The sequence below is a fragment of the Paraburkholderia sp. ZP32-5 genome, assembly GCF_021390495.1.
GTDB lineage: Bacteria > Pseudomonadota > Gammaproteobacteria > Burkholderiales > Burkholderiaceae > Paraburkholderia.
In genome coordinates this window covers 3742038-3853997 of the sequence record NZ_JAJEJP010000001.1, presented here as the reverse complement: position 1 = coordinate 3853997, position 111960 = coordinate 3742038, and the positions used below count along the sequence as shown (strand labels likewise).

The window sequence follows — 111960 nt, the reverse complement described above, 5'->3', positions numbered from 1 at the left end:
GTACGACGATTCACTGCATCGAAATGCTGCCTGGCAAGGGCGCGCAGATGGCGCGTTCGGCTGGTACGTCGGCAATGCTGCTGGCTCGCGAAGGCGTCTACGCGCAGGTTCGTCTGCGTTCGGGCGAAATCCGTCGCGTTCACGTCGAGTGCCGCGCAACGATCGGTGAAGTGGGCAACGAAGAGCACAGCCTCCGTCAAATCGGTAAGGCTGGCGCGAACCGCTGGCGCGGTATCCGCCCGACGGTGCGTGGCGTTGCAATGAACCCGGTCGACCACCCGCACGGTGGTGGCGAAGGCAAGACTGCGGCTGGTCGTGATCCGGTGAGCCCGTGGGGCACGCCGACGAAGGGCTATCGCACCCGCAGCAACAAGCGCACGACGAGCATGATCGTCCAGCGCCGTCACAAGCGTTAAGGAGTAGGCAATGGCACGTTCTATTAAGAAAGGTCCGTTCTGCGACGCCCATTTGCTGAAGAAGGTTGAGGCGGCTGCAGCATCGCGTGACAAGAAACCGATCAAGACCTGGTCGCGTCGCTCGACGATCCTGCCGGATTTCATCGGCCTGACGATCGCCGTTCACAACGGCCGTCAACACGTTCCGGTGTATGTCACGGAAAACATGGTCGGCCACAAGCTTGGCGAGTTCGCACTGACCCGTACGTTCAAGGGTCACGCGGCCGACAAGAAGGCCAAGAAATAAGGGGCAATCAAGATGGAAGTGAAAGCAATTCATCGCGGTGCCCGCATCTCGGCGCAGAAAACGCGCCTTGTGGCTGACCAGATCCGCGGTTTGCCGGTCGACAAGGCGCTGAACGTTCTGACGTTCTCGCCGAAGAAGGCTGCGGGAATCGTGAAAAAGGTCGTGCTGTCGGCGATCGCGAATGCGGAGCATAACGAAGGCGCCGATATCGATGAGCTCAAGATCACGAGCATCTACATCGACAAGGCTGCGTCGCTCAAGCGTTTCACCGCGCGCGCTAAAGGCCGTGGTAACCGCATCGAGAAGCAATCCTGTCACATCACTGTGACGGTCGGGAATTAAGGGGTCATACGATGGGACAGAAAATTCATCCGACTGGCTTCCGTTTGGCCGTCAGCCGCAATTGGGCTTCGCGGTGGTACGCGAACAACAACAATTTCGCGGCGATGTTGCAGGAAGACATCGGTGTTCGTGAATACCTGAAGAAGAAGCTGAAGAACGCGTCCGTCGGCCGCGTCGTGATCGAGCGTCCTGCAAAGAACGCGCGTATCACGATTTTCAGCTCGCGTCCGGGTGTCGTGATCGGCAAGAAGGGTGAAGACATCGAACTGCTGAAGTCCGAGCTGCAAAAGCGCATGGGCGTTCCGGTTCACGTCAACATCGAAGAAATTCGCAAGCCGGAAACCGACGCGCAACTGATCGCTGATTCGATCACGCAACAGCTCGAGCGTCGGATCATGTTCCGTCGCGCAATGAAGCGCGCGATGCAGAACGCGATGCGTCTGGGTGCTCAAGGCATCAAGATCATGAGCGCAGGCCGTCTGAACGGTATCGAAATCGCCCGTACGGAATGGTATCGCGAAGGTCGCGTGCCGCTTCATACGCTGCGTGCTGATATCGACTACGCGACTTCGGAAGCGAAGACGACGTACGGCATCATCGGCGTGAAGGTGTGGGTCTACAAGGGCGACACGCTTGGCCGTAACGACGCACCGGTGGTTGAAGAAGTCGCCGAAGAAAAGCGTCCGCGCCGCAACGCACGTCCGGGTGGCGATCGCCGTCCGCGCCGTGATGGTGAAGGTGGTGGCCCGGCAGGTGCACGCCGTGGCGCTCCTCGTCGTGCTGGCGGTGCCGGCGGCGACGGGAAGACTGGAGAATAACGATGCTGCAACCGAAACGCAGAAAGTATCGCAAAGAGCAGAAAGGTCGTAACACCGGCGTTGCTACCCGCGGCAACGCGGTGTCGTTCGGTGAGTTCGGCCTGAAGGCTGTCGGTCGTGGTCGCCTGACGGCGCGCCAGATTGAAGCGGCGCGTCGTGCAATGACGCGTCACATCAAGCGTGGTGGCCGCATCTGGATCCGTATCTTCCCGGACAAGCCGATCTCGACGAAGCCGGCGGAAGTGCGTATGGGTAACGGTAAAGGTAACCCTGAGTACTACGTCGCGGAGATTCAACCGGGCAAGATGCTGTACGAAATGGACGGCGTAACCGAAGAACTGGCGCGCGAAGCGTTCCGTCTGGCTGCAGCCAAGCTGCCGCTGAAGACGACGTTTATCGTCCGTCAGCTCGGCGCCTAAGGAGCAAATGATGAAGGCTTCCGAACTTCACCAGAAAGACCAGGCCGCGCTCAACAAGGAGCTGTCGGACCTGCTGAAGGCGCAATTCGGCCTGCGCATGCAACTCGCGACCCAGCAGCTCACGAACACGAGCCAGCTGAAGAAGGTTCGTCGCGACATCGCGCGTGTGCGGACCGTCCTGACTGAGAAGGCGAACCAGAAATGAACGATAGCGTAAAAACCTCGCTTAAGCGGACGCTGGTCGGCAAGGTCGTCAGCAACAAGATGGACAAGACGGTAACCGTGCTGGTCGAGCACCGCGTTAAGCACCCGATCTACGGCAAGTACGTCGTGCGCTCGAAGAAGTATCACGCACACGACGACGCGAACACGTACAACGAGGGCGACCTCGTTGAAATCCAGGAAACTCGTCCGATTTCGAAGACGAAGGCTTGGGTTGTGGCTCGCCTAGTCGAGGCTGCTCGCGTCATCTAAGGACGTGAGGTAGTAGAAGTAGTTGAAATCGCAGTAGCTTTTGCTTGCAAGACCGGGATTATTTGATATAATCTCGGTCTTCCCTCTTTATGGGAGCCCCGTCGCGGGCGAAGTTGGTGGGGGAAGCGGTCCGGGTGCCAACCCGTGCCGAATGATTCACCGGATTGCGATGGCGGGTTTCGTTTGCCGTCGCTGCTGTTCTAACCCAAGCAGCCGATCGGCTGACGGGACCAAGACTGACCGGGAAGCACCATGGTGGTGTGACCGGATTAAGTTGGGAAAGATAAACCATGATCCAGACCGAAACTCGGCTTGAAGTGGCCGACAACACGGGTGCACGTGAAGTCATGTGCATCAAGGTGCTCGGCGGCTCGAAGCGTCGTTATGCCAGCATTGGCGACATCATCAAGGTGACTGTCAAAGAGGCAACGCCGCGCGGGCGCGTGAAGAAAGGCGAAATCTACAACGCCGTGGTGGTTCGCACCGCCAAGGGCGTGCGCCGTCAGGACGGCTCGCTGATCAAGTTCGACGGCAACGCAGCTGTGTTGCTCAATGCCAAGCTCGAACCGATCGGTACCCGTATTTTCGGGCCTGTCACGCGCGAGTTGCGTAGCGAACGATTCATGAAGATCGTTTCGCTGGCGCCTGAAGTGCTGTAAGGAGTCGCGATGAACAAGATTCGCAAAGGTGACGAAGTTATCGTCATCACCGGCAAAGATAAGGGCAAGCGTGGCGTTGTGCTGGCCGTTCACGGCGAGACCGTGACTGTCGAGGGCATCAATCTCGTCAAGAAGCACGTCAAGCCGAACCCGATGAAGGGTACGACGGGCGGCGTGGAAGCCAAGACGATGCCGCTGCAAATTTCGAACGTCGCATTGGTCGACGCGAATGGCAAGCCATCGCGTGTAGGCATTAAGGTCGAGGGAGACAAGAAAGTCCGTTTCCTGAAGACGACCGGTGCCGTGCTGAGCGCCTGACGCTGCGGAGTAAAAAATGGCTCGTTTGCAAGAGTTTTACAAAGAAAAGGTTGTACCCGGCCTCATCGAGAAGTTCGGTTACAAGTCCGTGATGGAAGTGCCGCGCATCACCAAGATCACCCTGAATATGGGCCTTGGTGAAGCGATCGCTGACAAGAAGATCATCGAAAACGCTGTTGGCGATCTGACGAAGATCGCCGGTCAGAAGCCGGTGATCACGAAGGCGCGCAAGGCAATTGCAGGCTTCAAGATCCGTCAGGGCTATCCGATCGGTGCGATGGTCACGTTGCGTGGCCAGGCTATGTACGAATTCCTCGACCGTTTCGTGACGGTTGCGCTCCCGCGGGTGCGTGACTTCCGTGGCGTGTCGGGCAAGGCGTTCGACGGTCGCGGCAACTACAACATCGGTGTGAAAGAGCAGATCATTTTCCCCGAAATCGACTACGACAAGATCGACGCACTGCGTGGGCTGAACATCAGCATCACGACGACTGCGAAGACCGACGATGAAGCAAAGGCTCTGCTCGCCAGCTTCAAGTTCCCGTTCAGAAACTGAGGTTACCGTGGCTAAACTGGCACTGATCGAACGTGAAAAGAAGCGTGCTCGCCTCGCTGCTAAGTACGCTCCCAAGCGTGCAGAGTTGAAGGCGATCATTGGTGATATGAGCAAGTCGGACGAAGAGCACTACGCCGCACGTCTGGAACTGCAACAACTGCCGCGTAACTCCAATCCGACCCGTAAGCGCAATCGTTGTGCAATTACCGGTCGTCCGCGCGGCACGTTCCGTAAATTCGGGCTGGCGCGTAACAAGATTCGCGAAATCGCGTTCCGCGGCGAGATCCCTGGCCTGACCAAGGCGAGCTGGTAATAGGAGAAACATAAATGAGCATGAGTGATCCTATCGCCGATATGCTGACTCGCATCCGCAATGCGCAGATGGTCGAGAAGGTTTCGGTGACTATGCCCTCGTCGAAAGTCAAGGTTGCGATTGCGCAGGTCCTGAAGGACGAAGGTTATATCGACGATTTCGCAGTGAAGTCTGAAGGTGCGAAGTCGGAATTGAACATCGTGTTGAAGTACTACGCCGGCCGTCCGGTCATCGAACGCATCGAACGCGTTTCGAAGCCGGGTTTGCGCGTGTACCGCGGCCGTAACGACATCCCCGTGGTCATGAATGGCCTCGGCGTGGCAATCGTGTCGACGCCGAAGGGCGTGATGACGGACCGCAAGGCGCGCGCTACGGGCGTTGGCGGCGAAGTCATCTGCTACGTCGCTTAAGGCCGAAAGGAGAGAAACATGTCTCGAGTAGGTAAAAGCCCGATCGCGCTGCAAGGCGCAGAAGTGGCCCTGAGCGACGAACGCATTACCGTCAAGGGTCCACTGGGCACGATTTCGCAAGCTGCAAACCGCCTCGTGAAAGTGGTGAACGACAACGGCACGCTGAAGTTTGAGCCGGTTGACGACAGCCGCGAAGCGAACGCGATGTCGGGCACGATGCGCGCACTGGTTGCGAACATGGTGAACGGCGTGACGAAGGGTTTCGAGCGCAAGCTGACGCTGGTTGGCGTCGGTTACCGCGCACAGGCGCAAGGCGACAAGCTGAATCTGTCGCTGGGTTTCTCGCACCCGGTGGTGCACCAGATGCCGGAAGGCGTCAAGGCCGAAACCCCGACGCAAACCGAAATCGTGATCAAGGGGATCAACAAGCAACAGGTTGGCCAAGTCGCCGCAGAAGTGCGCGGCTATCGTCCGCCGGAGCCCTACAAGGGCAAGGGTGTGCGTTACGCCAATGAGGTTGTGATCCTCAAAGAAACGAAGAAGAAGTAAGGGTGCGCAATCATGGATAAGACTCAATCTCGCCTGCGCCGCGCTCGTCAGACGCGTATCAAGATCGCTGAGCTGCAGGTCGCGCGTCTCGCCGTGCATCGCACGAACACGCACATCTATGCGCAAGTGTTCTCGCCGTGCGGCACCAAGGTGCTCGCCAGCGCTTCGACGCTCGAAGCCGAAGTGCGTGCGCAACTGGCTGATCAGACTGGCAAGGGTGGCAACGTTGCTGCTGCGACGCTGATCGGCAAGCGCATTGCAGAAAAGGCTAAGGCTGCCGGCATCGAATCCGTCGCCTTCGACCGTTCGGGTTTCCGTTACCACGGCCGCGTGAAGGCGCTGGCTGATGCGGCGCGCGAAGCCGGACTCAAGTTCTAAGGGAAGAATTCGTCATGGCAAAGATGCAAGCTAAAGTTCAGGCTGACGAACGCGACGACGGCCTTCGTGAAAAGATGATCGCGGTCAACCGCGTGACTAAGGTCGTGAAGGGTGGCCGCATTCTCGGCTTCGCTGCACTGACAGTAGTCGGTGACGGTGATGGCCGCGTCGGTATGGGCAAGGGCAAGGCAAAGGAAGTGCCGGTTGCCGTCCAGAAGGCGATGGAACAGGCGCGCCGCAACATGTTCAAGGTGCCGCTGAAGAACGGGACTCTGCAGCATGAAGTGCACGGTAAGCACGGCGCGTCGATGGTTCTTCTCGCTCCTGCGAAGGATGGTACCGGTGTGATCGCTGGCGGTCCGATGCGCGCTGTGTTCGACGTGATGGGTGTGCAGAACGTGGTGGCCAAGAGCCACGGTTCGACGAACCCGTACAACCTCGTTCGTGCGACGCTCGACGGCCTGCGCAAGCAGTCCACGCCGGCCGACATCGCTGCGAAGCGTGGCAAGTCCGTCGAAGAAATTCTGGGCTAAAGGTGGACACCATGTCTGATAAAACTGTCAAGGTGCAGCTCGTCAAGAGCCTGATTGGTACTCGTGAATCGCACCGCGCAACGGTGCGTGGTCTGGGCCTGCGCCGACTCAACTCGGTTAGCGAGTTGCAGGATACGCCGGCTGTGCGCGGCATGATCAACAAGGTTTCGTACCTCGTTAAGGTCATCAGCTAAGCGGCTGACCAGGACTCAAGGAGTTGATAATGGAATTGAATAACCTGAAGCCGGCTGAAGGCGCGAAGCACGCAAAGCGTCGCGTTGGTCGCGGCATCGGCTCCGGCCTCGGCAAGACCGCTGGCCGTGGTCACAAGGGTCAGAAGTCGCGTTCGGGTGGCTTTCACAAGGTTGGCTTCGAAGGCGGTCAAATGCCGCTGCAACGTCGCCTGCCGAAGCGTGGCTTCACCTCGCTGACGAAGGAATTTGTCGGCGAAGTGCGTCTCTCGGATATCGAGAAGCTGCCTGTTGACGAAGTCGATCTGTTGGCGCTCAAGCAAGCCGGTCTGGTTGGCGAGTTGATCCGTAGCGCCAAGATCATTGCGACGGGCGAGCTCAAGCGCAAAGTCGTGGTGAAGGGTCTGGGTGCGACGAAGGGCGCGCGCGCTGCTATCGAAGCAGCCGGTGGATCTTTTGCCGAGTAACGCGCGAGTTATTTGCCGTCACTAGCATTTGCATCGGAGAAGGTACTTGGCTAACAGCCCGAGTCTCGCAAAACCCGGTCGCGGCGCTGCGAAATTTGGCGATCTGCGTCGGCGAGCAGTATTCCTGCTGCTGGCGTTGGTCGTCTATCGCATCGGCGCGCATATTCCGGTGCCGGGTATCGACCCGGACCAACTGGCAAAGTTGTTCCAAAGCCAGTCGGGCGGCATCCTTGGCATGTTCAACATGTTTTCGGGTGGCGCACTTTCGCGGTTCACGATTTTCGCGCTGGGCATCATGCCCTATATTTCGGCGTCGATCATCATGCAGTTGTTGGCGATTGTCTCGCCACAACTCGAAGCGTTGAAAAAGGAAGGGCAAGCAGGGCAGCGGAAGATTACGCAATACACGCGGATCTTCACGGTCGTGCTGGCGACGTTCCAGGCGTTCGGCATCGCTGTCGCGCTTGAGAATCAGCCGGGCCTCGTGATTGACCCGGGTATGGTATTTCGCTTGACGACGGTCGTGACGTTGGTGACCGGTACGATGTTCCTGATGTGGCTGGGCGAGCAAATCACGGAACGCGGGCTTGGTAACGGTATCTCGATCATCATTTTCGGCGGCATCGCGGCGGGTTTCCCGAACGCAATTGGTGGGCTTTTTGAGCTGGTGCGAACCGGATCGATGAGCATCATCTCGGCGATTATCGTCGTCGCGCTGATCGGTGCTGTGACGTACTTGGTCGTGTTCATCGAGCGTGGCCAACGCAAGATTCTTGTGAACTACGCCAAGCGACAAGTGGGCAACAAGATTTACGGCGGACAGTCTTCGCATCTGCCGCTGAAGCTGAACATGTCGGGCGTGATTCCGCCGATCTTCGCATCGTCGATCATTCTCTTCCCGGCAACGATCCTGAACTGGTTTAGTTCGGGCTCAAATACCGGCTGGTTCGCAGACACGTTGCACAACGTGGCCGAGGCATTGAAGCCCGGTCAGCCCGTGTACGTGTTGTTGTACGCGTTGGCGATCGTTTTCTTCTGCTTCTTCTACACCGCACTGGTGTTCAACAGCAGGGAGACGGCCGACAACCTGAAAAAGAGCGGCGCTTTCGTCCCTGGCATCCGCCCGGGCGATCAGACAGCGCGATATATCGATCGGATCCTCACGCGCTTGACGCTGGCGGGTGCGATCTACATCGTGTTCGTTTGTCTGCTGCCCGAATTTCTGGTGTTGCGTTGGAATGTGCCGTTTTATTTTGGTGGAACGTCGCTGCTGATCATTGTCGTCGTCACAATGGATTTCATGGCGCAGGTGCAGTCGTACGTTATGTCGCAACAGTATGAATCGCTGCTTAAGAAAGCTAATTTCAAAGGCGGCGGCGTCCCGATGCGTTGAAAGGACTTATGGCCAAAGACGATGTTATCCAGATGCAGGGTGAAGTAATTGAAAACCTGCCTAACGCTACCTTCAGGGTGAAGCTGGAAAACGGCCATGTCGTGTTGGGACACATATCCGGCAAGATGCGGATGCACTACATCCGAATTCTGCCGGGCGACAAGGTGACGGTTGAATTGACGCCTTACGATCTGTCGCGTGCGCGGATCGTGTTCCGGGCGAAGTGATTTGAAAAAAGGGTAATATCATGAAAGTGATGGCATCGGTTAAGCGCATTTGCCGCAATTGCAAGATCATCAAGCGCAAAGGCGTTGTGCGCGTGATTTGCAGCTCTGATCCGCGCCACAAACAGCGTCAAGGCTGAACGCCGCGCTTTTGCTTGCGCTTTTTGTTTGAGGAAAAACAATGGCTCGTATCGCAGGGGTTAACATCCCGAATCACCAGCACACCGAAATCGGCCTGACGGCAATTTACGGTGTCGGCCGCACGCGCTCGCGCGACATTTGCGTCGCCGCTGGTGTGGCATTTTCGAAGAAGGTCAAAGACCTGACTGACGCAGACCTCGAAAAGCTGCGTGAAGAAGTCGGCAAGTTCATCGTTGAAGGCGATCTGCGCCGCGAAACGACGATGAACATCAAGCGCCTGATGGATCTTGGCTGCTACCGCGGCGTCCGGCATCGTAAGGGGCTGCCCCTGCGTGGCCAGCGCACACGTACGAACGCTCGTACGCGTAAGGGTCCGCGTCGTGCAGCGCAGTCGCTGAAGAAGTAAGCGGAACTGACAGTTACAGGAAAACGTAATGGCTAAGGCTTCGAACAACTCTGCGGCGCAACGCGTTCGCAAGAAGGTCAAGAAGAACGTCGCCGAGGGCGTGGTTCACGTTCACGCGTCGTTCAATAACACCATCATCACGATCACCGACCGTCAAGGCAACGCGCTTGCCTGGGCAACCTCCGGTGGTCAGGGCTTCAAGGGATCGCGTAAATCGACCCCGTTTGCAGCTCAGGTCGCAGCTGAATCGGCTGGCCGTGTGGCGATGGAATACGGCGTGAAGAATCTCGAAGTGCGGATCAAGGGCCCCGGTCCTGGCCGTGAATCGGCGGTGCGCGCGTTGCATGGTCTTGGAATCAAGATTACCGCGATCTCCGACGTGACGCCGGTCCCGCACAACGGCTGCCGTCCGCCGAAGCGTCGTCGTATCTAAGACGCTAGTTTTTGCGAGCACCCGTTGCCGCTTCGCGCGGCGGCGGGTTGTGCTCGTTAATGAATTGACTAAGCCCACCGTCCGACCCAAAGGGTTCGGACTAGCGCGAGTGGAAGCACTTGCGTGATTAATCATAGAAGGAACTAACGTGGCACGTTATATCGGCCCCAAGGCCAAGCTGTCCCGCCGTGAAGGCACCGACCTGTTCTTGAAGAGCGCACGTCGCTCGCTTGCTGATAAGTGCAAGCTCGACAGCAAGCCGGGTCAGCATGGCCGGATCTCGGGCGCACGCACGTCCGACTACGGCACGCAGTTGCGCGAAAAGCAAAAAGTGAAGCGTATCTACGGCGTGCTTGAGCGCCAGTTCCGCCGCTACTTCGCTGAAGCGGACCGTCTGAAGGGCAACACGGGTGAAAACCTGCTGCAGCTGCTCGAGTCGCGTCTGGACAACGTCGTGTATCGCATGGGCTTTGGCTCGACGCGCGCTGAAGCACGTCAGCTCGTGGGTCACAAGGCGATCATGGTGAACGGCGTGGTGTCGAACATCCCGTCGATGCAAGTGAAAGCCGGTGACATCGTTGCCGTGCGCGAACAGAAGCGCAAGCAGGCTCGTATCATCGAAGCGCTGTCGCTCGCAGAACAAGGCGGCATGCCGAGTTGGGTTGCGGTCGACGCGAAGAAGTTCGAAGGTACCTTCAAGCAGAAGCCGGAGCGCAGCGATATCGCTGGCGACATCAACGAAAGCCTGATCGTCGAATTGTATTCGCGGTAATCGGATTGACGGCCGGGGCACCCCGATTGCATTGCGCAAGGGGGCGTCTCGGCTGTTTTCTTTCAGGTTGTTACCGGTCAGCCTTATCGGTGTAACGAGCCGAGGGTATTGAAAAGGAAAACCTATGCAAACCAGTTTGTTGAAGCCCAAGATCATTGCAGTTGAATCGCTTGGCGAGAGTCACGCGAAAGTGGTCATGGAACCGTTTGAACGCGGTTATGGCCACACCTTGGGTAACGCGCTTCGGCGCGTACTGTTGTCGTCGATGGTCGGCTACGCGCCGACCGAAGTGACGATTGCAGGCGTCGTGCATGAGTACTCGACGCTCGACGGTGTGCAAGAGGATGTGGTCAACCTGTTGTTGAACCTTAAGGGTGTCGTCTTCAAGTTGCATAACCGTGACGAAGTGACGGTTACTTTGCGCAAGGACGGCGAAGGTGTTGTCACTGCCGGCGATATCGAACTCGCACACGATTGCGAAGTCATCAATCCCGATCACGTGATTGCGCACCTCTCGAAGGGCGGCAAGCTCGACGTCCAGATCAAGGTTGAGAAGGGACGTGGCTACGTGCCTGGCAACGTGCGTCGTTACGGCGAAGAATCGGCCAAAATCATTGGCCGTATCGTGCTGGACGCGTCGTTCTCGCCGGTGCGCCGCGTGAGCTACGCAGTTGAAAGCGCGCGTGTTGAGCAGCGTACCGATCTCGACAAGCTCGTGATGAATATCGAGACCAACGGTGTGATTTCGCCGGAAGAAGCGATTCGGCAATCCGCGCGCATTCTGGTTGATCAGTTGTCGGTGTTTGCAGCATTGGAAGGCACGGAAGCCGCGGCAGAAGCGCCGTCGCGAGCACCGCAGATCGATCCGATCCTGCTGCGCCCGGTCGACGATCTCGAGCTGACGGTTCGTTCCGCGAACTGCCTGAAGGCCGAGAACATCTACTACATCGGCGATCTGATCCAGCGCACCGAAAACGAACTGCTGAAAACGCCGAACTTGGGCCGCAAGTCGCTGAACGAGATTAAGGAAGTTCTGGCATCGCGTGGTCTGACGCTCGGCATGAAGCTCGAAAACTGGCCGCCAGCTGGTCTCGACAAGTAATTACGGATGTAAGTCGCCGTAGTAGATGCATACTCTGTACTGGCGAAGACGCGGATTTTCCTTTAAAATCCGCGTCTTACTTTTTTCCTACCGGCCCGTGCGTTCAAGGTCTGTTTTCGAATGAGCGCGATAGAAGAGCTGGACTAAAACTTTGAACTGAAGGAATTAACATGCGTCACCGTCATGGTTTGCGGAAACTGAACCGCACGAGCAGCCATCGTCTGGCAATGCTCCGTAACATGTCCAACTCGCTGATCGAGCACGAAGTCATCAAGACCACGCTGCCGAAGGCGAAGGAACTCCGTAAAGTCGTCGAGCCGCTGATCACGCTCGGCAAGAAGCCGTCGCTGGCAAACCGTCGTTTGGCGTTCAATCGTCTGCGCGATCGTGACTCGGTCACGAAACTGTTCGACGTGCTGGGCCCGCGCTACGCGACCCGTCCGGGCGGCTACCTGCGCGTGCTGAAGTTCGGCTTCCGCGTTGGTGACAATGCGCCGATGGCACTGGTCGAACTGCTCGACCGTCCGGAAGTGGAAGAAACGGAAGTGCAAGAGGCTGAATAAGCTTTCTTAGCTTCAAAAAAAGCCAGGCGCGACGCCTGGCTTTTTTGTTTTTGGATGCATTGCCTTAACAAGGACAGACGCGCCTCCACGTAGCCAAGCCCCGCATTTGCGTCGCGTGGCTGTCTGCGGGCCGACAGGGCCAAGTGATACGATATCGGCATCTGAATGGCGCATCGCCGGAGCATGTTGTGAGTGTGAATGTGACCTTGATGCTGACGACGGTGCCAGATGTCGCGTGCGCACAGAAGCTCGCCACAGACGCGCTAGCCGCACGGCTCTGTGCGTGCGTTACCCAATTGGGCGCTGTGCAGTCGAGTTATCACTGGCAAGGCGCAATCGAAACCGCGCAGGAAGTCCAATTGCTGTTCAAGACCAGCGCCGCTCGCGCGCTCGAACTCGAGCAATACATTCAGGCGCACCATCCCTACGACACGCCGGAAATCCTCTGTTGGCAAGCGACGGCGTCCGCCGCGTACGGCCAATGGATCACCGCTGAAACCCAACGTCCTCTCCATGTTTAACGGCCTCGACCAGCGCGTGCGCGCCGTGCTGCGCACGGTGTTCTTCCTGCTTGCATGCCTGATGCTGATGCAAATCGGCACGCTTGCACGCGCCGCGGACGACTTCCTCGACCCCGACGTCGCCTTCAAATTCAGCGCGACAGAAAAGCCGGGCGAGGTCGACGTCACTTACAAGATCGCGGACGGCTACTACATGTACCGGGAGCGTTTCGCATTCGCGACGCGCAACGGCACCACCACGATCGGGGAGCCACAACTGCCGCCCGGTCACGTCAAATTCGATCAGACGTTCAACAAGAATGTCGAGACGTATCGCAACGAGTTGACGATTCGAATCCCGGTTAAGCAGGCAACCGGCCCATTCGATCTCGCGGTGACATCGCAGGGCTGTGCTGACGCCGGCATCTGCTATCCGCCGATGGAGCGCGTGTACCACGTGAGCGGTGCCGCGTTGCAACCCGCCGGAAACGCAACGGCGCCCGCAACCAAGCAACAGTCCGCGCAGGACGATGAGCCTTGGTACGAGCGCGCCACCAGTGCCGACTATGCGCAGTCGCTGCTGCAGCGTGGCGGGTTCTTCTCGATCGTCGGTCTTTATTTCGTCGCCGGCGCGATTCTTAGTCTGCTGCCGTGTTCGTATCCGATGATCCCGATCCTGTCGGCGATCATCATCGGCGAGGGGGCACGGGTCACACGTGGGCGTGGTTTCTCGCTGTCACTTGCGTACGTGATTGGCATGGCGCTCGTGTACACGGTGCTTGGCGTCGCCGCGGCGCTTGTCGGGCAGAGTCTTGGCGCGTGGCTGCAGAACCCTTGGGTGCTTGGCGCGTTCGGGGTGTTGCTGACGATTTTCGCGCTGCTGCTGATCGCGGGCGTCGACATCGAGTTGCCGGCGCGCTGGCGCGACCGCATGTCGCAAGCATCGTCAGGCCGCTCAGGCGGCAAGTTCACGGCGGTTGCCGTGATGGGCGCGCTGTCGGCGCTGGTGGTCGGCGCCTGCATGACCGCGCCGCTTTTTGCGGTGCTTGCGTTCATCGCGCATACCGGCAATGCGGTGCTTGGCGGTGCGGCGCTGTTCTCAATGGGTATGGGCCTGGGTGTGCCGCTGCTGATCATCGGTCTCGGCGCCGGTACGCTACTGCCGCGCGCGGGCGCGTGGATGGACAGCGTAAAGGTCTTCTTTGGCGTCGTGTTGCTCGGCGCGGCGCTGTGGATCGTCTGGCCGGTGCTTGGCGGCGCCCCGACGATGCTGTTGAGCGCACTGTGGCTGCTGATCGCCGCTGCTGCACTTGGCCTGTTCTCGACGCCAGTCGCTGGTGGGTCGGTATGGCGCGGGCTCGGCCGCGCGGTCGGCGTGATCATGACCGTCTGGGCTGCGGCACTGCTGGTCGGCCTCGCGGCGGGATCGTCGGATCCACTGCGGCCGCTCGCGGTACTCGCCGCTCGCGGCGGCCCGGCGGCGAGTGCCGCGGATACAGCTGGTGTCGCAGGAACGGCCCCACAGAGCGACCTGACGTTCGCCCGGGTGCGTTCGACCGACCAGCTCGACCAGGCGGTCAAAACGGCCGCTCAGCCCGCGATGCTCGACTTCTACGCGGACTGGTGCGTGAGCTGCAAGGAAATGGAAAAATTCACCTTCAGTGATCCGCGTGTCCAGGCGAAGCTGAAGCAGATGAACCTGCTGCGCGCCGATGTCTCCGCGAACAATTCCGACGATCAGGCGCTGCTCAAGCGTTTCAATCTGTTCGGGCCGCCGGGCATCATTTTCTTCGACCAGAGCGGCAAGGAGGTACTGCGGGTCGTCGGGTACGAATCGGCGGATAAATTCCTGCGTACGCTGGATCGTGCAAATGCGCCGAAGGTGTAGTCGGAGCAGCGCGACGTAGCTTTGCACGCTTCAAACGCCGCATTGCGAAGGCCAGCATTAAAAAACGGAGGCTAGACCCGCAAGGTCTAGCCTCCGTTTTTTCAGCGCCACGTTGGATGGCGCAGCCCCGCGTTAGACCGCGGACCGGCTCACTTCTGCGACCGCAGAATCCGTGCGGCATCGAGCGCGAAATACGTGAGAACGCCGTCCGCGCCGGCCCGTTTGAACGCGAGCAGCGATTCCATCATGACCTTGTCGTGATCGAGCCAGCCGTTTTGCGCGGCGGCTTTCAACATCGCGTATTCGCCGCTCACCTGGTAGACGTAGGTCGGGAACTGGAACTCGTCCTTTACGCGCCGCACGATGTCCAGATATGGCATGCCCGGTTTGACCATCACCATGTCCGCGCCTTCGTTGATGTCGGCCTGGACTTCCCGCAGCGCTTCGTTCGAATTCGCCGGGTCCATCTGGTAGGTCATCTTGTTGCTCTTGCCGAGATTCGTCGCGGAACCGACGGCATCGCGGAACGGACCATAGAACGCCGAAGCGTATTTGGCCGCATACGCCATGATGCGCGTGTGGATGTGGTTCTCGCTCTCGAGCATCTCGCGGATCGCGCCGATGCGGCCGTCCATCATGTCCGACGGCGCGACGATGTCGACGCCTGCCTCGGCCTGCGCCTGAGCCTGTTCGACGAGGATTTCGACGGTTTCGTCATTGATCACGTAACCGGCTTCGTCGAGCACGCCATCCTGGCCGTGACTCGTGTACGGATCGAGCGCGACATCGGTGAGCACGCCGAGATCGGGGAAGTGCTTTTTCAACTCACGGACCGCGCGCGGAATCAGACCGGCCGGATTGGCCGCTTCCCGGCCATCGGGCGTTTTCAGCGAAGGCTCGATCGCGGGAAACAGCGACAGTACCGGCACGCCCAGCTCGACACATTGTTCGGCGACACCCATCAGCAGATCAACCGACACGCGCTCGACGCCCGGCATCGACGGTACGGCCTGCCGCACGTTGGTGCCTTCGACGATGAACACGGGGTAGATGAGATCGTTGGTGGTGAGGATGTTTTCCCGCATCATGCGACGCGAGAAATCGTCACGGCGCATGCGGCGCGGACGATAGTGCGGATAGAAGCTCATATCGACTCGAAGATCATGGATGTGTGGAGGGGGCAAATAGCGCCTGCTCCGCTCCCGGAAACTTTTCGAGACAATGGTATATCATACCGATCGAGCAAGGCGCTTGGCGCTGACCTCCCCGCTTCTCCTCCCTGAGCGGGTGCCTGTCGTTTTTTCGATTAGGCTGTTTGACCCGCCGTTCAAGCGGCGGGTTTTTTTATGTGCGGACGGAAAGTGAAGTCCGATACACGTTCACCGGCAGCGCACGATCTTCCGGCGCCGGTCGATATGTTCACTTTGCGAGCGATTCAGGCTTGGTCCGTTGCATCCGCCGCTTTGGGGATCAGCCAGCTCTCGATCAGTTCGTGGGCCTCGTCGAGCCCGGTGCGCTTGAGCGCCGAGAACAACTGCGCAGTCAGTTCGCCGCGATAGCCCGCTGCGCGGTATTCGGCCAGTCCCTTCTGCGTGGCGCGCAGTGCGTTCACGCTTTCCTGGCGCGTCAATTTGTCGCATTTGGTGAGCAGCGTGTGGATCGGCTTGCCGGTCGGCGCGAACCACTCGATCATGCGCCGGTCGAGTTCAGTCAGCGGGCGACGTGAATCCATCATCAGAATCATGCCGCGCAGTTGCGAGCGCGATTGCAGATACGTGGACAGCAGCGCTTCCCAGTGAGCCTTTGCCGCCGCAGGCACTTCCGCATAGCCGTAACCCGGCAGATCGACAAGATACGCGGTCGGCTCGTCCGCCTTGCCTACCGAAAAATAGTTGATGTGCTGCGTGCGGCCAGGCGTCTTGCTGGCGAACGCGAGGCGCTTCTGATTGCAGAGCAAGTTGATCGCGGTCGACTTGCCCGCGTTCGAACGCCCCGCGAATGCGATCTCGGGTTGCGCGGTGGCCGGCAAGTCGCGCAGGTGATTGACGGTGATGGAAAAGCGGGATTCGTGGAGCAGGAAGGGCATGATTGAGGCCAGATAGGAGACGCCGGACAGCCCGGAAAGGGAACGGGGTCAAGCCCGACTGGCGTCTTAGCGATTAGCGAGTTATTGTACAATACGATGGTTTACTGAAAACCTGAGGGGCCGGCCCCACGTGCCTTGGCGGCTCCTGGCGGTCACTCGGTCGCCGTCGTCGTATTTTGCAAAACCTCTAAAATCCCACAAAGACGAGACAGGGTGTGCGAATGAATCGACTGTGCAAGACTCTGATGGTGCTTCATGTAGCGGCAGGTCTTTCAGGTTTGGCAATTCAGGCACGAGCAGCAGAACCGGCAAAGCCGGACATCAATCGGGGGCAGGCAATCGCGGTGCAGGTATGCGCGTCATGTCACGGGGCAGACGGCAACAGTGCCGGCGGCGCGTATCCGAAGCTGGCTGGCCAGCATCCGGAATATCTCGTCAAGCAGCTCAGAGATTTCAAGACTCAGCCAGGTGCCAAACAACCCGCGCGCAACAATGCGATCATGGCGGGCATGGCCGCCGCGCTTTCCGATCAGGACATGATCAACGTTGCGGCCTATTTCTCGACGCAGACGCCAAAGCCAGGCTACGCGCACAACAAGAACACCGTTGCGCTCGGTCAGCAGATCTATCGCGGCGGGATTGCGGATCGGGGCGTGCCGGCCTGTGCTAGCTGCCACGGGCCGACGGGGCAGGGCATCCCGTCGCAGTTTCCGCGGCTGTCGGGCCAGTGGGCCGAGTACACGGTCGCTCAGTTGACCGCGTTCACACAAGGTCCTGGTGCTCGTAACAACAACGACGCGATGCATGCGATAGCATCACGTCTGTCGGACAACGAGATCAAGGCGGTTGCCGATTACATCGCAGGTCTGCATTAAGCGGTTTGGACTGAGCGGGCCGCGTCAGGCGATCCGCGCACGAAATGCAACCGGCCCGGCGAGGTCGGTTAAAACAAGAAAAGGGTGAGGGCGTCGCGCCTGCGACGGCCCTTCACCCTTTTTTGCTGTTCAGTCGGAGTTTGAATGAGCGTCACCACGTCGGGTCTGCAGTCGAAGTCGAGCAATCGCGTCACGCGCAGCACCATCGAGCTTCTGAGCTCGATGCGTTTCGCTATCGCGCTGCTCGTGATTCTGTCGATCGCCAGCGTCATCGGTACCGTCCTGACCCAGGACGATCCCTATCCCAACTACGTCAATCAGTTCGGCCCGTTCTGGGCGGACATCTTCCGCGCGCTGAGTCTGTACACGGTGTACAGCTCGTGGTGGTTCATGCTGATCCTCGGCTTTCTGATGGTGTCGGTGTCGCTGTGCGTGATCCGCAATGCGCCGAAGATGCTGGCCGATGTGAAGAGCTGGAAGGACAAGGTCCGCGAAGGCAGCCTGCGCGCGTTCCATCACAAAGGTGAATTCGCGGTGCACGCCACGCGCCCGCAGACGGCCGCGCTGCTCGCGAAACTGTCGGCGAAGCTCGGCTACAAATTCGTTACGCGCGAGTCGGAAGGCGCGACGCTGATCGCCGCGAAGCGCGGCGCGCTGACCAAGTTCGGCTACATCTCCGCGCACCTCGCGATCGTCGTGATCTGCTTGGGCGGCCTGCTCGACAGCAACTTGCCGATCAAGCTGCAGATGTGGCTGTTCGACAAATCGCCGATCAACTCGAACACGGTGATCAGCGAGATTTCGCCCGACCATCGTCTGTCGCAATCGAACCCGACGTTCCGCGGTTACGCGTGGGTGCCCGAAGGCCAGCACGTATCGACCGCGATCCTGAACCAGCCGAACGGCTCGATGATCCAGGATCTGCCGTTTTCGATCGAGCTGAAGAAGTTCATCGTCGATTACTACACGACCGGCATGCCGAAGCTGTTCGCGAGCGACATCGTCGTGATCGATCACAAGACGGGCGCGCGCGTGCCGGCGCGCGTCGAGGTCAACAAGCCGTTCGAATACGACGGCGTGTCGATCTTCCAGTCGAGCTTCCAGGACGGCGGCTCGCAGATGCAGATGAGCGCGTACCCGATGTCCGGTCCGAGCGCGAAGCCCGCGCCGTTCGGCGGCACGATCGGCGGCAACGCGCCGTTGAGTTCAGCCACGCCGCTTGCCGACGGCCAAACCGTCGAATTTACCGATTTCCGCGCGATCAACGTCGAAAACATCTCGAACGGCAAAGGCCAGAACGATACCCGCGGTGTCGCCGCGCAGCACTCGTTGAAGGAAGCGTTCGACGAGCGTCTCGGCTCCGGCGCGAAAACTTCGAACCCGCTCGATCTGCACAATGTCGGTCCGTCGGTGCAATACAAGATTCGCGGCAAGGACGGCCAGGCGCGCGAATACAACAACTACATGCTGCCGGTCGACGTCAACGGCGAAAAGATGTTCCTCGCCGGCATGCGCGTGAACCCCGACGACCCGTTCCGTTACCTGCGCATTCCCGCCGACAGCGGTGGCACAGTCAAAGAATGGATGAACCTGCGCGCGACGCTCGAAGATCCGGCGATGCGCGCAACGGCGGCGCATCAGTTCGCGCTGCGCTCGGTGCCCGGCTCGAATCCCGAGTTGCAGCAGCATCTCGAGGAAAGCGCGTCGCGAGTCCTGACCCTCTTTGCGGGCGCCGACAACGGCATGAAGATGCCGAACGGCGAAACGCCCGGGGGCTTCCAGGCGATCGCCGGTTTTATCGATCATTCGGTGCCCAAGGGCGAGCAGGAAAAGGCCGCGGCCCTGCTGCTGCGCATGCTGGAAGGCGTGACGTGGGATCTGTGGCAACTGTCGCGCCAGCAGCTTGGCGAGCCTGCCGCGCCGGCCAATCCGGACGCGAGCCGCTTCATCCAGAGTTCGCTGAACGCGATTTCCGACAGCTTTCTGTATGGATCGCCGGTTTATTTGCAGCTTGACTCCTTCAAGCAGGTGCAAGCTTCGGTATTTCAGTTGACGCGCGCGCCGGGCAAAAAAGTCGTGTATCTTGGCAGCTTGCTGCTGGTTTTAGGCATCTTTTCGATGTTCTACGTCCGCGAGCGCCGCCTGTGGTTCTGGCTCAAGGATACCGACCACGGCACGAACGTCGTGATGGCGATGTCGAGCGCGCGCAAGACGCTCGACTTCGAAAAAGAGTTCCTCCAGACACGCGAAGCCGTCGGCACCGCGCTTGGTGCGAAACTCATCGATGCCGCCGATGCCACGCCCGTTCGGGCAGGCGCGTCGTCCGCAAGCTCACAGGATTCGACCCGGTAAGATCATGGACTTGACTCAGGTTTCCTCATCCCCTTCGCCTTCTTCGCCTGCCCGGCGTACCGACAAGGCATTCGCGGGCGGCATGCCCGAACTTCTGCCCTACGACGAACGGCCGTTTCTGAAACGGCTCGGCATCGTCGACTGGGTGTTCGCCCTGCTGCTCGTGGGGGGCGCCGGGTTCGCGCTGGCGCGCTACTACCCGTTCATGAACTACTACGACAAGCTGGTACTGGTGTGCGCGGTACCGGTTTTCGTCACGCTCGGCTGGCGCTGGAAGCCTGTGCGCCCGCTGATGGTGGGCATCGCCGCACTGTCGCTGCTGGCGATCCAGATCTACCACGGCGATCTGAGCCGTGCCGACAACGCGTTCTTCCTCAAATACTTCCTGTCCAGTCAGTCCGCGATCCTGTGGATGAGCGCGCTGTTCGTATTCGCGACCGGGTTCTACTGGATCGCGCTGCTGTCGCGTTCGCCGACTGGCGCCGCGATCGGTTCGAAGATGACGTGGGCCGCGGTGCTGATGGGCTTCGTCGGCCTGATGGTGCGCTGGTACGAGTCGTACCTGATCGGCGCCGATGTCGGCCATATTCCGATCTCGAATCTGTATGAAGTGTTCGTGCTGTTCAGCCTGATCACCGCGCTGTTCTATCTGTACTACGAGCAGCACTACAACACGCGCGCGCTCGGCGCGTTCGTGCTGCTGGTGATCGCCGCGGCCGTCGGCTTCCTGATGTGGTACTCGGTCGCGCGCGATGCGCAGCAGATCCAGCCGCTGGTGCCGGCGCTGCAAAGCTGGTGGATGAAGATCCACGTGCCAGCGAACTTCATCGGCTATGGCAGCTTTGCGTTGTCCGCGATGGTTGGCGTTGCGTATCTGGCGAAGGAGCGCGGCGTGCTGGCGGACCGCCTGCCCGCGCTCGAAGTGCTCGACGATGTGATGTACAAATCGATCGCGGTGGGTTTCGCGTTCTTCACGATCGCGACGATTCTCGGCGCGCTGTGGGCCGCCGAAGCGTGGGGCGGCTACTGGAGCTGGGACCCGAAGGAAACCTGGGCGCTGATCGTGTGGCTGAATTACGCGGCCTGGCTGCATATGCGTCTGATGAAGGGGCTGCGCGGCGCAGTGGCCGCATGGTGGGCACTGACCGGCCTGCTGGTTACCACCTTCGCGTTCCTTGGCGTGAACATGTTCCTGTCGGGCTTGCATAGTTACGGCAAGCTGTAAGATTCGTCGCGCTGAACCGACCAATAACCGCCGATGCTCCGCACCGGCGGTTTTTTTATGGCAGCCGGAATATTCGTCGCATCCAGGGTGTTCGTTACCTGTGTACCCGCGGATGACTGACGCCCCGGAACGAGCGATCATCAATATTGGCCTGCGCGGCGCCCAGACGCGCGCGCCGGCAAGGAGCAGCACGATGTGGATCAAGCGAAGCGACAGAATTCAACTGATCGGCGATGACATTGCGCGCAGCGAAATCACGCCGCAGCACGTTTTCGAGAACCGCCGGCGCATCCTGCAGGCGGCCGGCGCGATGGCGCTCGGCAGCCTGATCGGTGTGAGCGGCGAGGCACTGGCGGCTTATACGTCGCCGGACCCGAAGGCGCAGAAGCTGGCGGCGAAAACGAACGCGAAGTTCGTCGCGCTGGACAAGATCACGCCGTACAAGGACATCACGACCTACAACAACTTCTACGAGTTCGGCACCGACAAAGCCGACCCCGCGCAGAACGCCGGCACGCTGCGGCCGCGCCCGTGGAAGGTGAGTGTCGAAGGCGAGATCAAGAACCCGAAGGTGTATGACATCGACGAACTGCTGAAGCTCGCGCCGCTCGAAGAGCGCGTGTACCGGCTGCGCTGCGTCGAAGGATGGTCGATGGTGATCCCGTGGATCGGCGTGTCGCTGTCCGAGCTGATCAAGCGCGCTGAGCCGACCGGCAACGCGAAGTACGTGCAGTTCATCACGCTCGCCGATCCGTCGCAGATGCCCGGGCTATCGACGCCGGTGCTCGACTGGCCCTATTCCGAAGGCCTGCGGATGGACGAAGCGATGCATCCGCTGACGCTGCTGACGATGGGCCTCTACGGCCAGGTGCTGCCGAACCAGAATGGCGCGCCGGTGCGCGTCGTGGTGCCGTGGAAGTACGGCTTCAAGAGTGCGAAGTCGCTGGTGAAAATCCGCTTCGTCGAAAAGCAGCCGCCGACCAGCTGGAACACCTATGCGGCGAACGAATACGGCTTCTACTCGAACGTGAATCCGAACGTCGATCATCCGCGCTGGAGCCAGGCAACCGAGCGGCGCATCGGCGAAGACGGTTTCTTCACGCCGAAGCGCAAGACGCTGATGTTCAATGGCTATGGTGACCAGGTTGCGTCGCTGTACCAGGGCATGGACCTGAAGAAGAACTTCTGAGGCACGACGATGGCTTCCGATATGCAATCGGCCACCCCGCGCGTGAATCCCGCGCGCGCTTCATCGGCGAGCGCGCGGCGGCCCGCCGGCGGCGCGCGTTGGGTCGTGCCGGTCAAAGTGGCGGTATTCATCGCGGCGCTGTATCCGCTCGCGCGCATCGTGCTGTTCGGCATCACCGACCGGCTCGGCGCGAATCCGATCGAGTTCATCACGCGCTCGACGGGCCTATGGACGCTCGTGTTCCTGTGCATCACGCTGGCCGTGACGCCGCTGCGCCGCCTCACCGGTATCGCGGCGTTCGTGCGGTTTCGGCGCATGCTCGGCCTCTATACGTTCTTCTATGCGGCGCTGCATTTCACCACTTATCTGTGGTTCGACAAGTGGTTCGATCTAGCGGAGATTCTGAAGGACATCGGCAAGCGGCCCTTCATCACCGTCGGCTTCGCGGCGTTCGTGCTGCTGATCGCACTTGCCGTCACGTCGCCGCGCGCGATGGTGCGCAAGCTTGGCCGCCGCTGGCAGACGCTGCATCGCGCGATCTATCCGATTGGTGCTCTCGCGATCCTGCATTTCTGGTGGATGAAGGCAGGCAAGCACGACCTGCTGCTGCCAAAGATCTACGGCGCGATCATGATCGCGTTGCTCGGATGGCGCCTGATCGTATGGTTGCGCGAACGGAGTGCGAACGCGCGTCGACGATGATGGTGAGTTGCGCCCGCTTGTTGGTGCTCCAATAGCAAAAAGGCGATGCCGCGGTGGCATCGCCTTTTTCATATCGTCAGGTCACACGCTGGTGTGCGGCGTCGGGGGTGACGTTTACGTCGGCAGAATCGTTTCACCCGCAAATAGCTGCTGTACCTCTTCACGCGCGCGGACCACATACGCCTGTGTACCATCCACCATCACCTCCGCCGCGCGCGGCCGGGTGTTGTAGTTCGAGCTCATCACGAAGCCATAGGCGCCGGCCGAGCGGATCGCGAGCAGATCGTCCGCCTCGACCGCAAGCAGCCGTTCGCGGCCGAGCCAGTCGCCGCTTTCGCAGACCGGGCCAACCACGTCGTACACATGCGCCGGCACGTCGCGCTTCACGACCGGTTCGATCGCGTGATACGCGTCGTACATCGCGGGGCGTGCGAGATCGGTCATCGCCGCATCGACGATCGCAAAGTTCTTTTCCTCGCCGGGCTTCAGGAATTCGACACGCGTGAGCAGCACGCCCGCATTGCCGACCAGCGAACGGCCCGGCTCGAAATACACTTCGCGATGACCGTGACCGCGTGCTTCGATGCGATCGAGTACGGTACGCACGAACGCGCCGATTTCCGGCGGCGTTTCGTCATCGTAGGTAATGCCGAGACCGCCGCCGACATCGACATGGCGAATCGTCATGCCGTCCTGCTCGATCTGTTCGACCAGCTCCAGCACTTTGTCGATCGCATCGAGATAGGGCGCGACGTCGGTGATCTGCGAGCCGATATGGCAGTCGATGCCGACCACTTCGAGATTCGTCATCGCCGCAGCTGCCTGATACGTCGCGCGCGCATCTTCGAAGGCGACGCCGAACTTGTTCGACTTCAGACCGGTGGAAATGTACGGGTGCGTCTTTGCGTCGACATCGGGGTTCACACGCAGCGATACCGGCGCCTTCTTGCCCATTTCGCCGGCGACCGCATTGAGGCGATCGAGTTCGGGAATCGACTCCACGTTGAAGCACTTGACGCCGGCCGCGAGCGCTTCACGCATTTCGTTCACATGCTTGCCGACACCTGAAAACACGGTGTTTTCCGCTTTGCCGCCCGCCGCGAGCACGCGCGCGAGTTCGCCGCCCGACACGATGTCGAAGCCCGCGCCCAATCGCGCGAACACGTTCAGCACCGCGAGATTGCTGTTGGCTTTCACGGCGACGTGCACGCTTGCGCGACGGCCGGCGCAGGCACCCGCGTACGCGTTCCAGGCGGCAGTGAGCGCGGCGCGCGAATAGACGTAGAGCGGCGTGCCGAACTGTTCGGCGAGAGAAACGGCGGACACGTCTTCGGCGTGCAATACGCCGTCGACGTAGTCAAATGCGGATCGAGTCATGCGAAAGTCTTATTGAACGGAAGGAGCGGCGGAGGCGGGCAGCGGTGCCGACGGGCCGGATGCATTCGAAGCGGGCGGCGTGGCGAGTTGCTCTTCGGGCGCGAGTGACAGCGGCGTACCTGACGTGTCCGGAATCGAGCCTGTATCGGTGGAATTGCCCGCGGCCGGTTGAGTTTGATCCGGTGTTGGCGTTTGCGTGCGATGAGCCGGCGGGGCAGGCAGCGGCGGTACAGTCGGCAGATAAAGCGCGCCGCGTTGACCGCAACCGGCGAGCGCGCAACCTGCGAAAATGGCTAAAACCGCTACAATCGCGCGGCCGGGTGCCGCCGCGCGCATCCGAGTTACGACTCGCATGACTGTCCCTGAATAAATAATCGATGGAGTTTAGCATGTCCGATAGTGATTACCTGACCCGTGCGGAAGCCGTGCTGACCGCCATCGAGAGCGCAGTCGACGACACCGCTGCCGACATCGAACTCGAGCGCAGCGGCAATGTTCTGACGCTCGAATTCGAGAACCGCACGAAGATCATCGTCAACCTTCAGCCGCCGATGAGCGAGATCTGGATTGCGGCGAAAGCAGGCGGTTTCCACTTCCGTTTCATCGACGGCGAATGGCGCGACACGCGCAGCGGCACGGAGTTTTTCGCGGCGCTATCGCAATACGCGAGCGAGCAGGCTGGCGAGCCGGTGCGGATTACCGCGCAGTAAGCGACGCGTGAGCGCGGCCAGCGCGCAGCGCAGATCGCAGTCTCAAAACAGAACCGCCGCGTGCCCAACTCGGGAACGCGGCGGTTTTGCATTTCTGGCGCGATTGGCGCGACACTCACGCGTACGCTTCCGTGCACAGCTACGCGGCTTCAGTGGCCCCGGAACAGATTCATGATGTCTTGCCGTTCCTGCTCGCCGACCTGTTCCGGCGCCGCGGCCGAAGCGGCGCTCGCAGCCTCGGCGTCGAGCGTGGCCTGACTCACGCCGACCGTCGCGACAAAACCGTGCCCCGGCGTGAAGTCCTCGAAATACAGTTCCGAGCCCAGTTCGACTATGCCGTCGGGCATCGGCATCTTGTACTCGGGCACGCCCTTCAACGCGTACCCCATGTACTCGATCCATACCGGCAATGCGAGACCGCCGCCGGTTTCCTTGTCGCCGAGGCTGCGCGGATTGTCGTAGCCGATCCACGCGATCGCGGTGAGCGTGTGCTGATAGCCGGCGAACCAGGCATCGCGCGAGTCGTTGGTCGTGCCGGTTTTGCCGCCGAGATCGGTGCGCTTGAGCGAGTTGGACTTCGCGCCGGTGCCGCGTTGCGCGACGCTTTGCAACAGGCTGTTCATGATGTACGCGTTGCGCGGTTCGATCGCATGCGGTGCACTTTGTCCGGCGACGAGCGGCTGCACGTGCGCGACGACGGCGCCGCGCGGATCGGTGACTTCGGCGATCAGATACGGATTGATCCGGTAGCCGCCGTTCGCGAAGACCGAGAACGCGCCCGCCATCTGCAACGGTGTGACGAGACCGGCACCGAGCGCCATCGGCAGATAGGCGGGGTGGCGGTCCGCGTCGAAGCCGAAGCGCGTGATGTACTGCTGCGCGTATTTCGTGCCGATCTGGTTCAGGATGCGGATCGACACGAGGTTCTTCGACTTCTGCAGCGCGGTGCGCATCGTCATCGGACCATCGAAGCCGCCACCGTAGTTTTTTGGCTCCCATGGCTGACCGCCGGTTTCGGCGGCGCTGAAAAAGAGCGGCGCGTCGTTGATGATCGTCGCGGGTCCGAGGCCTTTTTCGAGCGACGCCGAATAGATGAACGGCTTGAAGCTCGAGCCCGGCTGGCGCCACGCCTGGGTCACGTGATTGAACTTGTTCTTGTTGAAATCGAAGCCGCCGACCAGTGCGCGAATCGCGCCGTCCTGCGGGACCACCGAAATAAACGCGCCTTCCACCTGCGGCAATTGCGTGATCGACCAGTCGCCGTCGTCGTTTTTCACGAGGCGCACGATCGCACCGGGACGGATGCGCTGATTCGGCTGCGCGCGTCCGCTCAGCGCCGACTGCGCGTAGCGCAAGCCATTGCCCTGAATCGTCGCGACATTGCCGTCGATGAACGTCGCCTGTACCTGCTTCGGGTTCGCCGCTGTGACGACGGCCGCGATGATTTCGCCGTTGTCCGGATGTTCGAGCAGCGCGTCGTCGATCGCCTGCTCGCGATCCTGCGCATCGGATGGCAGATCGATGAACGCCTCCGGCCCGCGATAGCCATGCCGCCGCTCGTAGTCCATCAGTCCCTTGCGCAGCGCGCGATAGGCAACGTCCTGATCCGCCGAATCGATCGTGGTCACGACGTTCAAACCGAGCGTATAAGCCTCTTCGCGATACTGCGCGTACATCATCTGCCGCACCATTTCGGCGACGTATTCCGCGTGCACGCTGTACTCCTTGCCCATGCCCTTGACGACGAGCGGCTGGCGGCGTGCATCGTCGTACTGCTCTTCGGTGATGTAGTGCAGTTCGAGCATGCGCTGCAGGATGTACTCCTGCCGCACCTTCGCGCGCTTCGGATTGACGACCGGGTTATACGCGGACGGCGCCTTCGGCAGACCGGCGAGCATCGCCGATTCCGCAAGCGTCAGGTCCTTCAGGTCCTTGCCGAAATACACGCGTGCCGCGCTCGCGAAACCGTACGCGCGCTGACCGAGGTAGATCTGATTCATGTACACCTCGAGAATCTGATCCTTCGTCAGCTTCGACTCGATCTTGTACGCGAGCAGCATCTCGTAGATCTTGCGCGTATAGGTCTTTTCGCTGGACAGAAAGAAGTTGCGCGCGACCTGCATCGTGATCGTGCTCGCGCCCTGCGTGGCGTGGCCGTTGGTCAGCGCGACGAAGCCGGCGCGCGCGATGCCGGTGAGATCGACGCCGCCGTGATCGTAAAAGCGTGCGTCTTCAATCGCGAGGATCGCTTTCTTCAGACTGTCGGGCACGTCCTGAATACGCACGATGTCGCGCCGTTCCTCGCCGAATTCACCGATCAGTACATGGTCGGCCGTGTAGATGCGCAGCGGCACCTTGGGCCGATAGTCGGTCAGCGCATCGAGCGAAGGCAGGTTCGGTGTCGCAACCACGAGCGCGTAGCCGACGAGCAGCGCCACGCTTACGATGCCCGCCACGATCAGCCCGACGAAGCCGAGCACGAGCTTTTGCCACAACAGGCGTTTGCGCTTTTTCGGCGCGGGCGGCGGGGACGTAGGAGACGTGGATTGCATAGGAATACCGGAAAAGCAGTCCCGCGATTATAGCCGCGCCGTCCGTCAGCTTTCGACCTGCTTACGGCGGATGCGTGTTCGTCGCGATGCGGACTGCGCGCGCGAATCGCATCGCGCGGCAACGACTTCACTGTAGTCCGTTTGATGTCGCGCGGGGCGCTTTGGCGTCAATCCTGGCCATTTGGCTGAGTGTCGCGCGGCGCCGTGTCTGTCCACAATGATCCCTCATTGCTCGCGTTCGAATGGTTCGTCGCGTGAGTCAGAGGGAGGGTGTATGGCATTTGGAAATTCGTGGCTTCAGGCGGTGCAATCGGGCGGCCAGCGCTTCGCCGCCGGCATCGACATTAGTTCGCAAAACGTACGGCTGATCGTGCTGAGTCAGCGTTCGCGCGCACGCAGCTCACTGCATCTCGAATACATGAACACGGTGCCGCTCGCCGCCAGCGCGATGGCGGGCACCGAGATCACCGACCGCCAGGCGGTCGCGCGAGCGTTGCGCGATGCGTTTGCCGGCATGCCGCGTGTGTGTGTCGCGCAGGCGCTGCAATGCGCGATGGCCGTACCCGCGTCGATCACGATGACGACCACGGTGCCGCTCGCGCGGCTCGCGGCGCAGAGCCAATGCGAGCAGCACGATGGCGGCCCCGCGCTGGCCGGACTCGCGCCGGCCGTGATGGCCGAGGCGGAGCGCATTGCCGGGCTCGAGCGTCACGCGCTCGCAGCCGACTGGGCCGTCGACGAGCGGCCCGCACCCGTGCGTGCGGTGAAGATCACCGCGATGGCGCGTCAGCATCTCGAAGCGCGTATCGAATGCGCGGCGAGCGCGGGCATTTCGTTGAGCGCGGTCGATGGCGAGCCGCATGCGGCACTGCGCGCGATGCGTTACGCGGCGAACCATGAACTCGATCCGTGCGAGCCGTACGTAGCGTTGTGGATCGGCACGGACGGCGTGCACGGCTGGCGCATGGCCAATGGCGTGATCGATGGCGACATGCATTATCCGGCGCCCGAGCACACCGATCTCGCCGATGCGCTGCGCGATCTGACGCATGGACCTCGGTTCGACTGCGCGCTGGTCAGCGGAGAAATCGATCTGCTCGACGGCGCGGGCTTTTCGCTCGCGGACATCGGCGACGTGCTGGGCTGCTCGGTGTTGCCATTCGAGTGCGGGCTGCTCAGCACATGCGTGCGGCCGATCGATCACGAACTGCTGCATCAGCCGGCCAGCGCGGTCGCGTTCGGGCTGGCGCTGCGCGGGGTGATCGAATGATGCGCGCTCTTTCGTTTTCGTTTGGGCGGACGGTGCATCCGCCAGGGAGCAACGAACGCGTCGTCATGCCGTGGCTCGGCGGCTTCAATCTGCTGCCTTACCGGCAGCGCAATGCGCGGCTCGCACGGCGGCGCTGTCTGCGCGACTGGGCCGTGGCCGCGTGCGTGGGCGCGACCGGCGTGCTCGCGCTCGCCGGCTGGCAGGCATTCGAAACGGCGCGGCTCGATGCTCGTCGCGCATCGGCCGAACAGGCGCTTGCGCAACTCGACGCGCCGCTCGCGGAGCACACGAAACTGCTGCGCGCGCGGGACGAGTCGCGCGCAAACGCGGCGCGCGCGACCAGCCTGTCGGAACCGCTCGCGCACCTGCTCGATCTGCTCGAAGCGCTCAGCTTCGAGCCCGGTGACGGCGTCGTGTTGCGGCAATTGCGCCAGCGCGAATATGAGACCGAGTTGCTCGCCACGTCGAACAGCGATCTGACATCGGCCGAGTGGCTCGAGCGGCTCAGCGCTGTGCGCGGTGTGAAGGGAGTGGAAGTGCGCAACCTGCAACGGCCGCCGGTACATGGCAGCGCGCAGGCGGATAAGGCGGTAAGCGCGCTGGTCGAGTTCAATGCGCGCCTGCGCTGGGGCGATCCGCCGTCCAAAGCCGCACGCGTCACCGGTACCGCGGCGGCGCGTATCGCGAAGTCCGAATCATCGGGAGGGACAAAATGAGTACGACGTTCTTTGAAGTGGGCGGCGCGATGTCTGGGGCCGCCAGCCTTTCGCAATGGCTTAGACACCTACGTGTGCCGCTCGACGCGTGGAGCCGGCGCCGCCGCCGGGTGGTGGCGGCGCTGATTGCCACGCTGGTGTTCGTGCTTGGCGCGTACGGCTGGATCACCGCCGATCTGTGCGGGCTGGAGGCAAGCCGCGTGGCGCTGACAGCCAGCACACAGCGTCTCGATGAAACGCGGCGCGCGCTTGCGCAATTGCCGTCGCTGCGCCGGATAGCCGACGAGATGCCGGCGGTGCGTGCCGCTATCACGCCGTGGAGTTCGGCTGATGACGTGCGCAGCGTCTCCGAACTGGCCGCCGAGAACGGTGTCGCGCTGCTCGCGGTCGAGCCGGGTCCGACGAACGGCGAGGGTATCGAGCGCATGCGGTCGTTGCAGCTCACGGCGCGCACGGATTTCGTTCACCTGATGGCGTTCTTCAATGGGCTTTCGCATTTGCCGGTGCTGATGGTTCCCGTCGATGTGACCGTCAAGCAGGACGGCGCGGCGCTGTCGATCGGCGCGACGCTGCGCGTGTTCGATGCGTTGCGCCCCGCGCCTGCCGCCGATGCTGTACATGCGTCCGACGACGCGAGCCTCGACGAAGATGACGATGAGGAGATCGTGTTCTTCGATCCGTTCTCGCAGCCGCGGCTGTCGGCCAGCGCTGAGCCGGCCGACGCGGTGCAATGGCGGCTCGTCGGCGTGCTGTTTGATCGTACGCGCGGCCTTGCCTTGCTCGACACACCGGACGGCGCGGCCACGGTCGCGGCCGGCGCGCAGTTGGGCGTCGAGCGGGTCACGCAACTGGATGAACTCGGTATCACGCTCGCCAACGGTGGCGCGACGCGCACGCTGACATTGTCGGAGGCTTCATGACGAGTTCGATGAAGCGATGGAGCGCGGCGGTATTTCGCATCTGGGGTGGTGTGGTGCGCTGGGTCGGCTTTGGTGTCGGCGTCTGCATCAGCGTGGCTGTTGGCGCCGGTATCGCGCGGGCTTCGACGCCGCCGTTGCGGCCGCCACTGCCGGCGTATATGCCGACGGAGGATCGCACTGCGATCGCCGAAGCCGCGTTTGAGGCAGAGCCGCTGCCGCGCGGCGGTCTCGCGAGTGTGCCAAACCCGTTTCGCTATCAGTTAACGCAAAACGAGCCACAAGACGCGGTGCAAGACTCTGTGCAAAGCGACATGCAGGACCCGGATGCAGCCGCGGTGGTTTCGTCATCGTCGGCCACCGCGCCCGATGCCGCTACGGACGATGTCGACGGCACCGCCGCAACGCCGCCGAAACAGGCCGCAGCGCCGACCCGCGACGACAGCGCCGACGCCAACACGCTCGAAGGCCCGCCCGTGCCGTTACCACCGCCCACGCGCCTGAGTAGCGCGCGGCAAGACGATGCCACCGACGCCGCCGACGACAACAAACCGATCTCGCTCAACTTCCAGCACGCCGAACTGAGCGCTGTACTCAAGTCGTTCGCCGAGTTCACCGGGCTCAACATCGTCGCGAGCGACAAGGTGCGCGGAGCCGTTTCGCTGCGGCTCGACAAGGTGCCCTGGCGTACCGCGTTCGACACGCTGCTCGACGTCAACAATCTGTCGATGGAGCGCCACGGCAACGTGATCTGGGTCGCGCCGGCCGCGGAACTGGCCGCGCGCGAGCGGCAGCGCTTCGCCGCGCACGCGCGCTCCGCGGACCTCGAACCGCTCGCGAGCCGCACGATCCAGCTGCACTACGCACACGCCGAGGATGTGCGGCGCCTGCTGACGGGCTCCGGTACCCAGCGCGTGCTGTCCAAACGCGGCGCCGTGACTGCCGATCCGCGGACCAATCTGCTGTTCGTCACCGACCTGGCGGGGCGTCTCGAACAGATTGCGGCACTGATCGCCGCCGTCGACCGGCCGACCCGCCAGGTGCTGATCGAGGCGCGCATCGTCGAAGGCGAGTATGGTTTTTCGCGCAATCTCGGCGTGCGGCTGTCGCTCGCGGGCACGAACCCGGACGGCACGAGCAGGGGCCTCAACGGCGGCGCGGACGGCACCGTCTACGATCTGTCGGCGCGGCCGATCTCGGGTTTCGAGGCCGCGACCGCTGGCCTCACGCTGTTCGCGGCCCATGCGACGCGGCTGCTGAATATCGAGCTTTCCGCGCTGGAGGCCGAGGGGCATGGGAAAATCGTCTCCAGCCCGCGCGTCGTCACCGCGGATCGGATGAAAGCGGTCGTCGAGCAGGGCAGCGAGCTGCCGTATCAGGCCAAGGTCGGGCAGGGCGTATCCGGCGTGCAGTTTCGCCGCGCCACGCTCAAACTGGAGGTCGAGCCGCAGATCATGCCGGACGGCCGCGTGGTGCTGGATCTCGATGTCGCGAAAGACAGCGTCGGCGAGCAGACCGACGCCGGGCCCGCGATCAACACCAAGCACGTGCAAACGCGCGTCGAGGTCGAGGATGGTGGTACGGTGTCGATCGGCGGAATTTACGCGACCGACGACCGGGATGACGTGGAGCGGGTGCCATTGCTCGGACGAATCCCGGTGCTGGGCGCACTGTTCCGCAATCGGGCGCATCGCGACCAGCGCAGCGAACTGGCGGTTTTCATCACGCCGCGAGTCGTGCAGGAAATCGCCGCCGAAAATTAGGGTACGCTGCCGCCGTGATGCGCCGGCGGCGCGGGCTCGCCAGGCGCGCGCAGGCTCGACAAGGCAGCCGCTTTGCCAGTAAGCTGCGGCACGAACTACACCGGATTAGCCAGAGGACACCGTTGCAAGCGCGGGACGCACACGCCAATGTTTTTTTCGTAGGGCTCATGGGGGCAGGGAAAACCACTGTGGGTCGGGCGGTTGCGCGCCGTCTGGAGCGCCCGTTCTTCGATTCCGACCATGAAATCGAGGCGCGCACCGGCGCACGCATTCCGACGATCTTCGAGCTGGAGGGCGAGGCGGGTTTTCGCGAGCGCGAGGCCGGCGTGATCGACGAGCTGACCGGCCGCGACAACATCGTGCTCGCGACCGGCGGCGGCGCGATACTACGGCCGGAAAACCGCGCGGCGCTGAACGGCCGGGGCCTCGTGATCTATCTGCGCGCCAATCCGCACGACCTGTGGCTGCGCACGCGGCGCGACAAGAATCGCCCGCTGCTGCAGACTGAAGACCCGAAAGCGCGTCTCGAAGCGCTGTATGAAGTGCGCGACCCGCTGTACCGCGAATGCGCGCATTTCGTGATCGAAACCGGCCGGCCTTCGGTCAACGGACTCGTCAACATGGTTCTGATGCAGCTCGAGATGGCCGGCGTCGCCAAACATCCTGCGCCATAATGGACCGTATGATTACCGTCAATGTCGAACTGGGCGAACGCGCCTACCCCATCCATATCGGTGCCGACCTGATCGGCCAGACCGCGTTGTTCGCGCCGCATATCGCCGGCAACTCGGTCACGATCGTTACCAACACCACCGTCGATCCGCTGTATGGCGACACGCTGCGCGCGGCGCTCGCGCCGCTGAACAAGCAGGTGTCCACTGTCGTTCTGCCGGATGGCGAGGCGTACAAGAATCTCGAAACGCTGAATCTGATCTTCGACGCGCTGCTCGGCTCGCGCGCGGATCGCAAGACCACGCTGATCGCGCTCGGCGGCGGCGTGATCGGCGACATGACCGGTTTTGCCGCGGCCTGCTACATGCGTGGCGTGCCGTTCATCCAGGTGCCGACCACGCTGCTGTCGCAGGTGGATTCGTCGGTGGGCGGCAAGACCGGCATCAACCATCCGCTCGGCAAGAACATGATCGGCGCGTTCTACCAGCCGCAAGCCGTGATCGCCGATATCGGCGCGCTGCGCACGCTGCCGCCGCGCGAACTGGCGGCGGGCGTCGCCGAGGTCATCAAGACCGGCGCGATTGCCGATGCCGGTTTCTTCAGCTGGATCGAAGCCAATATCGAAGCGCTGAATCGCTGTGAGCCGGCGGCGCTTGCCGAGGCGGTCAAGCGTTCGTGCGAGATCAAGGCATCGGTAGTCGCGCAGGACGAGCGCGAAGGCGGGCTGCGCGCGATCCTCAATTTCGGCCATACGTTCGGTCACGCGATCGAAGCCGGGCTCGGCTACGGCGAGTGGCTGCACGGCGAAGCGGTCGGCTGCGGGATGGTGATGGCGGCGGATCTGTCGGTGCGCCTCGGCCATCTCGACGACGCGTCGCGCAAGCGTCTCGTCGACGTCATCGTCGCCGCGCATTTGCCCACGCGCGCGCCGACCCTCGGCGCGGACCGCTATGTCGAACTGATGCAGATCGACAAGAAAGCGGAAGCTGGCGCGATCAAATTCATTCTGCTGAAGCGTTTCGGTGAGACGCTGATCACCCGGGCGCCCGACGCCGAGGTGCATGCGACGCTGGCCGCCGCCGTCTAGATATGTCGCGGGCTGGCAGCCACGCGCCGCGCATCCGTGTCAGGAGGCGCCGCCCATGTTTCGGAGAACCCGGTGACCGACAGGCGCAGCGACGACCTCAAGCAAAACCCGGCGGCGCGCGGCGCCGCCAATGGCGCTAAGCACGGAGCGGCGAATAGCGCATCGAATGACGCGGCGAGCGGCACCACCATCGCCGCCGGTGCCGGCGACACGCCAGCCGTCTCGGCGCCGACCCTGCAAGCACTCGAAGTGCATCTCGCGCCGTACGCAGCGCATTCGACCGGCTCGCGCGGACGCCGCTATCCGGAATCCGCGCCGACCGCGCGCACCGAATTTCAGCGTGACCGCGACCGCATCGTCCACTCCACCGCATTCCGCCGGCTCGAGTACAAAACGCAGGTGTTCGTCAATCACGAGGGCGACCTGTTTCGCACGCGTCTCACTCACAGTCTCGAAGTCGCGCAGATCGCGCGCTCGGTGGCTCGCAATTTGCGGGTCAACGAAGATCTGGTCGAGGCGATTTCGCTGGCGCACGATCTCGGCCATACGCCATTCGGCCATGCCGGTCAGGATGCGCTGAACGAATGCATGCGCGAGCATGGCGGCTTCGAACACAACCTGCAGAGCCTCGCGGTCGTCGACGAACTCGAAGAGCACTACGGCGCGTTCAATGGGCTGAATCTCTGCTTCGAAACGCGCGAGGGTATCCTCAAGCATTGCTCGCGAGAAAACGCGCGGCGCCTGGGTACGCTCGGCGAGCGCTTTCTCGAAGGGCGGCAGCCGTCGCTCGAAGCGCAGATCGCGAATGTCGCCGACGAGATCGCGTATAACAATCACGATGTCGACGACGGCCTACGCTCCGGCCTGCTGACGATCGAGCAACTCGCTGAAGTCGAACTCTGGCAGACGCAATACGAGGCCGCGCGCGGCGACTTCCCGCAGATCGAAGGGCGACGACTGATCCACGAGACGGTGCGGCGCATCATCAATACGTTGATCGTCGATCTGATCGAGACGACGCGCGCCAATCTGGTCCGCTACGCGCCGTCCTCGCTCGACGACGTGCGCGCCGCGCCTCCGCTCGTCGCGCACAGCGACATCGTTGCCGCGCAGGCGACGGTGCTCAAGCGCTTTCTGTTCAAAAACCTGTATCGCCACTATCGGGTGATGCGTATGGCGAACAAGGCGCGCCGCGTCGTGGTCGGCCTGTTCGATGCGTTCACCGATGATCCGCGACTGCTGCCGCCAGCGTACCAATCCGCCGATGCAACGCGGCAACCGCGTCTGATCGCGCATTACATCGCGGGCATGACAGATCGCTATGCAGTGAAGGAATATCAGCGATTGTTCGTGATCGACGATAACTAGACTGCGGCGAATTGGGCCGTGCACACGTAGCCGTTCATAACGGCGCGTGCACGGCTGTTTGACACAGCGACAGTGGCTCGTCTGCCCGCCTCAGCCTCAGCGCAACCCGTCGGTGCAACTCGGATTCAGCGCCGATTCATCACGAATTCAGCGCGAGCGCGACGCGAATAGCGCGCCTGCAATCAGCGCGAGCCCGCCGACGATTGCGATCGTCTGCCACGGGTTTTCATGCACGTAGTGATCGGCGTCCGAAATCGCGACGCCCGCGCGTTCGCGCATCGCGTCGCGGGTGTCGTTCAGACGCGTGCGCGCCGCGTCGAGTTGTTTGCGCAGTCTGCCGCGCAACTCGATCGCGTCTGCCTGAGTGCCATCCGCCAGCGTCGATTCGAGTTCAGACAGCAGCGTGCGCAGTTCGACCGCGATATCTTCGGCAGCGTGGCGGCTATGGCGAGCGATGCGCCGTGCGCGACGGCTCGCGCTGGTCCAGGATTCGCCGAGGGCGTCTCTCGTATTTGGAAGTGCTGTCATGGTCGCTCCGTCGATGAGTGTGAAAGAGCCGCGCATGGTCGCGGACGCGATATCACGTCACGGCGCGGGAAACGCCATCAGAACGCAACTTCAGTGCCACACCGGTACGGCGCGCGGCGCGCGGGCTGGCTGCTCGCCGCCGCGAGGACGAGGCGCATATCGTCAGCACATATTGCATGCGCCAGACTTCAAATCCACGTCAAATTTACAAACGACCGCGCTGGTGGCGGCGCTGGTGCCGCGCAAAGGCAAACGCCGTCATCTGATCGATCACGGCGTTTGCCCAGGTCGCCAAAATTCGACTAACCTAACCCAACAGCCCCTAATAAATGACGAGGCGTGACAAGCGTTAGAAGCGGTAGCCGATGCTCACGTACGTGACGATCGGGTTCAGCTTGATCTTGGTTTGCGATGTCACGGTCAGCGGGCCGACCGGCGTGACCGAATTGGAGGTCAGCTTGGCGGTCGTGCTGAGCGGCAGATACGAAATCGACGCGCCGGCGAACCAGTGCTGGTTGAAGGCGTACGTGAAGCCTGCATTAAACACAGGTTCCCACGAACTATCCGTCGATACACTGGTCGGACCATGCAGCACGTTGGCTTCGAATCCGCTGTTGGTGATCTGTTCTCCCGTGAACCAGACGCGGCTCACGCCAAGACCGAGATACGGCCGGAATGTCGAAGTCGGAGCATTGAAGTAGTACTTGAACAGCAGAGTCGGGCTCCACTGCTTAGCCTGGCCCAGCTTGCCGAACTGTTCGAGGCTGCCCGTACCGTACAGGTCGAAAGTAGGCGGGACGCCAATCACGAATTCGGTGGCGATGTGATCAGTAACGAAGTAGCCGGCGGTGAAGCCGATGGTGTCGGCCGAGCTGAGTGAGGCGCCAGTGTTGGGTTGTGTGATGTTGGTCGGGCTGCCCCCAATGCTGGTCACCGTCAACGGGTCGCTGCTCGATTGAGGCGCCAGGTGGAACCAGCCCGTCGTGACGTAGAAACTGCCGGCCGATTGCGCGTGCGCTGCCGTACTCATGCAGGCTAGCACCGCCATCCCCGTTACGGCCTGTTTTAATTTCATATGTGCTCCTCCAGAAAAGGCCCGCTCATTATGACCACAACGTTTGAAACAAACCATACGCGGCGGTTAGAGCTTTCTCCCTAAGCACCGCGTGGTTTCTGGCTTTGCCGCATGGCGTCGAACCTCGCGCCCATGCGGCTCTTCGGACCTTCGGGTATATACCAACGCGACTATTGGATACTCCAGCATGGCACGGCTTGCACGTCTTTATGTCCCCGACCAGCCGCAGCACGTCATCCTCCGTGGGCTCGATCAGCAGCCCGCCTTCGTCGACGACCAGGACTACGAGCTTTTTATCGACTGTCTGAAGGCAGCTTCGCGGGACCATCATCTTTCGATTCACGCCTATGCGTTGATGCCTGGCGCCGTGCAACTGCTCGTCACACCCACCGAGGAGTCGAGTCTGCCCAAGGCGATGCAGGCCGTCGGCCGGCGCTACGTGGCGCATTTCAACCGGCGCTACGCGCGCCGCGGCACGTTGTGGGAAGGCCGTTACCGAGCCACGGTTATCGAGGGTGAACGGTACTTTCTGCTGGCGAGCCGCGTCGTCGAAATGTGTCCGGTGCGTGCGCAGCTGGTCAGTGCGCCTGAGGATTACCGGTGGTCGAGCTACCGGCATCACATCGGCCTTACCCTCGACAGCCTGATTACGGACCATCCGCTCTACTGGTCGCTCGGCAATACGCCGTTCGAGCGGCAACGCGCGTACCGCGAACTGTGCGAGCAACCGCTCGACGAACGCGAAGCGAGCCAGCTCCAGCAGGCCACGCTGAAGGGCTGGGTGCTCGGTAGCGATACTTACCGGGAATGGGCCGCGCGGGCCGCGAACCGGCGCGTTTCACCGCTGCCGCGCGGTCGGCCGCGCAAGGTGCGCGAGACCCCGCATACCCAATAGAGCGGCACTAAAGCGCAAATAAGCGTTTTACATCAAAGGGCTGCATGAAAACGGCATTTCGTATGCCGTTTTCTTTTGTCTCGAATTGATATGGCACCATTAAAAATAAGCCGCAATGCACCAATTTGATAATTGGGGGCTGATCATAACGTTTTATTTGCTATTCCATTGATTCGTCGCGTATATTCCGATTTCCGACGCTTTTCGACGTACGCAGTCCGGCTGCGAGAAGAGCGCCGTCGCGGTTGCGATGCGCACTGCGGCAAAAGAAAAAACGGTTTAACGGCCTGTCCGGCCCCTCACAGACGGTGTCCCCATGAACGACCACCAGCAACCGATTCACCCGGTTCCCGCCGCCCAAGGTCTGTACGACCCGCTCAACGAACATGACGCCTGCGGCGTCGGTTTCGTCGCCCACATCAAGGGCAAGAAGAGCCACGAAATCATCGAGCAGGGCCTGAAGATTCTCGAAAACCTCGACCACCGGGGCGCGGTCGGCGCCGATCCGCTGATGGGCGACGGCGCGGGCATCCTGATCCAGATCCCGGACGGCTTCTATCGCGAAGAGATGGCCAAGCAGGGCGTGACGCTGCCGCCGGCTGGCGAATATGGCGTCGGTATGATTTTCCTGCCGAAGGAGCACGCTTCGCGGATCGCCTGCGAACAGGAGCTCGAGCGCACGGTGAAGGCCGAAGGTCAGGTCGTGCTCGGCTGGCGCGACGTGCCGGTCGACCACACGATGCCGATTTCACCGACCGTCAAGGCAAGCGAGCCGCTGATCCGCCAGATCTTCATCGGCCGAGGCAAGGACATCATGGTGACCGACGCGCTCGAGCGGAAGCTGTACGTGATCCGCAAGACCGCGAGCCACCGCATCCAGGCGCTCAAGCTCAAGCACGGCAAGGAATACTTCGTGCCGTCGTGCTCGGCGCGCACGGTGGTCTACAAGGGGCTGCTGCTGGCGGGCCAGGTCGGCGTGTACTACCGCGACCTGCAGGACGACCGCACCATCTCGGCGCTCGCACTCGTGCACCAGCGCTTCTCGACCAACACGTTCCCGGCATGGGAACTGGCTCACCCGTACCGGATGATCGCCCACAACGGCGAAATCAACACGGTGAAGGGCAACGTCAACTGGCTGAACGCCCGTACCGGCGCGATCGCGTCGCACGTGCTCGGCGACGACCTGCCGAAGCTGTGGCCGCTGATCTATCCGGGCCAGTCCGACACCGCGTCGTTCGACAACTGTCTCGAACTGCTGGTGATGGCCGGCTACCCGCTCGTCCACGCGATGATGATGATGATCCCGGAAGCCTGGGAACAGCACACGCTGATGGACGAAAACCGCCGCGCGTTCTACGAATACCACGCCGCGATGATGGAGCCGTGGGACGGCCCCGCCGCGATCGCGTTCACCGACGGCCGCCAGATCGGCGCGACGCTCGACCGTAACGGTCTGCGTCCGGCGCGCTACATCGTCACGGATGACGACCTCGTCATCATGGCATCGGAAGCCGGCACGCTGCCGATCCCTGAGTCGAAGATCGTCAAGAAGTGGCGTCTGCAGCCGGGCAAGATGTTCCTGATCGACATGGAGCACGGCCGCATCATCGACGACAAGGAACTGAAGGACAACCTGTCGAACGCGAAGCCGTACAAGAGCTGGATCGACGCCGTGCGCATCAAGCTCGACGAGATCGAGGCAAAGGCCGAAGACGTCGCGACCGAACGCCGCGAAGCCGCCGCGCTGCTGGATCGCCAGCAGGCTTTCGGCTACACGCAGGAAGACCTCAAGTTCCTGATGGCGCCGATGGCGCAAGCAGGCGAGGAAGCGGTCGGCTCGATGGGCAACGACTCGCCGCTCGCGGTCATGTCCAACAAGAACAAGACGCTGTACCACTACTTCAAGCAGCTGTTCGCGCAGGTGACGAACCCGCCGATCGACCCGATCCGTGAAAACATGGTGATGTCGCTCGTGTCGTTCATCGGCCCGAAGCCGAACCTGCTCGACACCAACAACATCAACCCGCCGATGCGTCTCGAAGTGTCGCAGCCGGTGCTCGACTTCAAGGACATCGCGAAGATCCGCGCGATCGATCAGTACACCGGCGGCAAGTTCAGCTCGTACGAGCTGAACATCTGCTACCCGGTCGCCTGGGGCAAGGAAGGTATCGAAGCGCGTCTCGCGTCGCTGTGCGCGGAAGCCGTCGATGCAGTCAAGTCCGGCTACAACATGCTGATCGTGTCGGACCGCAAGACCGACCGCGACAACGTCGCGATTCCGGCGCTGCTGGCCACCGCCGCGATTCACACGCACCTCGTGCAGCAGGGTCTGCGCACCAGCACGGGTCTCGTCGTCGAAACCGGTTCGGCGCGTGAAACGCACCACTTCGCGCTGCTCGCGGGCTATGGCGCGGAAGCCGTGCACCCGTACCTCGCGATGGAAACGCTCGGCCAGCTCGCGGCCGGCCTGAAGGGCGACCTGTCGGCGGAGAAGGCGGTCTACAACTTCACGAAGGCAGTCGGCAAGGGCCTGCAGAAGGTCATGTCGAAGATGGGCATTTCGACCTACATGTCGTACACCGGCGCGCAGATTTTCGAAGCGGTCGGTCTCGCCGAAGAGCTGGTCGCGAAGTACTTCTACGGCACGTCGTCGAAGGTCGGCGGCATTGGTCTGTTCGAAGTCGCGGAAGAAGCGATCCGTCTGCACCGTGACGCGTTCGGCGACAACCCGATTCTCGCGGGCATGCTCGACGCGGGCGGTGAGTACGCATACCGCGTGCGCGGCGAAGAACACATGTGGACGCCGGATGCGATCGCCAAGTTGCAGCACTCGGCACGCAGCAACTCGTACCAGACGTACAAGGAATACGCGCATCTGATCAACGATCAGACCAAGCGCCACATGACGTTCCGCGGCCTGTTCGAATTCAAGTTCGATCCGACCAAGGCCATCCCGCTCGACGAAGTCGAATCGGCGAAGGAAATCGTCAAGCGTTTCGCGACCGGCGCGATGTCGATGGGCTCGATCAGCACCGAAGCGCACGCCACGCTGGCGGTCGCGATGAACCGCATCGGCGGCAAGTCGAACACCGGTGAAGGCGGCGAAGACGCGAACCGTTATCGCAACGAACTGCGCGGCATTCCGATCAAGAACGGCGACACGATGAAGTCGATCATCGGCGATGAAGTCGTCGCTGATATTGCGCTGAAGGAAGGCGACTCGCTGCGCTCGCGTATCAAGCAGGTCGCGTCGGGCCGCTTCGGCGTGACCGCGGAGTACCTCGCCTCGGCCGACCAGGTCCAGATCAAGATGGCGCAGGGCGCGAAGCCGGGCGAAGGCGGTCAGTTGCCGGGCCACAAGGTGTCGGACTACATCGGCAAGCTGCGTTACTCGGTGCCGGGCGTCGGCCTGATCTCGCCGCCGCCGCACCACGACATCTACTCGATCGAAGACCTCGCGCAGCTGATTCACGACCTGAAGAACGTCAACGCATCGTCGAGCATCTCGGTGAAGCTGGTGTCGGAGTCGGGCGTCGGCACGGTTGCGGCCGGTGTCGCGAAGGCGAAGGCCGATCACGTCGTGATCTCCGGCCATGACGGCGGCACGGGCGCATCGCCGCTGTCGTCGATCAAGCATGCGGGCACGCCGTGGGAACTCGGTCTTGCCGAAACCCAGCAAACACTCGTGCTGAACCAGCTGCGCGGCCGTATCCGCGTGCAGGCCGACGGTCAGATGAAGACCGGCCGCGACGTCGTGATCGGCGCGCTGCTCGGCGCCGACGAATTCGGCTTCGCGACGGCACCGCTCGTCGTCGAAGGCTGCATCATGATGCGCAAGTGCCATCTGAATACGTGCCCGGTCGGCGTCGCGACGCAAGATCCGGTGCTGCGCGCGAAGTTCAAGGGCCAGCCGGAACACGTCGTGAACTTCTTCTTCTTCATCGCTGAAGAAGCCCGCGAAATCATGGCGCAGCTCGGTATCCGCAAGTTCGACGATCTGATCGGCCACGCGGAACTGCTCGACATGAAGAAGGGCATCGAGCATTGGAAGGCGAAGGGTCTCGACTTCTCGCGCGTGTTCTATCAGCCGTCGGTACCGGCCGAAGTCGCGCGCAAGCACGTCGACGTGCAGGACCACGGCCTCGACAAGGCACTCGATCACACGCTGATCGAGAAGGCAAAGGCCGCGATCGAGAAGGGCGAGCACGTGTCGTTTATCCAGCCGGTGCGCAACGTGAACCGCACGGTCGGCGCGATGCTGTCGGGCGCGATCGCGAAGAAGTACGGCCACGACGGTCTCGCCGACGACGCGATCCACATCCAGCTGAAGGGCACCGCGGGTCAGAGCTTCGGCGCGTTCCTTGCGAAGGGCGTCACGCTGGATCTGGTCGGCGACGGTAACGACTACGTCGGCAAGGGCCTGTCGGGCGGCCGCATCATCATCCGTCCGACCAACGATTTCCGCGGCAAGTCCGAAGAGAACATCATCTGCGGCAACACGGTGATGTACGGTGCGATCGAAGGCGAAGCATTCTTCCGCGGCGTCGCGGGCGAGCGTTTCTGCGTGCGTAACTCGGGCGCGACGGCGGTCGTCGAAGGCACGGGCGACCACGGCTGCGAATACATGACGGGCGGCACGGTGGTCGTGCTCGGCGAGACGGGCCGCAACTTCGCGGCCGGTATGTCGGGCGGCGTCGCCTACGTGTTCGATCCGGACGGCACGTTCGCGGGCAAGTGCAACAAGTCGATGGTCGCGCTCGACCCGGTGCTGCAACAGGCCGAACAGGAGCGCACGGTCGACCAGGGTCTGTGGCACCGCGCGACGACCGACGAGGCACTGCTGAAGGGTCTCATCGAGCGGCACTTCCAGTTCACCGGCTCGCCGCGCGCGAAGGCACTGCTCGAAAACTGGGACGCAGCGCGCCGTCAGTTCGTCAAGGTGTTCCCGACCGAATACAAGCGCGCGCTCGGCGAACTCGCCGCGAAGAAGGCGAACAAGGAAGTACTCGCCGCCTGACCGATCGCCAGAGTCATATTTAGCCGCACCCGCTGCCGCCCGACTATTGAAGTCCGGCCGGCGGCGGGTCCAGATTACCCCTAGATACAGATAGAGAAGAGAACCATATGGGCAAGGCAACCGGTTTTCTCGAGTTCGAGCGCCGCCACGAGGCGTATGAAGCTCCGCTCACGCGTGTGAAGCACTACAAGGAATTCGTCGCCGCGCTGAGCGACGACGAAGCGAAGATTCAAGGCGCACGTTGCATGGACTGCGGCATCCCGTTCTGCAACAACGGCTGCCCGGTCAACAACATCATCCCGGACTTCAACGACCTGGTGTTTCATCAGGACTGGAAGAACGCGATCGAAGTGCTGCATTCGACCAACAACTTCCCCGAGTTCACGGGCCGCATCTGCCCGGCTCCGTGCGAAGCGGCGTGCACGCTCGGCATCAACAACGACCCGGTCGGCATCAAGTCGATCGAACACGCGATCATCGACAAGGCTTGGGCCGAAGGCTGGGTCGCGCCGCAAACGCCGAAGCACAAGACCGGCAAGAAGGTTGCCGTGGTTGGTTCGGGCCCCGCGGGTCTCGCCGCCGCGCAGCAGCTCGCGCGCGCCGGCCATGACGTGACGGTGTTCGAGAAGAACGACCGCATCGGCGGCCTGCTGCGCTACGGCATCCCCGACTTCAAGCTCGAGAAGTGGCTGATCGACCGCCGTATGCGCCAGATGGAAGCTGAAGGCGTGGCGTTTCGCACCAACGTGTTCATCGGCCGCGAGGATTCGCTGCCGGCCTACATCGGCAACACCGCGAAGGAAACCATCACGCCGGCCGAACTGAAGGAACAGTTCGACGCGGTCGTGATCGCCGGCGGTTCGGAAACGCCGCGCGATCTGCCGGTGCCGGGCCGCGAGCTCGAAGGCATCCACTACGCGATGGAATTCCTGCCGCAGCAGAACAAGGTCAATGCCGGCGACAAGGTGCCGAACCAGCTGCTCGCGAAGGGCAAGCACGTCGTCGTGATCGGCGGCGGCGATACGGGCTCGGACTGCGTCGGTACGTCGAACCGTCATGGCGCGAAGAGCGTCACGCAGTTCGAACTGCTGCCGCAGCCGCCGGAAGAAGAGAACAAGCCGCTCGTGTGGCCGTACTGGCCGATCAAGCTGCGCACGTCGTCGTCGCATGAGGAAGGCTGCGAGCGCGATTGGGCGGTCGCGACCAAGCGCCTCGAAGGCAAGAACGGCAAGGTCGAGAAGCTGATCGCCGCGCGCGTCGAATGGAAGGACGGCAAGATGGTCGAAGTGCCGAACTCCGAATTCGAAATGAAGGCCGACCTCGTGCTGCTCGCGATGGGCTTCACGCAGCCGGTCTCGCCGGTGCTCGAAGCGTTCGGCGTCGACAAGGATGCGCGCGGCAACGTGCGTGCGTCGACCGAGGGCGACAAGGCCTATTACACGTCGGTGGACAAGGTCTTCACCGCGGGCGATATGCGCCGCGGCCAGTCGCTGGTCGTGTGGGCGATCCGCGAAGGCCGTCAGTGCGCGCGTTCGGTCGATGCGTTCCTGATGGGGCATTCGGAACTGCCGCGCTAAGTGTCTCCAGCGGTCTGCGGCCGGCGCCGTGTGCGCCGGCCACACGGTTTGCAGGAGGACGTGGAGACGACAAGGTGCCCGATGTAGGCACCCGTAGCGATAAAGCGAAGCTGTGAAAAGAAAACCGGGCTCGCCTGAAAAAGGGGAGCCCGGTTTTTTTTTATGCGCGTTCGTGAAGCGTGGCCGCTATTTCCCGTACCGCGCGAGCGTCAATCCATCGAGATCGATCTCCGGCGTGCGCTGTGTGATCAGGTCCGCGACCACGCGGCCGGAACCCATCGACATCGCCCAGCCGGTCGAGCCGTGCCCGAGGTTCAGCCACAGATTGTCGATGTTGCATGGCCCGAGCAGCGGCGCGCCGTCGGGTGTCATCGGCCGGCGGCCGACCCAGAAATGTGCGGAGGTCGCATTAGCCGCGTGCGGAAACCAGTCGCGCAGTACGGTGAGCAAGGTCTGCAACGCCTGCTCGCGTAGTGTGCTTTGCCGATTGCCCAGTTCGGCGGTGCCCGCGATACGCAGGTTGTTGCCGAAGCGCGTGATGGCTGTCTTCAGCGATTCGTCCATCAGTGCCGCGCGCGGCGCCTTTTCCTCGTCGATCACGGGCAAGGTTGCCGAATAGCCCTTCACCGGATAAAGCGGCACCTTGACGCCAAGCGACGCGAGCAACGCCGCGCTATCGACGCCGAGCGCGACCACCACCGCATCGGCGGCCAATGTCTCTGTGCCGCGATCGTTTTGAATACGCACGCCGCGCACCGTCGCGCCCTCGACGTCGAGCGACGTGACCTGCGTGTCGAAGCGAAACCGCACTCCGTTGCGCTCGCAGATCGCCCGCAATTCGCGGGTAAAGCGCGCGCAATCGCCGGCTTCGTCGTCGGGCAGATAGAGACCGGAGAACGGCGCCTGGCGCGCCCAGCGCAGACCCGGCTCGATCTCCGCGCATTGCGTCGCGCTGACTTCCCGATGCTCGATGCCCGCATCGCGCAGCACCGCGAGCGCCGGCTGCGCGAACTCGACGTCGTACTCGCTGCGAAACAGTTGCAGATAGCCCTGGCTGCGCCCGTAATCGAACGGATGACGGCTGCGAAATTCGTGCAGGCACGCGCGGCTGTAATACGCGATGCGCTGCATCCGCTGCTTGTTGACGCGGAAGCGCCCGAGCTCGCATTCGCGCAGCCAGCGCGCGATCCAGCGCCATTGGGCCGGGTCGAGCGTGGGCCGGAAAATCAGCGGCGAGGCCGGCTTGAACAGATATTTGAGGATTTTCGCCGGCATGCCCGGCGCGGCCCACGGCGTCACGTAACCGGGCGCGATCACGCCGGCATTGCCGAAACTCGTCGATAGCGCGACGTCCGGTTCGCGCTCGATCACCGTGACTTCACAGCCTTGCTGACACAGATAAAAAGCAGTGGCGACGCCGATCACGCCGCCGCCGAGAACGATCGTTTTCATGGGTATGTGCTGCGGTTTCAGGCGATATCGAGCGATGTCATGCGGCGGGACTGGTCGCGCCGAGCACCTTGCCTTTCGTCTCCGGCAGGCACAGCGCGGCGACGATCACGAGCAGATAACCGGAGCCCGCGACGATCCCCATCGCCTTCACGAGCGTCATCGTCTGCGCGAACGTGCCGACCAGAATCGGAAAGAACGAGCCGATGCCGCGTCCGAGGTTGTAGCAGAAACCTTGCCCCGAGCCGCGGATCTCGTTCGGATACAGCTCCGACAGATACGCGCCGACCCCCGCGAAAATGCCCTGCACGACGATGCCGAGCGGAAAGCCTAGCGCGAGCATCATCGTGTCGGTGATCGGCAGCATCGTGTAGACCATGCCGAGCACGAACGAGCCGATCGCGAACAGCACGAACGACGCGCGCCGGCCGATCCGGTCGCACAGGATCGCGCCGACGATGTAGCCGGTGAACGAGCCGACGATCAGCACGATCAGATAGCCGCTCGTGTTGAACACCGACAGATGCCGCACGGTTTTCAGATAGGTGGGCAGCCATGTCGTGATCGCGTAATAGCCGCCGAGCATACCGCTGCACAGGATGCTGCCGAGCAGCGTGGTCTTCAGATGCGCGGCCGAAAAAATCTGCATGAAGTGCGACGTGTTGAAGCCGCTTTCGCGCGCGCGTCGCGTCGCAAGGAAGATCTCCGGATCGCTGACGTTGCGGCGGATATAGATGATCCACGCGGCTGGCAGCAGGCCGACCCAGAAGCACGCGCGCCATGCATATTGCTCCGGCAGCAGCGCGAACGCGGCCCAGTAGACGATCGCCGCGGCCGCCCAGCCGAACGACCAACTGCTTTGCACCGTGCCGACCGCTTTCGCGCGATGCTGCGGCGAGCGGATCGTCTCGGCCATCATGATCGTCACGACCGACCACTCACCGCCGAAGCCGATCCCTTGCAGCGTGCGCGTCGCGAGCAGTTGCCAGAACGACTGCGTGAAACCCGATAGAAAGGTAAAGATCGCGAAGGTGGCGATCGTCCATTGCAGCACGCGGATGCGGCCGTGGCGATCGGCGAGGATGCCGGCGAGCCAGCCGCCCAGCGCCGAAGAAATCAGCGAGCTGGTCGCGATCATGCCCGCTTCGCTTTTGCTCATCCCCCACGTCGCGATCAGCGTCGGAATGAGGAATGAATAGATCATGAAGTCGAACGCGTCGATCGCGTAACCGCCGAAGCCGGCGTAAAGCGTGCGGCGCTCGCGCTGGGTGAGTTCGGTGAACCATTGGAGAGAAGCCATGTTTTGTTGTGGTCTCCAGGTCTTTTTCGCCTGTGGGGGCTGATGGTAGGGTTTTTGTATTCTACGGGGAGGCGGCAATGCACGGTCGATTGGGCGGCGAAGGACGACGAACGGCAACGACGCGGTAATAACCGCCAGCACACGCAGCCGGGCGGAAATCAGTCGCGCAATATCCGGTAGGGCGCCACCCGGATCGCCAAGCTCGGAGCCGCCGCCGCACGCGCCTTGCGGTATCCCGACGCGTACTTGCAACGGCGTTTATCTCGACTCGTGTGCCGACGACCCGACCCTCTTTCCTCTTACTAACTACTACGCTGTAACGCAAAAGTTATCAGCGAACCGTTAAACTGCGTCTGCAGCCTGGCTGCCACGAATTGTTCCCCAATATCCGTCGTACCAACATCCCTGATGCCCGTCACCGCGAAAACCCGTTCGCCTTTCCGTCTTCTTGCCAGCACGACAGTGCAGGCAGGCCACGGCGCGCCGGACGAAACTTCGCCGTCGCGGCGGCGCTTCCTGAAAAGTTCGGCGGGTGCGGTACTGGCGGCGGGCTTCGGCAGCGCGTTGCTGTCCGCGTGCGGCGGCAGTCTCGGCGCCGATCAGGCGGAAACGCCGCGCCTCGCATCGGTCAGCAATTTCCGCGATCTCGCGGGCACGGGCACCGGCTATATGAGCGTCGACGGCAAGCAGATGCGCCGCGGCGCGTTCTATCGCGCGAACGCATTGACGCTGAGCAGCGCCGACCAGGCATCGCTCGACAAGCTCGGCATCGCGGCAGTCTTCGATCTGCGCACGCCCGCCGAAATTGCGCGCACCGCCGATGTGTTGCCCGCCGGCGCATCGGCGCGCACGCTCAATGTGCTCGGAACCGACGATTTCACGACTCCGACGTTCGACACCGCCGCGGACGCCGTCGCCTTCATGGAGGCACAGGCGCGCGCCTACGTGACAGGCACGGCGCAGCGGGCCGCGTTCGGCGCGTTGCTGGCCGCGCTTGCCAACGGCGAGGGCGCGCAGCTGTTCCATTCGAACGCGGGGAAGGATCGCGCGGGCTGGGTCGCGGCGCTGCTGCTGAGCATCGCCAACGTGCCGCTCGACGTGATCATGCAGGACTATCTGCTCAGCAACACCTACCTCGCGCGATCGATCGCCGCGCAGACGAGCACGCTGCGCGCTCAGGACGGTACGGCCGTTGCGACTGTCGAAGCGCCGCTGCTGAGCGTCGACGAAAATTATCTGCAGGCGGGCTTCGACCAGGTGCAGGCGAGCTACGGCACGATGGCGAGCTATCTGACGCAGGGCCTGGGCCTGTCGCAGGCGACCGTCGATACGCTGCGCAATCGACTCGTCCATTGACGCGAAGAAATAGCACGGAGCTGTAGCGGTGCAAAAAAAAGTCCACCTCAGGGGGCGGGTGGACGGAGAAGGGCGGCATTGGAGGTTGCCGGAGACGACTATACGGCTGTCGCCGGCACAGCGGTCGTGACGGTAAGGGCGCGTAAGTGCGGGTGCTGCGTGGGGACTGATTCGCGCGCCACGACTTGCGCGCGTATTGCTTCTGCCGCCGCTTCACCTTCATCCGCGTCCTCATCTACATCTTCAGTTCCGTCTTTACGCCGCCGCGCCCCCCACCGGCAATTCAATCCGCACCTCGAGCCCGCCCTGCGCATGATTGCGCACATGACAGCGTCCGCCGCGATCGTGCGCGAGCCGCGCGACGATCGCGAGGCCAAGCCCGCAATGGCCTTCGCCGCCGCGCGCCGCATCGAGCCGCACGAACGGTTTCATTGCGGCGGCGATGCGGTCGTCGGGAATGCCGGGACCGTGATCGCGCACATTGATCGTCCAGTGACGCTCGTCGCGCGCGGTCGCGATTTCCACTGGCGGCATCCCGTGTTCGAGCGCGTTGTCGACGAGGTTCGTGACGAGCCGGTCGAGCATCGTGCGCGGCAGCGCGAACGACGGCCCAGCGCGCAGATCGAGTGCGAATAGCGGCGCTTCGGCAGCCTCGCCGGACTCGGCCATTTCCATCGCGTCGCCCTGATCGCCCGACGAAAACTGCTCGCGCAGAAAATCGTCGACTTCGACCGGCGGCCCGGCGTCCGCGGATTGGCCCGCGAATTCGAGAAACTGCTGGACGATGTTGGTCAACGAATCGACGTCGCGGATCAGGCCGGTACGTTCGCTTTCGTCGACCAGCACGCTCGCACGCAGTTTCAGCCGCGTGAGCGGCGCTTTCAGATCGTGCGCGACACCGGCGAGCATCACTGCCTGATCGTCGCCGGCCTCGTTCAGGCGCCGCATCATGTCGTTGAACGAGCCGATCAGATCGCGCAGCTCGCGCGGACCTTGCACCGGCACCGGTTCAGGCCGTCCGCCCGAGCCGAACGCCCGCGACGCGTCGGCGACCCGCGACAGCGGCTTCTGCATCTGCCACACGGCGAACAGCGACAGAATCAGCGCGGCGAGCAGCATCGATACCGCTTCGACGAGAAAGCGCGGCGGCGGCGGCACGTCGACCGGCACGACCACCCAGTTGGATTTGCCGGGGAACAGCACCCACAGTTGCGGCGGGCGCAAATCGTCGAACGCGATCTGCGAGCCGGCCGGCAGGTTTTCGCGCAGATTCCGATCCAGTTCGACCAGCAGACGCCCGGTGGGCGCGTGCAGATGCACGGTCGCGGGCATGTTCCAGGTGGGCACTAGGTGCACGCGCATCGCCGGCGCGAGCGCGGCGCCCTTGATCGGCTCGCTGTTGATCGCTTGCAGCACGAGCATGATGCCGCGCGCGAAGCCGTCGATTTCATGGCGCGGCGGCTGCATCGTCACCAGCACGAACCAGCTCGCCTGAATCGCGAACAGCACCGCCGCCGACAGCAACGCCATTCTGCCGAACAGCGTGTTCAGCGGATTTTTCATGCGGCCGGAGCGCCCTCTTCTTCGAAGGGCGTGCCGTTGGCATCCGGCACGAACACGTAGCCCTTGCCGCGCACTGTCTGCACGTAGCAGGGATTGGACGGGTCGTCTTCGATCACGCGGCGCAGACGCCAGATCGGCACGTCGAGGCTGCGGTCGCGGAACGCGAGGTTGTCGCGATGCACGAGATCGTGAATCAGCACGCGCGACAGCACCTTGTACGGGTTGTTGACGAAGATCTTCAGCAGCGCGAATTCGCTGTCGCGCAATGGCAGCTTGACGTCGTCGCGGCTCAGCGAGCGGGTCGCGAAGTCGAGTTCGAACGGGCCGAAGCGATAGCGCTTGCGTGCCTCGGGCGCGCTGGTGGTGGACGGCCCGCGCCGGCGCAGCACGGTCTGGATGCGCACCAGCAGTTCGCGCGGATCGAACGGCTTGGTCAGGTAGTCGTCCGCGCCGAGCGACAGGCCGACGATGCGATCGGCCACGGTGCCGCGCGCGGTCACGAAAATCACCGGAATGTCGTCGCCGGCGGCGCGCAATGCGGTGAGCGCGCGCAGCCCGTCGGTGTTCGGCATCATGATATCGAGCACGACGACCGACGGTCGCTCGCGTTCGAGACGGCGCTGCAGGTGAGTGCCGTCGTGCAGCACGGACGCATCGAAGCCGTTCGACTGGAGAAACTTGCAGAGCAGATCGCGTACGACCGGATCGTCGTCGACGATAAGGACCTGTGGATTCATGGCGAAATTCTAGACTGGCGTACTTGACACGCGACCGGGGCGTTCCTTACCAACGCTTACGATACGGCGCGCCGGCTGACTTGCGCGCGACGCGTATCTGCGCGGGTTTAACGCTTACTTTAGCACCGCTCTATCCGGCGCTCCGCCGGCGCGGCTTCCACGCTTTCCACATTTTCCACACGCGCCGGGATCAGGCCGGCGATGCGAGGCAGCGTTCGAGCGTGCCGAACTCGCCATCCGGCACGAACACGTAGCCGCGTCCCCAGACCGTCTGAACGTAGCGCGGCTCGGACGGATCCGCTTCGATCAGCCGGCGCAAACGCCAGATCGACACGTCGAGGCTGCGATTGCGATGCGCTTCGCTGCTGCCGTGCAGCTTTTCGAGCAGTTGCGCGCGCGTAAGGACGCTCATCGGGTGCGTGACGAACACCTTCAGCAGCGCGAATTCGCTTGAGCGCAACGCGATCCGGGTGGTGCCGCGATGCAGTTCGCGCGCGGGGAAATTCACTTCGAAGTGACCGAAGCGATAGGGCGCGCGTTGCTCCGGCGCTCCCGGCGCGTTCGAGCTGCGACGGCGCAGCACGGTGCGAATTCGCGCGACCAGCTCGCTCGGCTCGAACGGCTTGCCGAGATAGTCGTCGGCGCCGAGTTCGAGGCCGATGACGCGATCGATCGGTTCGGCGCGCGCGGTCAGCAGGATCACGGGGATATCGTCGCCAGCGACACGCAGCATGCGCAGCGCGCTGATGCCGTCGAGCTCCGGCATCATGATGTCGAGCACGACGAGCGCCGGACGCTCGTCCTGCAAGCGGCGCTGCAGCCCCTGGCCGTTTTCGAGCGTAGCGACGTTGAAGCCGCGTTCGCGCAGATAGGCGCTGACGAGTTCGCGCACGACGGGGTCGTCGTCGACGATCAGGATGGTCTGGTTCATTCAGGCCATCTTAGTGACGCGCACGCGACGAGCAAAGCGTGCGCGGCTTTCGAATCCTTTCGGTGTAAGACAACGCAAGTTAGCCGCGCAGCGAAACTGGCCGGCTTCGCTTCAACGGTGCTTGCGAGTGATCGTTGTGTATCGGTGCAGCGTCGCTCTGGCGCGTAAGTGGCGCGACGCAACCAACGCTGCTTAACCGAGCGTCAGGCCGCCGTCGATATGAATCACCTGACCGGTGATATGACGCGCTTCGTCCGACAGCAGAAACGCGATCAGCGCGGCGACGTCCGCGGGTTCGGCGACATGGCCGAGCGGCGTCGCCTCGGCGGCGCGCGTCCAGACTGTCGCGTTATCGGCGCTTGGGCCGTGATCCTTACGCGTATAGCCGGGCGCCACGCAATTGACGGTCACGCCGAGCGGCGCGAGTTCGGCCGCCGCGGTCCGGGCCAGCGATTCGAGCGCCGCCTTCGCTGCCGCGGTCGCGGCAAATGGCGCATCCGCGCGATAGCGATGGGCGACGAACGAACTCAATGCGATCACGCGAGCCCGCTTCGAGGTTTCGAGCGCGGGCATCGCGCGTCGCACGAGTGCGGCGAACGCGGCCGGCATCGCGGCGAAGGCGGAGGTGAAGGTGTCGGGGTCGAGCGACGCGAGCGTTTGACGCTGCGCATGTCCCGCGTTGGCGACCAGTTGATCGAGCGCGCCGAAAGTCGCGAGTGTCTGGTGGATCAGATGCTCGGCCGCGCCGCGCTCGGCTAGGTCGCCGAACACCGTCGCGCAGCGTGCGCCGCTTGCCGTGCAGTCGGTGGCAACCTGCGCGAGGCGCTGGCGCGAAGCATCGTCGGCGCCGCGTGCGTGCAGCATCAATGCGGTGTGCGGCGCGGCGATGCGTCGGGCGAGAGCCGCGCCGATGCCGGAGCCCGCGCCGGTGATCAGTACGACGCGCGCGGCGGCGGCGGGGTTCGTGCCGCCGTTCGTGTGGCCGGCCGCGCTGGCGTCGCTCGCGCTCATTGCATTACTTAGGCTGCCACGGCTTCGCGCGAGCGCTCGACTTCGAGCGTTTCGTCATGGAACGCCGCGAGCGAATCGCGATGCGCGACGCTGACGATCGCCGCCTTCGGCAGCCGCTCGGTGAGCAGGCGATAAAGCCGCGCCTCGTTTTCCGAGTCGAGCGCGCTGGTCGCTTCGTCGAGGAACAGATAGTCCGGCTTGTGCAGCAGCACGCGCGCGGCGGCGAAGCGTTGCTGCTCGCCCGGCGACAGCACGCGGGTCCAGTGCGCCGACTCCTGCAGACGGTCCGCGTACTCGGACAGATGGCAGGTGACCAGCGCGTCGCTGCATTCGGCGTCGGTGTAGGTATCGGCCGCGGACGGATAGGCGAGCGCCGCCTTCAGCGTGCCGATCGGCATGTAGCTCACTTGCGGGATGAACATCATGCGCGCGTTGACCGGCGCGTCGATCGAGCCGTCGCCGAACGGCCACAGGCCCGCGAGCGCGCGCATCAGCGTGCTCTTGCCGGCGCCCGACGGACCGCGCACGAGCCAGCGCGAGCCCGGCCGGATCGCGATATCACGGATGCGCGACAGCGGGTTGCCATTGGGCAGCGCGAGCTTCAGGCCGTCGGTGGAGAGCTGGTTGGCGTCAACGAAATGCAGGTTGATGCCGCCGTGCTCGGTGGCCGGCGACACCGATTCCTTCAGACGCGGCGCGTGCATGATGCGTTTGAATTCACGCAACCGGTTCACGGTCGCGCGCCATTCGACGAGGCTCGTATAACTGTTGATGAACCACGAGAACGAATCGCTGACGGTGCCGAACGCGCTCGAAATCTGCATCAGCACGCCGAACGTGAAGGCGCCAGCGAAGTAGCGCGGCGCCGCGACGACGATCGGGAAGATGATCGCGATCTGGCCGTAGAAGCTCAGCACGAAGGTGAGGCGCTTCGTGTACTTCATCACTTGCCACCAGTTGTCGCGGATCCGGCCGAACAGCGATTGCGCGTTGGTCTTCTCGGTGTCCATGCCGTTGTAGAACGCGATCTGCTCGGCGTTCTCGCGCAGCCGGATCAGGCCGAAACGGAAATCCGCCTCGACCTTCTGCGCCTGATAGTTGATCGACACGAGCGGATGGCCGACCTTCTGCGTGACCAGCGAGCCGACCACCGCGTAGAGCGCGGCGGCCCACACCATATAGCCGGGGATGTGCAGCGGCATGCCGCCGAGCGAGATGGTCAGCGCGCCGGCGAGCGACCACAGAATGGTGATGAACGACACCAGCGTGACGACAGTGGACAGCAGATCGAGTGTCAGCGACAACGTCGTGGTCGCGAATGATTGCAGGTCGTCGCTGATCCGCTGGTCGGGGTTGTCGGTGAGGCGGTCGCGCTCGATGCGGTAGAACGCGCTGTCGTTCAGCCATTCGTTCAGATAGCGCGTGGTCAGCCACTGGCGCCAGCGGAAGCCGAGCATCTGGCGCAGGTAACGCCCATACACGGCGAGGATGATGAAGCCGAACGCGAGTCCGGAGAAGATCATCAACAGATGCGGGAAGTCGTGGACGTTCTTCGCTTGCAGCGCGTTGTAGAAGTCGGCGCTCCAGCGATTCAGGCGCACGTTGATCCAGACAACGAGCAGGTTCATCACGATGATCGTGACGAGCAGCCCCCATGCGACGAAGCGTTCTTCCGAAACCCAGTAAGGCTTGATCAGGCTCCAGGCGGAGACTTTGTCGTCGGGCGGCAGCTGGGGGCTGGCTGAGGTATGTGGTGTCATGAGCGTCCTGATGAAGTGCTGGCCCGAAGGGCTGAGCCGGCGAGCCGGTCCGTTCGGGTCGACCTGCGTCGGGCCGTGGTGTCGGCTGCCGCGCCTGTCGCGAAGCCGCGCTGCGGCGGGTGCGCTATCCGCCCGGCCGTCGTGCCCGTCAGACGGGCGTTCGGGGATCCAGGCGCGCGCCGATTCTGGCGTGATGCCCTTAAGCGAGAATTAATTTTCGCTGCCCGCGCCCGGCCCTGATGTTGCATCGACGTTGCCTCGAGAGTGTTCCGGGATTGACCGGATGACGCCTTCGCGCGGGCCGCCATGGACGGCCTCGCGCGCCGTTCGCGCCGCGTCTTGCGCGTCGCTTCGGCACCCGGTCACGGCATTGTGCCAGAGCGGCGAGTGCCTCCGCATCGGGATCGCGAAGAAGGCGCGGATCGGGCGCGCAGCCGTTGGCGCGGACCGTCCAGGCAGCACGGCGGCGCTGGTTTGCGGGCGCCGCGGCTTTTATGGTCTAATGACCTTTCGACGAAACAGGGGTGCTTCGCACACTGCCGGCATGATTCCGATCACGCGGCGGCGAGGCTGAGAGAGACCCTTTGCACCCGATCCGGGTAATACCGGCGCGGGAAGTTTCCGGAAGTCAGCCGTCTTCCATCCCCCGCCGGGCGGCGAGCGCACATCACGTGCGAACGCATGGCCCGGCCGGCTTCACCCGCCGGTTTCGTCCTGGGTACGTGCGTTTTTGGGCCGTACGGAAAGGACTCGATGACCGCCTATTCTTCAGACATGTATTTTTCTCTTCGTCACGCCGCCCTTGGCGCGCCGTGCCGCCTTGGCTTTGTCTGCCGCCGCTACATGGAGCGTGCGCGATGAGCCATGTCAGCCGACCTGATTTCGCGGTGCTCGGCGGCGGGCTGTGCGGCCGGCTGGTCGCGTGGCGACTCGCCAGCGAAGGACACCGCGTCGCGCTGTACGAGCGCGGCGATGCGGCCGGCTCGCAGGCCGCCGCGTGGGTCGCTGCGGCAATGCTCGCGCCGCTCGCCGAAGCCGCGAGCGCCGAACTGCTGATCACCCGGCTCGGCGCGAGTTCGCTCGAAAGCTGGCCGCGAGTGCTCGCCGAACTGCCGGAGCCGGTGTTTTTCCAGCGCAATGGCACGCTCATCGTGTGGCATCACTCGGATCGCACCGAGGCGCCGCTGTTTGAGCGCCGGGTGCGCGCGAACGCACCGGCCGAACTGCTCGACGGTGGCTTCGTCGCGCTTGCGGGCGTGCAGTTGGGCGACGCGGAGCCCGCGCTCGCCGGCCGTTTCAATCAGGGCTGGCTGCTGCCGCACGAAGGCCAGCTCGACAATCGCCAGGTGTTGAGCGCGCTGGCCGCCGGCCTCGCCGAACGCGGCGTCGACACGCACTGGAATACCACCATCGACGATACGTCGCTGCCCGAGGCCGGCATCACGATCGACTGCCGCGGACTCGGCGCGAAGCGCGTGCTGCCGACATTGCGCGGCATCCGCGGCGAAGTCGCGCGCGTGCATGCGCCCGGCTTGCAACTGAGCCGCCCGGTGCGGCTGCTGCACCCGCGCTATCCGCTCTATATCGCACCGAAGCAGAACGGCCTCTACGTGATCGGCGCGACCGAGGTCGAAGGCGAGGACATGTCGCCGGTCAGCGTGCGCTCGGCGCTCGAGTTGCTGAGCGCGGCGTTCTCGGTGCATCCGGGCTTCGGCGAGGCGCGCATCCTCGAACTCAATTCGCAATGCCGGCCGACGTTGCCCGATCACCGCCCGGCGCTGCTGTGGGACGGCGCGCGCACGTTGCGCGTGAACGGCCTGTACCGGCACGGCTACATGATCGCGCCGGAAGTCGCCGACGAAGCGGTGCGCTTCGCGGCGGCGCTGCTGGACGGCCGCGTCAGCGACGCCGACGGGTTCGCCGGCTGGCGGCGCGACGCGCGTTGGAGCGAGCTTTTCCAGCAGGATTTCGCGCGCGAGCCGGCCTGAGCGTGGCGTGCCGTCGCACCGTCCGCCACGCTGCTTTCGCCATCGATTGAACCGTATCCGAACGCCATGGACATTCATATCAACCAGAAGCCGTTGTCACTGCCCGAAGGCGCGACTGTCGCCGATGCGCTCGCCGCCTATGGCGCGCGTCCGCCGTTCGCGGTCGCGTTGAACGGCGATTTCGTCGCGCGCTCGCAGCATGCGGCGCGCGCGCTTGAGCCGGGCGACCGGCTCGACGTCGTGCAACCGGTGGCAGGCGGCTGAGCGCTCGCGCGCCTGCCGGTGGCTCAGCGGCTGCTCAGTAGCCGCTCAGTGGCCACCCACCCGTCGCCGAAACCCATTGCCGCCGCTCGATGGCGGCAAACCAGGATGATGCAAATGACTTCTCAACAGAGCGCCGACGCATTCACGCTGTACGGTCAAACCTTCGCGAGCCGCGTGCTGCTCGGCACCTCGCGCTATCCGTCGCTGCAGTCGCTGTCCGACTCGATCGACGCCGCGCGCCCCGGCATGGTGACCGTCGCGCTGCGCCGCCAGATGAACGAAGGCAACGCCGAAGCCGGCTTCTTCGATCTGCTCAAGCGCCACGGCGTGCCGCTGTTGCCGAACACCGCGGGCTGCCTGACCGTCGGCGAGGCGGTGGCCACTGCGCACATGGCGCGTGAAATCTTCGAGACCGATTGGATCAAACTCGAACTGATCGGCGACGACTACACGCTGCAGCCCGACCCGGTCGGCCTGATCGAAGCGGCCGCGCGGCTCGTCAAGGACGGCTTCAAGGTACTGCCGTATTGCACCGAAGATCTGGTGATCGGCCGTCGCCTGCTCGACGCCGGCTGCGAGGCGTTGATGCCGTGGGGCGCGCCGATTGGCACCGGCAAGGGCGTGATCAATCCGTACGGGCTGCGTGTGCTGCGCGAGCGTCTGCCCGATGTGCCGCTGATCGTCGATGCCGGGCTCGGCGTGCCGTCGCACGCGGCGCAGGTGATGGAGTGGGGCTTCGACGGCGTGCTGCTGAACACGGCGGTGTCGCAGGCGACGCACCCCGACGCGATGGCGCGCGCGTTCGCGCTAGGCGTCGAGGCAGGCCGCGAAGCGTATCTCGCGGGGCCGATGGCCGAGCGCGAAAGCGCGCACGCGAGCACGCCGGTGGTCGGCATGCCGTTCTGGCATCAGGATGGGAGCGCCGCATGACACAGTCTCTAACGTTGAAAGATCGCGACCTGTTCTGGCCGCCCGCCGATGAACTGACCGAAGCCGCGGAGCGTATCCGCGCCCGCCTGGGCGACTGGCCGCCGACTCACGCGCCGTGGCGCATCTGCCTGACCGCGTCGGACGAACCGAACGGCGGCGACCTGATCGTGATCGCCGACGCGCAACAGCACGGCGAGCAGTTGGCGCGCTGGCTCACGCGCGGCGCGGGCGTGATCGAGGCCGCGCAGCATCGCGCGACGCTGCATCTGGGTGGCGAGAAGTACGCGCTCGAAGGCCATCTGGCGGAAGACTGGATCGCCGCGCTCGCCGCGTTTCTCGATTGCGGTTTCGATCCGCACGATGCGCTGGTGCTCGCGCTCGCCTGGCGCGACGGCGACGAAACTCGCGTCGGCGACGCATTCCCGTCCGATCTCGCGCGCTTTCCGCGTCTGCTGGGCCTGCCTGCCGCGCCGACGCTGGCGTTCCCGCGCTGCCCTGAAAAGCTCGGGCTCTATCCGGTGCTGCCGACCGCGGACTGGGTCGAGCGGGTGGTCGGTTTCGGCGTGAAGACGGTGCAGTTGCGTCGCAAGTCGGCCGAACCCGCCGACGAACTGAAGCGCGAAATTGCTCGCTGCGTGGCGGCCGGCCGCGCGCACGACGCACAGGTGTTCATCAACGACCACTGGCGGGCTGCGATCGAAGCGGGCGCGTACGGCGTGCACCTCGGCCAGGAGGACGTGCATACCGCGGACCTCGCGGCGCTCGCCGACGCGGGTATCCGTCTGGGTCTGTCGACGCATGGCTTCTACGAAATGCTGAAGGCGCTGCATTTCCGCCCGAGTTACATTGCGTTGGGCGCGGTGTTTCCGACCACCACCAAGGTGATGCCGACGGCGCCGCAGGGGCTGAAGCGTCTCGTGCGCTACGTGCGGCTGCTCGACGGTGTCGTGCCGCTCGTCGCGATCGGCGGGATCGATCTGCAGGTGCTGCCCGAGGTGCTCGCGACCGGCGTCGGTTGCGCGGCCGTGGTCCGGGCGGTGACCGAAGCGGCCGATCCGGCTGCCGCGGTTTCTGCACTGCAACAAGCGTTTACGCAATAATCGTCACGCTTCGTTAAGGACCAGGGCACCTCACGGCAGCTTTTGCATGATGGCCCTATAATTCGGCCTTCCGTGTAAAAGGATTGTCAGTTTGGTGCCTTCCTCCACCGAGACCTTACTCGAGCTGCGCGACGTCGACTTCGGTTACGGCGACCGGCTCGTTCTGTCGAATCTGAATCTGCGTTTTCGCCGCGGTCAGGTCGTCGCGGTCATGGGCGGCTCGGGTTGCGGCAAGACCACGGTGCTGCGCCTGATCGGCGGCCTCGTGCGCGCGCAGCGCGGCCAGATTCTGTTCCACGGCCAGGACATCGGCGAGCAGACGCGCGAAGGTCTCTACGCGCTGCGCCGCAAGATGGGCATGCTGTTTCAATTCGGCGCGCTGTTCACCGATATGTCGGTGTTCGAAAACGTCGCCTTCTCGCTGCGCGAGCACACCGACCTCCCCGAAGAACTGCTGCGCGACCTCGTGCTGATGAAGCTCAACGCGGTCGGGCTGCGCGGTGCGCGCGATCTGCTGCCGTCCGAGATTTCGGGCGGCATGGCGCGGCGCGTGGCACTCGCGCGCGCGATCGCGCTCGACCCCGAGCTGATGATGTACGACGAGCCGTTCGCCGGCCTCGATCCGATTTCCCTTGGCATCACCGCCAATCTGATCCGCACGCTTAATCAGGCGCTCGGCGCCACCTCGATTCTGGTCACGCACGACGTGCCGGAATCGTTCGCGATTGCGGACTACGTGTACTTTCTCGCCAACGGCGGCGTGCTCGCCGAGGGCACGCCCGATGAACTGCGTGCGTCGACCGATCCGACCGTGCGGCAGTTCATCGACGGCGCGCCGGACGGCCCGTTCCGCTTCCATTACCCGAGCCAGACGCCGCTCGGCGCGGACTTCGGCATCGGTGGAGGTCAGTCATGATCAGCACGATTGGTCGCTCGGTGATCAACGGGCTCGGCACGGCAGGCTACGCGACGCGTTTCTTTCTGCGGCTGGTGCTCGAGCTGTTTCCGTTGCTGCGCCGTCCGCGTCTTGTCACGAAGCAGATCCACTTCGTCGGTAATTACTCGCTCGTGATCATCGCGGTGTCGGGGCTGTTCGTCGGCTTCGTGCTCGGCCTGCAGGGCTACTACACGTTGAATCGCTATGGTTCCGAGCAGGCGCTCGGGCTGCTGGTCGCGCTGTCGCTCGTGCGCGAACTCGGGCCGGTGGTTACCGCGCTGCTGTTCGCCGGCCGCGCGGGCACGTCGCTCACGGCCGAGATCGGCCTGATGAAAGCGGGCGAGCAACTCACCGCCATGGAAATGATGGCCGTCGATCCGGTCAAGGTCGTGATCGCGCCGCGTCTGTGGGCCGGCATTATCTCGATGCCGATCCTCGCCGCGATTTTCAGCGCGGTCGGTATTCTGGGCGGCTACGTGGTGGGCGTGCTGCTGATCGGCGTCGATTCCGGCGCGTTCTGGTCGCAGATGCAGGGCGGCGTCGACGTGTGGCGCGATATCGGCGCCGGGGTCGTCAAGAGCGTGGTGTTCGGCCTCGCGGTGACCTTCGTCGCGCTGTATCAAGGCTACGAGGCGAAGGCGACGCCGGAAGGCGTGTCGCGCGCGACGACCCGCACGGTCGTGTACGCGTCGCTCGCGGTGCTCGGCCTCGATTTCCTGCTGACCGCACTGATGTTCAGCTAAGACAGAAGCCGCGCGGCGTGCCGGCTGCCGGCGGCGCTCGACGCGCCGTGCGCGGCGGGAAGTGGTGGCAAGCGGCGCGGCGGATTCACTTTGGGATGACGATGAAAAAGAATGCTCTCGACTTCTGGGTCGGCCTGTTCGTGGTGCTGGGTTTCGTCGCGCTGCTGTTTCTCGCGCTGAAGGCCGGCAACATGAGTTCGCTGTCGTTCCAGGCGACCTACCCGGTCAAGCTGAAGTTCGACAATATCGGCGGACTGAAGCCGCGCGCGCCGGTGAAGAGCGCGGGCGTGACGGTCGGCCGTGTTGCTTCGATCGGTTTCGACAGCAACGCGTACCAGGCGCTCGTGACGATCGATATCGACAAGCAATATCAGTTTCCGAAAGACTCGTCGGCAAAGATCCTGACTTCGGGGCTGCTCGGCGAGCAATATATTGGGCTTGAGCCGGGCGGTGACACGGAAATGTTGAAGGCCGGCGATACGATCTCGATGACACAATCGGCGATCGTGTTGGAAAACCTGATCGGCCAGTTCCTGTATAGCAAGGCCGCGGATTCCGGCGCGGCGAAGCCCGCTGCGCCGGCCGCGGCGCCGGCGCCTGCCGCGCCTGCTGCCGGCGCGAGTCAATAAGGAGAACAAGAATGCAGACCACGCTGCAGACCTCGCGCATCGGCGCGCGCGTCTTCCAGTTCGGCAAGCTCGCGACGGCGGCGGCACTGCTCGCCGGTTGCGCGACCGTGCAAACGCCGACCAAGGGCGATCCGTTCGAAGGCTTCAACCGCACGATCTTCACCGTCAACGACAAGATCGACCAGTACGCGCTGAAGCCGGCCGCGAAGGGTTACGTCTGGGCCACGCCGCAGCCGGTGCGCGATAGCGTGACGAACTTCTTCTCGAACATCGGCGACGTGTACATCGCCGCGAACAACCTGCTGCAGTTGCGCATCGCCGACGGCGTGTCGGACGTGATGCGGATCGTGATTAACACGGTGTTCGGCGTCGGCGGCCTGTTCGACGTCGCGACGCTCGCGAAGCTGCCCAAGCACGAGAACGACCTCGGCCTGACGCTCGGCCACTACGGTGTGCCGGCGGGCCCGTACCTCGTGCTGCCGCTGTTCGGTCCGAGCACGGTGCGCGACGCGGTCGGCTCGATCGGCAACTACTACGTGAACCCGGTCAGCTATATCGATCCGCCGGGCCTGAGCTGGGGGCTGTATGGGCTGAACGTGATCAACGTGCGCGCGAACCTGCTCGGCGCGAGCGACGTGCTCGAAGGCGCGGCGCTGGATAAATATTCGTTCGTGCGTAACGCGTATCTGCAGCGCCGTCAGTATCTGCTGTCGGATAACCGTCGCCGGCCGCAGGATCTGCCGAACTACGACGAGGAAGCGCCGCTGCCGAAGTACGACGAAGACACTGGCGCGGCGGGTACGCAGGGTGCTGCGGCACAGACGGCGCCGGCGTCCGGCGCGGCCGCGACCGCACCGCAGGGCGCATCCGCGGCAGCTCCCGAGGCTGCGTCAGGCACCGGGACGCCGCCGATCGATCTGAGGGGCGGTCCCGAAACGCAGATTCCGGCCGACCAGCTGGTGCCGCCGACGCGTTTCAATTTCCCGTCCTTCAAATTGCGTTGAACGTGCAGCGGTAACAGATCGATACGACTCTCGCAGTTTGCGCATGGATTGCCGTCGAAGTCGCGTGGTAAGGTCGATCACACCGTTGCACAATTTTTGAGGCAAGACTCAATATGAAAAAATTCTTCCTGATTCCGTTGTTTGCCGCGTTGTTCTCGTTCATTAGCGTGGGTGCGTCGGCACAAACCGTCGACACCAACTCGCCGGACGGCATGGTCAAAACCGTCACCCAGCAGGTGATCGACTCGATCCGCGGCGACAAGTCGATCCAGCAGGGCGACATCTCGCACATCACGCGTCTGGTCAACGAAAAGATCCTGCCGTACACCGATTTCCGTCGCACCACGCAGCTCGCGATGGGCCGCAACTGGCGTGCCGCCACGCCCCAGCAACAGGACCAGGTGGTCGACCAGTTCAAGATGTTGCTGATCCGCACGTATTCGGGCGCGCTCGCACAGGTTCGCGACCAGCAGATCCAGTGGAAGCCGTTCCGCATGAACCCGGACGATACCGACACGGTGGTGCGCTCGGTCGTGATGAACAACGGCCAGCCGATCGAACTCGACTACCGTCTGTACAAGACGCCGCAAGGCTGGCGCGTGTATGACATCAACGTGCTCGGCGCATGGCTGATCCAGGCGTACCAGCAACAGTTCAGCGAGCAGATCCAGCAGAAGGGCGTGGACGGACTGATCCAGTTCCTCACGCAGCGCAACCAGCAACTCGCCGCGGGCAAGCAGTCGTGAGCGAAGTGCTGAACCCGGTCGCGAACCGCTTCGCAAGCGGCGCGACGCTGACCCACGCGAGCGCGAAGGCCGCGCTCGCGGCGGGTCTGCAACGCATCGCGGCAGGCGCGGGCGGCGTCGATTGCGCACCGCTCACGCAGTTCGATTCCGCCGCGCTCGCGGTGCTGCTCGCGTGGGTGCGGGCAGCGGCCGCGCGCGGCGTCAGATTCGAAATCGTCAATCTGCCGGCAGGTCTTGCCAGCCTCGCGCAAGCCTACGGCGTCGATACCCTTCTCCCCACGCAGATAGTTGCGTCGGCGCGACATTGACGCTCCGCTAGCGTCATCTCCCATCCTTCCGGCCGGGCCGGGGGTGCCGGTTTTTGCCCTATAATCAAACGTTTTTTTGGGGCTCTGAATTGGCCCCTAATCGGCTCCAAATCCGTTTCTCCGAGCATTTGCTCGCCCCCCAGGCTCCGCCGGGGCTACTTTAGGTGCCGCGCCGCACGCGGCCCACAGTCATGTCAGCCATAGAAATTCGTAACGTCAAGAAGCGCTATAAAGAGTTGCAGGCGCTCAAGGGCGTCAGCCTCACGGTCGAAGAAGGCGAGTTCTTCGGACTGCTCGGTCCGAACGGTGCGGGCAAAACGACGCTCATTAGCATTCTGGCCGGTCTCGCGCGCGCCGACGAAGGCAGCATCGCGGTGCGCGGTCACGACGTCGTCGACGATTTCCGGAATGCGCGCCGCGCGCTCGGCGTGGTGCCCCAGGAACTCGTGTTCGATCCGTTCTTCACGGTGCGCGAAACCTTGCGCATCCAGTCCGGCTACTACGGGCTGCGCAACAACGACGCGTGGATCGACGAGATCATGGCGAATCTCGATCTCACCGAGAAAGCCGACGCCAATATGCGCGCGCTGTCGGGCGGCATGAAGCGCCGCGTGCTGGTCGCGCAGGCGCTCGTGCACCGGCCGCCGGTCATCGTGCTCGACGAGCCGACCGCCGGGGTCGACGTCGAACTGCGCCAGACACTGTGGAAATTCATCTCGCGCCTGAATCGCGAAGGTCACACGATCGTGCTGACCACCCACTATCTCGAAGAAGCCGAATCGTTGTGCGACCGCATCGCGATGCTGCGCCGTGGCGAGGTGGTCGCGCTCGACCGCACCAGCACGCTGCTGCAACGCTTTGCCGGCATGCAGCTGTTCGTGCGCTTCGCGCAGGGCGTGCTGCCCGCCGAGCTGCGTCCGCTCGAGGCGGAAGGCGGCGCGAGCAACGGCAACGGGCGCCAGCATCTGCTGCGTCTCACGAGCTACGACGACGTGGAACGCATCCTCGCGCAATGCCGCGCGGCGGGTTGCACATTCGAAGAAATCGAGGTCCGCAAGGCCGATCTCGAAGACGTATTCGTTCAGGTGATGAACGGTCCGGAAGTGATCGAGGGGCTTGCATGAGCGGTTACAGTGGGTTCAGTACGCTGTTTTACAAAGAGCTGTTGCGTTTCTGGAAGGTGGCGTTCCAGACCGTGCTCGCGCCGGTCATCACCGCGCTGCTGTATCTGACGATCTTCGGCCATGCGTTGCGCGGCCACGTGCAGGTCTATCCGGGTGTCGAATACACGAGCTTCCTGATTCCGGGCCTCGTGATGATGAGCGTGCTGCAGAACTCGTTCGCGAACAGTTCGTCGTCGCTGATCCAGTCGAAGATCACCGGCAACCTGGTGTTCGTGCTGCTGCCGCCGCTGACGCATTACGAAATGTATGCGGCCTACGTGCTCGCGGCGGTTGCGCGCGGCCTGTGCGTCGGCTTCGGTGTGTTCATCGTGACGATCTGGTTCGTGCCGCTCAGTTTCAGCGCGCCGCTGTACATCATCGTGTTCGCGATGTTCGGCGCGGCGATTCTCGGCACGCTCGGTCTGATCGCCGGCATCTGGGCCGAGAAATTCGACCAGCTCGCGGCATTCCAGAACTTCCTGATCATGCCGCTCACGTTCCTGTCGGGCGTGTTCTACTCGACGCACACGCTGCCGCCGGTATGGCGCGAAGTGTCGCGGCTCAATCCCTTTTTCTACATGATCGACGGCTTTCGCTACGGTTTCTTCGGGGTGTCGGATATCGACCCGCTGGTGAGCCTCGCGATCGTCGCCGGTTTCTTCGTGGTGCTGGCCGCGGTGGCGATGCGCCTGCTCGCCACCGGCTTCAAGCTGCGCCACTGACGAGGAGCTTCCCATGTTGCCGACTCCAGAACAGGTCAAGCAGTACATCGCGGCAGGGCTCGCATGCGAGCACCTCGAAGTCGAAGGCGACGGTCAGCATTTCTTTGCGACGATCGTCTCGCCGAGTTTCGAAGGCAAACGCCTGATCCAGCGACATCAACTCGTGTACGCGGCGCTCGGCGACCGCATGCGCGAAGAAATCCACGCGCTCAGCATGAAGACGCTGACGCCCGCCGAATGGCAGAACGCGTAAATCTGGAAATTTAGTGCGAATTACTCAGGAAGGGCGCGACGCCGCGAGCGGCGCGCCGAACACAGTCAAGACGGCCGCGGGCGCGACCCGGGCCGATCAGGAACCGACAGGCATGGATAAACTCATCATTGAAGGCGGCTACCCGCTATCCGGTGAAGTTGTCGTCTCGGGCGCGAAGAACGCGGCATTGCCGATCCTGTGCGCGAGCCTGCTGTCCGCGGAGCCGGTGCATCTGGAGAACGTGCCCGATCTGCAGGACGTGCGCACGATGCTGAAGCTGCTCGGCCAGATGGGCGTGCGTATCGAAGCAAGCGAAGGCCGCGTGGCGCTCGATGCCTCCAAGGTCGACAACCTCGTCGCGCCGTATGAGATGGTGAAGACCATGCGCGCGTCGATCCTCGTGCTCGGCCCGCTGGTCGCGCGCTTCGGCCATGCGCGCGTGTCGCTGCCGGGCGGCTGCGCGATCGGCGCGCGGCCGGTCGATCAGCACATCAAGGGTCTGCAGGCGATGGGCGCCGAGATCACGATCGAGCACGGCTTTATCGAAGCGCGCGCGAAGCGTCTGAAGGGCGCGCGCATCGTCACCGACATGATCACCGTGACCGGCACCGAGAACCTGCTGATGGCGGCGGTGCTGGCCGAAGGCGAAACGGTCATCGAGAACGCCGCGCGCGAGCCGGAAGTGGTCGACCTCGCGCATCTGCTGGTCGCGATGGGCGCGCAAATCGACGGCATCGGCACCGACCGTCTTGTGATCCAGGGCGTCGACAAGCTGCACGGCGCGACGCACGCGGTGATTCCGGACCGCATCGAAGCGGGCACGTTCCTGTGCGCGGTCGCGGCCGCCGGTGGCGACGTGACGCTGCGCAAGATGCGTCCGCTGCTGCTCGAAGCCGTCACTGAAAAGCTGCGCGAAGCGGGCGTGACCGTCGACGAAGGCGACGACTGGATGCGCGTGCGCATGGACAAGCGTCCGAGCGCGGTCACGTTCCGCACCTCCGAATACCCGGCGTTCCCGACCGACATGCAGGCGCAGTTCATGGCGCTGAACGCGATCGCGGACGGCACTGCTCAAGTCGTCGAAACGATCTTCGAAAACCGCTTCATGCACGTGCAGGAGTTGAACCGGCTCGGCGCGAGCATCACGATCGACGGCAACACCGCGCTCGTGAACGGCGTCGGCAAGCTGTCCGGCGCGAAGGTGATGGCTACCGATCTGCGCGCGTCCGCGAGTCTCGTGATCGCCGCGCTGCGCGCCGAAGGCGAGACGCTGATCGACCGCATCTATCACCTCGATCGCGGTTACGACCGGATGGAAGCCAAGCTCAATGCAATCGGCGCGAAAGTGCGCCGCGTCTCCGGGAGCGAGGTATGAGCTCGATGCCGCAAACGTCATCGTCGCCGGCGGTGAGCGCACCGCTCACGCTCGCGTTGTCGAAAGGGCGTATCTTCGAGGAAACGCTGCCGCTGCTCGCGGCGGCCGGCATCGAAGTCGCTGAAGACCCCGAAACGTCGCGCAAGCTGATCCTGCCGACCACCGACGCAAACCTGCGCGTGATCATCGTGCGCGCGACCGATGTGCCGACCTATGTCGAGTACGGCGCGGCCGATTTCGGCGTGGCCGGCAAGGACGTGCTGCTCGAGCATGGCGGCAGCGGCCTGTATCAGCCGGTCGATCTGGAGATTGCGCGCTGCCGCATGTCGGTCGCGGTGGCCGCGGGTTTCGATTATGCGAACGCGGTGCGCCAGGGCGCCCGCCTGCGCGTCGCGACCAAGTATGTTGAAACCGCGCGCGAGCACTTCGCCGCCAAGGGTGTGCACGTCGACCTGATCAAGCTGTACGGTTCGATGGAACTCGCGCCGCTGGTGGGCCTCGCCGACGCGATCGTCGACCTGGTCAGCTCGGGCAATACGCTGCGCGCGAACAATCTGGTCGAGGTGGAGGAGATCATGCAGATTTCGTCGCGCCTCGTGGTGAACCAGGCCGCGCTGAAGCTGAAGCGCGCCGCGTTGCGGCCGATTCTCGATGCGTTCGCCAGCGCGTCAAAAGCCGGCGCGCCGGCCGCCTGACCGACGATGGCAATCTGATTACCCAGCACACGCGCGCCTTACCGAAACGGATACCTGTATGTCTATCAAGATTCGCAAACTCGATTCCACCGCTCCCGGCTTCCACAAGTCGCTGCATGCGGTGCTCGCGTTCGAGGCGAGCGAAGACGAAGCCATCGAGCGCTCGGTCGCGCAGATTCTGAACGACGTGAAGGCGCGCGGTGATGAGGCGGTGCTCGAGTACACGAACCGCTTCGACCGGCTCGACGCGAAGAGCGTCGCTGAACTCGAACTGCCGATGGCGGAGCTTGAAGCGGCGCTCGAAAGTCTCGAACCGAAGCGGCGCGCGTCGCTGGAAGCGGCGGCGGCGCGCGTGCGCGGCTATCACGAGAAGCAGAAGATCGAGTGCGGCAGTCATAGCTGGCAGTACACCGAGGCCGACGGCACGGTGCTCGGCCAGAAGGTCACGCCGCTCGATCGCGCGGGTATCTATGTGCCGGGAGGCAAGGCCGCGTATCCGTCGTCGGTGCTGATGAACGCGATTCCGGCGCGAGTGGCCGGCGTGCGTGAGATCGTCATGGTGGTGCCGACGCCGGACGGCGTGAAAAACCCGCTGGTGCTGGCCGCGGCGTTGCTCGGCGGTGTCGATCGGGTGTTCACGATCGGCGGCGCACAGGCGGTCGGCGCGCTCGCGTACGGCACGCAAACGGTGCCGGCGGTCGACAAGATCTGCGGTCCCGGCAATGCGTACGTCGCGTCGGCCAAGCGCCGCGTGTTCGGCACGGTCGGCATCGACATGATCGCCGGGCCGTCGGAAATCCTCGTGCTGTGCGACGGCACGACCGATCCGCGCTGGGTCGCGATGGACCTGTTCTCGCAGGCCGAACACGACGAACTCGCGCAGTCGATCCTGCTGTGCCCAGACGACGCATTCATCGCGCGCGTGCACGAAGCGATCGACGAACTGCTGCCGACGATGCCGCGCCGCGACGTGATCCGCACATCGCTCGAAAATCGCGGCGCGCTGATCAAGGTGCGCGACATGGCCGAGGCCTGCGCGATCGTCAACGACATCGCGCCCGAACACCTCGAAATCTCGGCGCTGGAGCCGCATCAGTGGGCGCAGCAGATTCGCCACGCCGGCGCGATCTTCCTTGGCCGCTACACGAGCGAGAGCCTCGGCGACTATTGCGCGGGCCCGAATCACGTGCTGCCGACCTCGCGTACCGCGCGTTTTTCGTCGCCGCTCGGCGTCTATGATTTCTTCAAGCGGTCGAGCCTGATCGAAGTCAGCGCCGAAGGCGCGCAGACGCTCGGCGAGATCGCCGCCGAACTCGCGTATGGCGAAGGCCTGCAGGCGCATGCGCGCAGTGCCGAATACCGGATGCGGCAGAACAACAACGAACGGGGCTGAAGCGGATAGCGGATAACGGTGGCGCGGCGAAGTAGAGCCGGGAGCGAACCGGGTTTCCGCGCTTCGCCCACTTTCGCCACTGCCGGGCGCGCCAGCGCAAGCCCACGCCACGCCGAATCACCCGTTCATAACCACGACAGAGACCAACCAGCGCGGCCATCGGCCGCCGACACCAGGCCGGCTTTCCCGCATGGCCCGGGCTCACTGACCTATGACGACACCTCAAGACATCATCCGCCGCGACGTACTCGCAATGACCAGCTATCCGGTGCCGGACGCCACGGGCTTCATCAAGCTCGACGCGATGGAAAACCCGTTCGCGCTGCCGCCGGAACTGGCCGCGCAGCTCGGCGAGCGGCTGGCCAGTGTCGCGCTGAACCGCTATCCGGCGCCGCGTCCCGAAGCGCTGATCGAGCGGATCCGCAATGTGATGGGTGTGCCCGCCGGATGCGACGTGCTGCTCGGCAACGGCTCGGATGAAATCATCAGCATCATGTCGATCGCGTGCGCGAAGCCGGGTGCGAAAGTGCTCGCGCCGGTGCCGGGTTTCGTCATGTATCAGGTGTCCGCGCAGCTGGCGAATCTCGAATTCGTCGGCGTGCCGCTGAAAGCGGACTTCACGCTCGACACCGAAGCGATGCTCGCGGCGATCGCCGAGCACGAACCGGCGATCGTTTATCTCGCGTATCCGAACAACCCGACCGGCACGCTGTACGACGACGCCGACATCGAGCGCATCATCGCCGCGGCGAGCCACAGCCTGGTCGTGATCGACGAGGCCTATCAGCCGTTCGCGCAGAAGAGCTGGCTGCCGCGCGCCGACCAGTTCGACAACGTCGTCGTGATGCGCACGGTGTCGAAACTGGGGCTTGCCGGCATCCGCCTCGGCTACCTGGTCGGCAAGCCCGCGTGGCTCACCGAATTCGACAAGGTGCGCCCGCCCTACAACACCAACGTGCTCACCCAGGCCGCCGCCGATTTCCTGCTCGACCACGTGAGCGTGCTCGATGCACAGGCCGCGCAATTGCGCGATGAGCGCGCGAAGCTCGCGCAGGCGGTCGCCGCGCTGCCGGGTGCCGAAGTGTTCCCGAGCGCCGGCAACTTCCTGCTGGTGCGCGTGCCCGATGCGTCCGTGCTGTTCGAAACCCTGCTAACCGCGCGGGTTCTGATCAAAAACGTGAGTAAAATGCATGCATCGCTGGCCAATTGTGTGCGTTTGACCGTCGGTTCGCCGGAAGAAAACGCCCAGTTGCTCGCCGGGCTGAAACTGGTGCTGCGCTGATTTGCAGCACTGATTCGCGGCATTGATCCGGTACACGGATCCGAAGTATCGAACGGTCCGCCGTTTTTCCACCCCACACTTACTAGCGCTTTCTAGCCAGATTCGAGGAATTACCATGCGCCTTGCGGAAGTCGTTCGCAACACCAGCGAAACGCAGATCCGTGTGAAGATCAACCTGGACGGCACCGGTCAGCAGAAGCTGGCCACCGGTGTGCCGTTCCTGGATCACATGCTCGACCAGATCGCCCGTCACGGGCTGTTTGACCTCGACATCGAAGCGCATGGCGACCTGCACATCGACGACCACCATACGGTCGAAGACACCGGCATCACGCTCGGTCAGGCGGTGGCGAAGGCGATCGGCGATCGCAAGGGTATTCGCCGCTATGGCCATTCCTACGTGCCGCTCGACGAAGCGCTGTCGCGCGTCGTGATCGACTTTTCCGGCCGTCCGGGCCTCGAATTCCACGTCCCGTTCACACGCGCGCGTATCGGCACGTTCGACGTCGACCTGTCGATCGAATTCTTCCGCGGTTTCGTGAACCACGCGGGCGTCACGCTGCATATCGACAATCTGCGCGGCATCAACGCGCACCATCAGCTCGAAACGGTGTTCAAGGCGTTCGGGCGCGCACTGCGCATGGCTGTCGAACTCGACGAGCGCGCGGCCGGACAGATTCCGTCGACCAAGGGCAGTCTTTAACAGGTCTTCAACGAGCCTCTAATCGTCTTTCATCGCCTCTAGCGTCTTCACGCCACTCACCTTTAGCGATCCATCCGGCAGCGCCGCGCGAACCTGCAACCGTCGTTCGACGCCGCGCGCCGGTATCGATGGATCAATGGCATGGCGGCCAAACTTGAAATGAAAACTTCGATAGCGATTGTGGATTACGGAATGGGCAACCTGCGTTCGGTGGCCCAGGCTTTGCGCCAGGCCGCACCGGAAGCGGACGTGGCGATCGTCGATAAGCCGGAAGCGATCCGCGCGGCCGACCGCGTCGTGCTGCCCGGTCAAGGCGCGATGCCCGATTGCATGCGCAGTCTCGGTGCATCCGGCTTGCAGGAAGCGGTCGTCGAGGCGTCGCGCAGCAAACCGCTGATGGGTGTGTGCGTCGGCGAACAGATGCTGTTCGACTGGAGCGCGGAAGGCGACACGCCGGGTCTCGGTCTGCTGCCCGGCAAGGTTGTGCGCTTCGAACTCGAAGGCCAGGTGCAGGACGACGGCTCGCGCTTCAAGGTCCCGCAGATGGGCTGGAATCGCGTGCGCCAGGCGCAGAACCATCCTCTGTGGGATGGCGTTGCCGACAATGCATTCTTCTACTTCGTGCACAGCTATTACGTGGTGCCGGACAATCCCGCGCATACGTCGGGCGAAACGGTGTATGGCTTGGCGTTTACGTCGGCGGTAGCACGGGATAACATCTTCGCCACTCAATTTCACCCTGAAAAGAGCGCCGAAGCGGGCTTGCGCGTGTATCGCAACTTCGTGCACTGGAACCCGTGAACGCTTTTCTTCATTCCGTTGCCGCGCGCCACGAGCGTGCCGCGACGGCCTGGCTGCAGACCGGCGCCCCGCTGGAGCGCCGAAAGAGTTGTACTAAACTAGCGAAACGGCGTTTTGGCGGGCTGGCTGACCAGCCGCTGCCGCCGACCTTCAACCCACTCCCAGACAACACCCGATTGCTATGCTGCTGATTCCCGCCATCGACCTGAAAGATGGTCAGTGTGTACGCCTCAAACAAGGCGATATGGACCAGGCGACGATTTTCTCCGAGGAACCGGCGGCAATGGCCCGACATTGGGTCGAGCGCGGCGCGCGGCGTCTCCATCTGGTCGATCTGAACGGCGCGTTTGCCGGCAAGCCTAGGAACGGCGATGCCATCCGCGCGATCCTGGATGAAGTGGCCGGCCGGATCCCCGTGCAACTGGGTGGCGGCATCCGCGACCTGAACACGATCGAGCGCTATCTGGACGACGGCCTGTCGTACGTGATTATCGGTACGGCGGCGGTGAAGAATCCCGGCTTTCTGCAGGACGCGTGCACCGCGTTCGGCGGCCACATCATCGTCGGTCTCGACGCGAAAGACGGCAAGGTCGCGACCGACGGCTGGAGCAAGCTGACCGGCCACGAAGTGGCCGACCTCGCGCGCAAGTTCGAGGACTACGGCTGCGAATCGATCATCTATACCGACATCGGCCGCGACGGCATGCTGCAAGGCATCAATATCGAAGCGACGGTGCGCCTCGCGCGCGCGGTGAAGATTCCGGTGATCGCGAGCGGCGGCCTGTCGAATCTCGCGGACATCGAGTCGCTGTGCGAAGTCGAAGACGAAGGCATCGAAGGCGTGATCTGCGGCCGCGCGATCTATTCGGGCGACCTCGACTTCGCGGCGGCGCAAACGCTCGCGGACCGGCTGCGCGAATCGGACGACGCTTGATGCAGTGGCGCTGTGCGTCGGCTGGTTGAATTGGGCTCACGCACCGGCTTCGTGAGATAGCTTTGATAGCGGTGCTGCGCTGACTTTGGTTGGCGCCAGCTGTCCGCAGGCCCGCGGCAATCAGGCGAAGGTGGCTACAAGCGGAGCGCGCGTCACTCACGATGCGCGCAACGTTCTACCGGCACCCGGCCGAAACTCCTTTCGCGGCGCGACGCGGCTGAGCCGCTCTGTCGCGCCGACACCGTGCCGCTTGCTCCGTGGCGAGCGGCCTCATCAGCGGTATTGGCAGAATTGCACGATCATGGCTCTAGCTAAACGCATCATCCCCTGTCTCGACGTCACCGCTGGCCGGGTGGTCAAGGGCGTCAATTTCGTCGAGCTGCGCGACGCCGGAGATCCGGTCGAAATCGCGCGCCGTTACGACGATCAGGGCGCCGACGAACTGACCTTTCTCGACATCACCGCGACCTCGGATCAGCGCGATCTGATCCTGCCGATCATCGAAGCGGTCGCCTCGCAGGTGTTCATTCCGTTGACGGTCGGCGGCGGCGTGCGCGCGGTCGAAGACGTGCGGCGCCTGCTCAACGCCGGCGCGGACAAGATCAGCATGAACTCGTCGGCGGTCGCGAATCCGCAGCTCGTTAAGGACGCCACCGACAAATACGGCTCGCAGTGCATCGTCGTCGCGATCGACGCGAAGCGCGTGTCGGCCCATGGTGAAACGCCGCGCTGGGAAGTGTTCACGCACGGCGGTCGCAAAGCGACTGGGCTCGATGCGATCGAATGGGCGCGCAAGATGGCCGAACTCGGCGCCGGCGAAATCCTGCTGACCAGCATGGATCGCGACGGCACCAAGAGCGGCTTCGATCTCGCGCTGACACGCGCGGTATCGGACGCGGTGCCGGTATCGGTGATCGCGTCGGGCGGCGTCGGCAACCTGCAGCATCTGGCCGACGGCATCAAGGACGGTCACGCGGATGCGGTGCTTGCCGCGAGCATCTTCCACTATGGCGAATATACGGTCGGCGAGGCCAAGCGCTTCATGGCCGACCAGGGCATTTCGGTGAGGTTGTAACGTGACGAATCCCTCGGCAGTGAACTGGCTCGACAAGGTGAAGTGGGACGCGAACGGCCTCGTGCCGGTGATCGCGCAGGAAGCATCGACGAACGACGTGCTGATGTTCGCGTGGATGAACCGCGAGGCGTTGGCGAAAACTGTCGAAACCGGCCGCGCGGTGTATTTCTCGCGCTCGCGCCAGCGCCTGTGGTTCAAGGGCGAAGAGTCGGGCCACGTGCAGCACGTGCATGAAGTGCGGCTCGATTGCGACGAGGACGTCGTGCTGTTGAAGGTCGAGCAGGTGTCGGGCATCGCGTGCCACACCGGCCGCCATTCGTGCTTTTTCCAGAAATTCGAAGGCTCGGTGGACGATGGTGACTGGCAGGCCGTCGATCCCGTGCTGAAAGACCCCGAACACATCTACAAATGACGCAATCCACGCAAAATCCGTCGTCCGCCGACGCTTCCACGCTCGACACGCTGCTGCGCCTCGCTGCTGTGATCGATAGCCGCAAGGGCGGCGATCCGGACCTCTCGTACGTGTCGCGCCTGTTCCACAAGGGCGACGACGCGGTGCTGAAAAAGATCGGCGAAGAAGCCACCGAAGTCGTGCTGGCCGCGAAGGACGTGCGCCAGGGCGGCGCGCCGAAGGCGCTGGTCGGGGAGGTCGCGGACCTGTGGTTTCATTGCCTCGTGATGCTGTCGCATTTCGATCTGAGCCCGGCCGATGTGGTGGCCGAACTGGAGCGCCGCGAAGGTTTGTCGGGCATCGAGGAAAAGGCGCTGCGCAAGAGCCGCGAGCGCGAGCAGAACGGCGACTGAGCGACGCCTGCGCATTTGTGCTTGAAGTCGTGAACACCGGCGCTCATATTGCGAGTAATGCACCCTCGGGAGGACGCAAGCATGGAACAGTCGCAAGGAAGCTATCCGCCGCCGGTCTACCGCCATGCGATGGAGCCTGAACGCGAGCGCAGCCTGCGCACGCTGACCCATGTGCTGTACGCGCTCTACGCGGTGCACTGGCTGACGGGCGGGCTGACCATTCTGATCGCGATCATCATCAACTACGTGAAGCGCGATGATGTGGCAGGTACGCCGTACGAAGCGCATTTCGAATGGCAGATCCGCACGTTCTGGATGGGCCTCGTCGGCTACGCGATCGGGGCGCTGCTGTTGCTCGTGCTGATCGGCATTCCGGTGCTGTGGGCCGTCAGCATCTGGATGTTGTACCGTATTATCAAAGGCTGGCTCTATCTGTACGATAACAAGCCGCTCGCGAATCCGCGCGGCTGGGTCTGAGCGTCATCCGGTCCGTTTCATCGGGCCGGTGTTTTCGGGTCGGATCTCGTCGCGCCGCGCTTCGCGCTCCAGCCCTACCGTGTCAGGAATACGATGAGTCACGATCCGAACTGCCTTTTCTGCAAGATCGCCGCTGGCGAAATCCCGTCGACCAAAGTCTACGAAGACGACGAGTTCGTCGCCTTCCGCGATATCCGCCCGGCGGCCGAAACTCACGTGCTGGTGATTCCGCGCAAGCACATCGCGACGCTGTCGAACTGCACCGAAAGCGACGCGCCTCTGCTTGGTAGAATGCTCGTCTTGACGGCGCGTCTGGCTGAGCAACTTGGCGTCGCGTACACCGGCGGCGAGACCGGCTTTCGCACGGTCATTAATACCGGTCCGGGCGGAGGGCAGGAGGTGTATCACCTGCATGCGCACATTCTCGCGGGGCCGCGGCCGTGGCAACGCATGGGTTGAGCGGCGAGTGCACCTGGCGGGCCATACGCGCGGCCTGATATTGTGGGCAAGCCGTGGTTTTTTGGTCGAGGACAATAGCGCCGCCGTTGCTTTTACCGCATTTGTAATAACGTCGACGCGATCGCCCGGTCACAATGAATGTCATCGGTTGGCCGACGGTTGGGGCGCAAGCAAAGCGGGATCGTGTGCGGTAACGTAGAGATAGAGGAGACGAAGCAAGGGCGAAGCATTAATTCAAACGTCCGCGCTTCAGATTACGCCGTAAGGCGCACGAAATTTTCCGCATCGCGATACGGTGTGGGGGTTAAGGAGAGTAGTCATGGGTTCGTTGAGCATTTGGCATTGGTTGATCGTGTTGTTGATCGTGGCGCTGGTATTCGGCACGAAGAAGCTGCGCAATATCGGCGGCGATCTGGGCGGCGCGGTGAAGGGTTTCAAGGAAGGCATGAAGGAAGCAGAATCGCCGGCTGCGGATTCGCAGCAGCAGCGCGAACTGCCGCGTAATGGCGCAGTGGATGTCGAGGCGAAGGAAAAGACGCCGCATTCGAACGATTACCGCTAAGCCACGGCGCTCGCGCCGCTCCCGCGTTACTGACGGACATTCCATTTCATGCTGGACCTCGGTCTAACCAAGATGGCGCTGATCGGCGTCGTCGCGCTGGTCGTCCTCGGGCCTGAGCGCCTGCCGCGTGTCGCTCGCACGGCCGGCGCGCTATTCGGCCGCGCGCAGCGGTACATCAACGACGTAAAGGCCGAGGTCACGCGCGAAATCGAGCTCGACGAACTGAAGCGGATGAAGACCGAGTTCGAGAAAGCCGCGAGCAATGTCGAAAGCACGGTGCAGGACAATCTCCGCAAGCACGAGAACGAGCTGAACGACGCGTGGAACAGCGGCACGTCGGTGTCGCCGAGCATCGCCGGCGGCGCGCTCGAAGACGCCGGCAGCTCGGGCACGACGTCCTGGCCGATCACCACGCCGGCCGCCGCACCCAAACGCAAGAACTGGCGCGTCAAGCAGAGCGCCACGCCCACCTGGTACAAGCGTGCAAGCCTGCGCCGCACGCGCGTGCAGTCGGGCGCCGCGCGCGTCGCGCGGCATACGCCCGCCAGCCTGCGTCGTCCGACGCGGTTTTTCTGATGATCAGAACGACAATCTCTAACCGAGGGCCGGTGTGAGCGACCCCCAGCAATCCCCGAACGAAGGCGCCGAAGAGACCTTCATTTCCCACCTCGTTGAACTGCGTGACCGCATCATCCGTGCGGGGCTTGCGGTCATCGTCGTGTTCATTGGGCTCGTGTACTGGGCGCCGGACATCTTCCGGCTGCTTGCCCGTCCGCTGATGCAGAATCTGCCGAAGGACGGCAAGATGATCGTCACCGACGTCACCGGCTCGTTCTTCGTGCCGATGAAGGTCACGATGCTGGTCGCGCTCGTGATCGCGCTGCCGGTCGTGCTGTATCAGATCTGGGCATTCGTCGCGCCGGGGCTGTATCAGCACGAGAAGAAGCTGGTCATGCCGCTGGTGGCGAGCAGCTACACGCTGTTCCTGTGCGGGATGGCGTTCGCGTACTTCGTCGTGTTCCCGACCATCTTCCGCGTGATGGCGCACTACAACGCGCCGCTCGGCGCGGAGATGACGACCGATATCGACAACTACCTGAGCTTTGTCCTAACGATGTTCCTTGCGTTCGGCGTGACCTTCGAGGTGCCGATCGTCGTCGTGCTGCTGGTGCGCATGAACGTGGTCACGCTGAAGAAGCTCAAGGAGATCCGTCCGTATGTGATCGTCGGCGCGTTCATCGTGTCGGCTGTCGTGACGCCGCCGGACGTGTTTTCGCAGCTGATCCTCGCGGTTCCGCTGATCGTGCTGTACGAAGCCGGCATCATCGCGGCGCGGATCTTCGTCGGCAAGCGGCCGGTGGCGGTCGAGGAGGCGAGTCCGCCGTCGAGTTGAGTTCGTGTCGTGGGCCCGCGCCGTGCGCATGGGCGCGAGGGAAGGGCCGCGAAAGCGTGAGTCGATGAAAAAGGGCCGCCGTGATGGGCTGCCCTTTTTCGTTATGTGGACGTTTGGATTGTTGTTGTCGTTCGTTGGCTGCCTGCGCGTGCTGAGCGTAGCGCACCTTCAACCGCTCAGAGCCTCACCATCCCTAACGCCGCTCTTTCAACCATCAACCACCCTCATCGTCCGGCTGATCGCTGCCGCCGTTGTCGTCTTCTGCCTGCTTCGGCGGCGGCGGGCGTTTGCCGATCATCACGTCGAGATCGATCTGACGGCCCTTGCGCACCAGATGCACCTTCGCCGACGTACCCGGCTTGATCTGCGCGATCACGTTCAGCAGACGCGTGGTATCGGTGATCTCCTGGCCGTTCACGCTGATCAGGATGTCGCCGGGTTTGATGCCCGCGCGGTCGGCCGGACCGCTCTTCAGCACGCCTGCGACGATGGCGCCCGACTTCTGGTCGAGCCCGAACGACTCGGCGATCTCCGGCGTCACGTCCTGCGGTTCGACGCCGATCCAGCCGCGCGTGACCGAGCCGGTCGTGATGATGCTTTCGAGCACGCTGCGCGCGGTCGACACCGGAATCGCGAAGCCGATGCCGAGCGAGCCGCCCGAGCGTGAGTAGATCGCGGTGTTGATGCCGAGCAGGTTGCCGTTCACGTCGACGAGCGCACCGCCGGAATTGCCGGGGTTGATCGCCGCGTCGGTCTGGATGAAGTTTTCGAACGTATTGATGCCGAGATGGTTGCGCCCGAGCGCGCTGACGATGCCCATCGTCACGGTCTGGCCGACGCCGAACGGATTGCCGATCGCCAGCACGACGTCGCCGACGTGCGTCTGCTCCATGCGGCCAAGCGTGATGGTAGGCAGATGGTTCAGATTGATCTTCAGCACCGCCAGATCGGTTTCGGGGTCGATACCGATGACCTTTGCGCTGGCGGTGCGACCGTCGGCGAGCGCAACTTCGATCTGATCGGCGCCGTCCACGACGTGCTGGTTCGTTAGAATGTAACCTTCCGAACTCACTATCACGCCTGAGCCCAAATTCGAGGCCGGCTGCTCCTGCTGCTTGCGATTGTTCCGGTCGCCGAAGAAGTAACGGAACAACGGGTCTTTCGCGCGCGGATCGGGAGGCAGCGAGCCATCCTTGCTGGAGAACACGTTGACGACCGCGGGCATGGCCTTTTGCGCCGCATCCGCATAGGACGCCTCGGCATGGCCGTTGCCAACGCCTGGCGCCACTTCCCGCAGCGCGACGATCGGTTCGGCGAGTTGCCTGCCGAACTGCCCTTGACGCTGCAGCCACTGCGGTTTGAGGGTCGCAATGATGAACATCAGCGCCAACAGCACAGTCACCGCTTGGGCAAATAACAGCCAGAAGCGTCTAAGCATCTGAAGACTAGAGGGATATATGGATCGGATTGAACTTGAATTGTACTTGAACAACCTTCTCGAAATCGCCCGGTTCAAGGACTACTGCCCCAATGGATTACAGGTCGAAGGGCGTCGTCGGGTCAACAAGCTCGCGACCGGCGTGACCGCGTCGGTGGCCTTTCTGGAGGCCGCGCTCGACTGGGGCGCCGACGCGGTGCTGGTCCATCATGGCTACTTCTGGCGCAACGAGGCGGCGCCGATCACCGGCCGCAAGCATGCGCGCCTGAAGTTGCTGCTCGCGAACGACCTGAACCTGTTCGCCTACCATCTGCCGCTCGACGATCACCCGGAGTTCGGCAACAACGCGCAGATCGGCGAGAAGATGGGCTGGATCAGCGACGCGCGCTTCGGCGACAACGATCTCGGCTGGCTCGCCACGCTGCCGATGCCGATCACGCTGTCGCACCTGACGGCGGAGATCGAGCAGACGCTCGGCCGCACGCCGCTCGTGTTCGGCGATCCGGATAGCGAACTGCGCCGCATCGGCTGGTGCACGGGCGCCGCGCAAGGCATGTTCGATTCGGCGATCGCGGCTGGCGCCGACGTCTACGTGACTGGCGAGGTGTCCGAGTCGATGATGCATACGGCGGCCGAGAGCGGCGTCGCGTTCCTGTCGGCGGGGCACCATGCGACCGAGCGCTTCGGCGTGCAGGCGGTGGGCAAGCATCTGTCCGAATCGTTCGATATCGAACACCTCTTTATCGATATCCCCAATCCGGTTTAATTGCGAATTGCATTCACGAAGAAAAAGGCGCGAATAGCGTAGAAGACGCTTAAAAGGAGGTGCGAAAAAGTTTGCGATCGGTACGGAGAAACCCTTGGTTATCAAGGGGTTCGCACGGTTTTTGGCACTCGGCCCTTGTAAATGGCGACTCCATTCGCGCAAACTAGCGGCGGTAGAACCGACGTGAAGGAAAAATCCAACTCAGAAGTGGGGCGTGTGATGCGAGACAAAGAAGATGAACGCGTCGATGGCAGCCGCCGTAACTGGCTGGTAGCGACGACCGTAGCAGGCGGCGTAGGAGGAGTTGCCGTTGTCGTACCCTTTGTTAGTTCGTTTGCACCATCCGAGAAAGCCAAGGCCGCGGGTGCCCCGGTCGATGTCGATATCAGCAATCTGAAACCCGGCGACATGATGACCGTCGCCTGGCGTGGCAAACCGGTTTGGGTCATCAACCGCACGGACCGGATGCTCGCCGACGTGCAGAAAGCGGATAGCCAGGTAGCGGACCCTCACTCGCTGAATCCCTTCTCGATGCCGTTGCCGGAGTACTGCAACAACGAATTCCGTTCGCGCGCGGAGAACAAGCATCTTCTGGTCGCCGTCGCCGTTTGTACCCATCTGGGCTGCACGCCGACCCCGCGCTTTCAGGAGGGCCCACAGGCCAATCTCCCCGATGACTGGCCAGGCGGCTTTCTGTGTCCTTGCCACGGCTCGACCTACGATATGGCCGGCCGTGTGTTCAAGAACAAACCCGCCCCGCAAAACCTCGATATCCCGCGTTTCATGTTCACGTCCGCCACGGGCCTCGTGATCGGGAAAGACGAGAAAGGAGAAGCGTAATGGCGAGCGAACACGAAGTAGAGACGACCGGGCTGGCTGGTTGGATCGACCAGCGCTTCCCAATGACTTCCACCTGGAAGAAGCACGTTTCCGAGTACTACGCGCCGAAGAACTTCAACTTCTGGTACTTCTTCGGTTCGCTTGCCTTGCTGGTGCTGGTCAACCAGATCGTCACCGGCATTTTCCTCACGATGAACTACAAGCCCGACGCGACGCTCGCGTTCTCGTCGGTCGAGTACATCATGCGCGAGGTGCCGTGGGGCTGGCTGATCCGCTACATGCACTCCACGGGCGCGTCGATGTTCTTCGTCGTCGTGTATCTGCACATGTTCCGTGGGCTGATGTACGGCTCGTACCGCAAGCCGCGCGAGCTGGTGTGGATCTTCGGTTGCCTGATCTTCCTGTGTCTGATGGCCGAGGCGTTCTTCGGCTACCTGCTGCCGTGGGGCCAGATGTCGTTCTGGGGCGCGCAGGTGATCGTGAACCTGTTCTCGGCGATTCCGTTCATCGGCCCGGATCTGTCGCTGTGGATTCGCGGCGACTACGTGGTCTCCGACGTCACGCTGAACCGCTTCTTCGCGTTTCACGTGATCGCGATTCCGCTGGTGCTGGTCGGCCTCGTGATCGCGCACCTGGTGGCGCTGCATGAAGTCGGCTCGAACAACCCGGACGGCATCGAGATCAAGGCGAAGAAAGGCCCGGACGGCGTGCCGCTCGACGGCATCCCGTTCCACCCGTACTACTCGGTGCACGACTTCATGGGCGTGGCGGTGTTCCTGCTGATTTTCGCCGCGATCATTTTCTTCGCGCCGGAAATGGGCGGGTACTTCCTCGAAGCGAACAACTTCGTGCCGGCTAACCCGCTTCAGACGCCGCCGGAAATTGCGCCAGTGTGGTATTTCACCGCCTTTTATGCGATGCTGCGCGCGACCACCGACCCGTTCAAGATCGTGCTGATGATCGTGATCGCGCTGCTCGGCGTGCTCGCGCTGATCCGCGCACGCGGCAAGTGGCGGCTTGGTCTGCCGGTGCTCGCGGTGCTCGTGATCATCGCGATGGCGTTCACCGAGTCGAAGTTCTGGGGCGTCGTGGTGATGGGCAGCGCGGTGATCTCGCTGTTCTTCCTGCCGTGGCTCGACCGTTCGCCGGTCAAGTCGATCCGCTACCGGCCGTTCTTCCACAAGGTGTTCTACGGGATCTTCGTGCTGGCGTTTCTGACGCTAGGCTTCCTCGGCACGAAACCGCCGTCACCGGCCTCGACGCTGATCGCGCAGATCTGCGCGCTGATCTACTTCGCGTTTTTCCTCGGCATGCCTTTCTGGACGCGGCTTGGCAAGTTCAAGCAGCCGCCGGAACGGGTGCGGTTCAAGCCTCACTAATTGCGAGCCAGGAGAACACGAAGATGAAAAAACTGCTTTCGATGTGCGCGCTGATCGGCGCGACGATGCTTGCATTGCTGGCCGCCCCGGCTTACGCGGACGAGAATTTCCCGCTCGACCGGGCGCCGGATAACGCGGCCAATTTCGCTTCTTTGCAGCACGGGGCGCAATTGTTTGTAAACTACTGCCTGAATTGCCACAGCGCGAACCTGATGCGCTACAACCGGCTGACCGATCTCGGCATTACGCCGAGCGCAATCCAGGCCAACCTGCTGTTCACCACCGACAAGATCGGCAACACGATGACGGTGGCGATGCGCCCGGACGATGCGAAAGCGTGGTTCGGCGCGACGCCGCCGGATCTGTCGGTGGAGGCGCGGGCGCGCGGCAAGGACTGGCTGTACACGTATCTGCGCAGCTTCTATCGCGACGATACGCGGCCGACCGGCTGGAACAATCTGGTGTACGAGAACGTGAGCATGCCTCACGTGCTGTGGCAGCTCCAGGGGCAGCGTGCGGCGAAATTCGGCGACGAACTCGACGAAAAAACCGGCGAAACGGTACACAAATTCCTCGGTTTCACGCAGCTGACGCCGGGAACGATGTCGCCGGTAGATTATGATTCTGCTGTGGCCGACCTCGTGTCGTACCTGTCATGGATGTCCGAACCGACGCAGCAAACCCGCCGGCAGCTTGGCGTGTGGGTGCTGTTGTTCCTCGGTATCCTGAGCTTTTTCGCCTGGCGACTGAACGCCGCGTACTGGAAACATATCAAATAATCACGCCGCCACACGGCGTGGGGCCGGCGCAAGGAAAAACCAGCTGGACGGTTTTTCCACGCGCTGGCCCTTCAGCTTTTTGAGGAAACGTAAATATGATGGTTCTGTATTCCGGCACTACTTGCCCCTTCTCCCAGCGTTGCCGGCTGGTGTTGTTCGAAAAGGGCATGGACTTCGAGATCCGCGACGTCGACCTGTTCAACAAGCCGGAAGACATCGCTGTGATGAATCCGTATGGTCAGGTGCCGATCCTCGTCGAACGGGACCTGATTCTGTACGAATCGAACATCATCAACGAGTATATCGACGAGCGCTTCCCGCATCCGCAGCTGATGCCGGCCGACCCGGTGCAGCGCGCCCGCGCCCGCCTGTTCCTGCTCAACTTCGAGAAGGAACTGTTCGTCCACGTCGGCACGCTCGAGAACGAAAAGGGCAAGGCCGCCGAGAAGAATCACGAGAAGGCGCGCCTCGCGATCCGCGATCGTCTCACGCAACTCGCGCCGATCTTCCTGAAAAACAAGTACATGCTCGGCGAAGAGTTCTCGATGCTCGACGTCGCGATCGCGCCGCTGCTGTGGCGTCTCGATCACTACGGCATCGAACTGTCGAAGAACGCCGCGCCGCTGATGAAGTACGCCGAGCGCATTTTCAGCCGCCCGGCTTATATCGAAGCGCTGACGCCTTCGGAAAAGGTGATGCGTCGTTGAGTTTGGCTCAGGAGCGCGGGCGCCGCATCGGTTTGATGCGCGCCCGCGCCCGCAAGAGGACTGTTGATGCAAGAGATTTCCACGAAGCCTTATCTGCTGCGCGCGCTGTACGAGTGGTGCACCGATAACGGTTACACACCGCATATCGCGGTCCGCGTCGACAATCAGACACGCGTGCCGCGTCAGTTCGTGCGCGACAACGAGATCGTGCTGAACATCAGCTTCGAGGCCACCAGCCAGTTGCAGATGGGTAACGAGTGGATCGAGTTCAACGCGCGCTTCTCCGGCAAGTCGCACAAGATCGAGGTGCCGGTCGCCAATATTCTCGCGATCTACGCGCGCGAAAACGGCCAGGGAATGGCGTTCCCGGTCGAGTCGGCGGGCGGCGAGGCGCAGGATTCGGGGGCGGATGCAGCGGACGAAATCGAGCCACCGGCGGCCCCGCGCGCGGTCGAAGCATCGCCGGCCGAATCGGCCGCGGCTACCGACACCGCGTCGGACAATCCGCAGCCCGATGACGATGGCTCGAAAGGTGGCGGAAGGGCTCGCCTTAAGATCGTGAAATGAAGTAGAATCACGGCCTCATGCCGGTTTAGCTCATCAGGTAGAGCGCTTGACTTGTAATCATGAGGTGGCGGGTTCGAGTCCTGCAACCGGCACCAGTTAGCTTCCAGTAGTACCCAGCATTACCCGGAAAACCCCGCGAGACTGAGTCCGCGGGGTTTTTCTTTTTCTGCCGTTTGAAGACGGGTCGCGAGTGCAATCCAAAGACGCGCTGATGCGAGTCGTGTTGCATGTTTCCGAGGAATTCATGCGTTTGATATCTAGTCAGACAACCTAAAACCGGGACAGACAACCTGGATCCAGGCGCTTCGAATATCCCATTGGCGCCGAATGCCACGGGATCGGCTCGGCATCATCTCTATTTCATGGCGTAACTCCGCTCAACTTGCAGCAGCAGCTTCATTGATTTTCTTTTTAAGTTATCGTATGTCATATATCTATAGTCACGAGGGAAAATCCGTATACGTGAATTTTCCCCGATGAACGGAAAATTTTCCCTGGAGAACGGCGCTAGTTAGCCTACTTTTCGTAAGGTTAGTTAAAGTAATTTATGTGTCGTCGTACAAGATGACCCTAGAAATCCGCACCTGCGATCGCTGCAGGGCGAGTCCCAACCAACAGGGCAACAGGAGACGAAGGTTTTATGGCTAAAGACGTGGAAGGTTTATCCAACGACGCGTGCGCGCAGCGCCCGCAATCGCCGGCTCGCCGCAGCTTTCTCGCGTTCGCGGGCGTCACGGCCGGTGCGGGGCTGCTGGCCGGCTTGCCCGGTTGTGGCAGTTCCACCGATTCGCCTGCCGCGAGTGGTAGCGGCGGCACAGGAACCCCATCCGGCCCGGACACCGCCGCGGCCGATCCGATCTGGGGCACGAATGGTCAGGCCACCGCGATCATCAACAAGCTCGCCAACATCACGCCGTCGATGTTCCCGTCGGTCGATTTCCAGGTGACGAGCTATGGCGCGCAGCCGCTGCCGGCCGCCGCGCTGATCCAGTCGACCGCATGGCCCGGCGGTCCGATCCCCTGGGTGACGGGCGGCACGGAGCAGACCGCACATCCGACCAGCGACCTGCAAAGCCCCGGCTCGAACGTGATGGTGCCGTGCGACTACACGGACACTGCGTATGATGCTTGTGCCGCGTTCAACGCCGCGATCCACGCGGCGAATCAGGCCGGCGGCGGCCGCGTGGTCGTGCCGGCCGGCAACTGGTATTGCGGTGGCCCGATCGTGCTGCTGAGCAACGTGAACTTCCACCTGACCGCGGGCTGCACGATCTATTTCAGCCCGAATCCGGCCGACTACGCGAAGAACGGTCCGTATCCGACCGCCAATGGCAACCTGTACTGGACGCGCTGGCAGGCCAACGACTGCCTGAACTTCGGCTCGCCGATCTACGCGTATCAGCAGAAAAACATCGCGGTGACCGCCGACGACAACACCTGCGTGCTGAACGGCCAGGCGATGACGCCGATCCAGCAGAGCAGCCAGGCCCCGACGTCGTGCTGGTGGACCTTCAAGGGATCGAGCAGCACGTACGGCTGCACCAGCTCGACGACCACCACGCAGGCCTTCGCCAACCCGAACAACACCGTGTTGACGAGCCTGCCCGCGTCGCAGATCACGAATCCGAAGGCCAACCTGTCGTTCACGAACCAGGATGGCGTGACGACGACGCTGATGACGCTGCTCACTGTAACGGGCTGGAATCAGGATCAGAACTACCTGCCGGCGCTGTCGGAGCTGGGCGTGCCGGTCCTGAACCGCGTGTTCGGCAACGGACACTATCTGCGTCCGTGCATGGTTGAGTTCATCGGTTGCACGAACGTGCTGCTGCAGAACTACCACACGCAGAACACGCCGTTCTGGCAGCACCATCCGACTGGCTGCTCGAACGTCGTGATCGACGGCGTGTTCGCCGACAGCGTCGGCCCGAACAACGACGGCTTCGACCCGGACGCGTGCAACGCGGTGCTGGTGCAGAACGTCCAGTTCAACACCGGCGACGATTGCATCGCGATCAAGTCCGGCAAGTGCCTCGACACCGAATACGGTCCGATGCAGAACATCGTCGTGCAGAACTGCACGATGCAAAGCGGCCACGGCGGTCTGACGATCGGCAGCGAAATGAGCGCGGGCGTGCAGAACGTCTACGCCCGCAACCTGACGATGCAGAACGCCAATTGGGCGAGCAACCCGCTGAACATCGCGCTGCGCTTCAAGACCAACATGAATCGCGGTGGCTTCATCAACAACGTGTGGATCAACGGCGTGACGCTGCCGAATGGCGTGAACCTCGCGGGCAAATTCGGCGGCGGCGCGCTGGGCGCAGGCATCCCGGGTTCGGTCCCGGGCACGGGCACGGTCGGTCTCGTCAGCAACCCGTCGACGGGCCAGGGCGGCCTGATCACGTTCGACTGCGACTACAGCCCGTCGGGCGACGCGGTGCGCTGGAATCCGGCGACGATCAACAACGTCAACATCTCGAACGTGAACGCGACCAATGTGTCGGGCAGCGTCACGTACGCGATGACGTCGGGCTTCACCGCCGGCGCGAACTCGTGCTTCCAGGCGCTCGTCGCGCAGGGACCCGTGGCCGCGGACTACAACGGTCCGCTGCCGGTGCCGACGGTCTCGCCGATCACCGGCGTGACGATCTCGGACTGCAACCTGGGTACGCCGGTTTGCGCGGGCCCGGCATCCTCGACCGTGCCGGGGCCGCTGTTCGTGGTCAACACCAACGGCATCACGCTGAAGAACGTGGTCGTTGCGGGTACCACGTATAACTCGGTACTGACGGGCTGATTGGTCTCGCGCCGGCGGATGCGCATCCGCCAGCGTGAGTATCTGTGTCGACTGGAACAGATCAGCGCATTGAAAAGTGAAAAGCGCCGTCGGATTCGACGGCGCTTTTTTCTTTTTTGCGAGGTGATGAGGCATCGGTGATCGGTGCGAAACCCTTGCTGGGCGGGCTCACCCAGGCGAGGTGAGTATCACGATGGATCAAAAATCACGCTATCTATTTCACCTTGTCTGTTGTGGACAAATTTGTCCATTTCAACTCAATCCCGATTTTTTAGGTCTTGAATTTAGAGTTCTCATTTCTCATGGGTGAGAGCCCGAATGGCTCAAAAATCACGCTATCTCTTTCACCTTGTCTTTTTTGGACTTATTTGTCCGGAATCGGTATGGTCGCTGTCTATCATCAGGTTCCTCGCCGGGGTATGTTTCGCCATCAATCCAGCGGGGCCGGTGCGGTACCATTCGAGCGTCGCCCGCTCTGCCCATCGGGCTAGCGAACGTTTCGGGCCGCCACCGCGGCCCGTGTCACCGGCGACGCAACATCGACTCCTTTGATCATGACCAGCCCCGCAACTCTCACCTGGCCCGAAGCCGACGGCCCGCGCACCGCGCGCTGGCGCTCCGAAGCGGCTGTGCCGCCGCCGAAACGCGTCGTCGTCGCCGATGACCGCACCACCGCCGATTCCGCCTACCGTCTCGCCTGCGAAGGCACCGCACTTCTGTGGAAGGGTGACTTCCAGAACGCGCGTCAACTGTTGCTGGCGGTGACGCGCCGGCTCGAACGCAAGCCGCGCAAAACGGGCGCGACCCCGGTCGACGCGTTCAACCTGCATCGGCAGGCGCAATCGCAGCGCGCGCGCACGCTCGGCATGATCCTGATTCCGCTCGATGCGGACTACGGCATTACGCTGCGCCGCGCGCCCGACGTGCGCGAGGCTTGCACCGAAGCCTATGGGGCTGCCACTGGTGACGCGTTGGTCGTGTCGCTGCGCGAACTGCTGGGGCTGATCGGCGCGCACGAATGGCGCAAGAAGGGCGTCGAGATTCCGGCGCTCGGCGAGCGCATCCATCCGCATTACGGCGTGTTTTCGCCGGTGCGCGGCGAGTATGTGGATCTCGTCGCGCGCACGCCGTTGCCTTCACTCGACAGAGCGTTCGATATAGGCACCGGTACCGGTGTGCTGGCTGCGCTGCTCGCCAAACGCGGTGTGAAGCAGATTGTCGCGACCGATCAGGATCCGCGTGCACTCGCGTGCGCACGGGAGAACCTCGCGCGGCTCGGCTACGCGCAGCAGGTCGAAGTGGTGCAGGCCGATCTGTTTCCCGACGGGCGGGCTCCGCTCGTCGTCTGTAATCCGCCGTGGGTGCCGGCGCGCCCCGCGTCGCCGCTCGAATACGCGGTCTACGATCCGGACAGCCGGATGCTGCTCGGTTTCCTGAACGGCCTTGCCGATCATCTGACGCCGGACGGCGAGGGCTGGCTGATCATCTCGGATCTGGCCGAGCACTTGGGTTTGCGCACGCGCGAGTGGCTGCTTGCCGCGATCGACAATGCGCGGCTGACGGTGGCGGGGCGCGAGGATATTCGTCCGCGGCATCCGAAGGCGGCTGATAAAAGCGATCCGCTGTATGCGGCGAGGGCGGCCGAGATTACGTCGTTGTGGCGGTTGAAGGCGCGGTGAGCGCGGTAAACGTGCAGAAGCCGCGCGGAAGCGCGGCGGCAACATAACCGCACTCTGCGTTGCGCGGCGCGTGTCACGCAGTCGTATCGCGCATTGCTACGGTGGTATCGACCGGTGTTATCACGCGCTGGCGTCGCGCCCTTGTGTCACGCTTGAGCGTCGCGCGTTTCCAAATACACGCAGACTCCACGGCCGGCCACCATTCCGCTGGCAAAACACGCAGTCAACAGATAGCCGCCAGTCGGCGCCTCCCAGTCGAGCATCTCGCCCGCGCAGAAGGCTCCCGGCATTTGTTCGATCATCAGATTGCCGTCCAGCGCCTCGAACGGAATGCCGCCGGCGGTGCTGATCGCTTCGTCGATCGGGCGAGGGCGCAGCAGCCGCACCGGCAATGCCTTGATCGCGTTCGCTAAGCGGGGGGCATCGGTGAACGCTTCCTTCGGCAAAATCTCGTGCAATAGCGCCAGCTTGACCCCGTTGATGCCGATTCGCCCATGCAGATGACTCGACATCGACCGTGAGCCCCGCGGCCGCGTCACTTCGTCGATGACTCGCTCCAACGGCAAGCCTGGCGCCAGATCCAGCGAGATCGTGACGTCGCCGTCGGCCAGAATTCGCTCGCGAATCGGCGCCGATAACGCGTAGATCAGACTCCCTTCGAGGCCTGTTTCGGTCAGAAGTGCTTCACCTTGTCGATTGTGGACTTTTTCGTCTACATCGGCCAGCGTGATCGCCACAGGCTTGAGCGGTTGACCCGCGAAACGCGCACGCAGGTAGGGGCTCCAGTCCGCGTCGAAGCCGCAGTTCGAGGGCCGTAGCGGCGCTACCGGCACGTTGCGCGCGGTCATCAGTGGGACCCACGCGGCGTCGGAGCCGAGGCGTGGCCAACTGGCGCCGCCAAGTGCAAAGACCACCGCGTCGCAGTCCGCCACCTGCTCGCCATCGGGGGTGTCGAAGCGAAGCCGATGCGCGGCGGTATCGCTGGCAGCCGGTGCCCAGCCGCTCCACTTGTGACGCATATGGAAATGCACACCCGCTTCGCGCAGCCGATGCAGCCACGCGCGCAGCATCGGCGCGGCCTTCATGTCGGACGGAAAGACTCGCCCGGAACTGCCGACGAATGTCTCGATGCCCAGCTCGTCCAGCCATGCGCGCAACGCGTCGGGGCCGAACGCATCGAGCAGCGGTGCGATCCGCTCGCGACGCGCGCCATAACGGCCGAGGAACGGTTCGAGCGGCTCCGAATGCGTGATGTTCATGCCGCCCTTACCGGCCATCAGGAATTTGCGGCCGACGGACGGCATTGCGTCATACACATGGACTTGCACGCCGCGCCGGGCGAGCGTCTCGGCGGCCATCAGACCGGTGGGGCCGCCGCCGATCACGGCGACGCGGGCGGAATCGAGCGAGGATGGCATGCGGTTCGGCGGGTAAGCGGGAGGGGAAGGCGGCGCGCCGGCCGGCCAAATAGGCTGGCGGTGCGAAGGGCGTTATTGTCACATTGCGCGGGGTGAGGGGCAAACGTCGGGCGAAGGCGGGGCAAACGGTCGGCGGATGCGGAGAGAGGGTCTCGCCGATAGCGCGGCAAGCTGGCCGCATACGGATTGTGTGCAGTAGGTCACCGGCCGGCGCCAAGAGCAATACGCACGCCTACGCCAACGCTGAGACCAGACCGAGACTGAGCGGCCAGGCCGCCCCGAGCCCCGAGCTCCGAGCCCCGAGCCCCGAGCCCCGAGCCCCGAGCCCCGAGCCCCAAGCCCCAAGCCCCAAGCCCCAAGCCCCAAGCCCCAAGCCCCCAGGGCCCCAGGGCCCCAGGCCGAAAAAGACAGGATTCAGTCCCCCCAGTTGTCCTCACACTCGCGCGAGCCGCTTCGCTCCCCACCCACGCGACCTATACTTTTCAAACACCTTCCGTCGGACGCCGTTCGCGTCACTCCCCGCATTCAAACCACCCTCGTTGCCCGCCCGACGCATGCGTGACCACGCATCGCCGCCGTGCCACGGCAGCCCGCGTGCCGCGTGCGTGTCGAATCGATGGACAGGCCGATCGTCCCGATCAAGGAGGTTGTCATGAGCCGCAAGTACATCGACTGTCGCGAGTTTCCAAGCGAAATGAACTGCACTGTCGCGCTGTCCGCCGACAGCACCGACGAGTTGCTCGAAGCCGCCGTCCAGCACGCGGTCAGTGTTCACAAGCACACGGATTCGCCGGAACTGCGCGCGCAACTGAAGACGCTATTTCACGAAGGCACACCGCCGGCGGAGGCGCCGCGCGCGTGAGAGGCCGTCGTGGCGAAGGGAGGGAAGCGAGGCTTTGCGTGGCGAGCGGCGCAACGCCGCTCGCGGATCGCAACGAGGTGATGGCACGGCCTGGCGATACTAGCCCGGATAGGCTTCGTCGACTTTCAGCCCGGCGAGCTTGAAGATGACCCGCAGCGTTTGCGGCTTGATATCGCGTCGCGACGCGAGCGTCGTCATGATGAAGTCGAGCACCTTCGCGTATTTGAGCATCGTCAGGCAGGTTTCGAGGTCGACGCTGCCGTCGCGCATTACTTCGGCGAGCCGCAGCATCTCCGTCGAGATGTCTCGCGCCATCTCCAGTTCGAGCTGCTGCTTCTCCGTCCATGCCGGCGTCGCGATGAGCTTCGCCAGCATTTCCTGAAATTTCTGTTCGACGTTTCCGTTAGGTACCGTATCCATTGCCGCCTCTTCTATCATCCAAGCCCGCGTGCCGCTGCGAAGCCGGCGCGCTGCTGGTCAGTAATGTTCGACCCCTGTTCCGGGACCGCCCTCCCCACATGCATCCGGCTCGCTTGTCCGCCCGATGGCTGGACAGCGTCCTTTTCCAGGCGACACGGCTTGCACCCGCGGGCCCAGCGGGTGTGCAAGCGGTTTTTGGTCAGGCCTGAAGCGTTTTTGTGCGCTGCATTGTCGAGCAGGACGCGTTCCAGGTCGACCGATTGTCTCGCTTGATCTGAGCGGCCAGCTCGCTGGGAGTGCCGCACTTTGGGTAAACTGGCAGCAACTTTTCTCTTTTTCCGTCATCTGTCGCACGTTCGCGTTGCAATCGATGGCGGTTCACACGATGTCCGGCAAAACCCACGAAATCCGTCCCAGCCAGTCCGTCGAGCTGCTGAAGGAGCTCCATATCCTCACTCGCGACGGCAAGATGAACCAGGACAGCCGCCGCAAGCTGAAGCAGGTCTATCACCTGTTCCAGTTCATCGAACCGCTGCTCAAGGACCTGAAGGACGCACAGGGGTCGCTTACGCTCGTCGATCACGGCGCCGGCAAGTCATACCTCGGTTTTATCCTGTACGACCTGTTTTTCAAGGAGTTTCAGGACGCCGCTAGTGGGGCTTCGCACATTTACGGCATTGAAACGCGCGAAGAACTGGTGACGAAGTCCGAAGAGCTGGCCGCGCGGCTCGGTTTCAAGGGGATGTCGTTTCTGAATCTGTCGGTCGCGGAGTCGATCTCGTCGACGCGCTTGCCTGAGCAGATCGACATCGTCACCGCGCTGCACGCGTGCAACACCGCCACCGACGACGCGATCCGCTTCGCGCTCGAAAAGCATGCGAAGTACATCGTCGTCGTGCCGTGCTGCCAGGCCGAGGTCGCGGGCGTGTTGCGGCAGAACAAGGGTAAGGCGCTGAAGAATGCGCTGACGGAAATCTGGCGGCATCCGCTGCATACGCGCGAATTCGGCAGCCAGATCACCAACGTGTTGCGCTGTCTGCAGCTCGAAGCGCATGGGTATCAGGTCAATGTGACCGAGTTGGTCGGCTGGGAACACTCGATGAAAAACGAGCTGATCATCGCGCAGTACAAGGATCTGCCGCGGCGCCGGCCGACCGAGCGGCTCGGCGAAGTGCTTGATACGCTGGGGCTCGATACGTTGAAAGAACGTTTCTTTGCGCCGGCTTGAGACACGGTTCTTCGGGTTCTTTTTCGGGTATTCGGTGCTTTCCCCGCCGGCTACTTCGCGGCTCGTGATCAAGCGTTGCCGTGCGGTGCGGTGCCATTCCGGACAACCGTGGCGGCAAGCCTGAGCGCCGCCACGGTCACACATTTCACCGCTTCATCAACTCGTTCCAGCCGGCGAGGCCGATGCGCCGCAACGTCAGTTGGTTGTGCTCGTAAATCTCTTCCGCGTCCGGAAAGGCTTGCACTGCCCGCTCGATGCTGTCCTCGCGCAGCAGATGCAAGATCGGATAGGGCGCGCGATTCGTATAGTTTTCGATGTCTTCGGGCTCGCTGTCTTCGAACTGGTAATGCGGATGAAAGCTCGCGATCTGGATGATCCCTTCGAGCCGCAATTGTTTGATGAGCCGGTCGGCGAAATACAGGCAATCGTTGAAGTCGAGGAAGTCGCCGAGCGCGCGCGGCAGGATCAACAGCGTGGTATCGACGCGAGCCGGCTCGGCCGCGACGAGCGACTGCAACTCGGCTTCGAGATCGGTCAGCACCGCTTCGAGGTTGTCGGCGTCGCTGACCGCGTAGCGAATCTGCTCCTTCACGTACACCGCTTTCGCGAACGGGCACAGGTTCAGTCCGATCACGGCTTCCGTCAGCCAGTGACGGGTCGCGGCGATAACGGCATCGTGGGATTCAGCGGGCAACGGCATGGTGGGCGGACGCAGCGGGGAAAGGCGTCATTTTAACGGCGCGGATCGGCGTGGACCGGCGGGCGCGGGGGATGATGCGGCGCGGCAGGCTCAATCGCTGAGCCCGAAGCCGGCTCAGCTGTCCCGCTTCGCGCCGCACGCCGCGGCAATCAACTGCGCGGCCACCTTCGGCGCGGCCGCAATTGGCCCGCATCCCGGCCCGTAAGTCTGGCTCGCCGTGTAGATACCCTCGATCAGCAAACCTAGCGCATTGGCGAGCGCTTCGGGGTCGTCGGCGTTAGCCTCTGTCGACAGATCCAGCAGCCGCGCCATCAAGCGTTGCTTGTTGCGAAACACGAACTGCCGCGCCGGATGCGCGGTGTCCGCGAACTCGACCGATACGTTCACGAAAGGGCAGCCACGGTAATCGTCGACCGATGCGCGTATCGCGAGGTCGTCGAAACATTGCTGGAGCTGCTTTGCCGGCTCACCCGGGTGCTTCGCAAAGCTCGCCTCGATGTAGCGGAAGAACCGTTCGTCCTGCCGCTCGAGATAAGCCATCACGAGTTCGTCTTTCGACGAAAACTGCCGGTACAGGCTCATCTTGTTGACACCGGCGCGCTCGACCACCGCATCGACACCGACGCTGCGCACCCCTTCGCGATAGAACAGTTCGCTCGCGGCGCGCAGCAGATGCTGCTGCGCCTCCGGTCCAGCCGTCTGGGCGCTGCGTGCGCGGCGGGGGCGGGCGGGTTTGAGGGTTTCGCTGTCGGACATGGAGGTCACCCGAATTGAAAATTAACGCCTTGACATGTTACCGAGCGGTCACTAAGATCGCAACACTATTGTGACCGATCTGTCACAAACTCTTTTACCGAAGTCGTAATAATACGAACGACGTGGCCAAGACAGGCCGCGTCGATGGGAGAACCGATGAACTGGGCTGCGAAACTGATTGGCGGACGTTTCCACTACGGCTGGTTGACCGTCGCCGTGGTGTTCCTGGCGTTGCTCGCCGCGGCCGGCACGCGCGCGACGCCGAGCGTGATGATGGTGCCGCTCGAACATCAATTCGGCTGGAGCCGCGCGACGATTTCGCTGGCGATCTCCGTAAACATCGCGTTGTACGGGCTGATGGGGCCGTTCGCGGCCGCGGCGATGCAGCGCTTCGGCGTGCGTCCAACGTTGCTCGTCGCGCTCGGAACGATGGCCGCGGGCGTCGCGCTGTCGTCGCTGATGACGCATCCGTGGCAAATGGTGCTGATCTGGGGCGTGATGGTCGGCGGATCCACCGGCGTCGCGGCGCTGTCGCTGTCGGCGACTGTCGTCACGCGCTGGTTCACCACGCGGCGCGGTCTCGTGATGGGTATCCTCACCGCCAGTTCGGCCACCGGTCAGCTCGTGTTCCTGCCGATGCTGGCCGCCATCGCCGAGCATTACGGCTGGCGCCAGGTCGTGTGGGTCGTCGCACTCGCGGCTGCCGTTGTGATTCCGCTCGTCGCGTTCCTGCTGCCCGAGCGTCCGGCCGACATGAAGCTGCGCCCGTACGGCGAGCCGCACGACGCGCCGATCGCCGCGACCGTCACGAAGCAGAACCCGCTCGCGATCGCGTTCGGCACGCTGGCGATGGCGAGCAAGACGCGCGATTTCTGGCTGCTGTTCTTCAGTTTCTTCATCTGCGGCGCGAGCACCAACGGCTACGTCGGTACGCACCTGATCGCAATGTGCGGCGACTACGGAATGACCGAAGTGCAGGGCGCGTCGCTGCTCGCCGCAATGGGCGTGTTCGACCTGTTCGGCACGACGTTGTCGGGCTGGCTGTCGGACCGCTTCAATAGCCGCGTGCTGCTGTTCTGGTACTACGGGCTGCGTGGCTTGTCGTTGATGTATCTGCCGCACGCGTTCGGTATCGACTTCTTCGGGCTGCCGCTGTTCGCGGTGTTCTACGGGCTCGACTGGATCGCCACCGTGCCGCCGACCGTGCGTCTCGCGACCGATGTCTACGGCAAGGAGTCGGCGCCCGTGGTGTTCGGCTGGGTCGTGGCCGGCCACCAGCTCGGCGCGGCGTTCGCGGCGCTGGGCGCGGGCATGCTGCGCGCGAGCCTCGGCACTTACACGGTGGCGTCGATGATTTCCGGCGGGCTGTGCCTCGTCGCCGCGATGATCGTGCTGCGCATCAACCGACCTGCGAAGGTGCCGACGCCGCAGGCGATTTGAGTTCGCGAGTTTAATCTCCTGATTTAAGCCCCTCTCCGCGACGCTCCAGCGTCGACGGAAATGTACAAACGGACGGCCCCTCGACGGGGCCGTCCGCTTTTGCGCGGCGAGTACGCATCGCTCCGCGCCCTGGCTTGGAGCATGCGCCGAAGCCCGTTATGCTATGTGACCCCGGGCGGCCGCCCGGCGATCATGACTTTCACCGAGAGAAACGCATGACCAACAAACCCGCCTCTACCGAAGTTGCCATTCACGAATTGATCGCAGGACGCTGGAGCCCGCGCGCGTATTCGAGCGAGCCGGTGAGCCGCGAGCAACTGCGTGCTGTGCTGGAAGCGGCGCGCTGGGCGCCGTCTTCGTACAATGCGCAGCCGTGGCGTTTCATGGTGTTCGATCGCAGCGCCGACGAAGTGGCGTTCAAGAAGGCATTTGCCACGCTGGTGCCGTTCAATCAGGCCTGGAATGCGCCCGCACCGGTGCTGATCGCGGTGACCACGCACACGCTGACGAACAAGGGCGACATCAATCGCTGCGCGCAGTACGATGCGGGCGCCGCGGCGATGTCGCTGGTGCTGCAGGCGCATGCGCTCGGGCTGGCCGCGCATCAGATGAGCGGTTTCGACGTGAACGCGTTCCGCACGGGATTCGAATTGCCGGCCGACGTCGAACCGATCGCGATGATCTCGCTCGGCCACTACGGCGACGTCGACAAGCTGGACCCGGTGCTGCGCGAACGCGAGAAGGCGCCGCGGCAGCGTCTGGCGCTGGCCGACATGGCCTACAGCGGAGCGTGGAAGAAGGCGTTCTAGGCGGCTGGCGCGCGGCGTTTGCGCTATATCGCATCGCGCCGCAAAAAGAAAAACGCAAAACGCGCGGCACGGTCCGCGCGTTTTTTATTCGGTGCCGCTTTCCGCGTCCGCCACGCTCGACAGCGGCGCCGCCACATGTTCGAGCGACTTGCGCTCTGCGTCGACGCCCCAGATCGCCGCGACGACAGCGGCCGCGAGCATCAGCGCCGATCCGACCAGATAGCCCGAAAACACTTCGCTGCGCTGATGCGTGTCGATCAGCCTGCCGAAAAACGCCGGTCCGATGATGCCGCCGAGCGCGGTGCCGAACGCATAGAAAACGGCGATCGCGAGCGCGCGGATTTCGAGCGGAAACGATTCGCTCACCGTCAGATACGCGGAGCTGGCGGCCGCCGACGCGAAGAAGAAAATCACCATCCACGCGACCGTCTGCGTGACGACGGTGAGCAGTTGCTGCTCGAACAGGTAGCCCGATAGCGTCAGCAGTAGCGCCGATATCCCATAGGTTGCCGCGATCATCTTGCGGCGTCCGATCACGTCGAACAGCCGGCCAAGCACGAGCGGCCCGAGAAAATTGCCAAGCGCGAACGGCAGCAGATACCAGCCGATGTCCCCGCCCGGCACGTGATAGAAATCGGTGAGCACCAGCGCGTAGGTGAAAAAGATCGCGTTGTAGAAGAACGCCTGCGCGGTCATCAGCGTCAGGCCCACGAGCGCGCGCCGCCGGTGTACGTTGAACAGCACGTGGAACACCTCGCGCAGCGGCGTATGGTGACGCGCGCGCAGCCGCAGCCGCATCAGGCCGTCGTCGCTGAGCGTGTGGCCTTCGTGGCGAAAACGCGTTTCGATACTCTCGACGATCTCGCGCGCGTCGCGTTCGTCGCCGTGCGTAAGCAGCCACCGCGGGCTTTCGGGCACCCAGATGCGCATCGGCAGGATCGCGAGCGCGAGCACCGCGCCGATGAAGAAGCACGCGCGCCAGCCCCAGTCGCCGGGCAGCAGATGCGGGTCGAGCAGCACCAGCGAGCCGGCCGCGCCGAGTCCGGCGCCCACCCAGAACGTGCCGTTAATGCCGAGGTCGGTCCAGCCGCGCACGCGCGCCGGCGTGAACTCCTGGATCGTCGAGTTGATCGCCGTGTATTCGCCGCCGATGCCCGCGCCGGTCAGAAAGCGGAACAGCATGAAGCTCGCGAGATTCCACGACAGCGCGGTCGCCGCGGTAGCGGCCAGATACAGCGTGAGCGTGATGAAAAACAGCTTGCGGCGGCCGAGCCGGTCGGTGAGCCAGCCGAAGCCGAGCGCGCCCAGCACCGCGCCGGCAATGTACGCGCTGCCCGCGAGGCCGACGTCGGCATTGGTGAAGCGCAGCGCCGGGCTGGTTTTCAGTGCGCTCGCGACCGCGCCGGCCAGCGTCACTTCGAGCCCGTCGAGCAGCCAGGTGACGCCCAGCGCGATTACGATCAGCGTGTGGAAGCGGCCCCAAGGCAGACGGTCGAGGCGCGAAGGCAGATCCGTTTCGATGAGCGCGGCGGGCTTGTTGTGGACGGCGTCGGTGGGCGGCGCGCTCATTGCTCGAGGTCTCCTGTGCGAAATCCGGGCGGCGTATTCCGTTGCGAGCCAGCAATCTTCGTTCCGTCATACGAATTCGCGCGAATCAGGTGATGTCGCGTCGTTGCCGCGACGTCAGTTGATGCTGGCCGAGTTTTCGTGTTACAAAGCCGCTCCCCTTTCTGTCCGCGCCAGCCGTGAGCGGCGATTCCTGCCATGAACTATTGCGCGATTGATTTCGGTACCTCCAACTCGGCCGTCGCGATTCCGGACGGCGCCCAGCTCCGGCTGGCGCCAGTCGAAGGTGCGTACACGACGCTGCCCACCGCCGTCTTTTTCAACACCGACGAAGACACCAGCGAGTTCGGGCGCGCGGCGCTGGCGGCCTATATCGACGGCTTCGACGGCCGTCTGATGCGCTCGATGAAGAGCATTCTCGGCTCGCCGCTCGCCGAGAACACCACCGACCTCGGCGATGGCAGCGCGATCAAATACACGGACGTGATCGCGACCTTCCTCAGCCATCTGAAGCGTTCGGCCGAGAGTAGTGCGGGCGGGGCGATAGAACGCGCGGTGCTGGGGCGCCCGGTGTTTTTCGTCGACGACGACCCGCGCGCCGACCAGATGGCGCAGCAGCAGCTCGAAGCCGCCGCGCGCACCGTCGGTCTGCGCGAGATCCATTTTCAGTATGAACCGATCGCGGCCGCGTTCGACTACGAATCGCATCTGACGAAGGAAGGGCTCGTGCTGGTGGCGGATATCGGCGGCGGTACGTCGGATTTTTCGCTGGTGCGGGTGGGGCCCGACCGGATGAAGCGGGTCGAGCGCAAGGACGATGTGCTGGCGCACCACGGTGTGCACGTCGCGGGGACGGACTTCGACCGCCGCGTCGAACTCGCGACCATCCTGCGCGAACTCGGCTACCAGTCGCTCGATTCGCAGGGGCGCGAAATCCCGAACCGGATCTATTTCGATCTCGCGACCTGGCATCTGATTAATACGGTCTATACGCCGAAGCGTGTCAGCGAACTCGCGCTGATGCGGCACCTTTTTGTCGAGGCGAAGCACCACGACCGGTTGATGCGCGTGGTCGAGCAGCGTTTCGGACATGCGCTCGCCGCGCACGCGGAGGAAGCGAAGATCGGCGTCGCGGCGGGCGGCGAAACCGTGATCGATCTCGATGAAGTGGAAGAGGATCTGCGTCTCGCGTTCGACGAAGCGCAGCTGATCCAGGCCGGCGAGGACGAAACGCGGCGCATCGTGCAGGCGGCGCGCGATACGGTGCAGGCGGCGGGCGTCGCGCCGCGCGACGTCGATGCGGTCTACTTCACCGGCGGCTCGACCGGGCTTGCGTTCCTGTCGGGCGCGTTAGCGGCGGCATTTCCCGACGGAGAGGCGGTATTCGGCGACCGTCTCGCGAGCGTGGCAACCGGACTCGGTATTCATGCCCGACGTGTGTTCAGTTAATGGCAAATAAGCGGAAAATAATCCGCCGCGCATTGCGAATTTAATCGGTGTATCCATTTACGCGGATAATAAAAAAACCCCGCCGAGGCGGGGTTTTTTTGCATCCCGAAGGAGGCTGGGAAGCTTAAGCCGGCTTGATGTTAGCGGCTTGCTTGCCCTTCGGGCCCGTCTTCACTTCGAACGTGACCTTCTGGTTTTCTTGCAGCGTCTTGAAGCCTTCAACGCGGATTTCCGAGAAATGCGCGAACAGATCTTCGCCGCCGCCGTCAGGAGTGATAAAGCCAAAGCCCTTTGCGTCATTGAACCACTTGACGGTACCGGTTTCCATATTACTTGTTCCTAAAAATGGTGAATAAGGCCGAAGCCCGGGGTGCATGAAAATCAAGGAAGGGGGTAATGGGACCAACCGGAGTACCGTTGATGGGCGAACTACGAAAGAACCACTTCACTCGCCACTTGAAATCCTGCCCGAACGTTATACGGCGAATTGGCACGAAGGTCAACTGTCTGTTCGTATCCGGATGAAACTTCGACAGTGCATACCATAAATTCTTACAAAGCTTGCGTCGTGCGCAAGCTTTTTTATCAGGGAGAACCCCCGGATGAGCGGCAGTTTCACTGCATCAATACGGTGCAACCGTTAAACTACGCGCCGCGCGTCGGTTGCACCTCTTTTGTTTTGCATCACGCGGCGCGCATGCATGCGCGTCACCCCGTCCCGCCGCCACGAGCGATGTCACGCGGTGCCGACATGGTTCTGATTTAGGAGAAGACGTGAAAAGTTCTATACAACGGAACATCGGGCCATTCGCGCTGATGCTGACCGGTCTGGGTTCGATCATCGGCTCGGGCTGGCTGTTCGGTGCGTGGAAGGCTGCAAAGATCGCCGGTCCGGCTGCCATCTGCGCGTGGATCATCGGAGCGGTCGTGATTCTGGCGATTGCGCTGACCTACGCGGAGCTCGGCGCGATGTTTCCGGAATCGGGCGGGATGGTGCGCTACGCGCGCTACTCGCATGGCGCGCTGGTCGGTTTCATCAGCGCGTGGGCCAACTGGATCGCGATCGTATCCGTGATCCCAATCGAGGCCGAAGCTTCCATTCAATATATGAGTACGTGGCCGTACGACTGGGCGCATGCGCTGTTCGTCGGCGGTTCATTGACGACTAACGGGCTATTGCTGTCGGCCGTGCTCGTGATCATCTACTTCCTGCTCAACTACTGGGGCGTGAAGCTGTTCGCGCGCGCCAACACGGCGATCACGATCTTCAAGTTCCTGATCCCGGGCGCGACGATCGCCGGCCTGATGGCGACCGGCGTACACACGGAGAACTTCGGCCAGACCACCACCTTCGCGCCGTACGGCTGGTCGGCGGTGCTGACCGCGGTGGCGACGAGCGGCATCGTGTTCGCGTTCAACGGCTTCCAGAGCCCGGTCAACCTCGCGGGTGAAGCGCGCAATCCGGCCAAAAGCGTGCCGTTCGCGGTGATCGGCTCGATCCTGCTCGCGCTCGTGATCTACGTGCTGCTGCAGATCGCGTACATCGGCTCGGTGAATCCGGCCGACGTCGCGAAGGGCTGGAGCCACTTCAACTTCGCGTCGCCGTTCGCGGAGCTGGCGATCGCGCTGAATCTGAACTGGCTGGCGATCATGCTGTACGTCGATGCATTCGTGAGCCCGAGCGGCACGGGTACGACCTACATGGCGACCACCACGCGGATGATCTACGCGATGGAGCGCAACAACACGATGCCGAAGATCTTCGGTCAGGTGCATCCGCTGTACGGCGTGCCGCGTCCGGCGATGTGGTTCAACCTGTTCGTGTCGTTTATCTTCCTGTTCTTTTTCCGCGGCTGGAGTTCGCTCGCGGCGGTGATTTCGGTCGCGACCGTGATCTCGTATCTGACCGGCCCGATCAGCCTGATGGCGCTGCGCCGCGCGGCGACGGATCTGGAGCGGCCGCTGCATATCGCCGGTATGAAGGTGATCGCGCCGTTCGCGTTTGTCTGCGCATCGTTGATCCTGTACTGGGCGAAGTGGCCGCTGACCGGCGAAATCATTCTGCTGATGGTCGTCGCGTTGCCGGTGTACTTCTACTTCCAGGCGAAGCAGGGCTTCGAGGGCTGGGGCCGCGATCTGAAGGCCGCATGGTGGCTGGTGGCTTATCTGCCGATCATGGCGGTGCTGTCGCTGATCGGCAGCAAGGAGTTCGGCGGCTTCGGCATCCTGCCGTACGGCTGGGACATGCTGGTCGTGATCGCTTTCTCGCTGGTGTTCTATTACTGGGGCGTGCATAGCGGCTATCGCTCCGAGTATCTGGACGAGCGCGAAGAACACGACGAAGTGCTCGAAGGCATGGGCGCGCATTGAGCGTCATGTCGAGTCCAGCGGATTCGCGGTAGGCGGATCTGGATGAAAAAACGCCGCCCGGTGTAAGCCGGGCGGCGTTTTTTTATGGGGGGAACTGGTGTGGGGGGGCTGCTCGGCGCTGGCCGCTTTGGGGCGCTCCAGGGTGGCTTTGGGCCGCTTTGGCCGTCAGCCGCCTCGTTTGCGGAGTTGTGTCAGCCCGGCGTTCACCGCTTTAGGTCGCCTCGGGTAGCTTCGGCGAGCGTTCGCCGCCTCGTTTCCGCGGCCTGATCAGGCGGTGCCGAACACGTAGTTCGTCATCGCGAGCGAGCGCTGGTAGGTGCCGAGCGACTGGGTCGCGAGCGAATAGTCGTCGTCCGCGGCGCCGAGCGCGGCGAAAACCGGCAGCAGATGCTCGTCGGTCGGGTGCATCAGCACCGCGTGCGGCGCCTGGCGGCGATAGTCGAGCAAAGCGTCGATATCGCGCGCGGCGAGCTTTTGCTCGAACCAGTCGGTGAATTCGGTCACGCGCGGATCGGCGTCTTCCGGGCGCGCGGAAAAGTCGGCGGCGCGCAGGTTGTGCGTGATCTGCCCGGAACCGATCACCATCACGCCTTCGTCCTTCAGCGCGCGCAGCGCGCGGCCGACGCGGAAATGATGCTCCGCGTCCAGATGCGGCTGAATCGACAACTGCGCGACCGGCACGTCCGCGTGCGGGAACATCAGCAGCATCGGCACCCAGGCGCCATGGTCGAGCCCGTGCGGCTGCACATCCGCGGCGATGCCGTGCGCGCCCAGCAACGCGGCGGCGCGACGCGCGATGTCCGGTGCGCCCGGCGCCGGGTACTGGATTTCATAAAGCTGGCGCGGAAAACCGTAGAAATCGTGGATGGTTTCGGGCGCCGTCGCGATGCTTGCGAGCGGCTGAGCGGTGCCCCAGTGGGCCGACAGCATCAGGATGGCTTCGGGGCGTGGCAGTTGCGCGCCGAGCGTGCCGAATTCGGCGGACGGCATCGACGGATCGATCGGCAACGTGGGGGCGCCGTGGGACAGGAAAAGCGAAGGTAAGCGGTTCATGGCGGCAACGCGGCCGCGCGGACGCGGCGTGGAGAATTGGGTTGCTATGAATATAGATTCGCGGCTCCGTTTTATAAACGGGGGCTTGCGGAATTGATTGTGTCGCCGTTGTTGTTAATCCGCGGCGAGTGGATTCGTCCAGTACGACGGGTCAGGAGCGCGCCGCTGGCGGCCATGACCAGAAAGCCAGATGACCCACGCATGGAGTCAATCGAGCGCGCCGCGCAAACCTTGATACACGGGCGACAGCGGTGGGACCGAGGGTGACAGATCGTGCATGCACGCGCGCGACTCTGTGTGATCGACCATTTCGTCGGTCGACGTGGGCTAGTTATAGAACGCGGGCAGGGCGGGAAGATCACGCCAGCGATCTCGATGACGGCCGTCATGTTGCGCAGACGCGCGAGATTGAATCGACGTACAACCGGACGCCGACGATGGCATCCGGTAGCACCAGTGATCGCGACGATCAGATCAACCGGCAAGGCGTCGCGATGCGGCTTTGCAGCCGGGCTCGCGACGCCAGATGTGAAGCGAGAAGCGAACCTGACGCGAGAACGCTCAGGCCGCGGCGAACAGCTGCTGCAATTCGCCCGATTCGTACATCTCCATCATGATGTCCGAGCCGCCGATGAATTCGCCGTTCACATACAGCTGCGGAATGGTCGGCCAGTTCGAGAACGTCTTGATGCCCTGGCGGACTTCATCGTCTTCGAGGACATTGACGGTCTTGATCTCACCGACGCCACACGCCTTCAGGATCTGGATCGCGCGGCCCGAAAAACCGCACATCGGGAACTGGGCCGTGCCCTTCATGAAAAGAACGACGTTGTTGCCGTCGACGATTTGCTTGATGCGTTGTTGCGTATCCATGACTGACCTTGCGGTTCCGTGATGTGTAGGGAATAGGCTGAAATGATAGCGGATTTCGCTAGAGGCGGCCGGAGGCACTTCGGGCCGAAGGGGTTCCGGTTGTGCCGGTCGAACGGCTAGTGCAAAGCCGCGCCGAGCCTTATGCAGCGCCGTTGCCGCGCCACAGTCCGCCGCTGATTCGCTCGATACCGGCAAGATCCCGCTCCGAGCGAACCTGTGCGAAACCTTGCGCGTTCAGCAACGCACGCACGGCTTCGGCCTGATCGTAGCCGTGCTCGATCCACAGCGCACCGCCGGCGACGAGACGGCCGGGCGCCCCAGCGATGATCGTGCGAATCGCGCTCAGGCCATCCGCTTCGTCGGTGAGCGCGCCGCGCGGCTCGAAACGCAGATCACCTTCGAGCAGATGCGGGTCGCCGTTCGCGATATACGGCGGATTGCTGACGATCGCGTCGAAGCGCAGCGCGGCATCGAGCGAGCCGTACCAGTCGCTTTGCAGGAACGTCACGGCGCCGCCTGGCCGGTTCGCATCGAGCAGGCGTGTGCCGTTGCGCGTGGCGACCGCGAGTGCATCCGCCGAGCGGTCGAGCGCCCAGACCCGCGCGTCGGGTCGCATCGAGGCGATCGCGACCGCGATCGCGCCGGTACCGGTGCCGAGATCGAGCACCTGCGCGCGCGGCCGGTTTTCGATCGCCGCCAGCGCCGTTTCGACCAGCAGCTCGGTTTCCGGGCGCGGAATCAGCACCTGCGGCGTGACTTCGAACTCGAGCCCGAAAAACTCCCGCGCGCCGACCAGTTGCGCGACCGGCTCGCCCGCGGCACGCCGAGCCTCGAGCGTGCGATAACGCTCGACGCTCGCGCCGTTGAGCGGCTCCTCACCACGCGTAATCAACTGCGTGCGCCGCCAGCCGAGCACGTGCGTGAGCAGGATGCGCGCTTCGAGCGCCGGCAACGGCGACGCGCGCAGCAGCGCGTCGGCGGTGGCGGGCCGGCCAGATGAATCGAGCGGGGCTGAGGGAGCGTCGGTCATTTTTGAGAAGCGCTCAGTCCGCGTCGCCGAGCGAGGCCAGCAACTCGGCCTGATGCTCGCTGACGAGCGCCGCGATCAGCTCGTCGAGATCGCCGTCCATGATTGCTTCGAGGCGATACAGCGTCAGGTTGATCCGGTGGTCGGTAAGACGCCCCTGCGGGAAGTTGTACGTGCGGATGCGCTCCGAACGGTCGCCCGAGCCGATCAGGTTCTTGCGCGTCGCCGCTTCCTTGGTCTGCTGCTCGTGCGTTTGCTTGTCCTTGATGCGCGCGGCGAGCACTTTCAGCGCGCGGTCCTTGTTCTTGTGCTGTGAGCGGTCGTCCTGACATTCGACGACGATGCCGGTTGGCAAGTGCGTGACGCGCACCGCGGAGTCGGTTTTGTTGATGTGCTGACCGCCCGCGCCCGATGCGCGGAACGTGTCGATGCGCAGCTCGGACGGATTGATCTCGACTTCGCCGATCTCGTCGGCTTCCGGCATCACCGCGACCGTGCAGGCCGACGTATGGATGCGGCCCTGCGTTTCAGTGGCCGGCACGCGCTGCACGCGATGTCCGCCCGATTCGAACTTGAGCTTCGAATACGCGGCGTCGCCGGCGATCCGTACGATCACTTCGCGGTAGCCGCCGAGGTCCGATTCGCTCGCCGACATCATCTCGACCTGCCAGCGATTGCGCTCGGCGTAGCGCAGATACATGCGCAGCAGGTCGCCGGCGAATAGCGCGGATTCGTCGCCGCCGGTGCCCGCGCGGATTTCGAGGAAGATGTTGCGCTCGTCGTTCGGATCTTTCGGCAGCAGCATTTTCTGCAACTCGACGCCGAGCGTTTCCATGCGCTCGCGCGCGGCGCGGATTTCCTCTTCGGCGAAATCGCGCATCGACGCGTCGGTCAGCAGTTCCTGCGCGGTGGTCGCGTCGTTTTGCGCCTGGCGCCAGAGCCCGTAGTGCTCGACAACCGGCCCCAGCTCCGCGTGTTCACGCGTGAGCTTGCGGTACTGGTCGAGGTTGGCGGTGATGTCCTCGCGGCTCAACAGGTCGTTCAGTTCGGCCAGCCGGGTGGTGAGCTGGTCGAGCTTGCGTTGCATGCTCGTTTTCATCGGGCGGTAGCGGAGCGGACTCCGGAAAGGAAGACGGCCAGAAAATGGACTTGTGGGGGCGGAGGCCCGGGGCGGAAGCGCATCGCGAGCCGCGTGATAACGGCGCGCAGGGCGCGGCGATGACTGCGCCGCTAACGCTCGGACGAGCCGGAGTGCTTGTAGAAGCCGCTCATCAGCTCGATCAGCTTGTCGCGATTGTCGCTGCTCGCGCGATTGAGCGCGTGCGTGGGACCGTGGATCAGCTTGTTGGTGAGCGCTTGAGACAGCGCTTCGAGCACGGCGGCGGGATCCTCGCCGCGCGCGAGCATCTTCTGCGCGCGTTCGACTTCGGCGCGACGCAGCGCGTCGGCCTGCGTGTGCATGTGGCGGATCACCGGCACGATGCTGCGCGCGTCGAGCCACTGCATGAAATTCTGTACGCGCGTTTCGATGATTGCTTCGGCCTGCGCGACCGCGGCTTGCCGCGACGCATTGCCTTCGCGGACGATCGCGCCGAGGTCGTCGACGGTGTACAGGAACACGTCTTCGAGCTGGCCGGCTTCGGGTTCGATGTCGCGAGGCACCGCGAGGTCGACCATGAAAATCGGCCGGTGACGACGCGCCTTAACCGCGCGCTCGACCGCCCCCAGACCGATGATCGGTAGCGTGGACGCGGTGCAGGACACGATGATGTCGAATTCGTGCATCCGCGCGGGCAACTCCGACAGCGGAATCGCGCGGCCGTTGAAGCGCTCGGCGAGCCGCTGGCCGCGCTCGGCGGTGCGGTTCGCGACCACCAGCTCGCGCGGCTGCTGCGCGGCGAAGTGCGTGGCGCACAGTTCGATCATTTCGCCCGCGCCGATGAACAGCACGCGCTGGTTCGCGATCTTGTCGAAAATGCGCTGCGCGAGACGCACCGCGGCGGCGGCCATCGATACCGACTGCGCGCCGATTTCGGTCGTGCTGCGCACTTCCTTCGCGACCGCGAAGGTGCGCTGGAACAGCTGGTTCAGATAGGTGCCGAGGGCGCCGGCCTCCGACGCGGTGCGCACCGCGTCCTTCATCTGTCCGACGATCTGCGTTTCGCCGAGCACCATCGAGTCGAGGCCCGATGCCACGCGAAACGCATGGCGCACCGCTTCCGATTGCGGCAGCGCGTACACGTGCGGCGCGAGTTCTTCGACGGGGAGGTTGTGGTACTTCGACAGCCACTGGATCGAGGCTTCGCGGGCGGCGAGGTCGTCGGTCGCGCAGTAGAGTTCGGTGCGGTTGCAGGTGGAGAGAATTGCAGCTTCAGGCGCATTGGGGGCCATGCGGCCCAGCCAGATGCCCTTGAACGTATCGAGAGCGGGCTTGATCTGTTCGAGCGGAAACGCCACGCGTTCGCGCAAGGCGACAGGCGCAGTGTGGTGGTTGATTCCGATCGTTAGGAGCTGCATTTTGGGGAGCTATCGTTAAGCCCCATATTATAGCGTTTCCACGATTTTCACATTCCGCCCGCCGCATACCGCGTATGGCTCAGCCGGCGCCTGCGATGCCTTCCAGCGGAACCGCATCGAGCTGGTAGCCGTAACCATAGACCGGCACCAGCGAATAACCAAGCTCCGGGCGCAGTTGCAGCTTGCTGCGTACGCGCGACGCATGGGTGTCGATGGTGCGCGACTTCACGTCGCGGCGCCGCAACCACACCGTTTCGAGGATATGCGCGCGCGACACCGGCCGCGCCAGGTTGTTGAAGAGCAGCAGCGCGAGGCGGAATTCCTTTGGGGTCAGGACGACGGTCAGATCGCGGAAGGAGACGGCGAAGCCCGCCGCGTCGAACGAATAGCCGCTGATGGTATCCCGCCGCCGGTTGGCCGGCCGCCGCAAGCCGGCGCGGCGCTGCAGCGCTTCGATCCGGGCCAGCATCTCGGGGCCGCGCACCGGCTTGCTCACGCAGTCGTCGGCGCCGGCGTGCAATGCGGCGACGATCTGGCTCTCGCGCGGCGCACGGATCATCATCATGACCGGCAGGCCTGGCAGAATGGATCGGGCGCGCGGGATCACGTCCTCGGCGCAATGGTCGCCGGCCCAGCTTTCGGTGATCAGAAGGTCGAAGAATTCGTCCTTCGCATGCTGCAGGAACGTACTGCTGGTGGTGAAGTGCTGGCAGACGTGGCCGCCGGCGAAGACCAGGCGGTCGACCAGTTTGGCGTGTTGCAGGTCCGGTTCGATAAGGGCGATGCGCATGGCGCGGCGTCAGCCTGGCAACGGGCGGGGCCGGGCGTTTTCGTCAGACTGACCGCTTGCCTAAGCACACCCCGACCCCTAAACTCAACCGCTATGCGGAAAGCGCCGTGCCGAACTTTTATAGTTAAGGAGGCAAAAATGCTAGCCGTGCCGGCTCCCTCCGACTATGAGACGATTCTGAAATTGCCGCTCCAGTCCCTTTCAATCGCGCTGTTGCCATCATGTGCGTGCCCAGCCGCATGCCATTTCGGAGCCCGCTTCTGATGGGCTGGCCGGGCATCCTCGTACTTGGCGCGGTGGTTGGCGTCGCTGGCTGGTGGTTGCATCCGCTGCGCCGTGCGAGCCGCGCCAGCTGGTGGATTGCGCTCGTAGCCGGGCTGCTCGGCGCGAGCGTCGCGCGCATGGCCGGCAACGTGACCGGTCTCTTCCATGATGGCGACATCCTCGAATGGCCGGTGTGCACCGCCGTCGCGCTGATCGCCGTCGCCATGACGGTCGGCCTTTTTCCCGGCCGCTCGAGCCGTCGATGAATCTTTGCAGGTAACTCCATGAACGCCCGACTCCCCGAAACCTCCTCCATTCCCGAGCGTCTTGCGAGCCTGCGCGCCGCGATGGCGCGCGAAGGCATCGCCGCTTATCTGGTGCCGTCCGCGGACCCGCATCTGTCGGAATATTTGCCCGGACGCTGGCAAGGCCGCCAGTGGCTGTCGGGCTTCACCGGCTCGGCCGGCACACTGGTCGTGAGCGCCGATTTCGCCGGTGTCTGGACCGACAGCCGCTATTGGGAGCAGGCGAACGCGCAACTGGCCGGCACCGGTGTCGAGCTGATGAAGATGACCGGCGGCCAGCTGACCACGCCGTATTTCGAGTGGCTTGCGCAGAACGTCCCGAGCGGCGGTACGGTTGGCGTGGACGGCGCGGTGCTCGGCGTCGCGGCGGCGCGGGCCTTGAGCGCGGCGCTCGACGCGCGCGGCGTGCAACTGCGGACCGACGCCGATCTGTTCGACGCAATCTGGGCGCAGCGTCCGACGCTGCCCGCCGATGCGGTGTTCGAGCACACGGCGCCGCAGGCAGGCGTCACGCGCGCGGAAAAGCTCACGCAGGTGCGCCGCGCGATGACGGACAAAGGTGCGCAATGGCACTTCATCTCGACGCTCGACGATCTCGCGTGGCTGCTGAATCTGCGCGGCGCCGACGTCAGTTATAACCCGGTGTTCGTCGCGCATGCGCTGATCGGCGCGGATCGCGTGTCGCTGTTTATCGCCGACGGCAAGGTATCGCCGGAGCTGGCAGCCGTGCTCGCGCGCGACGGCATCAGCGTCGAACCGTATGCGAAGGCCGCCGATTCTCTCGCCGCGCTGCCGGCCGGCAGCACGCTGCTGATCGACCCGCGCCGCATCACGTATGGCTCGCTGCAGGCGGTGCCGTCGACGGTCAAGGTGGTCGAAGCGGTTAATCCGTCCACCTTCCTGAAGTCGCGCAAGACCGCCGCCGATGCCGCGCATGTGCGCGAGACGATGGAGCAGGACGGCGCCGCGTTGGCCGAATTCTTCGCATGGTTCGAAGCCGCGCTGGGCCGCGAGCGCATCACCGAACTGACCATCGACGAACGCCTGAGCGCGGCCCGCGCGCGCCGTCCGGGCTTCGTATCGCTGAGCTTTTCGACGATCGCGGGCTTCAACGCGAACGGCGCGATGCCGCACTATCGCGCGACCAGCGAGTCCCATGCGGTGATCGAAGGCAATGGCCTGCTGCTGATCGACTCGGGTGGCCAGTACCTGAGCGGCACGACCGATATCACGCGAGTCGTGCCGGTGGGTACGCCGAGTGAGGCGCAGCGGCGCGATTTCACGGTCGTGCTGAAGGGCATGATCGCGTTGTCGCGCGCGCAATTTCCGCGCGGCATTCGCTCGCCGATGCTCGATGCGATCGCGCGCGCGCCGATCTGGCAGGCAGGCGCCGATTACGGCCACGGCACCGGCCACGGCGTCGGCTACTTCCTGAACGTGCACGAAGGCCCGCAGGTGATCTCGCACTACGCGCCGGCCGAACCGTGGACCGCGATGGAAGAGGGGATGATCACGTCGAACGAGCCAGGTCTTTACCGGCCGGGCAAGTGGGGCGTGCGGATCGAAAACCTCGTGCTGAACGTGCCGGCCGAAAAAACCGAATTCGGCGATTTCCTCAAGTTCGAAACGCTGACGCTGTGCCCGATCGACACGCGCTGCATCGAGCTATCGCTGCTGAGCGACGACGAGCGCGCGTGGCTGAACGCGTATCACGAGACTGTGCGCACGCGTCTGTCGCCGCACGTGACGGGCGATGCGAAGGCGTGGCTCGACTTGCGCACCCAGCCGATCTGAGCGTCGCGGCAACGGCCAGGAACAATCACGCAAGGCATTTGCGAACCAACGGAGCGTGCATGGCGATCAAGGCAGTGGTGTTCGATTTCGGCGGCGTGCTGATCGACTGGAGCCCCGAGTATCTGTATCGCGAGCTGATTCCGGACGACACCGAGCGCCGCTGGTTTCTGACACACGTCTGCTCGATGGATTGGGTGATTCGCCAGGACGGCGGCCAGCCGATCATCGAAGCGACGGACGAACTGATCGCGAGATTTCCCGACCACGAGCCGCTGATCCGCGCGTTCTACGAGCGCTGGCACGAGATGGTGGCGGGCGTGCTCGAAGACGGTGTCGCGCTGATGGAAAAGCTCGAGGCGGAGAACGTGCCGCTGTTCGGGCTTACCAACTGGTCGGCCGAGACCTTTCCGTACGCATGGGAGCATTACCCGGTGCTGCGGCGGTTTCGCGACATCGTCGTGTCGGGGCGCGTGAAGCTCGTCAAGCCGGACCCGGCGATCTTCGCGGAAATGCGCCGGCGAATCGAATTGCAGATGCCTGGCATTGAGCCTGCCGAACTCGTCTTTATCGACGATAACGTGAAGAACGCCGAAGCCGCGAGCGCGCTCGGCTGGCACGGCGTGCATCACACGAACGCCGCGCGGACCGAAGCGAAGCTGCGGGAGCTGGGCTTGCCGGTTTGAACGGCCGAGCTGCCGGCAAATGACAGAACGGGCGTCTGCATGAAAATGCGACGCCCGTTTTTCGTGCATGCCGGCATGCGTTTGCCGCGGCGGTTTCACCGCGCAGAAACTACTGCCCCAACAGATTCTTCAGCGCATTGCCGAGCCCTTTCACGGTCTCTCCGGCCCCCTTCGCGACCCCTTCGACACTAACCCCGAGCGCTTGCGCGAACCCCGCGCCGAGGCGCGTGAGAATCCCTTCGCGCACCGAGAACTTCGGATCGCGCAAATCACCGTCGAGCACGAAATGCAGCGTGATGTCGCCGTTATGCGTCTTCAGCGCGGCGACGGCGGCGCGGGTCGGAATCGACATGAACGTGTCCAACGGGTTGTCGGTGTCCGCCAATCGCAGATTGTGAACCGTCACGGTGCCGGGCGCGTGCATGTGATAGTTGCGCACCGTCGACTCGATCGTCAGATCGACCGTGCCGCCCGTCACCTGGGTGCGCGCGCCGGCCTTCTTCAGCAGATACGGATCGAGCATCGTGATATCGACGCCGCGCAGCGTGCTGGTGGTCTGCGAATCGCGGCTCGCGATCTTGATCCAACCGTCGAACGTGACCGTACCCGTGTGCGCCGGCCCCTTCAGCGAGCCGCGCACGCTGACGTTGGTCGGCTCGCTGAGCGACGGCAGATGCAGGTTGTCGATGCTCGCGCTCGCGTTGCTGACCGTTACCTTGAACGGCGGCGGCCCGATGGTCATGTCGTAGAAGTGGAAGTTGCCCTGCTCGAAGCGGATATGGTCGACCTGCTTTTCGCGCGGAATCGACGGCACGGCGGCGTTGCCGGGTTGATCGGAGCGGTTCAGCGATTCGCGCAGATTCGGCAGCAGATTCAGCGAACCGTCCTTGGTGCGCAGTACGGCCAGATCGAAGCCGCGCACGACGACTTCGCGAATGTGCATGCGGTGCGCGAGCAGATCGCGCACGTCGGGCGTGATGGTGATTTCATCGGCGCGCAGCGGCTCGCCGGCCGGCCAGTTGGGCGGTGCTTTCAACAGAACGTGGGACAGTCGAACCGAAGTGAGGCCGACATCGATGCTTTCGGCGCTGCCAAGGGGCCCGAGCGCCGCGCTCACGCGATCCTTGATTTCGTGTTGTGCGAACAGCAGCAAGCCGATGGCAACGACAATCAGCACCAGCAGCGTGCCGCCCACGACGGCGACCCAGCGTCTGCCCTTCGACATCGCCATGCTTGTCTCCTCGTACGAGTCTTCATTGCCCCGCGTAGCGCGGCATGCTGATGACCGGCTCTTCGGTGCGCTGGCCCCGGCGCACGCTGCGGATCG

117 protein-coding genes, 1 tRNA gene and 1 riboswitch (1 of these 119 cut by a window edge) are annotated in these 111960 nt (G+C 63.3%); of the genes, 90 read left to right on the top strand and 28 right to left on the bottom strand.

Annotation, left to right across the window (positions count from 1 at the left end):
- The 27 genes from rplB to dsbD all read left to right on the top strand — a co-directional run.
- Positions 1-416, top strand: partial view of a 50S ribosomal protein L2 gene (rplB, locus tag L0U82_RS16830; protein ID WP_233832408.1) — the 3' portion only. It extends 412 nt beyond the left edge of the window; 416 of the gene's 828 nt are visible here — the last part of the coding sequence; its start codon lies off the left edge, out of view; its stop codon occupies positions 414-416.
- Positions 417-426: 10 nt separating this feature from the next.
- On the top strand, positions 427-702 hold the full coding sequence (rpsS, locus tag L0U82_RS16825) for a 30S ribosomal protein S19 (RefSeq protein ID WP_006998484.1): 276 nt from the start codon (positions 427-429) through the stop codon (positions 700-702).
- Between the two features lie 12 nt (positions 703-714).
- Positions 715-1044 carry a 50S ribosomal protein L22 gene (gene rplV / locus L0U82_RS16820; RefSeq protein WP_011490054.1) on the top strand — a complete coding sequence of 110 codons (330 nt, stop codon included), beginning with the start codon at positions 715-717 and terminating at the stop codon, positions 1042-1044.
- 11 nt (positions 1045-1055) lie between these two features.
- The gene (rpsC, locus tag L0U82_RS16815; protein ID WP_012434570.1) at positions 1056-1862 is read left to right on the top strand and encodes a 30S ribosomal protein S3; all 807 of its coding nucleotides are present in this window, start codon (positions 1056-1058) and stop codon (positions 1860-1862) included.
- 2 nt (positions 1863-1864) lie between these two features.
- Positions 1865-2281 carry a 50S ribosomal protein L16 gene (gene rplP, locus L0U82_RS16810; protein ID WP_008923342.1) on the top strand — a complete coding sequence of 139 codons (417 nt, stop codon included), beginning with the start codon at positions 1865-1867 and terminating at the stop codon, positions 2279-2281.
- Positions 2282-2291: 10 nt separating this feature from the next.
- A complete protein-coding gene (gene rpmC, locus L0U82_RS16805; RefSeq protein ID WP_007180130.1) occupies positions 2292-2486 on the top strand; it encodes a 50S ribosomal protein L29 in 195 nt (64 codons plus the stop codon).
- Positions 2483-2755: a 30S ribosomal protein S17 gene (rpsQ, locus tag L0U82_RS16800; protein ID WP_007180129.1), complete on the top strand. Its 273-nt coding sequence runs from the start codon at positions 2483-2485 to the stop codon at positions 2753-2755. Before rpmC ends, rpsQ begins: the two co-directional genes overlap by 4 nt.
- 290 nt (positions 2756-3045) lie before the next feature.
- Entirely contained in the window at positions 3046-3414 is a 369-nt protein-coding gene (gene rplN, locus L0U82_RS16795; RefSeq protein WP_006052212.1) for a 50S ribosomal protein L14, read from the top strand.
- 9 nt (positions 3415-3423) lie between these two features.
- Positions 3424-3732, top strand: a complete 309-nt coding sequence (gene rplX, locus L0U82_RS16790; protein ID WP_008923340.1) for a 50S ribosomal protein L24 — start codon at positions 3424-3426, stop codon at positions 3730-3732.
- A gap of 16 nt (positions 3733-3748) precedes the next feature.
- Positions 3749-4288, top strand: coding sequence for a 50S ribosomal protein L5 (gene rplE, locus L0U82_RS16785; protein WP_085489231.1), 540 nt, complete (start codon positions 3749-3751; stop codon positions 4286-4288).
- A gap of 7 nt (positions 4289-4295) precedes the next feature.
- A complete protein-coding gene (gene rpsN, locus L0U82_RS16780) occupies positions 4296-4601 on the top strand; it encodes a 30S ribosomal protein S14 (RefSeq protein ID WP_006052215.1) in 306 nt (101 codons plus the stop codon).
- A gap of 14 nt (positions 4602-4615) precedes the next feature.
- Positions 4616-5011, top strand: a complete 396-nt coding sequence (gene rpsH, locus L0U82_RS16775) for a 30S ribosomal protein S8 (protein WP_006052216.1) — start codon at positions 4616-4618, stop codon at positions 5009-5011.
- A gap of 18 nt (positions 5012-5029) precedes the next feature.
- On the top strand, positions 5030-5560 hold the full coding sequence (gene rplF / locus L0U82_RS16770; protein ID WP_233832406.1) for a 50S ribosomal protein L6: 531 nt from the start codon (positions 5030-5032) through the stop codon (positions 5558-5560).
- A 12-nt stretch (positions 5561-5572) separates the two neighbouring features.
- Positions 5573-5938, top strand: coding sequence for a 50S ribosomal protein L18 (gene rplR, locus L0U82_RS16765; protein WP_006052218.1), 366 nt, complete (start codon positions 5573-5575; stop codon positions 5936-5938).
- A 14-nt stretch (positions 5939-5952) separates the two neighbouring features.
- A complete protein-coding gene (gene rpsE, locus L0U82_RS16760) occupies positions 5953-6471 on the top strand; it encodes a 30S ribosomal protein S5 (RefSeq protein ID WP_184065468.1) in 519 nt (172 codons plus the stop codon).
- 11 nt (positions 6472-6482) lie between these two features.
- Positions 6483-6665, top strand: a complete 183-nt coding sequence (rpmD, locus tag L0U82_RS16755) for a 50S ribosomal protein L30 (protein WP_008923335.1) — start codon at positions 6483-6485, stop codon at positions 6663-6665.
- Between the two features lie 29 nt (positions 6666-6694).
- The gene (gene rplO, locus L0U82_RS16750) at positions 6695-7129 is read left to right on the top strand and encodes a 50S ribosomal protein L15 (protein WP_233832405.1); all 435 of its coding nucleotides are present in this window, start codon (positions 6695-6697) and stop codon (positions 7127-7129) included.
- Positions 7130-7175: 46 nt separating this feature from the next.
- Positions 7176-8522 (top strand): preprotein translocase subunit SecY, encoded by a 1347-nt coding sequence (gene secY / locus L0U82_RS16745; protein ID WP_233832404.1) that lies wholly within the window; start codon positions 7176-7178, stop codon positions 8520-8522.
- Between the two features lie 8 nt (positions 8523-8530).
- Positions 8531-8749: a translation initiation factor IF-1 gene (gene infA / locus L0U82_RS16740; RefSeq protein ID WP_004521905.1), complete on the top strand. Its 219-nt coding sequence runs from the start codon at positions 8531-8533 to the stop codon at positions 8747-8749.
- Between the two features lie 20 nt (positions 8750-8769).
- Positions 8770-8886, top strand: a complete 117-nt coding sequence (gene rpmJ / locus L0U82_RS16735) for a 50S ribosomal protein L36 (RefSeq protein ID WP_004199844.1) — start codon at positions 8770-8772, stop codon at positions 8884-8886.
- Positions 8887-8927: 41 nt separating this feature from the next.
- The gene (rpsM, locus tag L0U82_RS16730) at positions 8928-9293 is read left to right on the top strand and encodes a 30S ribosomal protein S13 (RefSeq protein ID WP_013589830.1); all 366 of its coding nucleotides are present in this window, start codon (positions 8928-8930) and stop codon (positions 9291-9293) included.
- A 28-nt stretch (positions 9294-9321) separates the two neighbouring features.
- The gene (gene rpsK, locus L0U82_RS16725) at positions 9322-9726 is read left to right on the top strand and encodes a 30S ribosomal protein S11 (RefSeq protein WP_006052224.1); all 405 of its coding nucleotides are present in this window, start codon (positions 9322-9324) and stop codon (positions 9724-9726) included.
- Between the two features lie 148 nt (positions 9727-9874).
- Complete coding sequence (gene rpsD, locus L0U82_RS16720) at positions 9875-10498, top strand: 30S ribosomal protein S4 (RefSeq protein ID WP_233832402.1); 624 nt, start codon at positions 9875-9877, stop codon at positions 10496-10498.
- Between the two features lie 124 nt (positions 10499-10622).
- Positions 10623-11600 (top strand): DNA-directed RNA polymerase subunit alpha, encoded by a 978-nt coding sequence (locus tag L0U82_RS16715; RefSeq protein WP_075303258.1) that lies wholly within the window; start codon positions 10623-10625, stop codon positions 11598-11600.
- 170 nt (positions 11601-11770) lie between these two features.
- Positions 11771-12163, top strand: coding sequence for a 50S ribosomal protein L17 (rplQ, locus tag L0U82_RS16710; RefSeq protein WP_233832401.1), 393 nt, complete (start codon positions 11771-11773; stop codon positions 12161-12163).
- 209 nt (positions 12164-12372) lie between these two features.
- Positions 12373-12684 (top strand): divalent-cation tolerance protein CutA, encoded by a 312-nt coding sequence (cutA, locus tag L0U82_RS16705; RefSeq protein WP_267929471.1) that lies wholly within the window; start codon positions 12373-12375, stop codon positions 12682-12684.
- Positions 12677-14551 carry a protein-disulfide reductase DsbD gene (dsbD, locus tag L0U82_RS16700; RefSeq protein WP_233832400.1) on the top strand — a complete coding sequence of 625 codons (1875 nt, stop codon included), beginning with the start codon at positions 12677-12679 and terminating at the stop codon, positions 14549-14551. Before cutA ends, dsbD begins: the two co-directional genes overlap by 8 nt.
- 149 nt (positions 14552-14700) lie before the next feature.
- Here the strand turns inward: dsbD and hemB are convergent, their stop codons facing one another.
- Complete coding sequence (gene hemB / locus L0U82_RS16695; RefSeq protein ID WP_233832398.1) at positions 14701-15699, bottom strand: porphobilinogen synthase; 999 nt, start codon at positions 15697-15699, stop codon at positions 14701-14703.
- Between the two features lie 287 nt (positions 15700-15986).
- Entirely contained in the window at positions 15987-16637 is a 651-nt protein-coding gene (gene yihA / locus L0U82_RS16690; RefSeq protein ID WP_233832396.1) for a ribosome biogenesis GTP-binding protein YihA/YsxC, read from the bottom strand.
- 221 nt (positions 16638-16858) lie between these two features.
- Here yihA and L0U82_RS16685 point away from each other — a divergent pair, with 221 nt between their 5' ends.
- From L0U82_RS16685 to msrQ, 5 genes are all read left to right on the top strand, one after another.
- Positions 16859-17512 (top strand): c-type cytochrome, encoded by a 654-nt coding sequence (locus L0U82_RS16685; RefSeq protein ID WP_233832394.1) that lies wholly within the window; start codon positions 16859-16861, stop codon positions 17510-17512.
- 144 nt (positions 17513-17656) lie between these two features.
- The gene (locus tag L0U82_RS16680; protein WP_233832393.1) at positions 17657-19864 is read left to right on the top strand and encodes a cytochrome c biogenesis protein ResB; all 2208 of its coding nucleotides are present in this window, start codon (positions 17657-17659) and stop codon (positions 19862-19864) included.
- A 4-nt stretch (positions 19865-19868) separates the two neighbouring features.
- A complete protein-coding gene (gene ccsB, locus L0U82_RS16675) occupies positions 19869-21089 on the top strand; it encodes a c-type cytochrome biogenesis protein CcsB (RefSeq protein WP_233832392.1) in 1221 nt (406 codons plus the stop codon).
- 193 nt (positions 21090-21282) lie between these two features.
- Entirely contained in the window at positions 21283-22278 is a 996-nt protein-coding gene (gene msrP, locus L0U82_RS16670) for a protein-methionine-sulfoxide reductase catalytic subunit MsrP (protein WP_233832390.1), read from the top strand.
- A gap of 9 nt (positions 22279-22287) precedes the next feature.
- Positions 22288-22980 carry a protein-methionine-sulfoxide reductase heme-binding subunit MsrQ gene (gene msrQ / locus L0U82_RS16665; protein WP_233832389.1) on the top strand — a complete coding sequence of 231 codons (693 nt, stop codon included), beginning with the start codon at positions 22288-22290 and terminating at the stop codon, positions 22978-22980.
- Positions 22981-23094: 114 nt separating this feature from the next.
- On the opposite strand, the gene lysA is transcribed toward msrQ, so the two are convergent.
- Together lysA and lptM are read right to left on the bottom strand one after the other, a co-directional pair.
- On the bottom strand, positions 23095-24357 hold the full coding sequence (gene lysA, locus L0U82_RS16660; protein WP_233832388.1) for a diaminopimelate decarboxylase: 1263 nt from the start codon (positions 24355-24357) through the stop codon (positions 23095-23097).
- A gap of 9 nt (positions 24358-24366) precedes the next feature.
- Complete coding sequence (gene lptM / locus L0U82_RS16655; protein ID WP_233832386.1) at positions 24367-24711, bottom strand: LPS translocon maturation chaperone LptM; 345 nt, start codon at positions 24709-24711, stop codon at positions 24367-24369.
- A gap of 35 nt (positions 24712-24746) precedes the next feature.
- Between lptM and cyaY the strand changes: the two genes are divergently transcribed.
- Positions 24747-25067 (top strand): iron donor protein CyaY, encoded by a 321-nt coding sequence (gene cyaY / locus L0U82_RS16650; RefSeq protein ID WP_233832385.1) that lies wholly within the window; start codon positions 24747-24749, stop codon positions 25065-25067.
- Between the two features lie 149 nt (positions 25068-25216).
- Here cyaY and L0U82_RS16645 read toward each other — a convergent pair whose 3' ends face one another.
- Complete coding sequence (locus tag L0U82_RS16645; RefSeq protein ID WP_233832383.1) at positions 25217-27619, bottom strand: penicillin-binding protein 1A; 2403 nt, start codon at positions 27617-27619, stop codon at positions 25217-25219.
- A 274-nt stretch (positions 27620-27893) separates the two neighbouring features.
- Here L0U82_RS16645 and pilM point away from each other — a divergent pair, with 274 nt between their 5' ends.
- From pilM to L0U82_RS16610, 7 genes are all read left to right on the top strand, one after another.
- Positions 27894-28889, top strand: coding sequence for a pilus assembly protein PilM (gene pilM / locus L0U82_RS16640; protein WP_233832381.1), 996 nt, complete (start codon positions 27894-27896; stop codon positions 28887-28889).
- Positions 28890-28954: 65 nt separating this feature from the next.
- Positions 28955-29605: a fimbrial assembly protein gene (locus L0U82_RS16635; protein WP_233832380.1), complete on the top strand. Its 651-nt coding sequence runs from the start codon at positions 28955-28957 to the stop codon at positions 29603-29605.
- Complete coding sequence (locus L0U82_RS16630) at positions 29602-30525, top strand: hypothetical protein (RefSeq protein ID WP_233832378.1); 924 nt, start codon at positions 29602-29604, stop codon at positions 30523-30525. Before L0U82_RS16635 ends, L0U82_RS16630 begins: the two co-directional genes overlap by 4 nt.
- Complete coding sequence (locus L0U82_RS16625) at positions 30522-32285, top strand: type IV pilus secretin PilQ (protein WP_233832377.1); 1764 nt, start codon at positions 30522-30524, stop codon at positions 32283-32285. Before L0U82_RS16630 ends, L0U82_RS16625 begins: the two co-directional genes overlap by 4 nt.
- A gap of 122 nt (positions 32286-32407) precedes the next feature.
- Positions 32408-32959: a shikimate kinase gene (locus L0U82_RS16620; RefSeq protein ID WP_233833309.1), complete on the top strand. Its 552-nt coding sequence runs from the start codon at positions 32408-32410 to the stop codon at positions 32957-32959.
- A complete protein-coding gene (aroB, locus tag L0U82_RS16615; protein ID WP_233832375.1) occupies positions 32959-34044 on the top strand; it encodes a 3-dehydroquinate synthase in 1086 nt (361 codons plus the stop codon). The genes L0U82_RS16620 and aroB overlap by 1 nt, the downstream gene beginning before the upstream one ends.
- A gap of 72 nt (positions 34045-34116) precedes the next feature.
- On the top strand, positions 34117-35412 hold the full coding sequence (locus tag L0U82_RS16610) for a deoxyguanosinetriphosphate triphosphohydrolase (protein WP_442793623.1): 1296 nt from the start codon (positions 34117-34119) through the stop codon (positions 35410-35412).
- A 147-nt stretch (positions 35413-35559) separates the two neighbouring features.
- Here the strand turns inward: L0U82_RS16610 and L0U82_RS16605 are convergent, their stop codons facing one another.
- Positions 35560-35940, bottom strand: a complete 381-nt coding sequence (locus L0U82_RS16605) for a DUF883 family protein (protein WP_233832373.1) — start codon at positions 35938-35940, stop codon at positions 35560-35562.
- Positions 35941-36289: 349 nt separating this feature from the next.
- Positions 36290-37015, bottom strand: coding sequence for an OmpW/AlkL family protein (locus L0U82_RS16600; protein ID WP_233832371.1), 726 nt, complete (start codon positions 37013-37015; stop codon positions 36290-36292).
- Positions 37016-37202: 187 nt separating this feature from the next.
- Here L0U82_RS16600 and L0U82_RS16595 point away from each other — a divergent pair, with 187 nt between their 5' ends.
- The 3 genes from L0U82_RS16595 (at position 37203) to L0U82_RS16585 (ending at position 44507) form a co-directional block, all read left to right on the top strand.
- A complete protein-coding gene (locus L0U82_RS16595; protein WP_042329221.1) occupies positions 37203-37910 on the top strand; it encodes a transposase in 708 nt (235 codons plus the stop codon).
- Between the two features lie 316 nt (positions 37911-38226).
- Positions 38227-42930: a glutamate synthase-related protein gene (locus L0U82_RS16590; RefSeq protein WP_233832369.1), complete on the top strand. Its 4704-nt coding sequence runs from the start codon at positions 38227-38229 to the stop codon at positions 42928-42930.
- Positions 42931-43037: 107 nt separating this feature from the next.
- Complete coding sequence (locus tag L0U82_RS16585) at positions 43038-44507, top strand: glutamate synthase subunit beta (RefSeq protein ID WP_233832368.1); 1470 nt, start codon at positions 43038-43040, stop codon at positions 44505-44507.
- Positions 44508-44693: 186 nt separating this feature from the next.
- Here the strand turns inward: L0U82_RS16585 and L0U82_RS16580 are convergent, their stop codons facing one another.
- Positions 44694-45959, bottom strand: a complete 1266-nt coding sequence (locus L0U82_RS16580; RefSeq protein ID WP_233832367.1) for a D-amino acid dehydrogenase — start codon at positions 45957-45959, stop codon at positions 44694-44696.
- Positions 45960-45996: 37 nt separating this feature from the next.
- A complete protein-coding gene (locus tag L0U82_RS16575) occupies positions 45997-47256 on the bottom strand; it encodes an MFS transporter (RefSeq protein ID WP_233832366.1) in 1260 nt (419 codons plus the stop codon).
- A gap of 408 nt (positions 47257-47664) precedes the next feature.
- On the opposite strand from L0U82_RS16575, the gene L0U82_RS16570 reads away from it, so the two are divergent.
- Positions 47665-48612, top strand: coding sequence for a tyrosine-protein phosphatase (locus L0U82_RS16570; RefSeq protein WP_233832364.1), 948 nt, complete (start codon positions 47665-47667; stop codon positions 48610-48612).
- Between the two features lie 255 nt (positions 48613-48867).
- Here the strand turns inward: L0U82_RS16570 and L0U82_RS16565 are convergent, their stop codons facing one another.
- The 5 genes from L0U82_RS16565 to L0U82_RS16545 all read right to left on the bottom strand — a co-directional run bounded on the left by L0U82_RS16565 (position 48868) and on the right by L0U82_RS16545 (position 54614).
- Positions 48868-50175 carry an ATP-binding protein gene (locus L0U82_RS16565; protein ID WP_233832362.1) on the bottom strand — a complete coding sequence of 436 codons (1308 nt, stop codon included), beginning with the start codon at positions 50173-50175 and terminating at the stop codon, positions 48868-48870.
- Positions 50172-50912 (bottom strand): response regulator, encoded by a 741-nt coding sequence (locus L0U82_RS16560; RefSeq protein WP_233832361.1) that lies wholly within the window; start codon positions 50910-50912, stop codon positions 50172-50174. Before L0U82_RS16560 ends, L0U82_RS16565 begins: the two co-directional genes overlap by 4 nt.
- A 190-nt stretch (positions 50913-51102) precedes the next feature.
- Entirely contained in the window at positions 51103-51843 is a 741-nt protein-coding gene (locus L0U82_RS16555; protein WP_233832360.1) for a response regulator, read from the bottom strand.
- A gap of 192 nt (positions 51844-52035) precedes the next feature.
- Positions 52036-52854, bottom strand: coding sequence for an SDR family NAD(P)-dependent oxidoreductase (locus L0U82_RS16550; RefSeq protein WP_233832358.1), 819 nt, complete (start codon positions 52852-52854; stop codon positions 52036-52038).
- An 8-nt stretch (positions 52855-52862) separates the two neighbouring features.
- Positions 52863-54614, bottom strand: coding sequence for an ABC transporter ATP-binding protein/permease (locus L0U82_RS16545; protein ID WP_233832357.1), 1752 nt, complete (start codon positions 54612-54614; stop codon positions 52863-52865).
- A 510-nt stretch (positions 54615-55124) separates the two neighbouring features.
- Positions 55125-55248: riboswitch (TPP riboswitch) on the top strand.
- 223 nt (positions 55249-55471) lie between these two features.
- Between L0U82_RS16545 and L0U82_RS16540 the strand changes: the two genes are divergently transcribed.
- The 28 genes from L0U82_RS16540 (at position 55472) to tatC (ending at position 77354) form a co-directional block, all read left to right on the top strand.
- A complete protein-coding gene (locus L0U82_RS16540; protein WP_233832355.1) occupies positions 55472-56602 on the top strand; it encodes an FAD-dependent oxidoreductase in 1131 nt (376 codons plus the stop codon).
- Positions 56603-56668: 66 nt separating this feature from the next.
- Complete coding sequence (gene thiS / locus L0U82_RS16535; RefSeq protein WP_233832354.1) at positions 56669-56866, top strand: sulfur carrier protein ThiS; 198 nt, start codon at positions 56669-56671, stop codon at positions 56864-56866.
- A gap of 114 nt (positions 56867-56980) precedes the next feature.
- Positions 56981-57796 carry a thiazole synthase gene (locus tag L0U82_RS16530; protein ID WP_233832353.1) on the top strand — a complete coding sequence of 272 codons (816 nt, stop codon included), beginning with the start codon at positions 56981-56983 and terminating at the stop codon, positions 57794-57796.
- Positions 57793-58896, top strand: a complete 1104-nt coding sequence (gene thiE, locus L0U82_RS16525; RefSeq protein ID WP_233832351.1) for a thiamine phosphate synthase — start codon at positions 57793-57795, stop codon at positions 58894-58896. The genes L0U82_RS16530 and thiE overlap by 4 nt, the downstream gene beginning before the upstream one ends.
- 94 nt (positions 58897-58990) lie before the next feature.
- The gene (locus L0U82_RS16520) at positions 58991-59812 is read left to right on the top strand and encodes an ABC transporter ATP-binding protein (RefSeq protein ID WP_233832350.1); all 822 of its coding nucleotides are present in this window, start codon (positions 58991-58993) and stop codon (positions 59810-59812) included.
- On the top strand, positions 59809-60576 hold the full coding sequence (mlaE, locus tag L0U82_RS16515) for a lipid asymmetry maintenance ABC transporter permease subunit MlaE (protein ID WP_233832348.1): 768 nt from the start codon (positions 59809-59811) through the stop codon (positions 60574-60576). Before L0U82_RS16520 ends, mlaE begins: the two co-directional genes overlap by 4 nt.
- A 101-nt stretch (positions 60577-60677) precedes the next feature.
- Entirely contained in the window at positions 60678-61205 is a 528-nt protein-coding gene (mlaD, locus tag L0U82_RS16510; protein WP_233832347.1) for an outer membrane lipid asymmetry maintenance protein MlaD, read from the top strand.
- Between the two features lie 11 nt (positions 61206-61216).
- Positions 61217-62209 (top strand): MlaA family lipoprotein, encoded by a 993-nt coding sequence (locus L0U82_RS16505; protein WP_233832346.1) that lies wholly within the window; start codon positions 61217-61219, stop codon positions 62207-62209.
- A 113-nt stretch (positions 62210-62322) separates the two neighbouring features.
- Complete coding sequence (locus L0U82_RS16500; RefSeq protein ID WP_233832345.1) at positions 62323-62955, top strand: MlaC/ttg2D family ABC transporter substrate-binding protein; 633 nt, start codon at positions 62323-62325, stop codon at positions 62953-62955.
- A complete protein-coding gene (locus tag L0U82_RS16495) occupies positions 62952-63263 on the top strand; it encodes an STAS domain-containing protein (RefSeq protein WP_233832343.1) in 312 nt (103 codons plus the stop codon). The genes L0U82_RS16500 and L0U82_RS16495 overlap by 4 nt, the downstream gene beginning before the upstream one ends.
- 191 nt (positions 63264-63454) lie before the next feature.
- A complete protein-coding gene (locus tag L0U82_RS16490) occupies positions 63455-64387 on the top strand; it encodes an ABC transporter ATP-binding protein (RefSeq protein WP_233832342.1) in 933 nt (310 codons plus the stop codon).
- The gene (locus L0U82_RS16485; RefSeq protein ID WP_233832340.1) at positions 64384-65148 is read left to right on the top strand and encodes an ABC transporter permease; all 765 of its coding nucleotides are present in this window, start codon (positions 64384-64386) and stop codon (positions 65146-65148) included. Before L0U82_RS16490 ends, L0U82_RS16485 begins: the two co-directional genes overlap by 4 nt.
- A gap of 13 nt (positions 65149-65161) precedes the next feature.
- On the top strand, positions 65162-65401 hold the full coding sequence (locus tag L0U82_RS16480) for a BolA family protein (RefSeq protein ID WP_062128429.1): 240 nt from the start codon (positions 65162-65164) through the stop codon (positions 65399-65401).
- 112 nt (positions 65402-65513) lie between these two features.
- Entirely contained in the window at positions 65514-66776 is a 1263-nt protein-coding gene (murA, locus tag L0U82_RS16475) for a UDP-N-acetylglucosamine 1-carboxyvinyltransferase (protein WP_233832338.1), read from the top strand.
- Positions 66773-67471, top strand: a complete 699-nt coding sequence (gene hisG / locus L0U82_RS16470; protein WP_233832336.1) for an ATP phosphoribosyltransferase — start codon at positions 66773-66775, stop codon at positions 67469-67471. The genes murA and hisG overlap by 4 nt, the downstream gene beginning before the upstream one ends.
- A 58-nt stretch (positions 67472-67529) precedes the next feature.
- Positions 67530-68864 carry a histidinol dehydrogenase gene (hisD, locus tag L0U82_RS16465; protein ID WP_233832334.1) on the top strand — a complete coding sequence of 445 codons (1335 nt, stop codon included), beginning with the start codon at positions 67530-67532 and terminating at the stop codon, positions 68862-68864.
- Positions 68865-69075: 211 nt separating this feature from the next.
- Complete coding sequence (hisC, locus tag L0U82_RS16460; protein ID WP_233832332.1) at positions 69076-70146, top strand: histidinol-phosphate transaminase; 1071 nt, start codon at positions 69076-69078, stop codon at positions 70144-70146.
- 115 nt (positions 70147-70261) lie between these two features.
- Positions 70262-70849, top strand: coding sequence for an imidazoleglycerol-phosphate dehydratase HisB (gene hisB / locus L0U82_RS16455; protein ID WP_013589774.1), 588 nt, complete (start codon positions 70262-70264; stop codon positions 70847-70849).
- Positions 70850-71008: 159 nt separating this feature from the next.
- Positions 71009-71650: an imidazole glycerol phosphate synthase subunit HisH gene (hisH, locus tag L0U82_RS16450; protein WP_233833305.1), complete on the top strand. Its 642-nt coding sequence runs from the start codon at positions 71009-71011 to the stop codon at positions 71648-71650.
- A 181-nt stretch (positions 71651-71831) separates the two neighbouring features.
- Complete coding sequence (hisA, locus tag L0U82_RS16445) at positions 71832-72584, top strand: 1-(5-phosphoribosyl)-5-[(5-phosphoribosylamino)methylideneamino]imidazole-4-carboxamide isomerase (protein ID WP_233832330.1); 753 nt, start codon at positions 71832-71834, stop codon at positions 72582-72584.
- A 301-nt stretch (positions 72585-72885) separates the two neighbouring features.
- Complete coding sequence (hisF, locus tag L0U82_RS16440) at positions 72886-73659, top strand: imidazole glycerol phosphate synthase subunit HisF (RefSeq protein ID WP_233832328.1); 774 nt, start codon at positions 72886-72888, stop codon at positions 73657-73659.
- Position 73660: 1 nt separating this feature from the next.
- Positions 73661-74071: a phosphoribosyl-AMP cyclohydrolase gene (gene hisI, locus L0U82_RS16435; RefSeq protein ID WP_090802086.1), complete on the top strand. Its 411-nt coding sequence runs from the start codon at positions 73661-73663 to the stop codon at positions 74069-74071.
- On the top strand, positions 74068-74463 hold the full coding sequence (locus L0U82_RS16430) for a phosphoribosyl-ATP diphosphatase (RefSeq protein WP_233832326.1): 396 nt from the start codon (positions 74068-74070) through the stop codon (positions 74461-74463). The genes hisI and L0U82_RS16430 overlap by 4 nt, the downstream gene beginning before the upstream one ends.
- 81 nt (positions 74464-74544) lie before the next feature.
- On the top strand, positions 74545-74940 hold the full coding sequence (locus L0U82_RS16425; RefSeq protein WP_233832325.1) for a DUF4870 family protein: 396 nt from the start codon (positions 74545-74547) through the stop codon (positions 74938-74940).
- A 93-nt stretch (positions 74941-75033) separates the two neighbouring features.
- Positions 75034-75399, top strand: a complete 366-nt coding sequence (locus tag L0U82_RS16420; RefSeq protein WP_233832324.1) for a histidine triad nucleotide-binding protein — start codon at positions 75034-75036, stop codon at positions 75397-75399.
- A gap of 319 nt (positions 75400-75718) precedes the next feature.
- Entirely contained in the window at positions 75719-75961 is a 243-nt protein-coding gene (tatA, locus tag L0U82_RS16415; RefSeq protein ID WP_233832322.1) for a Sec-independent protein translocase subunit TatA, read from the top strand.
- A gap of 48 nt (positions 75962-76009) precedes the next feature.
- Positions 76010-76537, top strand: coding sequence for a Sec-independent protein translocase protein TatB (gene tatB / locus L0U82_RS16410; protein WP_233832321.1), 528 nt, complete (start codon positions 76010-76012; stop codon positions 76535-76537).
- Between the two features lie 34 nt (positions 76538-76571).
- Positions 76572-77354 carry a twin-arginine translocase subunit TatC gene (gene tatC, locus L0U82_RS16405; protein WP_233832319.1) on the top strand — a complete coding sequence of 261 codons (783 nt, stop codon included), beginning with the start codon at positions 76572-76574 and terminating at the stop codon, positions 77352-77354.
- A gap of 214 nt (positions 77355-77568) precedes the next feature.
- Here tatC and L0U82_RS16400 read toward each other — a convergent pair whose 3' ends face one another.
- Entirely contained in the window at positions 77569-78792 is a 1224-nt protein-coding gene (locus tag L0U82_RS16400) for a Do family serine endopeptidase (RefSeq protein ID WP_233832318.1), read from the bottom strand.
- 19 nt (positions 78793-78811) lie between these two features.
- On the opposite strand from L0U82_RS16400, the gene L0U82_RS16395 reads away from it, so the two are divergent.
- From L0U82_RS16395 to L0U82_RS16355, 9 genes are all read left to right on the top strand, one after another.
- Complete coding sequence (locus L0U82_RS16395) at positions 78812-79558, top strand: Nif3-like dinuclear metal center hexameric protein (RefSeq protein ID WP_233832316.1); 747 nt, start codon at positions 78812-78814, stop codon at positions 79556-79558.
- Between the two features lie 219 nt (positions 79559-79777).
- On the top strand, positions 79778-80398 hold the full coding sequence (gene petA / locus L0U82_RS16390) for a ubiquinol-cytochrome c reductase iron-sulfur subunit (RefSeq protein ID WP_233833303.1): 621 nt from the start codon (positions 79778-79780) through the stop codon (positions 80396-80398).
- Positions 80398-81777: a cytochrome b gene (locus L0U82_RS16385; protein ID WP_233832314.1), complete on the top strand. Its 1380-nt coding sequence runs from the start codon at positions 80398-80400 to the stop codon at positions 81775-81777. Before petA ends, L0U82_RS16385 begins: the two co-directional genes overlap by 1 nt.
- A 23-nt stretch (positions 81778-81800) precedes the next feature.
- Positions 81801-82556, top strand: coding sequence for a cytochrome c1 (locus L0U82_RS16380; protein ID WP_233832312.1), 756 nt, complete (start codon positions 81801-81803; stop codon positions 82554-82556).
- A gap of 95 nt (positions 82557-82651) precedes the next feature.
- Positions 82652-83263, top strand: a complete 612-nt coding sequence (locus tag L0U82_RS16375; RefSeq protein WP_006052302.1) for a glutathione S-transferase N-terminal domain-containing protein — start codon at positions 82652-82654, stop codon at positions 83261-83263.
- A 66-nt stretch (positions 83264-83329) separates the two neighbouring features.
- The gene (locus tag L0U82_RS16370; protein ID WP_233832311.1) at positions 83330-83830 is read left to right on the top strand and encodes a ClpXP protease specificity-enhancing factor; all 501 of its coding nucleotides are present in this window, start codon (positions 83330-83332) and stop codon (positions 83828-83830) included.
- A 19-nt stretch (positions 83831-83849) separates the two neighbouring features.
- A tRNA-Thr gene (locus L0U82_RS16365) sits at positions 83850-83925 on the top strand.
- A gap of 545 nt (positions 83926-84470) precedes the next feature.
- On the top strand, positions 84471-86630 hold the full coding sequence (locus L0U82_RS16360; protein WP_233832310.1) for a glycoside hydrolase family 28 protein: 2160 nt from the start codon (positions 84471-84473) through the stop codon (positions 86628-86630).
- Between the two features lie 554 nt (positions 86631-87184).
- The gene (locus L0U82_RS16355; protein ID WP_233832308.1) at positions 87185-88309 is read left to right on the top strand and encodes a methyltransferase; all 1125 of its coding nucleotides are present in this window, start codon (positions 87185-87187) and stop codon (positions 88307-88309) included.
- A gap of 146 nt (positions 88310-88455) precedes the next feature.
- Here L0U82_RS16355 and L0U82_RS16350 read toward each other — a convergent pair whose 3' ends face one another.
- Positions 88456-89727: a TIGR03862 family flavoprotein gene (locus tag L0U82_RS16350; RefSeq protein WP_233832307.1), complete on the bottom strand. Its 1272-nt coding sequence runs from the start codon at positions 89725-89727 to the stop codon at positions 88456-88458.
- A gap of 652 nt (positions 89728-90379) precedes the next feature.
- Between L0U82_RS16350 and L0U82_RS16345 the strand changes: the two genes are divergently transcribed.
- The gene (locus L0U82_RS16345) at positions 90380-90589 is read left to right on the top strand and encodes a DUF1059 domain-containing protein (protein WP_233832306.1); all 210 of its coding nucleotides are present in this window, start codon (positions 90380-90382) and stop codon (positions 90587-90589) included.
- A gap of 99 nt (positions 90590-90688) precedes the next feature.
- On the opposite strand, the gene L0U82_RS16340 is transcribed toward L0U82_RS16345, so the two are convergent.
- Positions 90689-91009 (bottom strand): DNA-binding protein, encoded by a 321-nt coding sequence (locus tag L0U82_RS16340; protein ID WP_233832304.1) that lies wholly within the window; start codon positions 91007-91009, stop codon positions 90689-90691.
- Positions 91010-91394: 385 nt separating this feature from the next.
- Here L0U82_RS16340 and L0U82_RS16335 point away from each other — a divergent pair, with 385 nt between their 5' ends.
- Positions 91395-92237, top strand: coding sequence for a class I SAM-dependent methyltransferase (locus L0U82_RS16335; RefSeq protein ID WP_233832302.1), 843 nt, complete (start codon positions 91395-91397; stop codon positions 92235-92237).
- A gap of 145 nt (positions 92238-92382) precedes the next feature.
- Here L0U82_RS16335 and L0U82_RS16330 read toward each other — a convergent pair whose 3' ends face one another.
- Together L0U82_RS16330 and L0U82_RS16325 are read right to left on the bottom strand one after the other, a co-directional pair.
- Positions 92383-92937: a DUF1415 domain-containing protein gene (locus L0U82_RS16330; RefSeq protein ID WP_233832300.1), complete on the bottom strand. Its 555-nt coding sequence runs from the start codon at positions 92935-92937 to the stop codon at positions 92383-92385.
- A gap of 114 nt (positions 92938-93051) precedes the next feature.
- Positions 93052-93693, bottom strand: a complete 642-nt coding sequence (locus L0U82_RS16325) for a TetR/AcrR family transcriptional regulator (RefSeq protein WP_233832298.1) — start codon at positions 93691-93693, stop codon at positions 93052-93054.
- Between the two features lie 156 nt (positions 93694-93849).
- On the opposite strand from L0U82_RS16325, the gene L0U82_RS16320 reads away from it, so the two are divergent.
- Positions 93850-95133 (top strand): MFS transporter, encoded by a 1284-nt coding sequence (locus tag L0U82_RS16320; protein ID WP_233832297.1) that lies wholly within the window; start codon positions 93850-93852, stop codon positions 95131-95133.
- A gap of 215 nt (positions 95134-95348) precedes the next feature.
- Positions 95349-95942, top strand: a complete 594-nt coding sequence (locus tag L0U82_RS16315) for a nitroreductase family protein (protein WP_233832295.1) — start codon at positions 95349-95351, stop codon at positions 95940-95942.
- 84 nt (positions 95943-96026) lie between these two features.
- Here L0U82_RS16315 and L0U82_RS16310 read toward each other — a convergent pair whose 3' ends face one another.
- On the bottom strand, positions 96027-97511 hold the full coding sequence (locus L0U82_RS16310; protein WP_233832293.1) for an MFS transporter: 1485 nt from the start codon (positions 97509-97511) through the stop codon (positions 96027-96029).
- 195 nt (positions 97512-97706) lie between these two features.
- On the opposite strand from L0U82_RS16310, the gene L0U82_RS16305 reads away from it, so the two are divergent.
- Complete coding sequence (locus L0U82_RS16305; RefSeq protein ID WP_233832292.1) at positions 97707-98957, top strand: Hsp70 family protein; 1251 nt, start codon at positions 97707-97709, stop codon at positions 98955-98957.
- Between the two features lie 124 nt (positions 98958-99081).
- Here the strand turns inward: L0U82_RS16305 and L0U82_RS16300 are convergent, their stop codons facing one another.
- Positions 99082-99285, bottom strand: coding sequence for a cold-shock protein (locus L0U82_RS16300; protein WP_035936159.1), 204 nt, complete (start codon positions 99283-99285; stop codon positions 99082-99084).
- Positions 99286-99731: 446 nt separating this feature from the next.
- Here L0U82_RS16300 and L0U82_RS16295 point away from each other — a divergent pair, with 446 nt between their 5' ends.
- Positions 99732-101327 (top strand): APC family permease, encoded by a 1596-nt coding sequence (locus tag L0U82_RS16295; RefSeq protein WP_233832290.1) that lies wholly within the window; start codon positions 99732-99734, stop codon positions 101325-101327.
- Between the two features lie 267 nt (positions 101328-101594).
- On the opposite strand, the gene L0U82_RS16290 is transcribed toward L0U82_RS16295, so the two are convergent.
- From L0U82_RS16290 to L0U82_RS16260, 6 genes are all read right to left on the bottom strand, one after another.
- A complete protein-coding gene (locus L0U82_RS16290; RefSeq protein ID WP_233832288.1) occupies positions 101595-102380 on the bottom strand; it encodes a DODA-type extradiol aromatic ring-opening family dioxygenase in 786 nt (261 codons plus the stop codon).
- 561 nt (positions 102381-102941) lie between these two features.
- The gene (grxD, locus tag L0U82_RS16280) at positions 102942-103253 is read right to left on the bottom strand and encodes a Grx4 family monothiol glutaredoxin (protein ID WP_233832287.1); all 312 of its coding nucleotides are present in this window, start codon (positions 103251-103253) and stop codon (positions 102942-102944) included.
- A gap of 139 nt (positions 103254-103392) precedes the next feature.
- Positions 103393-104283 carry a peptide chain release factor N(5)-glutamine methyltransferase gene (gene prmC, locus L0U82_RS16275; protein WP_233832285.1) on the bottom strand — a complete coding sequence of 297 codons (891 nt, stop codon included), beginning with the start codon at positions 104281-104283 and terminating at the stop codon, positions 103393-103395.
- Positions 104284-104296: 13 nt separating this feature from the next.
- On the bottom strand, positions 104297-105379 hold the full coding sequence (prfA, locus tag L0U82_RS16270; RefSeq protein WP_233832284.1) for a peptide chain release factor 1: 1083 nt from the start codon (positions 105377-105379) through the stop codon (positions 104297-104299).
- A 131-nt stretch (positions 105380-105510) separates the two neighbouring features.
- On the bottom strand, positions 105511-106797 hold the full coding sequence (gene hemA / locus L0U82_RS16265; RefSeq protein ID WP_233832283.1) for a glutamyl-tRNA reductase: 1287 nt from the start codon (positions 106795-106797) through the stop codon (positions 105511-105513).
- Positions 106798-106876: 79 nt separating this feature from the next.
- On the bottom strand, positions 106877-107587 hold the full coding sequence (locus tag L0U82_RS16260; protein WP_233832281.1) for a response regulator transcription factor: 711 nt from the start codon (positions 107585-107587) through the stop codon (positions 106877-106879).
- Positions 107588-107850: 263 nt separating this feature from the next.
- On the opposite strand from L0U82_RS16260, the gene L0U82_RS16255 reads away from it, so the two are divergent.
- Genes L0U82_RS16255 through L0U82_RS16245 form a run of 3 tightly spaced genes read left to right on the top strand, consistent with a single transcriptional unit; the run spans position 107851 to position 110633 of the window.
- Positions 107851-108117, top strand: coding sequence for a hypothetical protein (locus L0U82_RS16255; protein ID WP_233833301.1), 267 nt, complete (start codon positions 107851-107853; stop codon positions 108115-108117).
- Between the two features lie 18 nt (positions 108118-108135).
- On the top strand, positions 108136-109950 hold the full coding sequence (locus L0U82_RS16250; protein WP_233832280.1) for an aminopeptidase P family protein: 1815 nt from the start codon (positions 108136-108138) through the stop codon (positions 109948-109950).
- Between the two features lie 59 nt (positions 109951-110009).
- Complete coding sequence (locus L0U82_RS16245) at positions 110010-110633, top strand: HAD family hydrolase (RefSeq protein ID WP_233832278.1); 624 nt, start codon at positions 110010-110012, stop codon at positions 110631-110633.
- A gap of 109 nt (positions 110634-110742) precedes the next feature.
- Here the strand turns inward: L0U82_RS16245 and L0U82_RS16240 are convergent, their stop codons facing one another.
- On the bottom strand, positions 110743-111864 hold the full coding sequence (locus L0U82_RS16240; protein WP_233832276.1) for a DUF748 domain-containing protein: 1122 nt from the start codon (positions 111862-111864) through the stop codon (positions 110743-110745).
- Positions 111865-111960 lie beyond the last annotated feature (96 nt).

Bases quoted from the DNA above. Each gene is read 5' to 3' on its own strand.
- mlaD (WP_233832347.1), top strand. From the start codon at position 60,678: ATGAAAAAGAATGCTCTCGACTTCTGGGTCGGCCTGTTCGTGGTGCTG.
- msrQ (WP_233832389.1), top strand. From the start codon at position 22,288: ATGGCTTCCGATATGCAATCGGCCACCCCGCGCGTGAATCCCGCGCGC.
- tatA (WP_233832322.1), top strand. From the start codon at position 75,719: ATGGGTTCGTTGAGCATTTGGCATTGGTTGATCGTGTTGTTGATCGTG.
- hisH (WP_233833305.1), top strand. From the start codon at position 71,009: ATGAAAACTTCGATAGCGATTGTGGATTACGGAATGGGCAACCTGCGT.
- L0U82_RS16330 (WP_233832300.1), bottom strand. From the start codon at position 92,937: ATGCCGTTGCCCGCTGAATCCCACGATGCCGTTATCGCCGCGACCCGT.
- L0U82_RS16255 (WP_233833301.1), top strand. From the start codon at position 107,851: ATGGGCTGGCCGGGCATCCTCGTACTTGGCGCGGTGGTTGGCGTCGCT.
- yihA (WP_233832396.1), bottom strand. From the start codon at position 16,637: ATGCCCTTCCTGCTCCACGAATCCCGCTTTTCCATCACCGTCAATCAC.
- L0U82_RS16540 (WP_233832355.1), top strand. From the start codon at position 55,472: ATGAGCCATGTCAGCCGACCTGATTTCGCGGTGCTCGGCGGCGGGCTG.
- L0U82_RS16325 (WP_233832298.1), bottom strand. From the start codon at position 93,693: ATGTCCGACAGCGAAACCCTCAAACCCGCCCGCCCCCGCCGCGCACGC.
- L0U82_RS16485 (WP_233832340.1), top strand. From the start codon at position 64,384: ATGAGCGGTTACAGTGGGTTCAGTACGCTGTTTTACAAAGAGCTGTTG.
- L0U82_RS16420 (WP_233832324.1), top strand. From the start codon at position 75,034: ATGAGTCACGATCCGAACTGCCTTTTCTGCAAGATCGCCGCTGGCGAA.
- L0U82_RS16400 (WP_233832318.1), bottom strand. From the start codon at position 78,792: ATGCTTAGACGCTTCTGGCTGTTATTTGCCCAAGCGGTGACTGTGCTG.
- L0U82_RS16550 (WP_233832358.1), bottom strand. From the start codon at position 52,854: ATGAGCGCGAGCGACGCCAGCGCGGCCGGCCACACGAACGGCGGCACG.
- rpsC (WP_012434570.1), top strand. From the start codon at position 1,056: ATGGGACAGAAAATTCATCCGACTGGCTTCCGTTTGGCCGTCAGCCGC.
- cyaY (WP_233832385.1), top strand. From the start codon at position 24,747: ATGTCCGATAGTGATTACCTGACCCGTGCGGAAGCCGTGCTGACCGCC.
- L0U82_RS16370 (WP_233832311.1), top strand. From the start codon at position 83,330: ATGCAAGAGATTTCCACGAAGCCTTATCTGCTGCGCGCGCTGTACGAG.
- L0U82_RS16385 (WP_233832314.1), top strand. From the start codon at position 80,398: ATGGCGAGCGAACACGAAGTAGAGACGACCGGGCTGGCTGGTTGGATC.
- L0U82_RS16350 (WP_233832307.1), bottom strand. From the start codon at position 89,727: ATGCCATCCTCGCTCGATTCCGCCCGCGTCGCCGTGATCGGCGGCGGC.
- rpmD (WP_008923335.1), top strand. From the start codon at position 6,483: ATGTCTGATAAAACTGTCAAGGTGCAGCTCGTCAAGAGCCTGATTGGT.
- L0U82_RS16680 (WP_233832393.1), top strand. From the start codon at position 17,657: ATGAGCGTCACCACGTCGGGTCTGCAGTCGAAGTCGAGCAATCGCGTC.
- L0U82_RS16570 (WP_233832364.1), top strand. From the start codon at position 47,665: ATGCCCGTCACCGCGAAAACCCGTTCGCCTTTCCGTCTTCTTGCCAGC.
- L0U82_RS16260 (WP_233832281.1), bottom strand. From the start codon at position 107,587: ATGCGCATCGCCCTTATCGAACCGGACCTGCAACACGCCAAACTGGTC.
- hisG (WP_233832336.1), top strand. From the start codon at position 66,773: ATGAGCTCGATGCCGCAAACGTCATCGTCGCCGGCGGTGAGCGCACCG.
- rpmJ (WP_004199844.1), top strand. From the start codon at position 8,770: ATGAAAGTGATGGCATCGGTTAAGCGCATTTGCCGCAATTGCAAGATC.
- rpsK (WP_006052224.1), top strand. From the start codon at position 9,322: ATGGCTAAGGCTTCGAACAACTCTGCGGCGCAACGCGTTCGCAAGAAG.
- hisD (WP_233832334.1), top strand. From the start codon at position 67,530: ATGTCTATCAAGATTCGCAAACTCGATTCCACCGCTCCCGGCTTCCAC.
- rpsE (WP_184065468.1), top strand. From the start codon at position 5,953: ATGGCAAAGATGCAAGCTAAAGTTCAGGCTGACGAACGCGACGACGGC.
- L0U82_RS16715 (WP_075303258.1), top strand. From the start codon at position 10,623: ATGCAAACCAGTTTGTTGAAGCCCAAGATCATTGCAGTTGAATCGCTT.
- rpsQ (WP_007180129.1), top strand. From the start codon at position 2,483: ATGAACGATAGCGTAAAAACCTCGCTTAAGCGGACGCTGGTCGGCAAG.
- infA (WP_004521905.1), top strand. From the start codon at position 8,531: ATGGCCAAAGACGATGTTATCCAGATGCAGGGTGAAGTAATTGAAAAC.
- grxD (WP_233832287.1), bottom strand. From the start codon at position 103,253: ATGGATACGCAACAACGCATCAAGCAAATCGTCGACGGCAACAACGTC.
- L0U82_RS16320 (WP_233832297.1), top strand. From the start codon at position 93,850: ATGAACTGGGCTGCGAAACTGATTGGCGGACGTTTCCACTACGGCTGG.
- dsbD (WP_233832400.1), top strand. From the start codon at position 12,677: ATGTTTAACGGCCTCGACCAGCGCGTGCGCGCCGTGCTGCGCACGGTG.
- rpsH (WP_006052216.1), top strand. From the start codon at position 4,616: ATGAGCATGAGTGATCCTATCGCCGATATGCTGACTCGCATCCGCAAT.
- L0U82_RS16480 (WP_062128429.1), top strand. From the start codon at position 65,162: ATGTTGCCGACTCCAGAACAGGTCAAGCAGTACATCGCGGCAGGGCTC.
- hisC (WP_233832332.1), top strand. From the start codon at position 69,076: ATGACGACACCTCAAGACATCATCCGCCGCGACGTACTCGCAATGACC.
- thiS (WP_233832354.1), top strand. From the start codon at position 56,669: ATGGACATTCATATCAACCAGAAGCCGTTGTCACTGCCCGAAGGCGCG.
- hisF (WP_233832328.1), top strand. From the start codon at position 72,886: ATGGCTCTAGCTAAACGCATCATCCCCTGTCTCGACGTCACCGCTGGC.
- lysA (WP_233832388.1), bottom strand. From the start codon at position 24,357: ATGACTCGATCCGCATTTGACTACGTCGACGGCGTATTGCACGCCGAA.
- L0U82_RS16380 (WP_233832312.1), top strand. From the start codon at position 81,801: ATGAAAAAACTGCTTTCGATGTGCGCGCTGATCGGCGCGACGATGCTT.
- thiE (WP_233832351.1), top strand. From the start codon at position 57,793: ATGACACAGTCTCTAACGTTGAAAGATCGCGACCTGTTCTGGCCGCCC.
- rplQ (WP_233832401.1), top strand. From the start codon at position 11,771: ATGCGTCACCGTCATGGTTTGCGGAAACTGAACCGCACGAGCAGCCAT.
- prfA (WP_233832284.1), bottom strand. From the start codon at position 105,379: ATGAAAACGAGCATGCAACGCAAGCTCGACCAGCTCACCACCCGGCTG.
- rplV (WP_011490054.1), top strand. From the start codon at position 715: ATGGAAGTGAAAGCAATTCATCGCGGTGCCCGCATCTCGGCGCAGAAA.
- rplP (WP_008923342.1), top strand. From the start codon at position 1,865: ATGCTGCAACCGAAACGCAGAAAGTATCGCAAAGAGCAGAAAGGTCGT.
- L0U82_RS16505 (WP_233832346.1), top strand. From the start codon at position 61,217: ATGCAGACCACGCTGCAGACCTCGCGCATCGGCGCGCGCGTCTTCCAG.
- rplF (WP_233832406.1), top strand. From the start codon at position 5,030: ATGTCTCGAGTAGGTAAAAGCCCGATCGCGCTGCAAGGCGCAGAAGTG.
- rplX (WP_008923340.1), top strand. From the start codon at position 3,424: ATGAACAAGATTCGCAAAGGTGACGAAGTTATCGTCATCACCGGCAAA.
- murA (WP_233832338.1), top strand. From the start codon at position 65,514: ATGGATAAACTCATCATTGAAGGCGGCTACCCGCTATCCGGTGAAGTT.
- L0U82_RS16685 (WP_233832394.1), top strand. From the start codon at position 16,859: ATGAATCGACTGTGCAAGACTCTGATGGTGCTTCATGTAGCGGCAGGT.
- L0U82_RS16250 (WP_233832280.1), top strand. From the start codon at position 108,136: ATGAACGCCCGACTCCCCGAAACCTCCTCCATTCCCGAGCGTCTTGCG.
- L0U82_RS16290 (WP_233832288.1), bottom strand. From the start codon at position 102,380: ATGAACCGCTTACCTTCGCTTTTCCTGTCCCACGGCGCCCCCACGTTG.
- msrP (WP_233832390.1), top strand. From the start codon at position 21,283: ATGTGGATCAAGCGAAGCGACAGAATTCAACTGATCGGCGATGACATT.
- L0U82_RS16565 (WP_233832362.1), bottom strand. From the start codon at position 50,175: ATGAAAAATCCGCTGAACACGCTGTTCGGCAGAATGGCGTTGCTGTCG.
- L0U82_RS16645 (WP_233832383.1), bottom strand. From the start codon at position 27,619: ATGCAATCCACGTCTCCTACGTCCCCGCCGCCCGCGCCGAAAAAGCGC.
- L0U82_RS16315 (WP_233832295.1), top strand. From the start codon at position 95,349: ATGACCAACAAACCCGCCTCTACCGAAGTTGCCATTCACGAATTGATC.
- tatB (WP_233832321.1), top strand. From the start codon at position 76,010: ATGCTGGACCTCGGTCTAACCAAGATGGCGCTGATCGGCGTCGTCGCG.
- lptM (WP_233832386.1), bottom strand. From the start codon at position 24,711: ATGCGAGTCGTAACTCGGATGCGCGCGGCGGCACCCGGCCGCGCGATT.
- L0U82_RS16575 (WP_233832366.1), bottom strand. From the start codon at position 47,256: ATGGCTTCTCTCCAATGGTTCACCGAACTCACCCAGCGCGAGCGCCGC.
- L0U82_RS16345 (WP_233832306.1), top strand. From the start codon at position 90,380: ATGAGCCGCAAGTACATCGACTGTCGCGAGTTTCCAAGCGAAATGAAC.
- rpsS (WP_006998484.1), top strand. From the start codon at position 427: ATGGCACGTTCTATTAAGAAAGGTCCGTTCTGCGACGCCCATTTGCTG.
- L0U82_RS16530 (WP_233832353.1), top strand. From the start codon at position 56,981: ATGACTTCTCAACAGAGCGCCGACGCATTCACGCTGTACGGTCAAACC.
- rplR (WP_006052218.1), top strand. From the start codon at position 5,573: ATGGATAAGACTCAATCTCGCCTGCGCCGCGCTCGTCAGACGCGTATC.
- hemB (WP_233832398.1), bottom strand. From the start codon at position 15,699: ATGAGCTTCTATCCGCACTATCGTCCGCGCCGCATGCGCCGTGACGAT.
- ccsB (WP_233832392.1), top strand. From the start codon at position 19,869: ATGGACTTGACTCAGGTTTCCTCATCCCCTTCGCCTTCTTCGCCTGCC.
- L0U82_RS16300 (WP_035936159.1), bottom strand. From the start codon at position 99,285: ATGGAAACCGGTACCGTCAAGTGGTTCAATGACGCAAAGGGCTTTGGC.
- prmC (WP_233832285.1), bottom strand. From the start codon at position 104,283: ATGACCGACGCTCCCTCAGCCCCGCTCGATTCATCTGGCCGGCCCGCC.
- L0U82_RS16625 (WP_233832377.1), top strand. From the start codon at position 30,522: ATGACGAGTTCGATGAAGCGATGGAGCGCGGCGGTATTTCGCATCTGG.
- L0U82_RS16585 (WP_233832368.1), top strand. From the start codon at position 43,038: ATGGGCAAGGCAACCGGTTTTCTCGAGTTCGAGCGCCGCCACGAGGCG.
- L0U82_RS16245 (WP_233832278.1), top strand. From the start codon at position 110,010: ATGGCGATCAAGGCAGTGGTGTTCGATTTCGGCGGCGTGCTGATCGAC.
- L0U82_RS16600 (WP_233832371.1), bottom strand. From the start codon at position 37,015: ATGAAATTAAAACAGGCCGTAACGGGGATGGCGGTGCTAGCCTGCATG.
- L0U82_RS16545 (WP_233832357.1), bottom strand. From the start codon at position 54,614: ATGACACCACATACCTCAGCCAGCCCCCAGCTGCCGCCCGACGACAAA.
- hisB (WP_013589774.1), top strand. From the start codon at position 70,262: ATGCGCCTTGCGGAAGTCGTTCGCAACACCAGCGAAACGCAGATCCGT.
- aroB (WP_233832375.1), top strand. From the start codon at position 32,959: ATGGACCGTATGATTACCGTCAATGTCGAACTGGGCGAACGCGCCTAC.
- rpsM (WP_013589830.1), top strand. From the start codon at position 8,928: ATGGCTCGTATCGCAGGGGTTAACATCCCGAATCACCAGCACACCGAA.
- petA (WP_233833303.1), top strand. From the start codon at position 79,778: ATGCGAGACAAAGAAGATGAACGCGTCGATGGCAGCCGCCGTAACTGG.
- L0U82_RS16240 (WP_233832276.1), bottom strand. From the start codon at position 111,864: ATGGCGATGTCGAAGGGCAGACGCTGGGTCGCCGTCGTGGGCGGCACG.
- L0U82_RS16490 (WP_233832342.1), top strand. From the start codon at position 63,455: ATGTCAGCCATAGAAATTCGTAACGTCAAGAAGCGCTATAAAGAGTTG.
- L0U82_RS16590 (WP_233832369.1), top strand. From the start codon at position 38,227: ATGAACGACCACCAGCAACCGATTCACCCGGTTCCCGCCGCCCAAGGT.
- L0U82_RS16360 (WP_233832310.1), top strand. From the start codon at position 84,471: ATGGCTAAAGACGTGGAAGGTTTATCCAACGACGCGTGCGCGCAGCGC.
- L0U82_RS16395 (WP_233832316.1), top strand. From the start codon at position 78,812: ATGGATCGGATTGAACTTGAATTGTACTTGAACAACCTTCTCGAAATC.
- L0U82_RS16500 (WP_233832345.1), top strand. From the start codon at position 62,323: ATGAAAAAATTCTTCCTGATTCCGTTGTTTGCCGCGTTGTTCTCGTTC.
- L0U82_RS16630 (WP_233832378.1), top strand. From the start codon at position 29,602: ATGAGTACGACGTTCTTTGAAGTGGGCGGCGCGATGTCTGGGGCCGCC.
- L0U82_RS16560 (WP_233832361.1), bottom strand. From the start codon at position 50,912: ATGAATCCACAGGTCCTTATCGTCGACGACGATCCGGTCGTACGCGAT.
- L0U82_RS16595 (WP_042329221.1), top strand. From the start codon at position 37,203: ATGGCACGGCTTGCACGTCTTTATGTCCCCGACCAGCCGCAGCACGTC.
- L0U82_RS16605 (WP_233832373.1), bottom strand. From the start codon at position 35,940: ATGACAGCACTTCCAAATACGAGAGACGCCCTCGGCGAATCCTGGACC.
- cutA (WP_267929471.1), top strand. From the start codon at position 12,373: ATGCTGACGACGGTGCCAGATGTCGCGTGCGCACAGAAGCTCGCCACA.
- pilM (WP_233832381.1), top strand. From the start codon at position 27,894: ATGGCATTTGGAAATTCGTGGCTTCAGGCGGTGCAATCGGGCGGCCAG.
- L0U82_RS16305 (WP_233832292.1), top strand. From the start codon at position 97,707: ATGAACTATTGCGCGATTGATTTCGGTACCTCCAACTCGGCCGTCGCG.
- L0U82_RS16335 (WP_233832302.1), top strand. From the start codon at position 91,395: ATGTCCGGCAAAACCCACGAAATCCGTCCCAGCCAGTCCGTCGAGCTG.
- L0U82_RS16355 (WP_233832308.1), top strand. From the start codon at position 87,185: ATGACCAGCCCCGCAACTCTCACCTGGCCCGAAGCCGACGGCCCGCGC.
- rpmC (WP_007180130.1), top strand. From the start codon at position 2,292: ATGAAGGCTTCCGAACTTCACCAGAAAGACCAGGCCGCGCTCAACAAG.
- L0U82_RS16635 (WP_233832380.1), top strand. From the start codon at position 28,955: ATGCCGTGGCTCGGCGGCTTCAATCTGCTGCCTTACCGGCAGCGCAAT.
- L0U82_RS16555 (WP_233832360.1), bottom strand. From the start codon at position 51,843: ATGAACCAGACCATCCTGATCGTCGACGACGACCCCGTCGTGCGCGAA.
- L0U82_RS16580 (WP_233832367.1), bottom strand. From the start codon at position 45,959: ATGAAAACGATCGTTCTCGGCGGCGGCGTGATCGGCGTCGCCACTGCT.
- mlaE (WP_233832348.1), top strand. From the start codon at position 59,809: ATGATCAGCACGATTGGTCGCTCGGTGATCAACGGGCTCGGCACGGCA.
- hemA (WP_233832283.1), bottom strand. From the start codon at position 106,797: ATGCAGCTCCTAACGATCGGAATCAACCACCACACTGCGCCTGTCGCC.
- rplE (WP_085489231.1), top strand. From the start codon at position 3,749: ATGGCTCGTTTGCAAGAGTTTTACAAAGAAAAGGTTGTACCCGGCCTC.
- L0U82_RS16340 (WP_233832304.1), bottom strand. From the start codon at position 91,009: ATGGATACGGTACCTAACGGAAACGTCGAACAGAAATTTCAGGAAATG.
- hisA (WP_233832330.1), top strand. From the start codon at position 71,832: ATGCTGCTGATTCCCGCCATCGACCTGAAAGATGGTCAGTGTGTACGC.
- L0U82_RS16425 (WP_233832325.1), top strand. From the start codon at position 74,545: ATGGAACAGTCGCAAGGAAGCTATCCGCCGCCGGTCTACCGCCATGCG.
- L0U82_RS16375 (WP_006052302.1), top strand. From the start codon at position 82,652: ATGATGGTTCTGTATTCCGGCACTACTTGCCCCTTCTCCCAGCGTTGC.
- L0U82_RS16430 (WP_233832326.1), top strand. From the start codon at position 74,068: ATGACGCAATCCACGCAAAATCCGTCGTCCGCCGACGCTTCCACGCTC.
- L0U82_RS16310 (WP_233832293.1), bottom strand. From the start codon at position 97,511: ATGAGCGCGCCGCCCACCGACGCCGTCCACAACAAGCCCGCCGCGCTC.
- rplO (WP_233832405.1), top strand. From the start codon at position 6,695: ATGGAATTGAATAACCTGAAGCCGGCTGAAGGCGCGAAGCACGCAAAG.
- rplN (WP_006052212.1), top strand. From the start codon at position 3,046: ATGATCCAGACCGAAACTCGGCTTGAAGTGGCCGACAACACGGGTGCA.